Below are 115,343 nucleotides of genomic sequence, written 5' to 3'. Positions count from 1 at the left end.
CATTAGACCCAGCTGCTCAATGTTGGGTAGGTCTTTTTGTTCAAACCAAGTACTCACCGAACCATATTCATCCGTAAACTTAGTCAATGACATACCAAGGTATTCAGGTTCGTCATTGATAGTCAGTAAACGATACCCATGGAAATAGATATCATATTCTCCTGCTTTAATTTCATTAATGAGTATCACCATTTTATTTTCAGGTAGAATAGGTGAATAGTTAACGGCAATATCAGGAATCCTATACCCATAACGAATAAAAATATCCTTTTTCATTCTGGATAAAAATTTATTATCTTCTAAATGTTTTTTATATTTTTGATTAACAGAAATGATAATCGGTAATGTTTCCGGGATATATTCATCTTCAACATCACTATTTTCTCTTTGAGTTTCACCTTCCGTCACATCTGAATTAATAATTTCAGCTTCACTATTCGCTGTTTTTTGCTTATTTTTTTGTTTTTTTAAATACCTGAAAGTAAATAACCCAATAAGAACCCCGGATAATAGTAAAAATATCATAGTTGGAAAACCAGGCAAAAAACCCATAGAGAGTACAATAAATGCCGTAATTAATATCGTAAAGTCATTTGCAAATAACTCTGAAACAATATTTTCACCTAAGTTCTTATCATTACCACCTACTCGAGTCACAATAAAACCAGCACTGATAGAAATGAGTAGTGCAGGGATTTGAGCGACTAAACCATCACCGATAGTTAATAAGGAAAAAGTATTTAGTGCAGTTGAAACATCCATGCCCTGCTGAGCTGTACCAACAGATATCCCTCCAATTAAGTTAACAAAAATGATGATAATGCCCGCGATCGCATCCCCTTTAATGAATTTCATCGCACCATCGAAAGAACCAAACAATTGGCTCTCTTTTTCAAGGTCGCCACGCTTCTCTTTAACTGTCGCCTCATCAATCACACCAGCCCGTAAATCCGCATCAATACTCATTTGTTTACCTGGCATTGCATCGAGAGAGAAACGGGCTGCCACTTCAGCAATACGTTCAGAACCTTTCGTAATAACAATGAACTGTACAATGGTGACAATGGCAAATACCACCATTCCAACCACTAAATTGTCTTGAATAACAAATTCACCAAAAGTAGCAATAATATCCCCAGCATCTGCTTCTAGTAAAATTAAGCGGCTGGTACTAATTGATAAAGCTAATCGAAATAATGTACTTATTAATAAAATAGAAGGAAATGATTGAAAGTTTAATACCCGAGTTATATAAAAAGAGCTCATAAAAATGAGTACAGATATCATAATGTTTAAGCCAATTAATAAATCGACTAATATAGTTGGCAATGGAATGATCAACATCGCAATAACCATTACCATGATAACTAATACCATCAATTCTGGACGATTACGGATTTGTAATAAAAATCCGGTGATACTTTTCATGGGATAATTTTCCTATCGCACTATGGCTTTCGGTGTAATATTCTCTCTTGCACCATAATTTGGTCCATGAGTTCTTTTAATTTTTCAATAAGTTGGTCTCTTGCTTCCGTTGACTGAAAGACAGTGATAGGAATAACTGCAAAAGCCAGTAATAATAGTTGTAAAAACCTGCCACACATATCCGAAGTCATGGCTTTCAGTTTTTCAGAAATAAAATCGATAACCACTGTTTCAAAATCAACCTGACTACGAATGCCACGGGTAAATAATTGACTGAGCTCTTTTTCAATTTTTGATTTGTTTGATTTTTCATTGAGCCGAAAAAAACCAGATTGAAAGAATTGCTGGCAGAATACATAATCTAAAGATTGCAGTTCTCGTAACCGACCAACACGATTAAAAAAACTTCCAAACTCACTAATATTTAAGTCACCTAATGGTAACGCTTGCAAATCACAAGCTAGTGCTCGCCCAAGATAACGCATCATATTTTCGCGCTCTTGAATTTCCATTTCCTCAACCCATTGTTCATATAAATAAACAACAGGCCCGTCATAAGTGATAAACTCACGGTACACCGAACGTAAATTCCCAGCGCTAAAATGTAATTTTTCAGCAAATGCTTTTGCGATTAATGCAACGTTAATTCCTGCTTGTGTATGACGCTTAGTATCTTCTGCTTGCAATAATTGTTCTAAAGCTTCAATATTTTCAATTTGTTCTTTTTTTAATTTTTTACGATTAATTAATGCAGCAAGTACCATTAGTAAATCACTAGGATCAGTAAAAAACTGCAATAAAAATGCCCGTAATTGCTTTGGTGTCATCAGTTGCTTATTAAGCAGGCCTTCTATATGCAATACTTTGTCATCTGCATCTTTATCCAAAATGCGTTCGGCAAATTGCATCCATTCTTCTTCGCTGCCCTTCTTAGAACTTCCTCGGCGTACATGGCTTGCCGCTAACATCGACATCGATGCATATTCACTAGAGCTATCAATGACACCAGCACCACGTGCTACTTCATCGGAGTCATCACTACTGCTACTCACAGGTGCACGACTTTTGTTTTGAGTATTAACTGAAAAACGGTTATTAAAACTCAGTGGTGTTATTGCCATGACTCACTCATGTATTGTTGAAGAAATTGGACCGTACCGTGCAACTGGCTATCATGGGTGGTGATCCGCGTCTTTTCAGAAAATTGTCGCCCATCCCATCCTTCATTTTCATCCAATAAACGCGGCTGGATTAAAAATAAACGAACCATCTTCTGTTGATTAGTCGATGAATGACTAAATAACCCTCCCACATAAGGAAGATCGCCTAAAAAAGGAATTTTGCTTTCATTTTCAACATATTGCTCACGTGTATAGCCACCGATAAGCAAACTACTGTCTTTTGCAATACGCGCAACTGTGTTAATACTGGTTCTGTTAACGGCAGGTAACCCTTCTACACTGGAGGTTTTCCCTGTGCTATCGCGGTTTTCAGCACCATCTTCAATATTGACTTCCATTTCTACGTTATTACCCACGGAAATACGCGGCATTACACTCACCATGGTCCCATATGTGACCTGCTCAAGAGTCGCAATACGCTCCCCTTGTAATTTGGCGTAAAAACTGGTGTTGTTATCAAATAAAGCAGGAATGTTTTCTTGGGTTAATAACACGGGGCGAGAAACAATGTGCCCGTTACCCGTTTTACTTAATGCATCAATCTGCAATAAAAATTGTTGGCTGTTTGATAGCGTGCTTCGGTTAAATGAGATCGATCCAGTACCTGTACTAAAAGTACCAATTTCCCAGTTCACGCCAAGATTATCGAGCTCTGAGCGAGTAATATCTATAATCCACAAAGATAACTCTACCTGCCGGCGGCGCATATCTAATGTATTAACTAATTGGCGAACATAACGAATTTGCTCTTGGCTACCTTTAACGATCAAGCTATTGCTATCAGGGTGTGCTACCAAAGAAAAAGCGCTGTTAGACGGTTTTTTTGTTACCATCATCGGCTTATTCCCTGAAGATGGTGAGTCACCAATTGGTGTATCCATTAATTCGTCTATCGAATCTCCTGTTGGATTAATCGGTGTTGGTGGTGGTTGAATATGTAATATTTCATCTGGTGAAGCTCCCTGTTTAAACAAAGAATTAATGACTGTTAATAAACCAGGGATCGTAATATTTTGGCCACGTAATGAATAACTTCTATCCGTTACCGATGCGTGTTTTAATGGAATAATAGCCACTTCACCGCTAGATAACTCCTCTTTCCTAATCTGTTCTGCAAGATATAAAGATGCGGCTTTAATTAGTTCAATATACAGTGGCGGACCCGAAACAAATAATAACCGTTCACCTTCTTGTGAACGTACAGGAAACCGCGAGTCATAAATTCCATTTCGTTGAATATAATTAAGCAACTGGTTACTACTGACATTATTTGTTGGAATAATTGCGCTACGCATTTCACTATTATCATAAATATAAATACTCGCACCATCGTCATACCACACTAATGCAATTCGCCGAGTTAGTGCTTTGAACATTTCATCTGCATTAGCTAAATTAAAATTACCAGTCACTTTTTTTTGAGCTGCTAATTTGCTGAGAATAATTGGCTTATTTAAACGTTCAGCAACGGCATCGAATACCTTACCTACTGCAATATTATTTGCGACAAAGGTATCGTGGTTTTTTGACTGTGTAACTGGTTCTGCCACAATAATTTCAGCTTGGGCCGAATAGAAACTCATACTCAGTAAAAACAGTGTTAAGCCTAACACTCGATTTTTTTTACTGCTCATATAATGTTGCTCCAATATGCCTAATTTCTGATGGTGTTAGGCCTAACTCTTTTTTAATATCATTAGTAAAATGAGATGCTGAACAATAACCCGCTTCAAGCCCTACATCTAATATTGAATCATCACTTTCAATTAGCTGTAGAATTGCATTAGCCATACGAACACTCATAATTTTCCGCTTTGCCGTTTTATTAAAGTTTTCTCGATAAAGCTGTCTAAAATAAGAAGCTGATATACCATAATGTGCACATAACTGATTAATATTGGCGTTTTTATTCTCTTGAGCTGAAGAGAGAATAAATCGCATCATTCCATAGGCTTCGTACCGCCTGAGTATTTCACACCAGCTATCAAATACAGGATGATTTCTAATAATTAAATCAATCACTACATTTTTTATTGATACCATTAATGAAAAGTCTTCAATTAATTCGATATATTCATTATTGTTATTTTCATCAGCTTCCAGCTTTTTCTTTTTCGCAAGAAATGCTTGCCCCATTGCGGTATCAATAACTGCTAAAATTTCGACTAATTCTGATAAATCCATTGAGTATAACTTCCAATTTGACTTATCTAGTGCATTCCATTCATTTTCTTGGCAAATAAATATAGCCTGACGTTCTATCAAAATATTTAAATTTGAATATATAGATTTATAAATAAAAGGCGTTGTGACTCTTTTCGGTATAGCCAAGACCAATTTGTCTTGTAATGAAAAATCACAGCCTCTACTTTCTAATAATGTTGCAATATCTTTATTTGACATTATATATAGGCCTTATCCACGTAATGTTGTGTACACAGAGTGAGCGATAAGGAAAAAAGCCTCAAGGGAATACTCAGGAATCACTCATACTTTCTATTACAAGCTAAAGGTGTGAATGAATAAGATCAATTCAACTGACAATAAAAACATTTCTTGATTTACTTGCCACCAATAACGAGAACCAGCCAATCCATAATAAAATGAATTTAATTCCATGAGATTATCTTTATGAGTGATACAAATAGCCGCACATGTATAGTAAAAATTGCTAGCGGCCCAATGACCGGCCAAGAATTAATGGTTAATGCAGATAACAATCTGATTATCATTGATAACGGCTTAGATTATAAAACTGACATCAATGATGATGGTTTCACAACCTACTCCATTCCAAGCGATGGCACTGCCTGCGAATTTTCAATTATTACTGCAAGTCAACACTCTGAAAGTGGTCTAGCCATTCAACTAAATGATAATGGATTAAGTACCGAGATCCCTATTGTTTTTCAGCAGCTGCTTTTAGCAGATATTTTTCCTATTGTGATCAAAATGCAGGATACTGAGTGGCAACGCCCTCAAATACCTGAAACCTTACAGACTTCAGAGGCTGAAAATCCATTACCTATCGTTAAAACTAAAGTAAAAAAACCAGCTAAGCAAAAATCAAGCCTTTTTAATAAACAAACTATGTTGGTCTTTTTCTTGACTCTATTTTCAATATTTGTTGTTTACACTATATTTCAATATATTCCAGCACAAAGCACCGAGAAAAAAGTAAAAGCATTAGAACAAATACTTCAAGGTAGTCAGTATCCTATTATCGTAACCCAAGGTACTAGTAATGAAAGCCTTATCCTAGTAAAAACACAGCGTGACTCTGATTGGAGTATGCAGCACCTGGTTAAAGCTAAATACAATGAAAAATTCTCAATTAAAATAGTAAATAAGCTTGAGCAAGAAATTGAAAATAAACTTATTGAAACAGTACCAGACACATTAAAAGTAGAGCTTACCAATCCATGCAACCCAATAATCGTGACTATAGATAACAACAATTTAATTAATAAAGAAAAAAATATTGATAAGTTACTTTCTAGCTATTTTAGTTGCTATATAAAAAGTGAAATAAAAAAAATCAGCTTTGGTGAATTATTACAAAAAGCAGAGTTGGGATTAACAGAAAGCAATGTTCAATGGCGTAAAATAACTAAAGAAAATAAAGTTATTTTTATCATAAAAGACAGTTTAAATGACAATCAAACTGCTTCTTTAATTAACTTCATAAATTCATTTTATAAGCAATGGGGAGATAATCATATTCAATTCTCAATCTCCCTTGCCAATAATGAGCTTGTAGGTAAATCATTTGTCACCAATGCTAACGGCTATATTTTATTAGGCAATAACCATTGGTTTTTTAATTCAATCAGTTTTTAATTAACAACCCGTTAATTAATATTGTTTTTCAAATAAAGAGGAAACAAAAAATGGCAGTAATTCCAGGTTTAGATGCTACAACTAATCGATGGGGAACATCCGAACTAGAAACTTCAGGTACTGGCAAAGATAATATGGGTATGATCTATCGTACATCGGCCAGTATTAGCGATAAAGCAAAACAATTCGGCGATGAGTTAAATTCAATTCTTGCCGATGCCAGTTTAGAAGTCGATAACCCACTGGTATTGGCGAAAATCACCGCCATGAGTGGTAATTATAATATGGCGCGTCAATTACAAAGTAACTTTATGAAATCCATTAAAGATACTGACCAAGCTCTTATTCGTAACGTTTAATATTCAATAGAGCATCATTCACGATGATGCTCTACCTTCACTTAGGAAATACATTATGTCGCCTATTACTTCAAATTTATCGATGATAAATTCCACAGAGATAGCCTCAGAGATACCGTCATCAATCCCCATTGCCGATAAAGTTAAAGAGTTTTTTGCTGAATACAGCGCATCGACGAACCAAGAAAGAACTGCATTAATGAATAGTGTCAATACCATTGACCCAAGTAACCCAGTTCAATTACTGCAATTTCAAAATCGTGTCGGTAAATACAGCCTTGCTATGAATATGATTAGCACACTAACACATAAAAGTGTTTCTGCGATTGATACCGTTTTAAAAGCTCAATAAGCCATGAATATTTTAAAAAAATTTATCTTAATTAGTTTTATTGGCTTATTAATGGGGTGTGATAACCAATTATTACTCAGTCATTTAAGCCAAAGACAAAGTAACGAAGTATTAGCCATACTCCAAGAGCATGGTGTTGAGGCTACGCGTAAACAAGATAATAAAAACGGAGATTCCATTCGTGTTCAACCAAGTGACTTTGTTATTGCGGTAGATTTACTGCGCCAATATAACCTGCCCTCAAAAGAACCAGTGGAAATTATCCAAGCATTTCCTGGTGACTCTTTAGTGGCCTCACCACAGGCAGAACGTACCCGCTTGCTTTCTTTAATTGAACAGCGCCTTGAGCAATCGCTACTTACCATCCCTGATATTATTAACGCACGTGTGCATGTTAGTTATCCATTAAATGGCAATAATCCGACTAAGCAAATGCAAAATGTTTCCAGCTTGGTGACCTATTCTGGGAGTGAAGATTCTCAAATGATGATGCATAAGATCAAACTGTTTCTAACGAACAGTTTTGCTGAAGCAAATTACGATAATGTCTCAGTCGTGGTCGTCAATCGCCCGCCGTTGCAATATCAAGTTAAGTCTGAGCCTGAACATACATTTAACCCAGTCATAATCGGCTCAATTATTGCTGCAATGATCATTCTTTTGACTATTTTACTGTTACTGTGGCGCCAGCTAAGTAACAAAAAATCAGTAACTAATCTGATAGGGAAACCTGTTGATGACAGTGCTGAATAATCTACTCATTACACAAGGAAATATTTTCCTCGCTCCGGGATGTTATTTTCATAGTGAATTTAATGGGGTTGGATATAAAGACTTTCCTCCTATACTGCAACGTAAACATAACCAGCAATTGATTCAGCAATACGCATTGCCTTTACCTAACGAGAAAACGCCCTTGTTACCCAAAGTATTATCTGAACATTGGGCTTTATTACCAGAGGTAGCGTTAGGTTTAGGGATTTTGTTACATGCTGAACCGCTTCCTTGGTGGGTTGAACTTTCCAAATATCGTGTCTTACATACACGCTTGAGCCGCCCACTTTGGCAATCAGAAAATCAACCTACAACTTCACCACAGGTATTAACTGCCCTTGGGGCACAACAATTATTGATGTGTTTAGCCCCCTTTGGCACCGCTTACGCCCTTCGAGCTAAATATATGTTTAGTCTTGAAACTCAGCAACTTATACCGTCATCAGTAAAAACGATGCTACCTTGGAATACTATTGAAGAGACATGCCGTTATGTCAGAGAAAATACCCCAGAATGTTAAACAGACAATGTCTGAAAAAGTCTTGATCAAATATCAAGCATTAAGTGCCGATAGATACCACAAAACTATGACTCAACAAGCTCAAAAAAAGGCAAGTGAGTATTACCAACAAGCGAAACAACAGCAAGAAACTATCTATCAAAGTGCTTATCAGCAAGGTTATTACGACGGCATTAAACAACTATTAACTGACTTTATTCACGTATTAGAAACCAGTGAAATTCAGTACCAAGAAAATACCAGTCAAAGCAAAGAACAGCTGATGAAAATATTGAATGACATTTTTGGTAATAATGAGCTACAAGAGATGGTTGCTGTTTATTTTGAAAAGCAATATGCAAAAGTGACAAATACCACATTATATCTACCAGCAAAAATGCAAACTCGTATTGCCCAAAGCGGCTCTGATATGAAATTGTCAACCGCTGCTGATAATACAATCGCCTTAGAGGTTGATAATAAAATTACCTATTTTTCCCCTATTACCGCCTCTAAAAATATTTTTCCTCATGTATTTTCTGTTCCAACACAATGCCAAATTTTAAAAATGCATAAAAAGACCTATCAAAACTTAATAACCACAATAAATTCAATACAGGAAGAACACAAAGATGCTGGTCAATTTACAAGCTAAGGCTATCAGTCCTCAACATAGCGGATCTCAAATTCACACTGAAAACATTCAAAATAAAATGACTTCATTATGGCAGAAGAAAAATATGGATAGTAAAAAAATAGATTTTTCCCCTAAAGAAAAAAATAAAATTAACAAGTTTATTGATGAACTTAAGTCAAAAGAAGATAGAAAAGTATTTTTTTCTCACGTATTTAAGACAATGATTACATTGGGTAGAGATGAAAAACAAAACTTTATTACCGGTGTTAGTCAAATATTACAATCATCAAGTGACCCTGAGCTAGTTTCATTAAATAAAAAATTTAATCGCTCGCTCAGCCATTATATGGCTATCAGTTTGATGAGTGCTCCTCTTAGCAACCAACTTCGTCATAATATGACTAACATTAATTTAGAGGGTAACGATAATGAGGAAGACGAACTACTAATCTAACATTAAATTTCTCTACCCCCTTATCATTTACTTATTTCCCATCGACTAATATTTATAGGTTTGGTATGTTTTTTTAATATGCTAAGCCTATTTATTTGACAAAAACAAATAAATATAAAAAATACAAATAAAAATTGATATATACAACCTATAAATATAGTTTAAATTCTCCCCATCAAAACACATGAACCCAATATCAAAAAACGATTTTATTTTCTAAATATTCTGACTAGCCTCGTTTTTTTATATTGGAATACATTTCATCAACAGTTAGTATAGGTATAGATTATGACCGATTTATCAACAATAGATAATTTTATGGATAACATTGACTATAGTGAAAAAGAATCAATGATACTCTTGTCTGGGCATGTAGTATATGACCCACTCAAGCGAACACTTTCGCGTGAAAAAAAAGTCGTTAACCTTTCAGAAAATGAATCATGCCTTCTTAAATTATTACTAATAAAAACAAATAGTAAAAGAGAAATTATGTACGAGATTTGGGAAAAAAGAGGCACTATCGTGACTGAAAGTAGCTATTACAAGCTAGTCAGGCAATTGCGACAATCCTTTAAAAAAATTGATCTAGATGAAAATTTAATTATGACTTTACCTCGCATTGGTATTTTATACACAGGGGAAAAATCAGAAATGCCGATGCTTTCTAAATACGATGCCAAGAAAAGTATTTACACCTATATGCGATATTTTTTTCAGAAGATTTTTATTCGTTAATCACTATAATTAGATTTCGCCAAAGAGAACATTTAATGTTAAATATTAACCCCAACTTTTCAAAAAAACACATTTTTTCAATATTCATATTTTTTATAACTTTCATGCTATCCGCTTGTAGTAATAATTTAATGAGTTATTTTACTCAAACTCCCACTTATCATATCAATGGTAATATTTATTCACATTCTTACGATATTCCTGAAAATGCCACAATCACACTGTCGTTGACGTCAATACTACAGAATGAAAACAATGCAAAGTCTAATCTTGATTACAGTTTCAAATCACAAAGTGCAGGACGTAGTATCGCATTTACCGTCGCTCTTCCTGAAGAATTTCAATCCAAACGATATACCTTAGGAATGAGTGCAAGAATTGAAAAAGATGGTGAATTAATCATGATGAGTAATAAATTGAGCCCAATACCTGAGAACTTATCTGAAATAGTACTACTTCCGGTGGCTGCCATTCAGCAATAGCAACACTCATTTCATCAAGACCAATTAAAAATATTCTATCCCCTCTTAATGGGGAATTATATTTACCGGCACTCATTGAGTTCTTCTAATAAACGCGGAAAATCTGCCACCGAGCTTTCAATGGCTCGTTTTGCCAAACTTTCTAGTGCGCTAAATAGCTGTTCAGCCTCTTGTTCTGGCAAGTCCGCTGCTAAATAATCATTCCACTTATTTAGTTTGTAATTTAACTCATTCACAATCGTTTTGCCGCGTGATGTCAACGAAACATGATAAACCCGTTTATCAACTAAACTATTCGTTTTAGCAACCCACCCCTTAGCTAAAAATTTGCTCACTCCTCGAGTCGTTACTGATTTATCCACAACCATGGCTTTTGTAATCTGCTCTAGGGTTGACTCATCATACTGATCAATATGCAAAATCATCAAACACTCAATGGCATTGATACCATAAGGCTCCCCCATCCACTTCATATAATGATGAGCAGCTCGGCTTATCACCCCAAACACTCTGGCTTGCTCTGTACGCATAATGCCTCTTTAGTTGATTTTATCAACTAATTAGTTAATAATTACTGTGACTTTAGTTGATATTATCAACTAATAAACCATTTAACACGCCAAATTTACTCATACTCAATGCTACAAAACATCACTTTTTTGCACCGTTTAGGGTTTAATCCTATACGCTTTCGTTTTGCGGTGATTACGGCTTGTGCCTCAATTGCTGCTCTATTTATTGCTCAATATTTGCAGCTTGTTCACCCACAGTGGGCAGCCATGACCGTCTGGGCCTCTGCACAACCTTGGCGCGAAAACTTACTGGAAAAAAGTTGGTGGCGTTTCGCGGGAACAGTCATTGGCGTGCTAGTTGGCGTAATATTAATTCAACTACACATTATCAGCCCGCTATTATTTATCGTAGGGCTGGCATTATGGTTAGGAGCATGTAGCGGTATTGGTCAACTGCAAAAAGGCTTTGTGGCCTATGGTACCTTTTTAGCGGGTTATTCAGCAGTCATGGTCAGCATGCTAAGTGTCCACATGACAGATAACCTGTTTATGGTCGCTTGGGATCGGCTATGGACTATCCTTGTTGGCGTTCTTTCCGCAGTAGTTTTCAATTTTTTATTTACACCAAAACGTGAACAAGAACCCGTTATTACACTTAAAAACCAGGTTGATACACTATTTTATCAAATTTTGCATCGCACACTTGAGAAAAAAAAACCAATTAAGTCACAGGAAATTGACCAACTCTGGCAAGTGATGACAAGTTATGAGGAAATTCTAGAAACGAATCGCATCGGCTGGCATTACCACCGTAAACAAGTTGCTAAAGCACGTCAAAAGCTCATGTTTCAAAGCCAGATATTATTGCATTTAGATAAATATCAATCTATCGCTCCCTTTTATTTTCCTGCGCAAGAGCCCGCTGACAAAGAGTGGAAATATATTTTATCATTATGCCCCAATGGTGTACTTAAAATGCTTTTAGTCCCGTTTTACTATGCTACTTTAGGTAAATCAATCAAGAAGATAAATAAAACTGACAAATTAAAACTCCACCAAGATAAAATTTCCGCATGGCAATCTTTCACTCGTTCTTTTGTTACAATAGGCGCCGTCGGTGTTTTATGGTTCTGGACACAATGGCAAATGTTGGCTTACCTCATTCTCGGCCTTTCCGTGATGTTGGCTCTATTCGCTTCCCTTGATCACCCCGCAAGATTCATGAAAAATATTTTCACAGGGCAATTTTTTGGTGCTATTGCTGCGTTAATCTGTATGTGGTGTTTATGGCCCTTTACTTCTTCATCTTGGCAAATGACCTTTCTCATCATTCCTGTGATTATTAGCGGCATTGTGATTTTTTCTCATAATCGCTTAATTTTAATCGCTTTTGATTACATCATGGTTTCGTTGATTTTACTGCAACCGTCTTATCCTTTTGCGCTTTCATTCCCTCAAAGCATAGGTAATGCCATTGCGATAGTTTCAGGCCCATTAGTTGCAATGGCCGCTTTCGCATGGATTTATCCCACCAGCCCTAAAAAACGTTACCAGCAATTAATTTATCTTTCAGAACAGCAATTTAAACAGGGAATTACAGCTCTAATCCAAAGCCATAAACCATCTACAACTCAGTTTATCCACCGCTTATTTAGTGGATTATTACTAGCAAAAAAAGCAAATTTCTCGCCCTCACCTATATTCGATTTTTTTATCACTCGGCAAAGCATTTGGCTGTACCTACTTATTTTACAAAAGCAATTTGCACATCATGCATCAAAGAAAAGAGCCCTTATTGCACTTGAAAAACGTATTCAACAAAACCGGTTTGATTTGAAGAAAATTTCCACACTATTTCGGCATTTACAACGTAACGAAAGTGATAACGAAGAGCTTGAGCAACTCGAGAAATATGTGAAACTCTATATGAAAAAGGAATATTGCCAAAAATAAGGCAAGAAATAATCTGAGTTTAACCAATTATCTAAAGATAAATATCCCTATACATGGAAAGCCAAAGAAATGTTGTTTGCTAATAACTACGATTTGAAATTTGCTGACGGGCTACAGCTTATTATTAATGGATTAGAAAATTAAGATTCTAAGGGCAGCATTACGATGCCCTTAATACTTTATTTCAGGCCTAGTCGTTTAGCTAGTCGATGTAAGTTAGCAATATCTAAAGATAATTCTCTAGCACATGCAGACCAATTATGATGGTTTTGTTCCAGTACTTGTGTAATGACTTTACGCTGAAAGTCATCTGTTGCTTCACGTAAGTTTTTAGTTAATGGTATTACTTTCTTTGAGGTTTCCGTAAACTCATACTCATTGTTATCAAAGATAAAATATTGAGGCTGTAAGATAATATCGCCAGTGTCAATTGAGGCACGAGCAAGAACAACAGCACGATGAATCGCATGTTCCAATTCACGTACATTGCCAGGCCATGAATAGTTGAGTAAATACCGTTGTAATGAAGAACTCAGTACCACACTAGATAAGCCAAAACGCTGACGATATTGCTCACAAAAATATCCGGCTAATAAAATAATATCTTCACCACGTTCCTTTAATGGGGGAACAAGTAGAGGAAACACGCTTAAACGATGGAATAAATCTGCCCTAAACCGCCCCTCTAATACTTCTTCACGTAGATCACGATTAGTTGCCGCTAATACACGGACATTAACGCGTAAACTGCGGTCATCACCAACACGTTGAATATCACCATATTGCAATACTCGCAGTAATTTTGCCTGTAATGCTAATGATAACTCTCCAATTTCATCTAAAAATAAAGTGCCATTATCCGCCATTTCAAATTTACCACTACGGTGACTAATTGCTCCCGTAAAAGCCCCTTTAACATGGCCGAATAATTCACTTTCTGCCACGCTCTCAGGTAATGCCGCACAGTTTAAATAAATAAGAGGATACTCTGCTCGAAGGGATTTTTCATGAATGGATTTAACAACTAATTCTTTTCCTGTTCCCGTTTCTCCGCTAACCAGAACATTTAATTCTGACGCAGCAACAATATCGATTTCCTTTTTTAATTGTTGCATACGAAGAGATAAACCGATGATTTCGGTTTCTCCTGAAGGTTTAAATCGTATAGGTTTACCCGACAATATATTTTGGTTTTCAAGCTGTTCAATAAGTAATGCATTATTTAATGCCCCAGCAGCTAATGCAGCAATTAACCTAAGTGACTCATTGCTAAATGCATCGAATTGATCAAGTTCCATGCCATCTAATGTTAATGCACCAATAAGATTTTGCCCCGCATACAAAGGTAAGCCGACACAAGCATGGACTTTTAGATGCTGATGATGAGGAATTAACCCATCGTATGGATCAGGGAGCTGGCTATCCGCAGGAAAACGTACTACATCGCCAGCTCTTGCAATTGCTTCAAGCCGAGGGTGTCCCGCCAAAAAGAATCGGCGGCCTAAAACATCAGCCATTAATCCATCAATTGCTAAGGGAATAAATTGACCTGGTTCATAGCGCAATAACGCACAAGCATCGCACCCTAATGATTGCCTTAATGTGGTAATCAAACGCTGAAACCGATCTGCATGTTCCATACCATCTTGTAACTCTATTGCGATCTTTGCTAATGCTTCAACAGAAAAACCCATGATCTACTCCCCATAGTCAATTTGACAACAAGTATAGTCATAATGACGATTATTGATACAGTCATTATGACTATAAATTAAAAATATTTATTTAAATTTATCTAAAAATCAATTGGTTAAATATTGGCATGAATATTGATTATATCTTCCTATACTTTAAAAAATACAGGATAAAATTAATATGGCGATTCATGTAAAAAATAATATTCATTGGGTGGGTCAACGTGATTGGGAAGTACGTGACTTTCATGGAACCGAATATAAAACATTAAAGGGAAGTAGTTATAATAGTTATTTAATCCGCGAAGAAAAAAATGTCCTTATTGATACTGTCGATCATAAGTTTAGTCGTGAATTTGTTGAAAACTTACGTTCACAAATTGATTTAAATGATATTGACTATATCGTGATTAACCACGCAGAAGAAGATCATGCCGGTGCATTAACTGAATTAATGCGCTTTATTCCTAATACCCCGATCTATTGCACCGCTAATGCTATTGATTCAATAAATGGTCACCACCACCATCCTGAGTGGAATTTTAAGATCGTTAAAACAGGCGATACGCTCAATATAGGTAACAATAAGCAATTGATTTTCATTGAAACTCCAATGCTACATTGGCCTGACAGTATGATGACTTATTTTACTGAAGATGCAGTGCTTTTTAGTAATGATGCTTTCGGGCAGCACTATTGTGATGAGCGATTATTTAATGATGAGGTCGACCAAAATGAATTATTTGAGCAATGCCAGCGCTACTATGCCAATATTCTTACACCATTTAGCCGTTTAGTAACGCCAAAAATAAATGAAATTTTAGGCTTTAACCTACCTGTCGATATGATAGCCACGTCACACGGGGTAGTATGGCGTAATAACCCAAATCAAATCATTGAATTATATTTGAAGTGGGCAGCCGATTACCAAGAAGATCGCATCACTATTTTCTACGATACCATGTCAAATAATACCCGTTTAATGGCGGATGCAATCGCTCAAGGCATCAATGAAGCCGACCCTAACGTCGCCGTTAAAATATTTAACGTTGCACGCAGTGATAAAAACGACATTATTACTCATGTTTTCCGCTCCAAGGCGGCGTTGGTCGGTACCTCAACCATGAATAATGTCATGATGCCCAAAATAGCAGGTATGCTTGAAGAAATTACTGGCTTACGTTTTTTAAATAAAAAAGCCGCTGCTTTTGGGAGTTTTGGCTGGAATGGTGGCGCTGTTGATCGTGTTCAAACACGTTTGATGGATGCCGGTTTTGATACCGCATTATCTTTAAAAGCAAAATGGAAACCAGACACAAAAACATTAGATGACTGCCGTGAGTATGGACGTAATATTGCTCGCCAATGGGCATTACCTGCATAAATTAACTAACAAAGTAGCATCAGAATTTTATGATTTTTTAGAGGATACCTCATATGCAATTTAGAGATAAAACACTTGGACAGCTCGCATTATCTATTCCTAGAGCCTCTTCTTTATTCCGCCAATATAATATGGATTACTGTTGTGGTGGAAAACAGACTCTCAGCCGTAGTGCAGAAAAATTAAATTTAGATATAGACCTATTAGAAAGCCAATTAGCTAAATTAGCCACAGAAACGTTAGAAAAAGACTGGCGTAAAGCACCGCTCGGTGAAATTATCGATTTTATCATTGTTCGCTATCATGATAGGCATAGAGAACAATTACCTGAGCTTATTTTACAAGCACAAAAAGTTGAACGCGTTCATGCAAATAAGCCAAGCGTGCCAAAAGGTTTATCAAAATACTTAGAAGCATTACTGGAAGAATTAACTAGCCATATGATGAAAGAGGAACGCGTTTTATTCCCTTTGATAAAAAACGGAATGGGTCGAAATGCAGCAGCGCCAATTAGCGTGATGGAACAAGAACATGATGATGCTGGTGATATCTTAGAGGCTATTAAAGGCATTACCGATAATGTCACACCGCCACCAGAAGCCTGTACTACCTGGCGTGTATTGTATAATGGTATCAATGAATTGATTGATGACTTAATGAATCATATTAACCTAGAAAATAATTTATTATTCCCAAGAGCACTCGCTGGCGAATAAACACATAACGGCCTATTTATATAATAGATAGGCCGTTATTTTAAATATTTTTATATAATATACTAAAAATACCTATTGATATTGTTGCTTAATTTCTTGGGCAATTGCTAATCCACGTTTTGCTTCTTTTTCAGCAATTTCGACAGATAACCCAATATAAGACCTTGGGTCGAGCATGGCTTTAATTTCTTCATTACTGAACGCTGCTGATATCACACTGTTTTTGGTTAAATTAGTGTAGAAATCCTCCCCATCCGCTGCCGTTTTAATAGCTTCTTCATACAGAAGGGAATGAGCTTTATCTTTACCTAATTTTTCCGCCATCTTCATCATGACATATTCAGTATTATCAAGACCTTTATTTCTCAATACATTATGAAGCATTCTCTCTTCATGTGGCACAATCGTCCTCGAAAGCTCCTCTGTTCTTAATAAAATTTCTGTGGTTAATTCCAAAGCTTCTTCGATTAACCCATCAAATAACATATAAGAACTACTATCTCCTTCATAAGGCCTTACCGCGGAATACATACCAACACTTGGTAAGGAATATAATTTCTGCGAGTTAGCAATAATTCCCTTTGCCAGTTTTGGGTTTATTTTATGTGGCATAGTACTACTGCCTACTGTTCCTTTGGTAAACCCTTCAGAAACTTCTGCAATTTCTTCTAACGTTGTGCTATAGACCTCTTCGCCGATTTTATGGCAAATATTCGCCATTAGCGCTAAATTTGCCATATATTCAAGTTTATGGGTGCTCAAATTTCTGGATGGTACTTCCATGGCTTCCATCCCCACCAGTTCAGCGACACGTTTTTGTACCGCCATTCCAACCTCAGGCATCGAGTTAAAAGCGCCAACTGCACCGCCCATCATAATAGTGAACACGCGCTTTTCACACTCTTTCATTCGCTGATAACAGTCAATAAAGTCACTGATCCACACTGAAACCTTATAGCCATAGGTTATCGGAATTGCATGACGCCCATGGGTTCTTCCCGGCATCACCATATGTTTGGTTTTTTCAGCCAGATTCGACAAGTTTTCGATGATTTCACCCAATAACAACATAAATTTATGGTGTACGGTTTTCATCATATACAGCTGTGAACTTTGCTGAATATTTTGTGTGGTAATTCCATAATGGATATATTTACCGCTTTCCTCAGAGCAAGCATTCACTAAAACCTTTAAGAAAGGTACGAAACCATGGCCTATTTTTTGGTAAATACGGCTCATTTCTTCAAAATCGATATTTTCGATTACGGCCTTTTCTTTAATTTCATTTGCCGCTGATTGAGGAATAAATCCCAGTTCAGCTTGAGCTTGGGCCAACATGGATTCAAACATTAACCAAGTAGAATATTTTGCTTCATCAGACAATAAGTCTTTAATTCCACGGTCATCAATAGTTTTACTTTTAGAATCGTATAATGCTCTCATTTCGTATCCTTTCTTTATTTCTTCATTGCTTCATCAACAGCATTGCGAACGAACTCAACCTTTGGTCCATATACGACATGGACGTGGTTTGCCGATGGAAAGAAGAATGCGGTACATCCTGATTCCAACATTAAATCTTTATCAATTTGGTTAACTTCTCCAACATCAATACGCATACGAGTAATACAGTTATCTACGTTACGAATATTTTGTTTTCCACCTAATGCTTGGATTAAAATTTCTGCGATTTCGCCGTAGCGTTTTTCTTTAATTAAAGTATTTTTCAGATTACTAGATTCTTCACGACCAGGAGTTTTAATATCAAATTTAATAATTGCCCAGTAGAAAATAAAGTAAGTGACGACGGCTAAACAGCTACCGATAATAACAAGGAAGATCCAGTTAGTGTGTTCGTACAGCAGACCAAAGATAGTAAAATCAAAGACGGTTCCACGAATATAACCGATACCAACCTCAGCCAATGAAAGTAACACCGCACCAATACCGACAATAATGGCATAAATTAAATACAGTAATGGCGCAATGAATACGAAGGTAAATTCGAGTGGCTCTGTGACGTTACCAAGCATTGCCGTTAATACCATGGTGACAAGCATGGATTTCACTTCTGCGCGGTTTTCTTTCTTCGATGTTTTATATATAGCAAGAGCAATCGCAGGGAAGAGGAACAATGTAACCAACATTTGTTGCTGCGCCATAAAGCGAGTCAAACTTGGCATCATCGCCCAATATTCGCTATCCGGGCCTTGGTTAAAAAGTACTTCAGTTAATGCAGGGACAACGCCAACAAAGGTTTGGCCATCAATAATATAAGTACCACCCGCTTCAGTGAATCTAAACAAAACGTTCCATACATGGTGTAAACCAAATGGAATAAATAAGCGTTCACCTCCTGCCGTAAAAAATGGCCCCACTGGACTTAAAAATACCGCAGAGAGTTTCATCAAACCTTGAACTAATACTTCCCAAATAAACGGTAATAACGCCCCCACTCCAATCATTAAACCTATCATAATAATAGAAACGGATTTTTTACCGGAAAAGAAAGCGAATGCGGTCGGTAACTCAAGGTTATAAAACTTATCGGTGGCCCAAGCGGCAATCAAACCAGTAATAATCCCTCCGGCAGCACTGATATTTAAAGTTTGTATGCCAAGAACTTTAATTTGTCCCACTTGACCCATCATTGCAGGGTCTGCAAGTTTGCCGGTAAGGACTAGCCAAATATTCATGGTGATGATCAGCGATAAGTAACCGACTACCGAGGCAAAGACAGCAATCCCCTTATCTCGATGGCTCATCCCATAGGCCACACCCATTGCAAAGAGCAAGGGAATATTATCAAAAATAACACCTGCGATTGAACGAATACTGACAAGTAATGCATTAACAGTTTCATTTCCAAGAAAAGGAAAACGTGCAATCATATAAGTCTGCACTAATGCACCACTGATACCCAATATCATACCAATAGGGGCTAATACACCTATCGGAAGGAGTAATGTTCTCCCAAAGCGTTGAATAGATTCACCAAACTTTTTTCTGGCCATACTGTTTCCTTATGACTTCTATTATTAGAATTAAAGGCATACTAGCTTGGGGGGGTTATAAAAGAAATGATGTCACGGTTTTAAAAATTATCTTAGGTCATAATTAATGACCTAGGTCATTTTAATACAAAACTCATTGCCAAAAATAAAAATGAAAGACAGGTGAAATTTTTTTAGGAAGTAAAAAAGGAAGTTTAAAGTAGGTTTTCTAATTCATTGATAAGTAAATCAACTAAAATAAAAAAGCCAATTCTGGATTTGGTATCATCCCTTTTAGTATCAAAATTATCGGCAAAACAAAACAGAGTATTATCAGTATAAGTGGTTAATTCATTGGTATTAAAAGCGGTCATGCTAATAATATTCGCCCCTTTTAATTGCACAATTTTTGCTGTTTCAATAATTTTTTTTGTTCCACCAGATAGCGAGATAAAAATGACAGTGTCATCTTTGCTAACTAATCGAGTGAAAGAGTCAGATAAATTGTAGTCATTAATGAAAAAACAGTGTAGTCCTAACGCAAATAGCAAATGCTCAAGGTAATAACCAACCGCTTTGCTTGTTCCTCTTGCAACAATAAAAATATTTCTCGATTTATGTAGTATTTTAGCACAATCACTAATTTGCTCTTCATTAATTAACGTAAAGCTTTTATTAATATTTTTTTCGAGTTGTTTTTTATAAGATGACGGGATAATTTTTTCAGTCTTATTTTTTGTTAAAATATAATTATTAATCTGAAATTTAAGCTCTTTAAACCCACTAAACCCTAATTTTTGCGATAAATTAATGATAACTGTTTTAGAAACAAAGGTTTTAGCAACCAGCTCATTAATATTTAAGTAAGGGATATCCGTAATGTTATCAGTCAGGTATTTTAAAACTTTTTTTTCGCTAATGGTTAAATTATCGTAATTTTTTAAGAAATCCAACATATCCCCCCCTTAATCAGCCTAATTAACCCAGAAGTCATTCTTTTTATGATAATAAAGTCAATATAGGCAACCAATCGATTGATTATACGTTAAATGAGCAACCGATGTTGAATTTAAGAAGTGATTTTTGTGAAATGCGACAGTAATCGAGGAAAAATTGGTATCACAATAGGTTGTTTCCTTTGTGATACCTTTTATACAAATAATTCAGCTACTTCATCAGCACCATTACAAACACGGTACATTGAGTGTTCTCACTAGGGAGCTCGTCGTCAATCTGATGCTTTCTAGTACTGAATAGTAGAAGAAAGAATAACATGATAAACAAGCAAATAGCGCTTCCCTTGAGCGCTATTTGCCTTACAAAAAATCACTTAAATTTGAGTTGCTTCACAGCTTCATCAATATCAATTTCATCTTCCGAAAATGTTAAAGCAGTACCATGTAATGTGCTAATTTCTAATTTTTTCAAGGAGCGCATTTGGTCCGGTTTATCTGATTTAGGTTTAATGCTGTTCATCAATGCACCAATAGATAACACAGTATTTTCTTTATCAATACGTGTATCGGCAGGCACGTCCACCGAATAAACGCGATAAGATTTTATAGATGTAATCTTAATGCGCTCACCCGCAATATAAATATATTTGCTTTCAGGTATGACTTTGACTGCAAATGCAGACAACCCTTTATTATTTGTCGTCGGTTCGAAAGTGACTACAGCATTTTTTTTAATCAACTCAGGGTTGGCAACTTTAACCACATGAAAATAACGGTTATCGCCATTCTCATCTTTGATAAATCCAAAACCTTTATCTTCGAACCATGTTGTGATCGTTCCATTCATCGCCATTACCGCCTAATTAATCTTTTATTGATTCAGTTTTTACAACGCGCAGTATAGAGCACAATGCGTGTGCAGACTACGGCTTTACTTTTAGTCTGAGTGATAAATTTACGTGATGCAAGTAGCAAGCATTCGCCTGCATACTAAAAATTGGTTATTATCAACCGCTATTCTTTGTTGGAAAGGCTAATGACTGAAATCATCGACACCTTTATTGCGCCGCCCTGCCACGGTAAGATAGAAATTATCTACCAGGATGAACATCTTGCTCTTATTAATAAGCCGAGTGGCCTACTAAGCCTTTCTGGAAAAAACCCACAAAACTTAGATTCAGTGCATTACCGATTAGTACAAATCTTCCCTGAATGTACTCTTGTTCACCGACTCGATTTTGGCACTTCAGGATTAATGGTGATTGCACGTAATAAAGCAGTGAATGCCGCTCTGAGCCAACAATTTAGCCAGCGAACGGTAATTAAAGTATATCAAGCTCTACTTTGTGGTCACTTAACTGATGATGAGGGTATCATTGATGCTGCAATAGCAAGAGACCCAGCACTGTTTCCTCGCATGTCTCTTTGCGAAATTAATGGCAAACCTGCCCGCTCCCACTATCACGTGATTGAACGTCTGTATCACCCACTAGATAATGGCACATTGCTTCCAGTAACCCGAGTCCAATTAATTCCAGAAACGGGTCGAACGCATCAGCTTCGTATCCATTGCCAACAATTAGGTCACCCTATATTAGGCTGTGACCTATATGGGGGCCAAATACCAGAGCATGCATCTCGGCTCATGTTGCACGCCAGCGAACTGCATTTTGTTCATCCCATTAGCCAAGAAAGCGTTAATACTCGCTGTGCGAGCCCGTTTTAACGCCCAAGTAACCACTGTCTCATTTTATGACTGGTAAAATAAATTGCTCTGCCCTGTAAGTGCACATCGCTAGCCGTACTTCAATTTAAGTTATGACGAATATTACCACATCAGGTCGTCAGGGATCTTAAAGTCCGCGTACGGGTCATCTTCATCTTGTTCTTCTTGGCTGAGCGCATTATTGAGTACGATACTATCCGCATCCCTTTGGGTTATTTTATCCGCTACACTTGCAGGGATAATCACATACTCATTGTTATCACTATTCTCAATCGCTAAACGGGCAATCGCCAGACGACCGCTGATCAATTGTGTTTGTGTTATTTTATCTACAACAACTTGCTTGATCACATTGTTATCGGTGAAATTAAAACTAATATCTCCCTTTGAAATATCAACTTTATTCATCTCAATAAGTTGTTTAACTTGCGCTTTAAACTCTTTGGATTGCACCATTTGCTTATGCTGTTCGCTTAATAGCTTATCACGTTCAAGCTGTGCTTTTTTATTCTCTTCTACGGCTTCCCTTGCTTCACGCGCTTGAACGCGTGATTTTTTAGCCGTTCTTTGCACTTTAGCCATCTTCTTACTGGTGACTAATCCTGCTTTTAGCATTTGCTCTTGTAAGGTGAGTTTTGCCATCTTCGCCTCTAAATCTATCAGATAATTATGTGATTATACCTTTAGCCGCTGAGACCTGATAGGCTTTGAGCTTCATTGATAGAGAAATTATGTGATGTTATTTAAGAAAATATGCTAACGAGGATAATTCAAAATTCGGCGTGTTTAACTTATTTTGTCTAATCTAAAATGTGTTTATAAAAAACCATCAATATATTGTGATTTTTTATAGGCACGATTTACTCAGTAACCATAGAGAGCTGATGAGAAAAAATAGAGGCTTTCATCCACATAAAAACCTCTCTATTTCAATAACTACGGAGTGGACATAATAATGGTAGCTGCTGAACTAAACTGGCCTTCTATCAATTCATTTGGCGATAAATTAGGTTTTTTAACTAGCGTAAACATTAGTGTGTCTCTACCATGCCCATTTTCTATTTTTGAATCGAAATGCCCATTCATAGGGGAAACTCTTTGCCCTTGATGATAAATCTCAACACCTAATCCCGGCATAATAGGACCTTGACTACCAATATCTCCAGTTCTAACAAGTAAAGCGTCAGATGAAAAAGTCGAAGTTTCTCCGCTAATAATCATCTTTATTGGCGCTGTCAGATTATTATCTTCACAACTATAAGTGATTTCTGCGTTACGTTGAAAACGGCTTGCACTTCCCACTGTTGAAATACCCGATGCATTTACTGTTTCAAAATCAACAATGATGATTTGGTTATCATTGATATCACACGTACCCGTTCCAACAACTACATCATTACCTGCGTAGAAATTCCATTTAAAATAAGCATGGTCAATATGCTGATTACTATTTACAAATGTCGCATATTTATGGAGATCTAACGTCATCAGCAAATCGCCTTTTCTTACCAAAACTGATGGCGTTGGTTTAACATTTACCTGTAAATATAATTTAATTTGTAAAGGTTCACTTGCTGTGGTTAAACGAAATACTTGAATTTCTTTACCGCTAAATGGTGCTAAATAGTAAGCACCACGCACGACCACTCCCGCTTTTAATTCTGGGTTATTCTTAAATGTGGGACCAAGGTCAGCACCAGTCACATTTAAATAATCAACATAAGCACTAGGGGCTTCATTACGGCAGGTCATAAAATCACTCACATCCGCAAATTCATTTATACGATTAGGTACAGCAAAAATATCATTATCTAGAGGAACATCATAAATACTTTGTGTTCCCCCACCAACCTCTTGTCCTCCATTAGTTTTACACTGGAAAGCAAAAATAGTCGGGGAAAATAATAAGGTTGCGAGAAGTAATATTAACATCTTCATTGTTACTGATACCTTAATCATAAATTAAACTAAAAATAGCGGTTGCAGTAAAATGGCCAAACGCAATACTTTTATTTTTTATTGCATCAGGTTCCCCTTGCACATTCGCATTAAAACTTAAAATATTCGTGCCATTCTCTAAATTGTATGCAGGCGTCATACTATTAATAGGAATTTTTTTACCACTAAATTCTAAGATTTCAATTCCGATACCCGAAGCCATGCTGCCAGAATCTAATGCAAGAAGGCCTGGTAAATGGGTATTTTCGCTTCCTGTAAACTTAACGGTCACCGTTCTAAAGATACTATTATCACAGTCATCTAAATGAATATTAAAATTTTCAAGTGGTGTTTTTTGGTTAATATAGAGGTATTTATTAACAATAGTACCAAAGTCCACAATGATATTTTCATCACCAGGTCTTACTGTACAAGCTTCTGCGACAAGTTGTCCTCGTATCTTAACTTCACCGATTTGACCATTTTTTGCCTGACTCGGTAACGGAAAAAATAACAAACTTAATAGCATCGAGAGTATTATTTTTTTAAATTTATAAAAATTGAAATTTAAGTTATTCATATAAATACCTTCAATGCTATATCAGAAAATCTATTAAGATTATTCATACGTTATTTGAAAAGAAATAACACTTCGATAAGCTCCAGCCTGTAATTTTTCTGCGATTCTTACGGGAGTTACATAATAAGTTAAAATATTTTGCCCCGGAGAAATAAGCTCAGGTTCACTGTACTCACCAAAAGCAATTTCTTTTCCTTTAGGATTAGTTATCTGTAATCCAAGCCCATTCACACCTTCAACTCTCGCTATGTTCGGCCTAAAAGGGACAACTGGCGTGATAAACCTAATTTTCATACCTGGCTGAGAAAGACTCCATGTGACATTACCGGATTTATTGTTTCTCAAAACCGTTGGGGTTTCGATACAATCCAATAACTCGATGTTTACCGGCGTCTTGTGGCCTTGGGCGCCAATTGTTTTTAATGATGCAGTTTCAATATTTCCTAAATCAACGGATTGAAATGCAGAATCCATCGATAAATGGCATGCACTCTCCGTTAATGAGCCATAAACGAAAATTTTGCCATTTGCACCTTCAACATCCCAATTGCCTGTTGTGTTATAAAAGGCATTATTTGAGGCCGCATATATCACAGCTGAATAAAATATGAGAGATAATCCAAAGAGTAAGGAAAAGCTTTTTTGATTAATCATCATTTTCCTCTCTATTTACTTTCAGGAACAACCTGACATGTATTTGCTTGACATTTAAATTGAAGTTTTGGCCGGCCACCATAGTCATTTATATAGGTCAATACCGGATTTGCCCCCACAGTAGAACTTGGAACTCCTAATTTTTCTTCACTAAATGGTGCAACCATAACTGCCTTAAAATTCTGATTTACCGGTGAATTTTTTCGCTCAGCCGCACCAATAATCGTGATATAAAAGGGAGTTGGGTTTTTAATGATATATTGGTCACCTTGCTTAATAAGCTGTGTTTTTTCTTGCCAAGGGTTATTCAGCATTTCTGTTTCGCTTAGCATGATACTTTTAGGACGATAAAATAATTTAATTTTGCTCTGTAACGCTAATTGCAAAACATTCGGTTTATCACTTTTTGGCGGGATCTCCCTTAAATTAAAGTAATAAACACTTTCTCTATCCTGAGGTAACTGACTAATTTCAGGAAGCGCCTCAATACGGACTTGGCTTGATTTTTCGGGTTCAACTCGCTGTACCGGCGGTAATACAGCAAACGGTGAAGTGATTTTTACCCCTTGAATATTTTCAATCCACCCTTGAGCCAAATAAGGTAGCTGGTTATTTTTATTAGTAATAGTAATTGAAACGCTTTTTTGATCGCCATTAAAAATAACTCGGGTTCTATCTAAAGCAATTGCCGAGAATGCGCTTCCGCTAACTAAACTGCTTAATAAAATAGTACTGATATATAAATTAGTTAATTTTTTCATAGCAATCAATCATTTACAGATTATTATCTGCTTTATTACGTTTATTTGATAATGGTTTACAAGGAATAAATAATCCTTGGTTAATTGTTTCTAAATTTTCAGGAAAATTAATTTCACATTGTGCTTCACCACCCCAATGAATAATCATGACTTCATTTGGGTTGATACCACTAACATAGGCATATCCATTATCAGTGACTATTCCCGTTTCTTTTCCTTTCAAATTCGTGATCTGAGCGCCAAATGGTGGTGCAGAACCGTCAGACATACGCATTGAAAGCATCATCTTTTCACCAGACAACACATTAAATTTGCGATAGCCAATCGCGCCTTCTGTTAATGTCGCTTGAACAATAGAATCCGTTACCTCGGCATTATTCGGTAATGCATTTAAATCGACTTTAACTTTACTGCGGTAGTAGCTATTTAAATCAGGGACAATCACTTTACCAAATGCATTTGATGCAATAGGTATCCCTCGGTCTGATACAGGAATTTTAGCCACACCATCAGTGTCAATGAGCAAACGAGTTCCGCCAATATTTGAGACTCGATGAGCATCCGCACCATTTAAAGTCATGGTAAATCCGCCTTGTGCCCCTACCCCAAATGATGTGTAATTATTATGAATATAGCTGGCATTCGCAGTTAACTTAGTATTATCACCATAATGGGTAATATAGGTGCTTGCGGTTCCACCTTTGTTGGTCGAACCTGCACTGACTTGATAATTGGTTCTATCTGACAATTTGTCATAATAGGTTGCTCGATTAACAGTATCATCCCGTGTTGCTTGTAATGAATAACCAATATTTGCACCATTTCCCCAAGGCATTGAAGCTGAGATATACAGGCCATCATCATTTGTTTCGTTATATTTATTACGATAGGCCGATAACGAAATATTAATATTCTTCAGGCTTCCCCAATCTAAGGTTTTTGTCACCATTAAATTGTAGCGATTACTTTCTGGCTTATCCCAATAGGTTTGGTGCGAGTAGTTTAAATAAGCTGTAATTCTCGATTCTCTAAAGTTTTTATTTAAAGAAATCACATACATTTCTTTATTACTACCTTGACGCTCACCTGAATCTTTAGCCGTTAAAAAATCGGTTACAGTCATAAAACTGCGTTCTGAGAATCGGTAACCTGCGAACTGAACTTGGCTATCATAGTCATCAAAACGTTTCGAATAGTTTATTCGATAAGAATTACCTGTGAGTTTTTTATCATTAGGAATATTTGCAATAGAATGCGTAATATCGAAAGATAAGGCACCAAATGCCAATAAGTCACGACCGACACCCACGTTGAATGCATTATAGTCTTGGCTATTTAATGAACCAGCAAGCAATGACCAACCATTAGTGACACCCCACGACATTTCACCACTCGCAAATGTATCTCCATTGACATGATGATCCATATCCGTTGGGCGACCCATCGCTAGTTTATATCGAATACTACCTGGTCGAGTTAAATAAGGGATATTGGCTGTTTCAACCTGATATTCTTGAACCGAACCATCCTGCTCTTCGATTCGAACATCCAGTTTTCCCGTCGTCGCATCACTTAAATTTTGAATACGGAAAGGACCCGCGGCGACTTGTTCTTGATAAATAATTCGCCCTTGTTGGCTAACAATCACCGTCGCATTTGTCGTAGCAACACCTGTTATTTCAGGTGCATACCCACGTAAATTAGGTGGTAACATTAAGATATCAGAGCGTAAGCCAACACCTGTAAATCGAAAACTATCGAATAAATCGGTGTTAAAATAGTCCTCACCCAAGGTCAATTTCGCTTTAATACTGGTTAACGCTTTATAGGCGTATAGTCGGCTCCATTGAAAGTCATGCTCATTTTTACTATTCGAGCCAGTTTCTCGTTGAGCACGCCCCTGCCAATCTCCCCTAAAGCGCCATGCACCAAGGTTCACACCTGCGACACCATTTGCTGTCACATTATAGTTGCTATTGTTATCATGAGGCTTATTCGCTCTTGCGTTTATATTGTAGTCTAAAATAGCCCCTGAAATTCCTTCATCCCACAAAGAAGGCGGATCCCAGTTAGCTGTTCTATATTCAAGGTAGGCTTGAGGTATACTCAGATACAACGTAGAGTCAGATAAATCCCCTCGAGCTTGAAAGCCAGGCAAACTGCGTAAATCAAGACACTCATTATTATGCCACCACGTAATTTGCTTCAACGAACTAGCTGTTAATCCTAGCTGCTGGACTTGTTCTGGTGTGATACAAACGAGGCTATCTTCAGGGTCGTTTTCTGGCGCATAGAATGAAAACCGTTGCTCAGGTAAAGTTTCTTTATTTACTTGTACTTTGAGGGGATAAATACCAGGCATAATATAGCCTGCACGTGAGAATTGCTTAATATCAATGTTTTTTTTGTCTTCTAAATCAAATAATGCCGTATTAAATTGTATGGTATCGGCAGCATATAACTGAGCGGATAATGATCCAAATGTAATCATTATCGTTGTCGTTATTATATTTATTTTGTGTTGTTTAAAAAACATAAAAAACATCCCTAAAACACCAATATAATTTCTTAGAATTAATAATAATCGACCTTGAACCTTAATAAGGTTTGGTAATTACCCGCTTTAACAGGATGATAATTGGTGACTAATTGCATTTGATATTTCAGGATCATTGTCCCTGGCGTAATTCCTAATGCGGGTAATGGCTTTCCTGGTGTAATGGAATATCCCGATATATCATGCAATGCCAATTGCACTCCTTTTGCTTCACCCGAGAGTGTGAAAAAATCACCTTCTGATGGACCATCAAAAGTGACTTCGAGTGAATTCCATTCGTTATTATCTTTCGAATATTTTTCCCAACGACAATCAATGAGCTTAATATTGAATTCTTTTATGGGGCCTTTCCCAACTTCACGAATATAGCTTGTTGGAAGCACCCCCATATTAATGGTCTGATCCCTAGACCCAATATCTATTGCGCAGGCAGTATCGACTATTTCGCCATTCATCGTGACTTTTCCCCATCCATGAGATGATGCAGCCATTTGTGGCGAAAGAAATAATGTTAGAAGAAATAGAGAAGATACTTTTCTTCGCAAATAGATAAATCCTTTCACTTTAACCTCTGACTTAATTTGGTGATTAGTAGAGGAACACAAAGGTATTCCTCTTAAACTAATCAATTAGTTATAAGTTAAGGTAAAGTTAGTTACGCCTTCGAATTTACCTAATGGAATTTTATCAACCGCAACGTTTGCACCTTGTACATAAGCGCTATAACGCAATGTATTATCACCCGCTTGTAATTGGTGTTCTTGAGCTGTTGCAACTCCCATATTTAACGCTGCACCATTAGTATCCGTTAATTGAATACCCACGTTGCCAGCAATAGTTGGGTCTGTTGCATCTAAGCCTGTTACACCGAGTAATTTAGAGTTGAAAGCAGCGCTAGCACCAGAGAATGTGATACTCACTTTATCGTTGTACACTTTATCATCTGCATCTTTCGGGAATACACAGTCTTCCAATTCAATATTGAATTGCTTCGCGCTAGAAGTACCACCATTCGCTAAAACAGAGTTAGCGATTTGGCCTAACCATACTGTTTGGTCAATAGAATCTGAACTAATTGAGCAAGGTGCATCAATGATTTCACCTTTAAATGTGACTTTACCATGCCCTTGATCAGCAAGTGCTGGAGATGCAATAGCGGCAGAAACTAGCGCGGCTAAAAATACTTTTTTCATTTGAACCTCATTTATATATAACAACGTGATGATTACCCAACATGATGTAGGGCATAGTTAGAATTTATTATTTTTAAAATAACTATTTGCTGTATAAAGAATTTAAAATAATTTCTGTTTGTCGATTAAAAATATAATGGTAGTTATCCTTTTCATCGGATAAGCATTCACTATTATGAATAAATGAATTAGCACTAGGATTTTTTTCATTTATTTTCAATGATACACTTTCAAAAAATGCACTCGGGCTAATTTCTAGATAAAATAAAATTGAAAATAGCATTCCACAATTAATGCTACATATTCCTCTTTCATAACGAGATATTTGTTGTTGTGATATCTTTAATTTTTTAGCTAGATCACTACCACTAAGCCCTTTCTCTTTTCTAAGATGCGATAATTCCATGCCAATTTGTTCAGTTAGTATTTTCTGAAAGCTATCTATACTGGTCTTTAATTTATTACTTTTCATATCTCACCAATTAAAGCCTTGTGTAATGTGGCAAAACAATCAGAACCGCTTATAAAGTGAACAATTTATTTTTTGAAATGCAAAAAAAAACGCAACAAAATAAATCAAAATGTTGCGTTAAATAAGTTTTAGGTAAATTGTTTTATATATAAGAATCGTCAGAATTAAAATCTTTAATTTATAAATAAAAATGGTAAAACTAGATAATTTAACTAGCTAGTTTTATTGCAAATAAAATCATGAATGATAACTTTTTGTTGTTAATGACAAATTTTTACATTAATTAATAATTACCTCTAAAATGCATTGCAGTAACAGAGTTTTATGCTGTTTGATTTTAGTTAGTCTGATAATTATACTTATTAGGTAATTTGAACATTTTGATTTATTATGTTGCATTATAGATTGATTTTTATAGATATTTTATTTATCCAATTGATTATCATTGATAATTGATTAATTTTTTTGTTATATATTATATTGCTGTATTTTACAGTGGAAATTAAAAGTTTTTAACTTACAAAAACCAAAAACATGAATTTATCATCTAAATAATTTCACTTACATCCTACCATTTCACAGAGTGGCTTTATTTAGCAATCAAAAACGGACTATTATTGTAAAAAAAATGATTAAAATATGATAACAATTAGTTAACAACGAAAGTGATTTGCTGCCACTCTTAATTGGAGTAATTAAATCATGATAATTCAAAAAAAAAGAATAAATAAAATTATTAACTAATTTTATTTTTAAAGGCTGTGAAATAAATTAGTTGAGTATGTTGTTTGTGGCTTTCAAAATAATTATTGCACTTAATATGCACAAGAATACCTCAGTTTTATCAAATCAATTGCCTAAATAACTGAGGTATTCTTGGTGTTTAGTTCATATTATTATGTTTAGTGCTAGCCTTATGTTGATACAAGTCATTAAATTGCTTATTGATTCAACCAAATACCACTAAACCTTTTTTCATTACTCGCAGTATAAATTACAGTATGAGCGATATTTCGATGCCCTAAATAATCTTGAATTAATCGTGTATCCCGGCCCAAATCAGCTAATGCATAGCCGCATGCATGCCTTAGCATATGAGGATGAAGCTTTACAGGAAGCCCAGCTATTTTTCCATACTGCTCAAATAAACGATAAATTTGATAACGAGAAATTTGGCTTCCCTTTTGTGAAATAAATAAACAATCTGATCCCGCTGTTTTCCAAGAATCTCTTTCAGCTAGCCATTTTTCAATCGCATTAAACTCTTCGGGAATTATAGGCTGTACGGTAGACAGCCCTCCTTTTAGTCTCCTAATAAATATCACTTTCTGCACTAAATCAATATCAGCCATTGTGATATGAGTGAGCTCGCTAACTCTTAACCCATGCAAAAAGCTCATTAATAACAAGCAATAATCGCGATTAGGATAGCGACCTTGCTTTGTAGCATCCAATAAAGAATTCACCTCTGTACGTGTAATAAATTTACGTTTAGTCATTATGATCTCATCTATACCTCGTTATATTTTGCTATATACCAACGATAAATTAACTAAAAATAATAATTTTTCAGAAAATTAAATATAATATGTCAGAAAGGTCAGTGATGATACCGAAATGCAAGCACTTAATCATGATATCACTAAGGCATAAAAAAACAGAATTGTGAGTGGTTGAGTGATAAGTTGATTTATAAGGTAATTATGTTGTTTTCATTGCATGAATGATGAGCGATAAAGGCGTCCTCACATGGGGTGTTAGTCTATATCCCTTTTCACCCTCTAATACGAAATAGTGTATACTTGCCGACAAGAAATTTATTCACGGTTAATTAAATAATGAAAGAAATTGAAAAAACACAAATTAAGCTTCTTAGCGACCGCTTAGACCTTATTCGTCACCAGATGGCAAGTATGCAACTGACGAGCGATGCAGAAAAATACGCAGAACTCGAAAAAGAAAAAGTGACGTTGGAAACTGAAGTTACTCGCCTGAAAGCAGTGCGTAACCAAAAGCTCAGCAAAGAAGCACAGAAGTTAGTCGATATGCCATTCAAACGCCCAATCACTAAGAAAGAACAAGCCGATCTTGGCAAGCTGAAGAAGTCCGTGCGAGGTTTGATAATTGTCCATCCAATGACGGCATTAGGCCGCGAAATGGAACTGGATGTTATGACTGGTTTCTCTAAGGCTGATTTTTAGTTAGGGAATCAACCTAACTAAAACCTGTAATGACTCACTAATACTAAAAGGTTCTTAGTACACTTTTCGTGGTTATGAACCGTTAGTGAGTATGAGTTCCCTCTTGTTTACTACGACCACCTCAGGTACTAAGCTAATTTTAGCAATTTAACTAAAAATAGTGATTCTACTATTTTTCTACTTTCCTATTTTCAGTAAATCTTTCAGCGCCGCGATATTCGCTCTCGCTCCTTCCGCTTCTTTTAACCGACGACGTTTTTGAGCAAAAATATCAAATTGAAGTGGCTTAATAAATTTGGCCACCTGAATAGAGGTGATATGCTCACCTCATAACAATAAAGATGCCTTAATGAAAAAACGCAATTTCAGTGCAGAATTTAAACACGAATCCGCCCAGCTGGTTGTGGATCAGAACTATACGATTGCTGATGCAGCTAAAGCGATGAATATTGGTCTTCCCACCATGACTCGATGGGTAAAACAGTTACGAGACGAGACGCCAAAGGCACCCCCATCACGCCCGAGCAAATTGAAATACGTGAATTAAAGAAAAAACTTCAACGTATTGAAATGGAAAACGAAATATTAAAAAAGGCTACCGCGCTCTTGATGTCAGACTCCCTGAACAATTTACGTTAATTGGGAAGCTCAGGAGCCCCACCACCTTAGTCATGGCTCAGCAGGCGCAAGGAGTATCGCTATAATGGCAACATACAGAGGCTTGCCGGTAGGCTCATGAAAAAACTCGGACTTGTAAGCTGTCAGCAACCGAGGCACCGCTATAAACGCAGTAGACAAGAACATATTGTTATACCGAATCATCTTGAACGTCAGTTTGCGGTCGCTGAGCCCAATCAGGTGTGGTATGGCGACGTGACTTATATCTGGACAGGAAAACGTTGGGCATATCTCGCTGTTGTACTCGACTTGTTCGCTCGAAAACCCATTGGATGGGCTATTTCGTTTTTGCCTAATAGTCGGTTGACAATCAAAGCACTGGAAATGGCTTGGGAAAGACGAGGATATCCAACGAATGTCATGTTCCACAGCGATCAGGGTAGCCACTATACCAGTAGACAGTTCCGGCAGTTACTATGGCGTTATCGGATAACACAGAGTATGAGCCGACGCAGAAACTGTTGGGATAACAGCCCGATGGAGCGGTTTTTCAGAAGCCTAAAAACGAGTGGGTACCGGTAACAGGCTACATAAGCTTTAGTGATGCAGTTCATAGCATAACGGATTATATTGTCGGATATTACAGCACACTCAGACCTCACGAATATAACGGCGGGTTACCCCCAAACGAATCTGAAAAAAGATATTGGGAAAACTCTAAAGCGGTAGCCAGTTTTGCGTCTCAATTACCAATGAAAATTACTTCCGGTACACAACAGAGTTCAGGGACTGTGTATCGTACCGTTAACATCACAAGCACGGTGGATAAACTCACGATTAATACTGTGCAAGTCAATCGGGGACAATGCTGAAATAGTGTTGGTAACCCCGTTCGTCCTTACGCATTGCCATTTGGTAAAACACAAACATACCGTTATATGATTTATAACGGTATGAGTAGGACGAATTTCAATTGTGACATTATCGAGATTGTCATTAAAACCAATCAAGGCGATTGGACCGTTAAACCTTGATTTCTTAATCGGTTATAACGTCATTTTATTTTCTTCATAACGCGTTACGAGCTATTAGTCAATCACTTCAAAAACACTTACCACCGCTATCGATGCTTTTTATTGCGTCGTTAGCGACCTCATCATCAGAACGATCCATTTTATTTTTATCCGTTTTTGAACACACCCATTGCGGGTCATCCTCACTGTCTTTGAATGTTTTTACGTCGAAATAATAGTTCTAACTCAACGTTATCATTCAGTTCGTAAAAAAAGATCACGAGATGTTACTTAATTAAGGTGTGCGCTGTACGAGTTGAATTTACTGAGTGTCGTGAATAAGGGTAAGTCGTACGCAGATAAATAACCAGCTCTTCTATGTATTTTGCAACGCGTCTTGTTGAATTTTCAAGACAGGGAGTGTGTCCTAAGTCCATTAAATGAGGACGCACTCCCACGGGTTTAAAAGTGAAGTCTAATCATGGCTAAACACACAGATTGAAAAATTGAGAAGATAGCCAAGCGCTAACTATTAAGCCCCATGAAAGTCAGTTAGCAATATACACGTTAGCGTAAATGGCTCGACTAAAATACATTCATTACTTAATCCCAATTAATATTAATTGTGGCTTGTGCATTACCACGGCCGAGTAAACTAGCCCCATTGGAACACAGTGACCAGGTCATCGGCACTTTAGTTATACCGTTTTGTACGCCTTTAATCGTCTTCGTGCCACTCGTTCCATTAAAACCAACCTCATTGACGGTATCTGGAGCACAAGAACCACTGGCATTAATGTATCGACCTCTGATATACCCCATCACTTGACTATCACTGTTTGTCACACTTAAACGCCCCCAATAATTGCCTTCAGGAAATTGGCCAGAAAAAGCAAGGGTCATATCAGCGACCGCATCAACCGTATCTGAGGCACAATTAATTTCTAAATCTTTAGACTGTGTAGCCAAGAGTTGATCTGCTGACTTCCCAGTAATATTAACGGTTCCAAAATCAATTGAGGTTGGTGAGACGATTTGACACGCCAAAGGTCGCCTCACCGTAATTGAACTCCCTTGTAAAGTAGATGCGGTGTATTGAACGGTACCACTATCATTTATTAATCCTTGCCCTATAAATAGCTTTGGTATTGTGTACGTTCCCGCTGCGGCGGTCGATGAAGCGTAAACGCCCCAGCTGACTGAGCCCGTCGAGGTCCCCGAACCGCCTTCGATTCGAACCCACCGGTATGGCTCACCAATGTCTTGTAAAATACTGCACCAAAGAGTAGGATTGGACTTTGTCCCAACATTATTTCTCAGTCCTTTACCGTTGGTACTCACACTCGAGTTGTATTTTTTGATATCAGTCTCATTGCCAGTAACACTGTTCGCAAAGCCGCCGGAAGCCGTGACATTTAAATTCATCGGCACTAAAATAACCCCTTCAGCTATTTTTATACCATAGTACCCATCGAGTGACACAACAGGATAAATAGAATAGGTATCAGTACTCCACTTATTTACGGTACCAGAGCACAAACCTGTTGAATCGACTGATCCAGTAAACCCCACCATATTTGGACCAGCGCTTTCATATTTAGCAAAATTTTTTGCTGGTATAGATGTCGTCCAAGTATCGCCCACGTCTAATGGCTGAAAAGCCCCCGCCTTGACGGTGTAGGTTGCTGCCGAACTCACAGAAATATGCAAGCAAGATGTTAAAAACAATACGTGACAGAAAAAAGAAAAGAAAAAATTACGTGCACTTTTCATCGGATATACTCTTATAAAAACAATAATATTTAGGGCGATGACTGATAAAAGCCGCTCACACTCAATGGGCAGATTTATCTTATTCACAACGGTAAGTTGCTTTACGTATCGGGTTGTCTGGCGTTATCTTTAATGAACCCAATTCGAACCTTACGCGGCATTGACGATCGGGTTCATTCCCCCACTTGACAAGGAGTTCACCTTTTTCAGGTAACCCCGCTAAATAAACCTGTCCACCGTCACTCACAATGCCATTAATCGCCGTCTCTTCTGACGGATTATCAGTAATAAGGGTGGCAATCGCCCCAAAAGGCAGCGGTTGGTGATCCGATTGTTGAAGATTCATCAAGACTTGATAGCCTGCGTGGGTAGCAATGTCGACTTTGATGACCGCGCCTTTGGTCGGATAAACGTTAGCATTAGAATAGGTGACATCCACATCGTCTGGGAGCGTTGTCGGATCAATGCCGACACTATTTTGCATGTAGTTTGATAAATACGGAACCACGGCATAACCTTGCCAATCGACCTTATCATAACCGTTCATTAAGCGAGTTCCTGAAGCCTCGGGGGCATAGATCAGCGCGACGGAATCACCGAGCGAGCTCGAAAAGGTGATACCGCCGGAATGCGCTAATAGACCGCCACTCGCATTCATATTGACTGCTCGCGTCTCATTACTATAGCTATACCCACCGCTCAGCGAGCCTTTGCTCCCTTGATACCCGATGTTGGCATTACTCACCGCGGTTTGATTTTGATTTCCCCAACTCTGAGCGAAGCTATATGACATTGCACTGTCCAATGTATTCCCACTGATCCCCATTTGATTAGTGGTCCGGCCTTGGTTATCATGGGTTGTGGTGGCCGTCGCATAAAGCGACGCTAACCCGTCATCATGCCCAAAAATCCGAAAAGGAATACTGATATTCAGGCTAACCTGGCGATTTTCGGGCCAACGCCCCCGCGTATCTTTTATTCTATCGATGTTATAATTAAGGCCAAAACTGATCCCCTTTGCTGTGCCACTATAGCCAAAAGACAACCCAGTTAACGTTTTGCTATTTCCCCAATAATCATCCCGATTAGCACGAAAACGCAATGTTCCATATTCGCCTAGTTGCTGGCTCAGTTGGGTTTGAAAGCTGCTACGCCGGCGTTGTAATATCCAAGGATTAAGCCCTGAATCGAGACTATAACCTTGACTATTAAATTCACTAAAATTATAAAAGTGTTCCGTAGAATAACGTAACGCCGTCAAGTCGACCGAAGTACCAGTGGCCATCAAACTTTTAGAATACCGTAAACGGTAGGATTGCCCTGTCCTTTGGCGAGTCTCATCGGCGTTGACAGATAACCTTGCAATAGAATGGGTCATGTCTGCAGAGATTGCGCCAAAGGTACCAAGAGACACGCCCGCTCCCCCGTTAACGGCTTGATAATCGGGAGCGAGTAATGCACCACCAAATCCAGTGATCCCATTTTTCAACCCGTACATCAACGTGCCTAATATAAAATTAGAGTGACGAGATCCTTGTGTTAATGCCCCGTTATAACGTCCCGCCGTTAACTCATATTTCCATCCGCCAGGGCGTAACATGGAGGGTAATGCGGTATACGGCACAGTAAAACGTCGCTCTGTGCCGTTAGACTCTGTCACTAAAACATCATAGTCACCAGATAACCCTGCTTGCTGAATGTCATTGATATAGAAAGGGCCCGGGGCGACATAGGTTTCATAAATAACATTACCATTTTGTCGTATCGTGACTCGCGCATTCGTATTGGCAATACCGCTAATGCTAGGGGCATATCCCCGTAATTGACTGGGTAACATTTGTTCGTCTGACTGTAATGTGATGCCCTTAAATTGAACACTATCAAACACTTCCCCCCCAGTACTCGCTTCGCCCATCAATAAAGTAGAACGTAATCGACGAATATCTCTAAATAAATAGGTATCCGAAAAGCGCGTCTGTTGTTCAACACGGTTAGCGTTATTATCTGTCCCGTTATTTTTTGTTCGAGTATACGTCGCAGTACTGCGTAAACGCCAAGACGCTAGGTTTATCCCCCCTCGAACAGACGCAAATATGTTATCTGACTGCGTGGTGCTGCCGTTTGATGGCGAATTTCGATTTCGACCTGCACTGATGTTATAGTTTAATAATAATGCGGGGATACCATTATCCCATAAGGTTGGATTATCGCCTCTTATATACTCGGGATCCATGGCGACTTGAGGGACACTAATATCAAGGTGTAAACGCGCCAAATCTAAGGTTGACGTGGCATAAGGGATATACGCCGATACGTTATTTAATGGGGTATCTTGGGATAATGACTTAAGCTCGGGCAGATTGGCAACATTAACGCCCCATGCCTTGAGTAATTTAGGGGTTAACAAAGGTGAAATTCTGTCTTGGCTATTACGTTCAAAGGTGAGATCAAATTGCCCCATATCTTGGTTATTAACGAACACCGAGACCGTATAATTCCCTTCAGCAATGCTGCCCTCTTTCTCAAAAACGGACAAATCGACAGCGTCATGCTCACCACTGATACTCAAAAAGCTGGGGTCAAAATAGTCGTCAGCGAAAACCCAAGACGAGACGCCCAGCGTAGCCCCCGAACTTAACGTACAAAAATAGAAAAAAAGTGGTAATCTCGGCATCCTCGTTACCATCATAAGGTCTCTTCGCTTTATCCCTTGCATACATCAATTCTCATCATCAAAACAGAAATACGGGAAATGAACCGCCAATATCCCGATAGAAACCATCAGGGGTCACCGTGCCTTTAAGGACAGCGGCTGCTTATATTCCTGGCTCTTCACGCCTTCATCGGTAATCATTCGCCAAGTCACCACGCCCATTTTCCCTGTCGTGATTGACGTCTCATAATCTCGAGAAGAGAAAGGCGCCAGCATATTAGCGGTTGTGAGCAAAACCGGTATGCCATCAATATCCACATCACTGACCGTAATGTAATACGGTGTCGGGTTGTCGATACGAAGTACGCTGTGCTCAAAAGAAAATTGCAGTCCCTTTGCTTGGGCGTCTATATCCATATTCAATAGATGGTCGGGGCGATAAAATAATTTAAGATTATTTTGCAGCGCTAAAATAACTTGAGCACTCCCGCTGTCCATTTTTCCTGCTCTACTTGGCGATTGGCTTGGAATGGCTTTTAATGCCAACATAAAAACAGACTCCTTATCTGAGGATAAGTGACTATCAATCAGCCGAATTCGTAGCGTCATTTGCTCTTTGGGATTAACTCTCACCAGTGGCGGAAGAACAATAAAAGGAGAAGAAACCGCTGATTTTTCTGTCATCTGGTGCGCCTTGTCTAAGGATCCATCCCCCCCATTCGACCAAGGTAGTACTCGAGACTGCAAGAGATACACGTTTGACGTGTTATTCGTAACAGTAAAAGAGATCCCTTTTTTTGCATTGCCCGTGTAAATCACCCGCGTACTTTGTAATGCAATACCAGCTTGATTATCCAATTCGTTAGCCTGGGCCGTCATACCACTCAATAGGCATCCCCATAAAAGACCACACCAGATAATTGTCACACCGCGACATAGGCTCATTGCGTCACTGTATTTGTCCATGTAAACCTCTGACTAAGACCACCAAAATCGTTGATGACTGACCATGAAACCTGTTTAATGATAACTTGGGGGGCGTTATAATATTGCGTTGAGAAGGGGGCCAGCATGGCACCTTGTTCTCGAATACTTATCGGTTGGTCATTAACGAAAAGTTCCGCTAACGTCAGGTAATACGGTGTCGGATTTGTAATCTGTAATTGATTTTTACCTTGCTTAACGGTTAATTTTTCTGGCGCAAGGGAAACTGGCATGTCTAACCCTGTCGGCCGATAAAATAATTTGATCACCGTACGTATACCAAACGATACCTGAGTGGTTGTTATCTCGGGGCTTTCTGCCGATTCAGCGGAGGGTTTTACCGACGGGATCGCCAAAAAACTCAAATAAAAAAGAGATTCGCGATCTTTTGCTAAGGTTGACGTATCATTGCGGTTAATTAGCACCGCATTATTACTGTTTTTTTCAAGACGAAATAACGGGGGCGTGACCATAAAAGGGAGACGGTCTGTTGATCTCGCGAGCCCATCGGGGGTCGATAGAACACGACTATCGATAAGGTAAACTTGATCACTTTGGTTATTAATAAGCACTTTCTTGCTTTTAGCGTTTTGTTCAAACACGACGCGGGTTTGGCTCAGGCTTATTCCGCCCTCCGCTAACCCCACTTTAATACTGGCAAAAAAAAGGGAAATAAAGCCAGCGACGATAGCCACCTTAAGTGTGGAATATTGATTGAGCATATTTATGTCCTTAGTCATAGAGAAATGTGAACGTCACTGTGGCAGAAAATTTACCGCCTTGACGTGCCCCATAGACACAATTACCACAGCGTAATACGGCAAAAATGGGGATCGAGGTATCAATAGTGGCAAGTTGCTTTTCTGTCGACCAATTCTCATTGGCTGAAATGGTACCGTTGTATCCTAAATTGTTGTTTTGTTTAAATGACGTATTGCCGTCTGTTTTTAGGTAGACACCGTACCCATCGGAATCCCCAGAGCCTAATTGATTCGATCGAAATAATGTTGAGCCAAACGCCGTCGTTTTATCCCCCGTCACTTTAATTTTGGGGATAAGCCCCCACCCGCTGCAATTACTCAACATAATATTAAAAGAGGCCGATGTTTTAGGGGTTCCCGCTTCTGTTGCGGCTTCAATCTCGGAAGGTAATAGTGGATTTCCATTGTTAAATTGAATAGTTGGCGGAACACTGATACCACACCCGCCTCCAGCAAATAGGGTTGTAAAATTTAATACACTGCTTGCTGTACCCGCGAATAACGCTGGGGAGGATACGCTGATAGCCCCGCCAAGACAGAAGGCTAAATACATCGAATGTGCTGTTTTCATTTTTTATCGTTATCCTGCCGCTAAATACCCTACTCAAATATCACATTTAACATTAATGAGGCTTGAAAACGCCCAGCGATAATCGTTGACTGAAAAGGCCCAACCATGCCCACCCAGAGGGTTGATTCGCTCTGGTATTGGTTATCCGGCGTTAACGAATTCAGTGAAACGACTGTCGTGGTATTACCGATAGCAACATCCGGGCGGTAAAAATCGGCCAAAGAGATGGGTTTTCCATCGGTAGTTTGACGGACCATAAAACCAATCCCGTTGATTTTCTCATCTAAGAAAATCACCTTATAACTATCGGTAGGATAAGGCGTCACACCTTGCAATGTTAATTTAGGTTGAAGAATTTGAGTTTCATTAACACAGGCTAACCTGACCATTAAAGGCTGGATCTCATAGGTTTGTACGGCCCCTTTTAACTGATTCGCTTGAAGGGGTTTAAATCGCAATAATGTTTGGGGAAGTGTAATCTCACACCCAACACCTTTATTGGCGATCACCGCCTCCATCAAAACACTTGGGTTTGTTGTTGAGGCAAATGCATTGGCGATGAAAATTCCCAGAACAATCGCGCCATATTTCAGAAAAAACAGTCGCATTACTCACCTCATTCATACTGGAAATCAAACGTCACGCTAGCATTCAACTTACCTCCAACGCGATCCGCTGCGGTGCAATTAGCACAAGTCAATGCCGCACTGAGTGGCAATGTTCCATTGATGGTTGCTAAATTGGTATTGACGTTCCAACTTTTAACGGCTGAGATTTGTTTGTTTGTGGCTAAGTTTGAGTTTGCTTGGAATGTCGTATTCCCTGCGGTTGATAATAAAATACCGTATCCCACCGCAGTTGATCCTGAATCTAAAAATAAATCTTGACCGTAAGTGGAGTTGACATTCCCACTCACGATAATTTTGGGGGTGACTTTTATACCTTTACAGTTAGCAAGTATTAAATTGAATGTTTGCTTGGTAACATCGGCTTTTGCTTCAATTTGGCTGGGTAAAATAGCTTGGCCGTTATTAAACGTTATCGTCGGTGTCACTGTAACTTCACAAGCACCTTCGTAAGCTATTTGTGCACTGAAATTTACGGTTGCGGCTGACGCGCTCCCCAAGAAGCTCATCAGATAAGCCCCTGTCCCAAGGCCTGTTCTCACTAATCTATTGAATATTTGCATAAAATTTTTCCACCCCGCCATGATCATTAATTGCTTGCCATGTAATCTTGTTCGCCGTATTCACATTCGGATAAACCACTGACCCAAACGGGGGGATCATGGTATTTTGAGCCTCAAGACTCAGATGGATATTATTTTCCCCCACATGCAAAGACGACAATGTGATAAAGTAAGGGCTTGGATTACTGACTGTTAACGACTGACCTTGTCGTGAAAATTTTAATGACGACATGGCCTGCTGTTGACTGATTTCAAAATTTTTCGGTCGATAAAATAATTTAATAATACTGCCCGTCGAGACAACAACGGCACTCTGTGAGTCTGACTGAGACGGTTCATTCCCAGGGTGCCGAGCAGGCAAAGCCATCACTCGGAGATAAAAGAGTGACTCTTTGTCATGCGGCAATATTTGATCGCCCGTCTTAATAATACGAAGTTGGTTTGTCGCCCCAATTTCTAAACGAAATAATGATGGCGAGACGGAAAAAGGCGTTTGTGTATTGTTCCCCTTAATATCGTCTAAAACCTGTGCTTTAACCAAATAAGGGACGGTTGATTGCTGGCTACTGGTAACCCCAATGGTTTGCCCTTTATCCGTATTAGAAAAAATAAGTCGCGTACTATCCAATGAAATTCCAGCAAAGACACTTGCGCAAAAGAAATAGACACCGACAAAACTGATGTTGATGAAACGAAAAAAAACCATTCGCGTGACCCATTAACGGATTAATAGAACAGATAGAACGGATGTGTTCTATCTGCCTGTTTATTTTTTTGAAAATTAGTTAACGATATAAGCCACTAAAATAGGGGCGGTGTACGCGCCACCTATAGGGGATTCAGTGGTGGATGCCATACCCACTTTAAACGTGTATTGTCCCGTGGTATCTTCTTTACCTAAATTAACAGCGACACCTTGTCCATTTTTAACAATGGTTGAGCCATCACTTTGAGTCACCATAAAACCGACTGTATTGGCATCATTATTAACAAAAATATTTTGGTCATTATTTTTGACGGATGTCATTCCTTGAACAATTAACGTGCCGGTTTCACCCGCCGTACATCCTGTTAAAGAAACGGGCATATCCGTAGAGCCGACTTTTTGGTTAATTTTACCTTTAAAGTCTTCCCCTTTAAAAACTCCCATATTAAGAGTTGACTTACCACCATTGACAATCAGATTACAGGTGCTGTTTGTTATTGCGCCTTGTAATGTCACCTCGGCACTTGTGGCGGCATTCGCAACAACAGCAGAACTCAAACCCAGGGTTAATAACGTTGCTGCGACGATTTTCATATTCATACAATGATTTCCTTTATAGAAAATAAGTTTAAAATTAACGTGTTGCATCCTTGTGCCTTTACCATTTTATTTCGGTTAGGGCTAATGAGTGCTAGCAAATGGGCCTATGCCAACCTTTCGATTTATAGCCCCAAAATCAACCATTCCTGCACTCAGTGAGTGCGGCTCGACTGGATAATTTTGGGGTCACAATTCATCCATACAGAAAACAGTCACATAAGGTGATGCCCTCATTCTCGGTGATGACGCGCCCTTAATCCCCAGGCCGCGTCTCCCTATATCAACATGCCTATACATTTAGTAAGCGGTTAACGAAAGACGCTAGAAACGTCCTTTACCAATTCAGCCTCATTCTGTTGAGACAGCGGAATAATCACATCCTGAATAAAGCACTCCCACGACACCGATAAAATAGACAAAATTTGGTTGAGCTGGTGAAGATTGATGGACGTAACACCACGCTCATAACGTGAAACATGTTGCTGACTAATTTTTAATTGCACCCCAAGTGCTTTCCCTGAAAAACCTCGGTTCACTCGCTTATTACGAATAAATTTACCCGTAGCCACGTTCAGCCGCTTAGGTGAAATACACGGAGAATCAATACATGCACCGGGATCACTGTGCACTAATGCATAGTGTGACGGCGTAGTAATGAAGGTCATAATAATGCTCCTTACACTGTTAGCAAAAAATCACTTAGTATATTGAAAAAAATATGTATCCCCAGAAATAGCGCTAAAATAAAATGCTATAATGTCTTCATTTTCAATAAATATTAATGAGCGGTATTTCACCATTAAATTATAAAAATAAAAAAAACACTCGCGAGTAAAAATAAAATATAATAAACAATCTCAACCAAGATATTATTTATCAACGAATTTAAAATCAGTGTTAACTGATATTAAAATAACGAGAAATATTAATAAAAAGATAAAAATTAAATGAATAAATAAACCACCTCAAGTGAAATTGACTTATTAGAATATAGAGCCACATCCTAAATGGGTAAAGCTGGTTGTACCTTTGGATAGACTGATAATGATAGTTAGTAGCTATTAATCATATAGTGATTGATCGCCACAACAGATCATAATGGGGCGGCAAATATTAACAATCTTTATAACACATTGTTATATAGTGGTATTTAGGTTTATCCTTTATAGGTGTATTTCATCATTGCCAATCTCAAATTTAATTTAGGGTGGTTATTGTAACGTAATTGACCACTGCGTCAGAAATAATTACTTACATCCTGTAATTAAATGGATGTACTTTATAATATCTTGTAGTCTTATTATTTTAAGATTTTTTCGTTTTAAGAAAAAAAAGAGCGAAAAATGATCAATGATTATTTATTTTTTATTAAGAATAAATAATCATTGCTTCTAAAATAATCGATTTTAACTAGCATAGTTATAAAAATTGATTAATGGGATATGTCACTCTAAATTAATTGCTGAAACACTTGTTATATCGTCATTTATAAATTAGGTATTTTTTATCTGTCATTACTGATTAATCAGATTATTGGCCATGTGTTCAATGTGTTGATGGGAGTATTTTTAAGATAGGCAGAGATTTCTTGCAAATCGATGGATCCGTGCACTGAAGATTTATTTCAAATATAAATATGATTGATGATAAACAGTGCGATCTACATTTTGAATACTTTGGATTTCATGAAATTGGATAAGAGGGGAGTATACGTAGCACAGTGAAGGCCCGTAAAATTATTTTTAAAAATGATACGACGAATACCAGGAGTAAAAAACCTCAGGCTTCTTCTCTCGCCAAACAAACTCAAGACGTCGCTTGTGTGGGCGACTCTGTCTATTGCCCTTCATGTAAAAAAATAGGCACTATCGTTGAAGGGGGATAGCTTAATATTAGCACTCAGAATAAAAAATAAAGTCTAGGTAATAACCACCTTTACGAATATTCGTAAAGGTAGCTAAATGATATTATTTAGTTTGAATTGTTCTCTAACTCATCCATGTAATCTGCATACCACTGCATCATTTCCCTGCGCCCATCTATATACTGAGCGAGGTTAAACACCAATAGAAAGCATTTTTTCTTTGCCTGCAAAGCGATACTTCATTCTCCAATATTTAGAACCATTGCGATTAACTATCAGATATAACCCACCTGAATCAGAAAATTTGTAGGGCTTATCTAGCGGCTTTGCCGTTTTAATTTTTATATCACTCAGAGCCATAACAAAACCTCCGTAAGCCCTGGTTGATGTGGGGTAATTCCAGTTGAACTGAGTTGACTATGATTTGCTTTTATATGTTGAATTTAAAGGGTTTAATTGACTTCAATGGAGGTATGTTGAACTTAAGTGGCGGAAGATCACAGGAGTCGAACCTGCCCGGGACTGCTGGCAGCCCCAACTGGATTTGAAATCCAGCCGCCTCACCGGAGACGACGATCTTCCTCTATAGATTGGAAAGTGATTATAGACTGAATTCATTATTTTCCAAAGCATTGAAACTACAACTATTGCCTTTATTGATAAAAGCCAACAAAAAACCCATTTATTGATAAGTGTTAATAAGAAAAAACGTTAGATTGATATTGAGGTTTGTACATCTGCCCCCATATACTTTCTTATATTCGCTATGGCGTACTGGTTATATGATCCATAACATTAACCCTATTTGGGTATAAGTTCGCCATTTAACTTTTATTGTCAATACAGTAAGCCTTGGCCTACGAGCACAAGCCTGCAATCACAGGATGTTTTATGACAAATTCATTATTAGCCGATTCCGCACTACCCCGCTTTTCTACTATAGAGCCTGCGGATGTTTTCCCCGCAGTCCAACATGTACTCAATGAATATCGCCAAACTGTAGAAAACCTGCTGAGTGCAACGGATCAATACACTTGGGACAACCTGTGCCAACCTTTAGAAGAAGCCAGCGATAAGCTTTCTCGTGTTTGGTCGCCAGTTAGTCATTTGCACTCTGTGAAAAACAGCCCAGAACTGCGCGAAGAGTATGAAAAATGCTTGCCGTTATTGTCTGAATTCAGTACTTGGATGGGGCAACATGAGCCTTTATATCAAGCATATAAGTCATTAAAAGAAGGGGCTGAATTTAATTCCCTTAGCCAAGCTCAACGTAAATCCATCGAAAATACCTTACGTGATTTTGAATTATCCGGCATTGGCTTACCCGCTGAAAAACAGCAACGTTACGGTGAAATCGTCGCACGTTTGTCGGAAATAGCGTCTAAATTTAGCAATAACGTTCTTGATGCTACCATGGGTTGGAGTAAGCTCATTAAAGACGAAAATGAATTAGCGGGTATGCCAGAAAGTGCAATTGCTGCAGCAAAAGCCATGGCTGAATCAAAAGGTGAAGAAGGCTACTTACTCACTCTTGATATGCCAAGCTATTTACCTGTTATGACCTATGCTGACAACGCAGAATTACGTCGTGAGATGAGCCATGCATATAGCACCCGTGCGTCTGACCAAGGCCCAAATGCAGGTAAATGGGATAACAGCGAATTAATTGATGAACTGATGGCTTTACGCCACGAACTAGCGCAATTATTAGGTTTTAAAAACTACGCAGAAAAATCCCTAGCGACCAAAATGGCCGAATCGCCAGAGCAAGTGCTGAATTTCCTCAATGATTTAGCCGACCGAGCTCATCAGCAAGGAGAAAATGAACTGGCTGAACTGACCGCTTTTGCTAAAGAGCATTATGGTGTCGATACGCTTGAATCATGGGATTTAGCCTATTACAGCGAAAAACAAAAACAGCATAAATTCTCATTAAATGATGAGCAGTTACGCCCTTATTTCCCTGAACAGCGCGTCCTGAATGGGTTATTCGAGGTTGTTCATCGTATCTATGGTTTAACCGCTAAAGAGCGCAATGACGTCGAAACATGGCATAAAGATGTACGTTTCTTCGAACTCTATGACGATACCAACACTCTGCGCGGTAGTTTCTACCTTGACCTCTACGCCCGCGAACATAAACGTGGTGGGGCTTGGATGGACGATTGTGTGGGTCGTATGGTGCATAAAGATGGCTCACTACAAAACCCTGTCGCTTACTTAACTTGTAACTTCAATAAGCCACTCGGTGATAAACCCGCCCTGTTTACCCATAATGAGGTCACTACCTTATTCCACGAATTTGGTCATGGCTTACATCATATGTTAACGCAAATTGATGTTGCAGATGTTGCAGGGATTAACGGTGTGCCATGGGATGCCGTCGAACTACCAAGCCAATTTATGGAAAACTGGTGCTGGGAGCCCGAAGCCCTCGAATTTATTTCTGGCCATTATGAAACAGGCGAACCATTACCAACAGAAATGCTCAATAGCATGTTAGCGGCGAAGAATTACCAGTCAGCTATGTTTGTTCTGCGTCAGTTGGAATTTGGTCTATTTGACTTCACCTTACACGCTGAATATGACCCAGCAAAAGGGGCGCAAGTCATGCCAACGTTATATGCAATTAAAGATAAAGTCGCAGTGGTTCCTTCACCAAAATGGTCGCGTTTCCCACATGCCTTTAGCCATATCTTTGCGGGGGGATACGCCGCAGGTTATTACAGCTACTTGTGGGCAGATGTACTCGCGGCAGATGCATACTCACGCTTCAGTGAAGAAGGTATCTTTAATCGTCAAACGGGTCAGTCCTTCCTCGACAATATCCTAAGTCGTGGGGGTTCTGAAGAGCCAATGGCACTGTTTGAACGCTTCCGTGGCCGCAAACCAGAACTCGATGCGATGTTAAAGAGCTATGGTATCCATGGCTAATGACATTGCGATCCAGTTGATCTGTGAAGAGGGTGCCGATCCCGGCACGCTCTCTCAACTTTCTGAAAAATGGCAGCTTTCTCATACCCCTGATGCCGTTATGGCTGTCGTACTTACGCCTGAAAATTTACAACTGCGTAAGCTAGATGAACCTAAATTAGGGGGAATTTTTGTCGACTTCGTCTCTGGGGCTATGGCCCATCGCCGTAAATTTGGAGGGGGTCGTGGTGAAGCGGTCGCCAAAGCTGTGGGAATCAAAAAAGATTATATTCCCGATGTGGTTGATGCCACTGCTGGCCTAGGGCGTGATGCCTTTGTTCTCGCCGCTCTCGGTTGCCATGTCCGCATGTTGGAACGTCACCCTGTGGTTGCTGCCCTATTAGACGATGGCTTACAACGGGGCTATCAAGATGCAGAAATTGGCCCATGGTTACAAGAGCGAATGTCATTGATCCATGCATCCAGTATTACCGCTCTGAGTGAAATAACCCACGCGCCTGATGTTATCTATCTCGACCCGATGTACCCTCATCGGCAAAAAAGTGCTTTAGTGAAGAAGGAAATGCGAGTATTTCAGTCATTGGTGGGAGCAGATGATGATGCAGATTCATTATTAGCCCCTGCGATTGCTTTGGCTAAACGTAGAGTCGTTGTTAAGCGCCCTGACTATGCAGAGCCCCTTGCGGGACAAAAAGCGCCATCAGCGATTACCACTAAAAACCATCGGTTTGATATCTATCCATGCATTAAAAATAACGAATAAACGTAACGGCGAAGGGCGTATGTACAGGTGAATTTATCAGTATGATACAGCCGCCCTTTCGCGTACGTTTTGAGGTCAGAGAATTACAACACACCCTGCCCAAGCATTGCATCAGCGACTTTTACAAAGCCCGCGATATTAGCACCTTGAACATAGTTTGTTTGTTTCTCTTCGCCACCGAATTCCACACAGTGCTGGTGAATATCCAACATGATATGGTGTAGACGAGCGTCAACTTTTTCTGCTTTCCAGCCTAGACGAGCCGCATTTTGAGCCATTTCAAGACCTGACGTTGCCACACCACCTGCATTAGCTGCTTTACCTGGAGCAAACAGCACTCCCGCTTCAAGGAACAGTTCAGTTGCAGGGATCGTCGTTGGCATATTAGCCCCTTCAGCGACCGCTTTAACACCATTTTTGATTAACACTTTTGCTGCATCAACATCCAGCTCATTTTGTGTTGCACATGGCAAAGCAATATCGACAGACACATTCCATGGTTGCTGGCCCGCTAAGTAAGTTAAGCCAAACTCTTTTGCATATTCTTCAATACGACCATAGTTGTTTTTGATTTCTTCCAAACGTGCAAGTTTTTCTGTTGTAAAACCGTCTTCATCAACCACAGTACCGCTTGAATCAGAAGCTGTAACCACTTTAGCGCCAAGCTCCATACATTTTTCAATGGTGTACTGTGCAACGTTACCTGAACCGGAAACTGCTACACGCATCCCTTCAAAGCCTAGGCCATGGCGTTTTAGCATTGCATTTGTGAAATAAACCAAACCGTAACCGGTTGCTTCAGGGCGAATTAAACTACCACCAAAAGACAATCCTTTACCGGTGAATACACAAGAAGTGTCATTAGACAGTTTTTTCATCATACCTGTCATAAAGCCCACTTCACGTCCACCCACACCAATATCCCCCGCAGGGACGTCAGTATTAGAACCAATATGGCGATAAAGTTCTGTCATCAATGCTTGGCAAAAACGCATCACTTCGCCATGGCTTTTACCTTTAGGATCAAAGTCAGAGCCACCTTTACCACCACCCATTGGCAATGTGGTCAGGGCATTTTTCAGTGTTTGTTCAAAACCTAAGAATTTCAGAATGGATAAATTCACAGATGGATGAAAACGCATACCACCCTTGAATGGGCCGATTGCAGAGCTAAATTGTACACGCCATGCACGGTTGACTTGAACTTTACCTTGGTCGTCTACCCAACACACTCGAAATTGAATCACACGTTCAGGTTCAACAAAACGCTCAAGTAATGCTTGGTCACGATACTTCGCATTTTGCTCTAAGAACGGCCAAAGGGAAGTGAATACTTCACGTACCGCTTGTAAAAATTCAGGTTGAGAAGGGTCTCTTTTTTGGACAGACTCCAAGAACGAAGATAGTGATTGTGTCATCTATGTCTTCCTTTTTAACATGTAGTTGTTGTGATGTGCCTCACTCTTTCTTATCATTATTTTTAGGAAATGTGAGGTTGATTTGCGTTTGCCTATTGAATATATCATTAGTTTGTATTCTAAATTCAAGGTTTTTTTTCACTCTATAGCAAAATAAATTGCTTGACCTGCCAATAACTACCTCAAAATACATATTTTGAAACAAAAAAAACGCCTGCATAAGCAAGCGTTTTTAGTGAATAATATTTCAAACAACGTGATATGGATTATTCTTCATCATCATTTAGTGGCACAATCAACATATCCACATGGACTGTATTGATTAGTTGGCGAGCAGACGACATCAGCTTGCTCCAGAAATCTTGGTGGTGCCCACAGACCACTAAATCCATATTGTATTTTTTGATGGCATCGACCAGTACTTGGCCTAGATCACCACTACCGCTGAGTGTTTCTTGAATTTCATAACCTGCACCTGCAGACAAATCTTTCAGAGCATTACGCGTTTCATCAGTAATACGTTGCTGCATGTCACCAAGATTGACATCAATAAGACCGGTATAGAGGTCTGAATAGTTAACATCAACATGGATCATAGATACTTTGGCCCCGTAAGGTTTTGCCATAGAGACAGCCTTATCCAGTAATACTTTACTTTCAGGTGATAAATCTACCGCAACGAGAATATGTTTGTAAGCCATAAGTAAACTCCTTCCGAATGCTGATTATCTGGTGGTTATGCCTTCACCACATCTTTATGAATACTATACCTGCTAATTGTGATTATTAAGTGTTGCTTTGATCACATCTAAGCAGATTAACCTTAAAATCATCACTTCATATAACATTTTATAAAACAATAACATCATTCATTCAATATTAATATATTGCCCTAAAAAATTCGAGTTATGGAGACTCTTTAGCTTAGTAAAACAACAAAGTTGCCCAGCAAACTGTGATATTAAAGTTCAGTAACTCAGGTTTATTTTCTTCAATATAAACAAAAGGTCATCACAAATTTGCGCTAATTGCACTTTTTTTAAACAATAATTTATCCTACAATAAAATAACTGAGTATAAGTATAATTTTTCTGCTGTATTTCCTTTGCGACAATTGCTGTGAGCTTGAGCTAGGTTCTAAGGAGAGGATTATGTTCAGTATGATTGCATTGTTTTGGGCATTATGCATTTTGTGCATCTTAAATATGATGCGGTACTTTTCTTCCGTTCGTGTTCTATTGTCTATTTTAAGGGATTCAGACCCTCTGCTTTATCAATCCGTTGATGGTAATGGTTTTTTTACTACACACGGCCAGCTAAACAAACAACTCCGGTTAGTTCGATACATAAATAACAAACAATACCTTGAACATTATGACCCTGAAGTTATTTTGCGTTGTGAGCGAATCCGTAAGCAATTCATGATGATAAGCAGGCTCAGCATACTTGTTATCGTGAGTTTAGCGTATTTATTGATAACAGGTTAACTGTGATCGTAACTTTCTAATGAAAAAATAGTGATGGCCTTTCGATCATCACTATTTTGTATATGTAGATTACTGTGTTCATGTAACTGTTAAAGGCTCCATACTCATGTATGAAGCCAAAATTAGCGCGACTAGATAAACAACAGCGATAGCCAGTATAAACCGCCGGATAACACAATGGACACCGGTAAAGTTAATAACCATGCTAGCGCAATGCTTTTAATGGTTTTTGTTTGTACACCACCACCATCGACAACCATCGTACCCGCCACTGCAGAAGATAAAACCTGCGTTGTTGAAACTGGCATACCAGTATAACTTGCCACACCGATAGAGACTGCCGCAGTTACCTGAGCAGATACACCTTGCGCATAAGTCATACCTTTCTTACCAATTTTCTCACCAATGGTCACAGCAACACGCTGCCAACCAAACATGGTGCCTAATGATAATGCTAAAGCAACCGCAATAATGATCCACAATGGTGCATATTCAACGGTATACAGCAAATCATTACTGAGTTTTTTCAGTAAGCTGGCATCTTTGGAACTGGTTTCTGGTAATTTTGCAACCGCATTCGCAGTATCAGAGATACACATCAGCAAACGGCGTGCGTGGTTACGTTGGTCTGGCGTCAGCTCTTCATAACTTTGAATGCCATCAAGCATCGTTTGCGCTTGATTTAAAATAGCGCCAGTACGTGTGCTATCACAATGGAATTCACCACCGGGTTCATCACTACTTTCTGCAACGGTCGGGGCATTTTCTATTGCATGGTTTAACGCTGGTTTATGTGTTTCATAGTATTGTTGCAGGTGGACAACCGCATCATGTGTTTTTGCGATGTCATAACCGTTAGAATTCATATTCATAACGAAACCTGCTGGAGCAACACCAATTAGCACCAGCATGATAAGACCGATGCCTTTCTGACCATCGTTCGCACCATGGGAGAAACTCACCCCAACTGCTGACAAAATCAATGCAGTACGGGTCCAGAATGGCGGCTTACGCTTACCATCTTTTTTCTCACGTTCCGCAGGTGTTAAGTGAATACGACGACGTTTCTTTGTGCCACTCCAATAACGGCGCAAAAAGAAAATCATCAAACCGGCAATCACAAAACCGATAGCGGGAGACAAAATTAATGACATGAAAATACTGATCATTTTCGGTATATTCAAGGCATCAACGACAGACGAATCAGTCACAATCGCGTTGGTTAAACCCACCCCGATTATCGCCCCGATAAGTGTGTGTGAACTGGAAGCAGGAATACCTAAGTACCAAGTTCCAAGGTTCCAAATAATTGCAGCCAAGAGCAATGAGAAAACCATTGCAAGGCCGTGAGCTGAGCTCACATTAAGCAAGAGGTCTGTTGGTAAGAGATGGACAATGGCATATGCAACGCTCAACCCTCCCAGCAAGACACCAAAAAAGTTAAAAACCCCTGCCATGACAACTGCGAACTGAGCCCGCATTGCTCTGGTATAAATAACCGTTGCTACCGCGTTAGCGGTGTCATGGAAGCCATTTATAGCCTCATAGATCAGCACAAACAACAGTGCCAGAACTAATAATAGACCTGTATGAAATTCTAAACCTGTAAAAAGATGTAGCATAGACGTTAAGCCATTATATGTTGGACATGAACGCGGCGCATTATCAGTGACAAACGCTGGCGGTGGAAGCAAAATCTAACCTTTTTTTGATTTAACTACCCATCAAAAAAGTACCTCATAGTAATTACCCCATATATTTCAATGAATTGCAGCAATCAAACTTATTCTGAATTTTTGAAACTTTTTAACGATATTTCCAGAAAATAATCGTTGTTTGCTTTTTTTAGACGAATTTCTCTAATTATAATACGTCCTGTATAGTTTTCATCAGTTCTTCCTCAAAGCTTTACATTACAATCTCGATGAGATGACGTAAAATATCCCAGTTATCAATGTAATTATGCTTAAAATCAAACATATATAGAGACACTTATTGTGAAAAATTTCGACGTTATTATTTTAGGTGCTGGCGCAGCAGGTTTATTTTGTGCCTCACACTCTGGCAAACGCGGTTTGAAAACGCTAGTGGTTGATAACGGGAAAAAATTAGGCAGGAAAATATTGATGTCCGGTGGCGGACGCTGCAATTTCACTAATATGTATACAGAGCACAGTAATTACATTTCTACGAACCCGCACTTTTGTAAGTCAGCACTTGCTCGCTATACACAGTGGGATTTTATTGCCTTAGTCGCTAAATATAATATCCCTTATCATGAAAAAACCTTAGGGCAGCTTTTTTGTGATAATAGCGCACAAGATATCGTCGATATGCTGCAAAGTGAGTGTAACCTACCTAATATCACTATTAAGTTACGTAGTGAGGTCACTGCCGTTGACAAAATAGATGATGGTTTTTTAGTCACGATTAACGGCTCTCAAGTAAGTACCCACTCACTTGTCGTTGCAACCGGCGGCTTATCGATGCCTGGTTTAGGTGCAACCCCCTTTGGCTATCGCCTTGCGGAACAGTTTGGGCATACTATTATTCCAACACGAGCAGCACTGGTGCCCTTCACTTTACATAAACCCCTTTTAGAAACATTGCAGGTACTTTCAGGCATCTCTGTCCCTGCAACGGTAACAGCAGCAAATGGCACCGTATTTAAAGAAAATATTTTATTCACCCATCGGGGGCTTTCTGGTCCAGCCATTTTGCAAATATCCAGCTACTGGAACCCTGGTGAGTACGTAAGTATTAACTTACTTCCCGATATTGCCGTAAATGATTTTATCGCTTCAGAGAAACACCAGCACCCAAATCAATCGTTGAAAAATACCTTAGCAAAAATACTACCTAAACGGCTAATTGAGATATTACAAGCTCAAGGGCAAATCCCTGAATGTGCGCTAAAACAGCTTAACCATCCTCAAATTGAAGCGTTGCACACCACATTACACCAATGGCAGGTACAACCTAATGGAACGGAAGGGTACCGCACAGCTGAAGTAACATTAGGTGGCGTTGATACTCACGAAATATCGTCTAAAACCATGCAATCGCTTAAAGTGTCTGGCCTGTACTTTATTGGTGAGGTGATGGATGTAACTGGCTGGCTCGGAGGTTATAATTTTCAATGGGCATGGAGTTCCGCGGCTGCATGTGCGGAAAACTTGCCTCTCCCTTTCACTGAATAATAGGAAAAAGACTGGAAACATACTCAGTCTTAACTCGACGCTTAACGGAATTGTTCTGTTAGGAGTATCCTCCTGTATTGATGCCCAGAAAATCTTAATCCATTGAAAAATAATGGTTAATATTTAATTTCATATAAATCATATAATTGCAGTTTTAATTATAAGATATATTATTTTGGTTAAAAATAATGCTTTACAAACGATAGTGATAACTATTATCATTATCATCACTTCCTCGATAGGGTTACTTAGTCACCCTTTTGCAGGGGGTACGACATTGCTCACATTGCTTCCAGTGTTTACTTTAGCCAGCCTTGCGCTGGCTATTTTTTTATCCACACCACAATTCTCTGCAATCACTGCGTATCTTATTCAAATTTTTTGGATCCTATGGTTAATGGGAGCTACTTTTCTCTGCGTATAAATTGGTTAAACTGTCATCAACACATTTAGAGCGAGTTCAACCAAGGTTGAAATCCGTACAGGAGAGAACACGATGATTTATTTACGCAAAGCAAACGAACGTGGTCATGCAAACCATGGATGGCTCGACAGTTGGCATACTTTTTCATTCTCTAGCTACTATGATGAGCAATTTATGGGCTTTTCTGCACTGAGAGTGATTAACGAAGACTTTATTGCTGCGGGCCAAGGGTTTGGAACCCACCCCCATAAAGATATGGAAATATTGACCTATGTGCTCAATGGGACTGTCGAACATAAAGACAGCATGGGCAATATGGAGCAAATCCCTGCGGGTGAATTCCAAATTATGAGTGCAGGTACGGGTATTCGTCATTCTGAATACAACCCAAGCAATGAAGAAGAGCTACACCTGTACCAAATTTGGATCATTCCTGAGAGAACGGGTATTGAGCCACGTTATGAGCAAAAACGGTTCGATTCCAAAGATGGCAAGCAATTGGTGCTATCACCGGATGCACGTGATGGCTCATTAAAAGTTTATCAAGATATGGAACTGTGGCGCTGGGCATTACCTGCAAATGAAACACACACTCATGCGGTCGCTGATAAGCGAGTTGTATGGATTCAAGTCGTCAAAGGGAATGTGGAAATCAATGGCCAAAAAGCAACCACCAGCGATGGTTTAGCTATTTGGCAAGAAACAGCACTCACCATCAAAGCAAGTGAAGATAGTGAAATCCTGTTGTTTGACTTACCATCCGCAGAATAATCATTTTCACAACAAAAAAGGCTCTACATTGGTAGAGCCTTTATTATTTATTGATTCACAAAACTAATTACAGTTTTGGCCCGGCTTTCACCAGTGCAGCACCTGCTGGCGTGTCCGTGTACTTATCAAAGTTATTCACGAAACGTTCTGCTAAGTCTTGCGCTTTTTCATCCCACTGCGCTTTGTCTGCATAAGTATTACGTGGGTCAAGGATATTGGTATCCACACCCGGTAATGCTGTTGGGACTTCTAAATCGAACACAGGCAGTTTAATCATGTCCGCTTTTTCGATATCACCACTTAAAATAGCATCGATGATGGCACGAGTATCTTTGATGGAGATACGTTTGCCTGTACCGTTCCAGCCTGTATTCACTAAGTAAGCTTTCGCGCCAGCCGCTTCCATACGTTTAACTAATACTTCAGCGTATTGTGTTGGGTGCAATGATAAGAATGCAGCGCCAAAACATGCAGAGAATGTCGGAGTCGGTTCCGTCACACCACGCTCTGTCCCTGCTAATTTCGCGGTAAAGCCTGATAGGAAGTGGTACTGCGTTTGTTCAGGCGTTAAACGAGAAACAGGTGGCAACACACCAAATGCATCTGCGGTTAAGAAGATAACTTTTGTTGCATGGCCCGCTTTAGAAACAGGTTTTACAATGTTGTCAATGTGGTAGATTGGATAAGAAACACGGGTATTTTCCGTTTTTGAACCATCATTGAAATCAACAGTACCATCTGCCAACACCATCACGTTTTCCAATAACGCATCACGTTTGATAGCGCCATAGATGTCTGGCTCAGCTTCTTTAGATAAGTTGATCGTTTTTGCGTAGCAACCGCCTTCAAAGTTGAATACGCGTCATCATCCCAACCGTGTTCATCGTCACCAATTAACTTACGTTTTGGATCGGTAGAAAGTGTGGTTTTACCTGTTCCAGATAAACCAAAGAAAATGGCGACATCGCCTTTTTCGCCGACGTTAGCAGAACAGTGCATAGATGCAATGCCTTTTAATGGCAGCAGGTAGTTCATCATAGAGAACATACCTTTCTTCATTTCGCCACCATACCAAGAGCCACCGATCAGTTGCATGCGCTCTGTTAAGTTGAACGCAACAAAGTTTTCTGAATTCAAACCTTGTGCTTCCCAATTCGGGTTAGTACATTTCGCGCCGTTCATGACGATGAAATCAGGTTCGAAGCCCACTAGCTCTTCATCTGATGGGCGAATGAACATGTTTTTAACGAAATGCGCCTGCCATGCAACTTCAGTGATGAAACGTACTTTTAGACGAGTGTCGGCGTTCGCACCACAGAATGCATCAATGATAAACAAACGTTTACCAGACAGTTGTTCAGTCACTAAATGTTTGAGATCCGCCCAAACTTCTTGTGACATCGGTTTGTTGTCGTTTTTACCTTTACCTTGGTCTGCCCACCAAACTGTATCGCGAGTCACGTCATCACGTACAATATATTTATCTTTTGGTGAACGACCAGTAAAGATACCTGTATCAACCGCAACCGCACCTAAAGTGGTTACTGTTCCACGCTCATAACCTTCAAGTCCTGGCTTAGTTTCTTCCGTGAATAATAGCTCGTAACTTGGGTTATAAACCACTTCAGCTACATCATGAATACCGTACTTTTCAAGTTCCTTCAGGGTAATGCTTTTAGCGCTCATTATATTGCTCCTGGTAAACATAATTAATCTGCGGATGATCATAATTCTTTACGACTAATTAACAGCGATTGCTATCAAAGAATTGAAAATGTATAATTTTTTTTAATTCATAATGAGACTTAGAGCACGTAATAATGCTTTAAAATTATAAAAAAAGGGTGCAGAATTGCACCCTTGTCACATAATTAGGTTGCTAAATCGTATCAGTGAAGTTGCTGATTTAGCTCATTATTTAACCCTTGAAGATCGGATTCAATAAATACGTAATGTGAGCCACAAAATTCACACTCCATATCAATTTTTCCATCTTTGTGTAAAATATCGATAACATCTTCCTTCGGTAACGTCGCTAATGTACTTTCGCAACGCTCCCTTGAACAAGTACAACGAAACTCGACAGATTGTGGGTCATATAACGTGACATCTTCTTCATGATAAAGACGATGTAAAACCTCTTTCACATCCAATGTGCTCAGCTCTTGGCCTTTAATTGTGGCTGTCAGTTGCACTAAGTGGTCAAAGAAATCATGGCTTGTTTCATTTGCCGCTGGTAAAACTTGCAACAACATGCCACCTGCACTTGGTTTCCCATCTACTTCACCCACACGAATGAATAAACGGGTTGGCAATTGCTCTGACTGGCGGAAATAGGCATCAATGCTTTCTTCAATAGAATCCCCTTCGATCGCCACAATTCCTTGATAACGTTCACCTTGATTCGGTGTGATGGTAATCACCATAAAACCATTACCAATCATCTGCTTCAGAGTGCTACCAGCCACAACAGGGCCATCTACACGTGCAACACCACGCATCTGTTGTAAATTATTACCGTTGATAACCGCCAGATTAACCGGCCCATCCCCTTGAATTTGGACAGTAATATCACCATCAAACTTCAACGTTGCCGTCAATAAACTGGTAGCAACAAGTAACTCACCTAACAAACCTTTCACCGCTGTTGGGTAGTCATGGTTTTCTAAAATATGTTCAAAGGTTTCATCAACACTGATCATTTCCCCACGAACGGAATGTTGCTCAAATAAAAAACGGTGGAGTAAGTCTTGGTTTGCCATAATATCTCTCTATTGCTCGGGCTGTTGCTCAGGCCGTCATCAAGACGACTCATGAGAATTTGTTTGTTTAAACTTTAATAGAGTACGCCGTTCTTTCTTATCTGGACGTCGCTCTGGATGCGGCATCGTAAGTGCATTCATCTTACGCGCTTGTGCCATTTTCTCTCGTTGTTCAATACTTTCTACGGTTTCACAGTACAGTAACTGTGCTTCCGGCGCGCCTTTACGCTGGCTACTAATTTGCATGATTTCAACCGTCCGTTCATCATTACCTTGCCGAAGCTTAACGATTCCGTGTAGCTCAACAATCTTCCCGGGCTTAGTTCTTTGCCCATTATAATGAACTTTACCACCTTCAATCATTTCACGGGCGACTGCACGCGTTTTATAAAATCGCGCAGCCCACAGCCATTTATCAAGGCGAACAGATTCTATAGTGGATTGATTCATGGTGCCTCCTCAACATAAGTCTGAATCAAACTAAGAAGAGGCTCCCTCTATTTTCGGGATGATACTATCGACGATAGGAAGGGGGATTAGCCTCAAAGCATTTATCATAATATTCTGTGATATTACGCAAACGCTTCTTATTATTCAAAACACGTAGCACAATCAACGAACCATTTAACAAAGCACACACTAACAAAAACAGGATAAAAATCGCACTACGTATATACTGAGATACCACTTTTGCATTGGGCTCTTCATGCAACACAATTTGCAATGTGCCATTAGCATCTACTGATAAACTCGTAATGACCCCTTCAATATTGAACGGTGTATTGATTAGAAGATTTGATAACCTTTGCAATTCTTGCCAACGCTGTAATGGCGATGACTCATTAAAAGAAGCTCCCGGTATCGAATCGACTAAAGGCTTATTTTCATCACTAATTAATAAAACACCTCCAGGAGGCGGACTATTAATTTTACGCACTTCTCTGTCTATTTCTGTCCTGATAAAATCATATATGGTGTCTTCCACGATGTTTTCCAAGGCCTCTGCGCTACCCGCACGCAATAAAACATGAGCCCCTTTTAATTTTCCTGTGGATGCTTTCTTTACTAATGTAGGCCAATCCTCTGTACTTCCTAAGTTAGTCAGTGCATTTTTTAATTTTAAGCAGTTATCCGAATTATGGCACAGTTGTTCTGTTCCCATAATAATAGCCGAAAAATCAAAGATGATATTCATCCCAGATTTCATAATATCGCGCTGTAACCTTGGATTAACCCCGACTGAGTTTTTGTCTGGATGTAATTGGCTTTTGACAGTATCAAGCAATGATATTGAACGTTCGACAACCTCTGATTGAGGTTCAGTCAGTAAACTAACATCATTCCAATAAATACCAGAGCAATCAAACGGTACAAATTGAGCTTGGTTTTCTTTATTCAAATTCGGTGGGCGGTAACACATCCCTTTACCTTGGGCAACTAATGTATCCCCAACTTTAAGCTGACGAGCAACGAGATCATTAGGGTTTTCAACCGTGATTTTCTCTGTACCACCTAACCAAGCAAAACCCAGTTTTATCGGCAGCCCCATCGGTTGATATGCAAATATCAGAGACATCGTTAATAATGCCCCAACTAACATCAATACATTCTTCTTGAACCGTTTATATGGGTAATAACGTTCTTCTTCATGCAACGAAAGGTATTTACCGTGTCTAACTACCTCACCCGTTGCATAAAAATCAATATTAACGGCTTGGTTTTCTTCGTATTTTAAATAATTTCCCCAATGACTGGGGTAATGCAAATCAATCCCCGCAATAGAGGTATTTGTTGAGTATTTTTTATCAAGCTCTCCATAAAGTTCCCAACGCTTTGGCTGACCATGAATACATTGAATATCTTGGTATTTTCGAGGAAACATCCTAGAGCGAAAAAGAACAAGTAACCCAATGACAAACGTAATCATTGAAATCACTAACCCCGATTCCTGTAATAACGGGATTGAAACGAGGGTTAAATAACCAAATAAAAAACTCAGGCAAATGATCGCAGCGCCAAGCCAGCCCGTAGAATGGTGTAATCTATGCTCTTCTATCGTCTCTTTACGCACTTTTAATCGTTCAATGCTATGTTGGCCACGTTCTTGAATTGCAGCATCAGGCAATATTGAATCGAGTGGCACGCCAGTTTGCCATTCACTACTAAAATCTTTCAATGAGTGACTATTCATTGAAATAATCAATGGTAAATGATCTGTTTCGACTATCTCCATGACATTTTGGCGCTGCAAAAACGGTTCAAGCTGTGAAGGGAGCTGAACTTCAATGGTATCAATAAAATAACGCCAGCTATTTCCCTGCTCTTGGCGCAAATTAAAACGCGTTAATGAATGGCAAATTGTTGCTATTGTTGAATTTTTTTTGATTTGCCATGGATGTTGAGAAGAATTTATTGATACAGCAGAGCAATAATTTAAATACTGAGAGATGGTTTGGTAATCTGAATCAATCATTTTTCTAAATGATGGTGACGCTACAGAGGGTATTTGATAGACGCCAGAACGCCGCCCCCGCCTAAAATATAGGAAGGAAGCCATTATAGTCAGGCTAATAACAATTATAGCCGTTATAATGACATGGTTCAGCATTGTTTCCCCAATGAAAAATGAATAAGAAAAGCATATCAACCATCAGGCTTTCTAAAAATAAGCCAATTCCTATTCTATTTAGTATTTTTATTTTAAATTACAACATCTTGTAAAAAAATTTTTTATTTATTCATCCGTGCTATTTTTGAACGACGATTATACTAACAGCATTTTATCGACTCGATAATATCTATCATTTTATTTTGATATAGGTCATAGTTGTACGGTGATTTCAAAATACGGGCAGTACTAAGTACAACGCGTCTCGTAAATCAATGAAATATGCTTTTAGCAATAGATTTCACTCATCCTGTTCGGAAATCGTTATGACAGAGTTAAAAAAACCAAAAATCTTGAATATTCAAGATGTTGCTCAATCAAAATTATTCAGCATTCAATCAGTTGATCTCGAATTTAGTAATGGCGAAAAACGAGTCTATGAAAGAATGCGGCCCGCAAAACGTGAAGCGGTTCTTATTGTTCCTATCATGGGTGATAACCTCATCCTCATTCGCGAATACGCTGTCGGGATTGAAAGCTATGAATTAGGCTTTCCCAAAGGTGCTATCGACCCCGGCGAAATCGCCATTGAAGCAGCCCAACGTGAACTCAAAGAAGAAATAGGTTATGGCGCTAATCACATTGTTCAGCTCGCCAAACTTACGATGTCACCATCATACTTCTCAAGTAAAATGAACATTCTTATCGCTCAAGACTTATACAGCGAAAAACTCGAAGGAGATGAGCCAGAACCACTACAACAAGAGCTATGGCCAATATCTCGAATGATGGAATTACTGGAACATCCTGATTTCAACGAAGCTCGGAATATTAGCGCACTTTTCTATCTAGAACGTTACTTAAAAAGTAGTAAGTAAAAACACTTATTATTGTATCAGCTGTATGTGATTTCCATAACCAATTATTAATATTGGCACATAATCGCCTGATATATTAAATGTCTCTATAGAAAACACCCCATGTTTTAAATCAACAATGGGGTGCTAATTGAGAGAGTTTAGCCAACAATAATTTTAAAATAGCTCTTGGCTAGCCCCACCTTCCGTAGAAATTGTCGTGCCTACCTCTTGTACTGCATGTTCTTTCGGTTCTGTTCCTTCAATAAAATACTCACGACGGGAAGAACCTAACTTACCTGTCCGGCTATCAATGGATACAGAAATAACCCCTTTAGGTGGCTTCATTGTTTTCACAGGCACTCCATCCAAAATAGACTTCATAAAGTCATCCCACATAGGCTGTGCACTTTTAGCACCCGCTTCACCACGACCTAGTGTGCGCCTATTGTCATCGAAACCTATCCATGCTGAAGCCACAACATCTGGACCATAGCCAGAGAACCAAGCATCCTTCGAGCTATTCGTTGTTCCTGTTTTTCCACCAATATCACGCCGGCCACCTAAGTCTCTCGCTGCACGCCAACCTGTACCAGACCAACCAGGCTCGCCATAGATATTAGTCATCATCGCATCCCTAATTAAGAATGCGAGAGGAGTATTAATCACATGAGGTGCATATTGATCACCGGCGTTCCCGTCTAGGTTAGATGCCGTTGTTAATTCCATTGTTGGCTCTTGTATGACGGTATTATCATCCGATTGCGTCACTTCTTCGGTAGATTCATCATCTATACCTTTACTCGCAATAGTGCGTTCAGTATCCCCATAAATCACAGGAATATTCGTACAATCAGGGCATGCTATTTTAGGATTAGCTTCGAAAATAACCTCATCATTATGATTTTCGATCTTCGAAATGTAGTATGGGTCAATCAAATACCCACCATTGACCATGACGGCATATCCACGAACCATTTGCATTGGTGTAAATGATGGCGCACCTAGCGCTAACGCCTCTGTACGGTTAATATTTTCCGCTGGGAAACCAAAGCGAGTCAAATAATCAGCGGCGTAGTCCACACCCATGGCTCTCATTGCGCGAACCATCACAACGTTTTTTGATTGGCCTAAACCTTGACGCAAACGAATAGGCCCATCATATCGAGGTGGTGAATTCTTAGGACGCCAATCAGAACCTGCGCCCGCATCCCAACGGCTAATCGGCACATCATTAAGTAATGATGATAATGTCAGGCCTTTATCCATCGCAGCGGTATACAAGAAAGGTTTAATATTCGAACCAACTTGGCGTAATGATTGAGTAACCCGGTTAAACTCACTCATATTGAAGTCAAACCCACCAACAAGCGCAATAATTGCACCGTCATTCGGATTCAAAGCAACAAAGGCAGCATTTACATCAGGCACTTGCCCTAACCACCAGTTATCTTTAACTTTTCGAACCCAAATTTGCTCACCCACTTGCATCACTGCATTTACGGCTCTTGGCGTGGCGCCTTGCTGAGTATCTGAAATAAATTTACGTGCCCAACGCACCCCGGTCATCGTAATTGGGATTTGCGAGCCATCAGCTAACATCACTTGTGCTTCTGAAGCCGTTGCAGATGTTACGACGGCAGGCATTAATGGCCCATAAACAGGCATTTTCTTCAATTTTTCAACAATCTGCTCTGCTGTCCAAGCCGTTTCATTCTGTTTCCATAAAACTTCGGCAGGACCGCGATAGCCATGACGAGTATCGTAGTCGATCAAATTATTACGAACTGCAGTTGTTGCTGCTTCCTGATCTTTGCGGATCACCGTAGTGTAAACTTTATACCCATCGGTATAGGCATCTTCACCATATTTATCAAACAAGGTTTGACGCGCCATTTCGGCTAAATACGGCGCAGAAAAATCGATTTTCGGCGCATGATATGAAGCAACTATTTTTTCATTTTTTGCTTGTTCATACTGGTCTTGAGTAATGTATTTCTCCTCAAACATACGAGAAAGAACCACATTACGACGACTTACAGCACGGTCATAAGAATACAGCGGGTTAAATGTAGAAGGCGCTTTTGGCAAACCCGCAATCATCGCGATTTCACTAAGCGTCAACTCATCTACTGTCTTACCAAAATAAACGTACGCAGCCGCCCCGACGCCATAAGCACGGTTACCTAAATAAATTTTATTCAGGTACAGCTCCATAATTTCATCTTTAGTAAAAAGCTGCTCAATGCGAATAGCTAAAAAAGCCTCTTTAACTTTACGCATCAAGGTTTTTTCAGGACTTAAGTAAAAGTTTCTCGCGAGCTGCTGAGTAATCGTACTGGCCCCCTGAGAAGCATGACCAGATGATGCCATGACAGTAACAGCACGGAAAATACCAATAGGGTCAATCCCGTGGTGATCATAAAAACGGCTATCTTCAGTTGCAATAAACGCTTTTATCATTAAAGGAGGAATTTCTGCCAGCGGTAAAGGAATACGACGTTTTTCCCCATATTGGGCAATCAATTCGTTATCCGCACTGTATACCTGCATTGGAATTTGCAGACGAATGTCTTTCATTGTTGCGACATCAGGTAACTCACCTTCGACATATTTATACATGCCATAAATCGAGGCGGTTCCCAAAAAAATGCAACAGAAAACAAGAATAAAAAAGTATTTTACGAACTTCACCGGAAAATTCCCATGCTCGGCTAACAAGAGGGTTTAGATATCACTAACACACAGTATAAAGCTTATACAGCACAATAGAAAACGTAATTTATTTGTTAATGATAAGGAAATTAACTATGTATACATCAAAATGGAACATTGGGATCGACCTATATCGAGATAGAATCCAGCTAGTCGCTGCAAAGCGGCGCAGACAATACTGGCATTTATGTGAATGTTGGCAGCAGCAATTACCATTCGAATTAACGGATAATTCTAGCCATCAGCAGTATGAAATTTTACTGGATATTTTATTACAATGGCGTCAGAAATTACCTAAAAAGTGTTCAGTATCCTTCGCATTACCTGCCGTTCGTACAATAAAACAACAAATTTCATTACCCAGTGAAATCAAATTGCCACAACCGGAATTAGGGTGGTACTTACAATCTCAAGCTGAAAAGCGTTTTTCTATGCACGCCCAAGAGCTGGTTATCGACTATCGCGTCATCAAACAACAAGTTTATTTTAATGGGGCTCGCCAGTCAGATATTACCTTTTGGCAAAATCTATTTACAGAAAGCGGGTTTAACCTACTTGCTATTGATGTCGCCCCCATAGCTTTACGTTATGTGGCAAGAAATGCGGGTTTACCCGATGAATGTTGGGTTATTCATTACCGACAAGGTGAATGGCTTTGGTCAGGGCCAACTAGCCAACCAGCGAATTACAACCATTTACAAGATACCGACATACCGACACTTTCCCACTTGCTGCCCTTTCTTGATCGAGATGATACTCCCCCTACTTCGCCTATCTACCTGATTACAGATCATCAACATATTCATCACACCGCTAAGGTTGCTCATCATTGGGAATTACGTCAAGCTTTTCAAAAGCATAATATTAAATTACCGCAATTATTGGGGGATTTTGTGATTGCCGCCGGCCTTGCTTTGCGTCATGGAGATATTTAACTGATGGAACTATACCAAGTTAATTTTCTTCCTTGGCGCCAACAGCAAATAAAAAAGAAGATACGAGAGTTTTTACTCTTTTGTTTTGTGGTTTGCTGTTCAGTAATTATAGCTTGTATTTTTTTACTTTTATTTCAACAAATTGAAATAAATGACCTAAAAAACAGAAAGCATAATAGCCAACTGCAATACGAACAGATACAGCAATTAACATTACAAATCACGGCTCAACAAGCACAGAATAACCGTTTGATGAACAAAAAAAGACAGATAGATAGCATCATGGAAAATAATCAATTTTTACTTAGGCTATTACAAAATCTATCGACTATAACACCGCCCAAAAGTTGGCTCACAAATCTACAGTTAATGGATAACAAAATAGAGATCAAAGCTAACAGTTATGATTTTCAAGATATCAATTCACTCGGCTTACAGCTTAAAAAACACCCTGGTTTGAGCGATATTCAATTGAAAAAAATCAGCCGAATGAATCAATTAAATCGTTTACACCTAACTGCTAAATACCAAGGGGAGTTCGATGAGTGAATCTACACATTCTTTTTGGTATCGCCCTTTTTGGCAACAAACGCTACCGGTTTGCTTCTTCATGGCTCTTTGTATCACTGCTGGGTATTTTTTATACTGGAAAGAAAACCAAAATCAGATCATGGGATTAGCCACTGAGAACCTGAGTTTAACTGAAGCAATTGCAAAAGAAACAAAAACTCTCCGCCACTCACCTTCGTTGCAACAGCTAGAAAAGCAGGCTCAATTGTTAAAACAATCAGTTGATACTAACGAAGCCCCTCTTGAATTACTTACACAGTTAAATACTTTACTTTCTCGTTCTTCAGTCACACTTAATCAATTGCAACCCACAGATATCAATACCTATTTTATGGAGTTCCAAGGCAATTTTGCTGCTATTTATTACGTTATAGAGCAACTTCTTACTCTTCCTCAAACTCAGAGATGGCATTTTCATGACATAAAAATAAATTTAAAACAAGGAGTTATTGTTACCACCATCTCATTTTCTTTTTTCAACAACACTCTTGCTATCAAGGATGATAACCATAATGAATAGCTCACTAACTAACATTCACATGATAATTATTGGAGGACTCCTCTTTTTATCTTCATTTTTAGTCTCTGCCGAAGAAATTAGAGATCCCTTTGCACCACTTACCCCACCTTTAGTAATAGAAAATCAGCCCACTTCGGAGATTACAATAGCGCCGATAGCGCCAAGTAAAACACCACAAGCCGAAAAAATATTTAAATTAGTCTCAATCAATGTTCAAGAGGTTCGTCTCCTATTAGAACACCCTGATACGTCGTTATTATCAAAAAATGCATCTGTCCATCACGATATCACGACAAACAGCCTCATTATTAAAGATGATCCAGACCGATTAGCACTGATTGATGAATGGATAAAACATAAAGATATGCCAAATAAACAAGTGCAAATCACCGCACATATCATTAGTAGCAGCCGAACTGCATTACAAGAATTGGGTTTAGAATGGGGAATGATGGCAGGGGGAAACCTGAGCGCTAATCATTTACATCGTTACAACCGTTACTCTTCAATATCCGGGCAATTTTCCTTCAATGTTCTTAGCCTTGGAGAGGGTTTACTTGAAATGAAACTTAAAGCATTAGAAAAAGAAAATTTGCTTTCTATTATTGCGAGTCCTCGTTTAGTTGCTTCACACCAACAACCCGCAAGTATTCAGCAAGGTACAGAGATCCCCTACGTCACCAGTAATGAAAAGAAAACGCACGTACAATTTAAAGATGCTGTACTCGGGATGGATGTCACTCCCGCTATTGTGCGTGATGAAAAAGTTGAGTTAAATCTAAAAATTAGTCATAACTCGCCTGATACTGCACTCACTAGCAGTCAACATCATCACTTGGCCATCAATAAGCAAGAAATCGCAACGACCGTCACTATCAAAAATAATGAAACACTTATCCTTGGGGGAATTTTTCAGCAAAAACAAGAAAAAACAGAGACGGGGTTACCTTTTTTATCTCACATTCCTTTTCTAGGTACATTATTCACAAATACGGCAGAGCATATAGATAAACGTGTCCTTATCGTTTTTATAACACCAAAACTTATCAATATTTAATATAGAAAAAATAACGCATATACTTCAAATAGTTGAATAAGCAATAAGTCAAAGATGACAAAAAAAAATATTTTTTATGCCATAAACCTACCGGATAAATTTGACGCTGACGTCGTTTTAGCATACAAGGTTATCCATTGAGTGTTCTAACTATCCGTAGATTAAAGAACAAGCTGTCAGTCGCTTATAAAACAGCCACAATTAATGTTGCTCTACACTTAACAGAAATAACTTGCTGATACCAATAGCTAAAAACTGTTAAAAACCATGATAAACAAGGTATTAGACAACATAGACGGCTCAAATATAGAAACCTGCAATTTTAAATATGGCACTTTGCTTGCTTAGTGCCATATTTATATAGTTGCAATTCAGGTTGATGTATTGAGATAATTTTCTTATCTGATCTCACATCATCACTTATGAGGTTTCAGTTTAGGTCCCGCCGCTAATCTGATTGGCGGGGCGGGTAATCATTAACGAATAATCGTAGTAATACCAAAAAACATGGCAGAGAAACGCAATATCTTTCTGGTTGGACCAATGGGTGCTGGCAAAAGTACTATTGGCCGTCAGTTGGCTCAACAGCTTAATATGGAGTTTTTCGACTCTGATCACGAGATAGAAAAACGCACTGGCGCAGATGTAGGCTGGGTATTCGACCTTGAAGGTGAAGAAGGCTTTCGCGATCGCGAAGAAAAAATCATCAATGAGCTTACAGAGAAACAAGGCATTGTTTTAGCAACAGGCGGTGGCTCTGTTAAGTCCAAAGAGACCCGTAATCGCTTATCCGCTCGCGGTGTCGTTGTTTATCTTGAGACCACAATTGAGAAACAATTATCTCGTACACAGCGTGACAAAAAACGTCCACTACTACAAGTTGACGAACCTGCACGTGAAGTTCTTGAGAAACTGGCTGACGAACGTAATCCGATGTATGAAGAAATTGCTGATATTACCATTCATACTGATGAACAAAGCGCTAAAGTTGTTGCCAGCCAAATCATTGAACTATTAGAAAAAAACTAATTATTCATGGTGTTATTTTCAAAAATGAACTTAAGGTAAAGCAAGATGGAAAAAGTCACCGTCACTCTAGACGAACGTAGTTATCCAATCAATATTGCACCCGGCTTATATCAACAAACGGATGCATTTTGGCCATTAACTGCAGGTCAACGAGCAATGGTCGTGACAAATGAAACTCTTGCCCCTATTTATCTTGATAAGATAAAGCATGTTCTTGAATCTTCAGGTGTAAAAGTTGATACCATCATTCTACCGGATGGCGAACAATACAAATCATTATTCATTATGAATGATGTATTTACCGCATTACTTGAAAAACACCATAACCGTGACACCACCCTCATCGCTCTTGGTGGGGGAGTCATTGGCGACTTAACCGGTTTCGCAGCAGCAAGTTATCAGCGTGGAGTGCGTTTTATTCAAGTTCCTACGACCTTATTATCTCAAGTGGACTCTTCTGTCGGTGGTAAAACTGCCGTCAATCATCCATTAGGGAAAAATATGATCGGTGCATTTTATCAACCCGCTTCTGTCGTGATTGATCTCAACTGTTTAAAAACACTTCCCCCAAGAGAACTCGCCTCTGGTTTAGCTGAGGTCATTAAATATGGCATTATCCTCGATAGTGAGTTTTTTAGCTGGCTAGAAGATAATATCGATGCTCTCGTCGCTCTTGATGACCAAGCGATGGCTTACTGTATTCGCCGTTGTTGTGAATTAAAAGCACAAGTCGTTGCGGCAGACGAAAAAGAAACTAGTGGGTTACGTGCACTATTGAACTTAGGCCATACTTTTGGCCATGCTATCGAGGCGCATATGGGCTATGGCGTCTGGTTACATGGTGAAGCTGTCGCGGCTGGCATGGTTATGGCAGCAAAAACAGCTGAGCTACTTGGCCAATTTACTCCTGAACAAACACAGCGGGTGGTCACTCTTTTAGAACGTGCATCACTTCCCGTCACAGGCCCGTCACAAATGAAGCCCGATGATTATCTCCCACATATGATGCGAGATAAAAAAGTGATGGGTGGAAAACTACATTTAATTTTGCCTACCACTATCGGCCATTCGGAAATGCGTTCAGATGTTGATACGCAGACTGTCATTGCGGCAATATCATCCTGTATGTCATAAAACGAAGAAAAACCCGAATTTTTACTGACGTTTTAAAATGTTACTGGTAGATGTTCGCTAAAGTCGTTAAATTATACGGTATGCCTACGCCTATATACGAAACTCTGAAAAAGCGTATTATCAATACCACTTTGGCTAGCGTGGTATTACGAAAGGATATATGCTTTAAAATAAGCAGCGATGCCCTGCTTGGTCGTTAAGAGGTTGTACTGATAAGAGACATTTTATCTCTACTATAGGCAAATTTTATTCGGGAGAGGAAAATGGACGAATTTAAACCAGATAACCAGCCTCAAGGTCAAAATGATCTTAGGCCAGATACATCAGATAGACCGACAGGGCGCTCACGCCAATCATCATCTACTGCAAAACCTAAAATTGCACTCTCACGCCAACATATTATGATTGGTGTAGGTGTTCTGGTTCTATTGCTGCTCATTATTGCTATCAGCTCAGCGTTAAAGGCCCCTACAGAGCATGAAAAGCAACAAACAACGGGTGCAAATAATTCACAGAATATCGACTTATCGGGCTCCTCATCGTTGACAAATTCACAAGGTCAAACGTTATCAGGGCAACCGCAAGAAATTACCGGTTCACAAATCACACCGACACCAACCCAAGGAGAGCCTCAAACTCAACCAAATGGTCTGGGTGAGCGTATCGAAATACCTGGTGATGTCGTTGATGCCTTAAATCAAGGCCAAGTTTCTGTACCAAATACTAACCAACCACAAAATACGACACAGTTAACACCACCAACCGTTAAACCTGTCGAACAGCAACCCGTGGTAAAACCAGTCACACCAGAAAAAACACCTGCAAAACCCGTTGAGCAAAAACATCCTGTGCAGACTAAACAGCCAGCGAAACCTGCATCAACAGCAAGTAGCCAAGGTAGTAATATCATGTCTGCACCAGCTGGTAGCTATACATTACAACTCAGCAGCGCAAGCCGCTCTGATACATTGGAAGCTTTTGCAAAAGAAAACAAACTGGCCAATTACAAAGTCTATAAAACTATACGTAATGGGCAAACCTGGTATGTTCTTATTCACGGAAATTATAGTTCAGTGACCGACGCAAAAAATGCAATAGGAACCTTACCTGCTGCAGTGCAAGCGAAAAAACCGTGGGTTAGAAATATGAAACAAGTCAAACAGGATCAAAAATAACAACGTTTTTCCCCGGGCGCATTATGTTGTCCTGACAGAGTATAGATTTAGTACTCTAAACGATTGTAATAATAAAGACGGCATGAAAAAAAAACGCGCTTTTTTAAAATGGGCTGGGGGCAAATACCCCCTTGTGGAAGAAATCAAAAAACACCTTCCACAAGGTGATTGCTTAATTGAGCCTTTTGTTGGTGCTGGGTCAGTGTTTTTAAACACCAGTTATGATTCCTACATACTGGCAGATATCAACAGTGACCTCATCAACCTCTATAATACAGTTAAAGACCGTGCTGATTCTTTTATCGAAGAAGCCCAGCAAATCTTCACACCTGAATATAATACTTCCGAACAATATTACTTAATGCGTGAAGCCTTTAACCAATCGACCGATACTGAGAAACGCAGTGTCCTTTTTTTATACTTAAACCGCCACTGCTATAATGGGTTATGCCGTTATAATTCTCGTGGTGAATTTAATGTTCCTTTCGGCCGCTATAAAAAGCCCTATTTTCCTAAAGAAGAATTACTGTGGTTTGCTGAAAAATCACAAAATGCGATATTTATGACTCAGCATTATGGTGAAACTTTGCTCAACGCAAAAGAGGGATCTGTTGTCTACTGTGACCCACCCTATGCACCTTTATCAGATACCGCTAATTTCACCGCGTATCATACGAATTCATTTAATTCGCTTGAACAACAAAACTTAGCGATTTTGGCACAAAAGTTATCAACAGAAAGCAAAATCCCTGTCTTGATCTCAAATCATGATACCCCGATGACGAGAGAGTGGTATCATCAAGCCCAATTACATATTGTAAAAGTACGTCGCACTATCAGTAGAAATATATTGAACCGGACAAAAGTCAATGAGTTACTGGCATTATATCCGGGTATACCAAATAGCCTTTCTCCTAGAAAAATAGATAAGAAAAAAACACAGCGCCTTGTACCTAGCGATGAATGGCTCTCAGATAACGATTAATAATCGGAGACAATAATGAAAAACTTTCTCATTGCCCCATCTATTTTATCTGCTGACTTTGCCCGTTTAGGCGAAGATACTGCCAATGTTCTTGCAGCTGGTGCCGATATCGTGCATTTTGATGTTATGGACAACCATTATGTACCAAACTTAACGTTTGGGGCGCCTATATGTAAAGCACTGCGAGACTACGGAATAACCGCACCTATTGATGTCCATTTAATGGTGAAACCCGTTGACCGCATTATCCCTGACTTTGCTAAAGCGGGTGCAACCCATATTAGCTTCCACCCTGAAGCCAGTGAACACGTTGACCGCTCACTGCAGTTAATTCGCGAGCATGGCTGTACCGCAGGGCTAGTATTTAACCCAGCAACCCCACTTAGCTACCTTGATTATGTGATGGATAAAGTCGATATGATCCTGCTCATGTCTGTCAACCCCGGCTTTGGAGGCCAATCCTTTATCCCACAAACACTCAATAAATTGCGCCAAGTCCGTAAATTAATTGATGAGAGTGGTTATGATATTCGTTTGGAAGTCGATGGCGGTGTCAAGGTGAATAATATCGCAGAGATTGCAGCAGCAGGTGCCGACACCTTCGTTGCAGGTTCTGCTATTTTCGACCAACCCGACTATAAAACTGTTATCGACGCGATGCGTAACGAATTACAAAAGGTATCTCAATGACTCAAGTCGTATTAGAGAATATCAAAGCGATAGCTTTCGATTTAGACGGCACTCTCGTAGACAGCGCCAGCGGCTTAGCTGACGCTATCGACAACATGCTCAACGAATTAAATTTCCCTCCCGCAGGTAAAGAACGCGTTTCTATTTGGGTCGGCAATGGGGTTGATATATTAGTTGAGCGAGCGCTTTCTTGGGCAGGAGCCGAAATCACGCCCGAGCTACAAAAAAGAGCGCGAGCCAGTTTTGATAAATTCTATGCAACATCTGTCACAACAGGCAGCCAACTGTTCCCTGAAGTAAAAGACACTTTAGAGCAATTAGCGAAACATGGCCTGCCTATGGGAATTGTAACGAATAAAGCAACCCCATTTATTGCGCCATTATTGAAGAAGTTAGGCATTGAACACTACTTTTCTCTGGTATTGGGTAGCGATGATGTCAAAGCTTTAAAACCGCATCCAGCTCCTCTCTACTTAACGATGGGAACATTCGGTTTACGTAAAGAAGAATTGCTTTTTGTCGGCGATTCTCGTAATGATATTATTGCAGCGAAAAGCGCTGAATGCCCGTGTGTCGGTCTGACCTACGGTTATAACTATGGTGAATCTATTGCACTGAGTGAACCGAACTGTGTATTAACACATTTTTCTGATTTATTACCTGCAATTGGGTTATCTGAAATAAAATAAGCAAGGACATAACTAAATGAGTACTCCCACTGAAAATTTAAAGCAACCCCAAAAACCAATCGTATTCAGCGGCGCACAGCCTTCCGGTGAATTAACCATCGGTAACTATATGGGTGCATTACGTCAGTGGGTACAAATGCAAGATGACTACGATTGCATTTACTGTATCGTTGACCAGCACGCTATCACCGTTCGCCAAGACCCTATCGAGCTGCGTAAAAGAACCCTTGATACACTCGCGCTTTATTTAGCTTGTGGCATTGACCCGAAAAAAAGCACTATTTTTGTTCAGTCCCATGTACCACAACACGCTCAACTGAGCTGGGCGCTTAACTGCTACACCTATTTCGGTGAATTGAGCCGTATGACTCAGTTTAAAGATAAATCTGCCCGTCATGCAGAAAATATCAATGCAGGCCTATTTGATTACCCGGTACTAATGGCAGCCGATATTTTGATTTATCAAACAAATCAAGTACCCGTTGGCATTGACCAGAAACAACATCTTGAATTGAGCCGTGATATTGCTCAACGCTTCAATGCTATTTACGGTGATATTTTCACTGTACCCGATCCATTCATTCCGACTGGTGGTGGTGCCCGTGTTATGGCGCTACAAGATCCAACCAAGAAAATGTCTAAGTCTGATGATAACCGTAACAACGTTATCGCATTATTAGAAGACCCGAAATCTGTCGTGAAAAAAATCAAACGCGCAATGACTGACTCCGAAGAGCCACCGCGTATTCGTTATGATTTAGAAAACAAACCGGGTGTTTCTAACTTATTAGATATCATGTCGGGCGTGACTGGTAAGAAAATCGCAGAACTCGAAGCAGAATTTGAAGGCCAAATGTACGGTCATCTAAAAGGTGCTGTAGCAGAAGCTGTTTCTGGCATGTTAACTACTCTTCAAACTCGCTACCATGAATTCCGTAATGATGAAGCGCTGCTCAACCAAATTATGGATGAAGGTGCAACTAAAGCGGCTGCTCGCGCGCAAGAAACGTTAGATAAAGTTTATGAAGCAATTGGCTTCGTTAAACGCCCAATTTTATAGTTTATTTTTACATAAGTAGGGGAAATGTACGTATTCCCCTACTTTTTATTATAAGGATAGATTAATACCAAAGAGAAATTGATATAATCAATACACTCATTCATTATCATTTCACTATGCCTTGTCCAATAAAACCATTCAATTTTTTAATCAGCTGATAGTTAGGTGTAATTATTATTTAATAATTAAATTCATTTTCTAGAAAGAAGATCTTATTATTCTCTCCTTTCTAATTGATAATAGCATCAGAAAATGATAGTTAACTAAGCATCTTATCAAGACACACTTATCGATAACATAACGAATAATCAAAAAAATCGGTGAGTTTTTAGTGAAAAAAGAGTCGTGGCCAACCTGATTTGACCACAAAAATAATCTAAATTAGATGAGTTAAAATACTATAGGCAATAAGCTAACAACTTTAACTATCAAAGCTAATTAGCTAATTTAAATAAAATATTTTTATTTTCAATATGTTGAATTACTCACTCTGACACACAAAAACAACTCGTTTGACATCAGAGATACTCCAAAGGTTATCTTTTAACAGTGTGAACTTATAGAAAAGAAGATCGTGATTCCCCGCTAAGTATGCCGATATATCAGGCGGCACATTGTCCGTAGCATTTAATTCTACTTTCCCCTTTTTAAAAATGATGGCGTCATCTTTTGTTTTCCCTTGGATAGTCAAAGTTAATACCCTGTCCATGGTATAGCTTTTATTATTATTGTGTACTGTTCCATATTCATTAACGATATATTTATTGTCGTTAACCAAGTGATAAATAACAGAAACCCTACCATAGATCAGCTCTTCTTCTGCTTCATTATTGGTAAAATTAATGACACCATGACAGTTATTCGGTATTGAATATTTTGAGTGAAAAAAATAGAAGCTAGCTACCGCGATAGCCAATATTATGCTACTAACGAACATGTAGATAAATATTGTTTTCGCATTCATAAATATTTTCATCTTTATCTTTTTTGCACCAAGAAAGAATGCTTTCATAAACACCGTTTTTTCCTATAGTCTCACTATCATCATATAAAATGATACCATTTTTATTTTTGCACCTTTCCGCTATATTTTGAGTGTTTTTTTCCATTTCTTTCAAAAAACGCTCTTCATTTGATATTTTTTTTCTTAAAAAAATATCACATCTATCGATGGTTAGCGATTTCACAACAACAGCATTGTACGATTTTGATATATAAAAATAAATTGATATAAACAGTAAAACGATCATTATTAAAATAAAAAAGTATCTCTTTTTTATTTTGATTTTCGTTTTTGCTTTTTTTTCAGAGTTTTTGAACGGCAAGTTTTCGATAGTAGCAGAAGCAACGAATTTAAACCCTTGCTTTGGGATCGTCTCTATTATTTTTTCTAAGCCAAGCTCACTCAAATTCTTTCGTAGCAAAAATATATTTTGACTCAAGTTATGGTTGGAAGATACTCGACCTAATTTCCCCCAGACCTTTTCTAATAAATAGTCTCGACTAATAACTATATTTTGCTTTTTTATGAAAACAGATAATAACTGGCTACAGGGCAATGTTAAGCTTATTATTGTATTATCACGACTTAATGTCTGTGCACTCTCATCATAAATAACTTTATCATTGATAATATATTTCATCACATTAACTTTACTATTAGGTTAACCTTTCATTATATTGCCATATTTGAATACAAAAGATCAACAAACAAATTTCAATTTTTAATGATAACTGAGTGTATCTTTATTTTTCATAAAAAAATTTTTTTATGGATAAAAAGTCACTGACAAGACAATTTTCACCACTATATTTTATTTATTTACATTAAAAATAGATTTCTATAGTACAAAAACAATTAATTTAACAAACTTTTATATCAACAGTTTAGAGTATAAATATTTTTAAATTTATATTTTAGATAAATATTCCGTTAATCTATAAAAACCTGGTTTTTTATTTTGTTTTTTCTTTACTTTGTAGTGAGCGTTTATTTTGTTGAATTTTTACATTAATATTTGAAACTCAAATAACGGACTTATGCTTATTTATTTTTTAATACATATTTAGCCTCTATTCATTTTAGTAATTGAGTACTACTGAATAAGCTGTAAGTAATAAGCTGAAGTAATAAGCTGTAAGTATTATTGTTATTAATCCTATTGTTGTTATTCGTTTTTAATTATAGAAGAGTGTAGAAAATATGAAATTTAACAAAATCACAACTGCTTTAATTTTTACTGCTGGTCTTGCTACTTTTGGTGTTCAGGCAGCAAGTGAGCCAAGTCAAGGTTCAGGTAAAATTACATTTACAGGTTCTATTATTGAAGCTGCATGTTCTATCAATCCAGATTCAACAAACCAAGAAATCGATCTTGGTCAAATTGCAAAATCACAATTGAAAGACAATGGCCAGTCAACTCCTCGTAACTTCGATATCTTATTAGAAAACTGTTCTTTTGAAGAAGAAAGCCCAGTTGGTCCTGGTGAAGATACTCGTGCTTTAGTCGGTAATACAGTAAAAATCACTTTTGGTGGTTCACCAGCTGCAGGCAGTGCAGGTCCAATCAATACATTATTAGGAATTACCGGAACAGCTAAAGGTGCGGGTGTTGCAATCACTGATGGCTCAGGTACCGTAATTGAACTAAACAAAGAAAGTAATGGCCGTGAATTAATCAATGGCGATAATACTCTGAATTTCTCTGCATACTTACAAGGTATCGATGATGCTAGCCTTGCAACAGGTGAATTCACAGCAGTAACTAATTTCACATTATCTTATATGTAATAATTTATTGGCCGGTCAATATCGTCCGGCCACTATTAATTAGGTATAGCCAGGTGATAAAAAGATTAACATTAGTATTATTTGCCATTTTTTCCACTAATGTTATGGCAAATAAACAAGGGCATGGGAGTGTCACACTCAATGGCCAGATAATTGAATCTGCCTGTTCAATACTAACTGATGATATTTATCAGGATATTGATTTTGGAGCTATATCTATTAATTATTTATCAGGTAAAAGTTTATCTCCAATTAAAGATTTTTCTATTCATCTTGTTAATTGTGACTTGAATAAAGAATCAGGAGAAAAATGGATTGATGCAAATATAACATTTTCTGGATTACTGGATATGAATGTTGAAAATACATTTTTAACTACAGGCAGTGCTGAAGGTGTCGGTATAAAAATATATGATAATGAATTTAATGTTGCAAAAGATAAAGAAGCAATGCCAGCTATTGAGTTACAAGATAAAAATACAACTCTATATTATAAGATACAATTAGTAAGAAATAATAAACCACTTAAAGCTGGTAATTATAAAAGTTTTATTCGTTATATGGTTTCTTATCACTAAAAGCTGATAGTCATTTACTAATGAATATCGTTGATTATTCAGTTGAGAGGTGTTATGTGCTAAATTTAAAAAAAATCATTTTCAAAGTATTATTATTAAATTTTTCTCTTATGCTTTTATCCACCATTAACACTGCAAAAGCTGTAGAATTTAATACTGATATCCTTGATGATGATATAAAAAAAAATATAGACATATCTCATTTTTCTCAAGCTGGATATATAATGCCCGGCAGTTACCTTCTTCGACTATACATTAATGAATATGATGTTATGGAATCAGAATTTTCTTTTAAAGAAAGAAATGAGAATGATATCGTTGAAGCATGCATTAAGCCAGAATTTCTTCCTTTTATGGGTTTAAAAGAAAGTGTTATTGGTGATATAAAAACCTGGGATAATGGTAAGTGTATTGATTTTAATTCAATTGATGGCGCATTCGTTAAAGGTGATTTATCCGATGCATCATTAAAAGTATCTATTCCTCAGGCTTGGCTTGAGTACAGTGATGAGAATTGGTTACCTCAATCCTTATGGGATAATGGTATTCCAGGAATCATGCTTGATTATAATATAAACGGTAATTTCATAAAACCAGACGACGGTAATAGTAGCAAAAATATCAGTTCTAACGGAACACTTGGAGTAAATTATGGCGCATGGCGATTCAGAGGAGATTACCAAGCTAGTTATCGTAATTCCTCTAGAAATACTGAAAGCAAGTTCGATTGGAGCCGTATTTATGCATTTAGAGCATTACCGTGGATAACCTCTCAATTAGTCCTAGGTGAAACATATGTAAACTCTGACATATTTGACACTTGGCGTTTTATCGGTGGCTCATTAATTAGTGATGAAAGGATGATACCACCTAAATTGAGAGGATACGCGCCAGAAATTACAGGCGTCGCAAAAACAAATGCAACCGTTATTGTCAGTCAAAAAGGGCGAATTCTTAGTGAAACGACTGTAGCCGCTGGGCCATTTAAAATCTCAGATCTCAATAGTTTTGTTAAAGGCCGTTTAGATGTAAGAGTTGAAGAAGCAGATGGCAGCGTTCAAACTTATACTGCTGACACAGCGACAGTTCCATATTTAACAAGACCTGGGCAAATAAGATATAAATTATTCACCGGTAAACCAAGTGATAATCAACGTCATATTGAAGGACCTTTATTTACATCAGGTGAATTATCTTGGGGTGTTTCTAATGCTTGGTCTGTTTATGGTGGCCTAATACTTTCTAAACCATATCAATCAGTTAGCGTAGGATTAGGAAGAGACTTGTTTTGGCTTGGTGCATTATCAGTCGATCTAACTCAATCTTGGGCTGAGGTCAATAACATAAATGCTAACAATAAAAACCACACAAATAAATTAAATGGTAAATCTTGGCGACTAAGTTATTCCAAACGATTTGATGAATTAGATAGTGATATTACATTTGCAGGATACCGTTTTTCTGAAAAAGATTATATGTCAATGGGGCAATTCATTGATTCATTAAAAGGAAACTATCTATTATCTAAAGGAAAAGAATTATACACTATTACAGCAAGCAAGAATTTTTCAGAACAGCGGTTGAGCACAAATATCAGTTGGAGTCATCAAACCTATTGGGATAAAGATGACATCGATTACTACAGTTTTGCCTTAAATAAGTATATAGATATTGGCGATATACGAGATATATCATTAAACTTAAATCTATCAAGAAGTAAATATAATTATAAATGGGACAATGCTTTATTCATTGGAATGAGCATTCCTCTTCAAAAAGCAACCGTAAGCTATAATGCTAATTACAGTGGAAATACTTACTCTCAAACTGCTGGTTATTATAGCAGGCTAGATAATGGAGATAGTTATAGAATTAATGTTGGCGTTCGCAATGATAATGGTGTTAATCCACAAATAAGTGGGTTTTACGCTCATAGGGGTGATTCGTCTGATTTAAGCTTAAATGCTTCAATTCTCCAAGGTGATTATAAATCGATGGGCTTTTCCTCTAGAGGAGGAATGACAGCAACAAGCCAAGGTATGGCATTACACCCAGGAGGAAATGCGGGAGGAACTCGAGTATTAGTTGATACCGATAAAACCAGCGGTGTACCTATAGGTAATGGAATACATTCGAATAGATATGGCTATGGAGTTATTACGGATATTAGTAGTTATTATAAAGTATCAATTAAATTAGATGTAAATAAATTTGCTGATGATATAGAACCAAAAGGAACACCTGTTAGAGAGAGTGCATTTACTGAAGGTGCTATCGGTTATCATCACTTTGATATTTTAAAAGGGGCGAAAATAATGGCCTCAATAAAATTAAATGATGGCTCTGAACCACCTTTTGGAGCCCTAGTTAAAAATGCCAAAGGAGATGAACTTGGTATTGTTGGAGATAACGGAAATACATGGATAGTTGGTGCTAATAGTGAAGAGATAGCCTTTATAACATTTGGTAAAGATCAGCGTTGCCAAATACGTTTTCCTAAAGAACTCACTACAGGCGACTCTTTACTATTACCTTGTACGATTAATTGAGGTTAACTATTTATTATGAATAAATCTATTATCAATATTGGTACTATTTTGATTTCTTTTTTTACTGTCGCTCATAATGGGTATGCTGCGATAGCGCTTGATAGAACTAGAGCTATTTATCCAGGAAATGAGAAGTCCATTGTCCTTAACATTAAGAATGAAAATAAAAAGTTACCCTATTTAGCACAATCATGGCTTGAAAATGAAGCGGGTGAAAAAATAATTAGCCCATTTCTTACAACTCCACCATTACAGCGGGTCGAGCCAGGAGATAAAAGTGTTATTAAAATAACTAAAACAGCAAATATCAGCCAGTTACCACAAGATAGAGAATCTGTTTTTTATTTCAATGTTAGGGAAGTGCCACCTAAAAGCGACAAACCAAATGTAATGCAATTAGCATTGCAAACAAAGATAAAACTATTTTATAGACCCGAGTCTATCATTCCAGAAAAAAATACTAGATGGGATAACAAAATTATTCTTAATAAAGAAAATGATGGATATATGGTCGAAAACCCAACTCCATATTATATTAACTTGATAGGTATTACAGGTGCAGAGAATCAACCATTAGAGAAAAATTTTGAAGCTGTAATGATTGAACCTAAATCAAATAAAAAAGTAAAGAGTCGGACCTTTCAAAAACCATTTATTAGAACTATCAATGATTTTGGTGGAAAGCCAATTTTAGGCTTTCATTGCCAAGGAAATCGATGTGTTGCTGATGATATTTAAGTAGGAATAATTATGCTACTGATAAAAAATATATACTTAAAGGCTAATTACATTTTATTATTAGTAGCTATCCTATTTTTAACATTTGAAACCTACTCTGATGTTATTGATCGGAATTGGGATGTAGACGGGCTAAACGGGGAACTATATGTACATGGTGAACTACTTGAGTCACCATGTACTTTAGATGAAGAATCGTTAGAACAAGAATTTTCTCTAGGAGAAAGCAATACATCCCAATTTCGTCACGTTGGAGATATGTCATTACCTACATTGATTAACTTAAGATTTAAAGGATGTGGCATAAATAATGGCATTGCTGTTGATGAATTCCACTCTGGTAACTTAATATACACGCCAGATGAAGCAATCATTAAATTACATTTTAATGGTATTCCTGATAGATCAGACTCTAACTTTTTTAAAATTAATGGTGAAGCAAAAGGGATAGCTATTCGTCTTGAAGATAATAGAGGTAACATCATTATACCGAATAAACATCATCATCCTATGATTATATCCAAAGGAAAATCAGGAGTATCATTCACAGCTCAAATTGTAAAAACAAATAATGAGCTAAAAGTCGGTGAATTTAATTCAGTTATAAATATATCTTTGGAATACAAATAAAATGAAAAATGTTTTTTATTTAGTGATTGTATTTTTTATTCCTCAGCTAACTTTTTCGAAAGATACTGATATTCATTTTTATGGAACACTCATATCTGAACCTTGTACATTATCATTGGACTCCGAAGAGCAATTAATTGATTTTGGCCCTATAGTAAAATCAACATTTAATAATAATACAGTCGCAGCTAAAAGAAATGTCAATATTACATTAAATGATTGTGATATATCGATAAGTAAATTTGTTAAATTTACATTTCATGGCGATAAATTTTCTGATAATGAAGAGTTATTTGCAGTTACTGGAGAAGCTAAAGGCATTGCAATTAAACTTATCTCTGAAGATGGTGATAATATTTCACCAGATGTACCAATGAGTGACATTGAACTTTCTTCAGGAACAAATCAATTAAATATTGAAGCTATGTTAGTTGGATATGACCTATCTAAAATTTCAACAGGTAGCTTTTCTTCAGTTGTAACTTTCTCTATGAGTTATGATTAAAATATTGGAGTGATAGTTATATGAAAATTAAATTACATATGATTTTTTTATTGTTATCATTAGGTATGAGTATTGCATTTCAATCTAATGCTGCTCTATCTCTAGATCGCACTCGACTTATTTTTAATGGAAATGAAGAGTCTGTTGAAGTTACAGTTACAAATAATGATAAAAAATCACCTTATCTCATTCACTCTTGGGTTGAAAATGCTAATGGAGAAAAAATAAATGAACCATTAGTAGCTTTACCACCAATACAACGGATTGAGGCTGGAAATAAAACTTTAATCAGATTAAGAGGTTTAGCTAATATACAAAACTTACCTCAAGACAGGGAAAGCCTTTTTTTTCTAAATATCAGAGAAATCCCACCAAAAAGTAATAATAAAAATGCATTACAATTTGCATTACAGACTAGAATTAAAATATTTTATAGACCCGAAAATATTGTTATAAGAAAAAGCACATTAGCAACACCAGGAACCCAAAACATTACCATTTCAAAAGAAAAAAATAAATTTAAAATTTTCAATCCAACTGATTATAACATTAATATGGTTGCTATTAAAAATGGAAATAAAATGCTACATGGGTTTAACCCAGCAGTAATACCACCTAAAGATAACTATGAACTGGATATTCCAAATAATATCGTTCTTCAAACTCCAGTTATTTCAATCGTAAATGATTATGGGACTAGTATTAACATTTCATTTTTATGTAAAAACAATGAATGTAATGTAGAAAAAATAAACCATAAGAGTAATTAAAATGTTAGCAATCAAAAAATTTAATTTAATTATTCTTCCATTATGCTTATTCATTAGTAATACAATAATGGCTAAAGATACTGAAACAATAAAATTTTCTATTGTGGGTAGTGTGGTATCTAAACCACAATGCCAAATTAGTGATAGCAAAACAATTGAAATAAACTTTGGTGATAATATAGGAATTAATAATATTTCATCAGGAAAATATGAAAGAGAAATACCTTACGATATAACATGTGATGGAGAATCGGATGAGCTGCAATTAACACTTAAAATTAGTGGTAATGCCGTGAGTTTTGATCCTGATAACGCAACAGTACGAACTAATGAACAAGAGAATTTAGGAATAAAAATATTTCATGATGGTAAGCCATTTGAATTAGACAAAAGTATTCCGATTAATGCCAATAATATACCTAAGCTTCATGCGGTTCTCATTAAAAATGATGAAGGGGAGCTGATAGAAGGGGAGTTTAATGCTAATGCAACAATTGAAGCTGAATACCAATAAAATTATTAACACAATTTTATATATACTGTTACTAACCATTTTACCATATAGTTCAATGAGTCACGCTGGTTTCGAAGGGGAAATATTTAAGCTTATTAGACACGCAGATGGTTCCGCTACCATTGAAATGGGCGCTGACTTTGAGTTCTACGCATCACTGGCACAACCAGAAGGTTCTGGTTTTAAAGGCTGCTATTCAGGTGATACCGTATCATTAATGGCAGGGAATAAATCTGGTGGTTGGAGTATTATCGATGTTCCTGGAACAGCAGACGGTAACTGTTTCACCCCACTAAGACCAAAGTTTCCAGTAAAAATTGCTGCGGGCAATACAGCTTTACTATTTATAAAAGAAGGAATATGTATAGGGCGTGGGAAGTTAGGGCAAGTCGAATGGCAGTTTATCGACTTTTGTGTTGGTGACGATTCTATTATTGAAATCATTGGCGATGCTGTTTGTAAAATCACACCAATTGAGATTGTTCATGACTACGGACTAGTGAACACGAGTGAAATTAATGGGAAGTCAATAACAACTGATGCGACTATAACCTGCACTCATGAAAAAATTACCACTGGCGATGTCTCTGTCAGCCTGGAGTTTCAAAATTTAGTTGATGACAAATTATACCTTAGAGATGATAAAAGTATTTACTCTACGTTAGATCTTGATGATAAAGGTCCATCCGAAAACATTAAAGTACCGGTTAATCAATCCATCAACGTAAAGGTTAGAAGCACCTTATCTGCAAATGATAATGTCATTGGCGGTGATTTTTCTGGCAGTACACTGTTAGTAATGACTTATAATTAACCCAATATTATAAACTGTTATTAATAATATTATTGTATTTTGAATATATGATATTACGCGATTTAATGAAAAAGCTTGATGTTTAATCCAAAATATCCTTCAATTTTCATTTGTCATATAAGGAATTAATTAACGATGTTTACACTTAAAAAACCCTTAATAATTAAAGATGATCGTTTAGCTCTCACCATGCTAATTGGCCGTGAAATCGCTTATTTGAGAAAAGCAAAAGGCTTATCAGGAGCTGAATTAGGTAAATCTGTCGGCCTTAGTCAACAACAGATTTCTCGCTATGAAAGAGGGATAGCAAGGTTAGACTTAGGTTTAATGATATATTTACTATCAAAATTAGATATATCTTTCAATGACTTTATTACTCGATTAGTTAAAGAGGTCAAAGTAAATTACCCAGCATTATATCGAAAATACCATTTTTTATTTTCATCCGATAGAAATATAGAAAGTACAGACATTTTTTATTTTAAACCCATAAATTAGCATAGATAATTTTTAATTTATAACCATATGAGCCATGAACTTTATTATTTCAACACTTCTATAAAACATAAGTTAATTAATTAAAAAATTCATATGAATGTAATATTATTAATATATTTTTGATTTTCTTTAGTTATGAAAAACCATGCTAATATCGAAAACATGAAACAACAGATAATTTGCATTGGAAATTAAAATAACGATTTAAAAAAAACATTATACTACGCATAAAAAAACGGGAAAATTTTCCCGTTTTTAATTAACCAATGAGTTTAACTTTAATTATTGAAAATCTTTGTCGGTATACAGCTTAGTCGCCTTAACACCTTCAATATTTTTCGCACCACCTAACATCATATTGATAGAAAGTTCTTTATTCAGCTGTTGGATCACTGAGTTCACCCCTTCTGCTCCACCTAAATTCAACCCGTAGAGAATAGGACGACCAACAGCCACAACATCCGCACCGCTCGCTAAAGCTTTAAATACATGGGAGCCACGGCGTACACCACTGTCGAATACAATTGGAACACGCTTATCTACGACTTTAGCAATTGACGGCAGTACATCAAAAGACGCAGGACCACTGTCTAACTGGCGACCACCGTGATTAGAGACCCAAATCGCATCGGCACCGGCTTTGATCACAACATCGGCATCTTCAGGTGATTGAATACCTTTAACTATTACCGGTAATCCTGATAACTTTTTCACGTATTGAATATCGGCTGGTGTAAAGGCTTGTTTCGCTTGTGCATAAATTTCACTGATCCCTGCACCTTTACCTGTTTTCGAACCATCACTATTTTGCTTAGCAAATAGCTCTAAGTTGGCAAAGCCCAGTGGGAACTGGAAGTTATTACGAATATCATCTTCACGATACCCACCAACAGGGGAGTCAACAGTTAAAATAATCGCTTTAGCACCACTTTCTTTGGCTCGCTTTAACGTAAATTCGTTAAAAGCATTATTTTTGCTCATATAAAGCTGGAAAAAGAACGGGTTTTCCCCTGAAACTTCAGCCACTTCTTCAATCGTTTTATTCCCATAAGTACTTAATGAGAAAATAGAACCTGCTTTAGCCATACCTTTTGCTGTCGCTATTTCCCCATCTTTATGCGCTAATCCTTGAGCTGCCATCGGCGCTTGAATAATAGGGGTTTTTAGTTTAATTCCTAAAAAATCAGTTGAAAGGTCAATATCTGAAATTTCAATTCCCTGCATCACTCTTGGCATAATATATTTATTATCAAAGTGTTGCGTATTCTTCTTCAGGTTTAATTCATCTTCAGCACCACCGCGAATATAACCAAAAGCACCTTTATCCATACTTTTGGCAACCTGGCTTTCTAATTCATCCAAGTTCACAATTTTAATTGGGCCTTCTTTATCGCTCGCTTTGTATTCTGCCGCCTGAGCAGTACCGAATGTCAATGCAACAGCCAATAAAGTTGATGTAACAACAGTATTTTTTCTTTTAAAATTCAACATAGTTAGTATATCCCTTACTGTTTAATTGCTTCAGCTTGAATCTTGATGGTCACATCTTTTGTCATACCCTCTTTAACTAGGTAATCTACCCCCCATTGTGTACGGTCAATGGTTGTTTCAAAATCACCACCACACACATCAGCTTTAAAGATTGGGCTGAAATAACAACTAAATTTGGTCGCTTTCAGCTGAACTGGGTGTGATTGGCCTTTCATAGTCAGAACACCATCAATAGATACAGGTTTGTTGTCTGCAAAGTTCCATTTAGTCGATTTAAACTCAATAGTTGGATATTTTGCGACATCTAGCATATCTGCACTTTTAATATGATTATCAAAGGCTGATAACCCAGTATTTAATGTCTCCACTGGAATTTTCACACTGACGCTACCCGTTTGTTTTTCCGGAGAATAGCTCATATTCCCAGTGATATTGTGAAAACCGCCGCTATTGGTAGAAGTATTGAAATGGTCAATATAAAACACCGCTTTGGTATGCGTTGAGTCTAATTTATAGTCTGCTGCCTGTGCTGTACCAAACGCAAACAAAGAAACCAGCAAAGGTAATGCAAGCTTTTTCATCGTATTTCCTTAAAATTCAATTGCAAATAGGCAGCTTTATAGTCATAACGCTACCTGATTTAATTTCGTAAGTTAAATGTGAGGCCTATCGCGAATTAACGTTCAGAATCTAATTGCTCATTATTTTTCAGAACATCTTGCGCTTTGCTGTAGCTTTCAATTAATAATTGATAAGCAGGGAAAATTTGTGTGTAAGCCATTGCCCACTCCGCCGCATCTTCACGGTTCCAAGTCCCTTGTAATTCTGAAGCAACAGCCGCAGTATCCATTGGAACGACACCCGCTTGAACGACACGCGCTAAGGTGATTTCTTGCGCCATTTTGCTGTAAGTACCTGATGCATCAATGACCACAAATACTTGATAACCATCCATCACCGCACTTATCGCAGGGAAAGCCATACAAACACTGGTAATGGTTCCTGCAATAATTAATTGTTTTTTACCTGTTGCTTTTACCGCTGCCACAAACTCAGGGTTATCCCATGCATTAATTTCGCCACGGCGTGCAATATATTGTGCATGTGGCGCATTTTGATGAATTTCTGGGATCAACGGACCATTTGGGCCTTGAGGTACAGAAGCCGTTGTTATTACTGGAATTTTAGCTAGAGAAGCCATTTTAGCCAGAACAGCTGCACGAGCACGCAATTCCGTCATTGGCATGTCACCTACGGTTTGAAATAAGCCACTCTGGTGATCGATTAATAACATCACCGCATCTTCTGGGTTAATAGCAGGACGTTGACCGTTAAAATTAGCTGGGCTACTCATGATGAAACCTCTCAATCGATAAAATATGAAATCTGTTTTTGATTTAAAAATAGAACGATAGCCGCTCCGTTTTCGTGTTATTTAGATTAATTCATCGATTTAAGGCTGAGTAGTCCAGTTTTTGATAAACACTGTTCTATAAATAGAATAATTAGACTTTATTCTATTGTTCTATCACTGCAACAATGAAACCTATTTTTGCTACTACTGCCAAATGATTTGCTCCTTTATTATTCAGCCATCAAAACAATTTTAGGAGCAAAACCATGAAAAAAATTATTGGTATCTATCAATCTCCTCGCAGCCATTGGGTCGGAGACGGCTTTCCTGTCCGTTCAATGTTTAGCTATAACGATCATGGGAAATACCTCAACCCATTCCTTTTACTCGACAGAGCGGGGCCTTTTGATTTCCCAAGCTCAAATTCGGCAAACAGGGGTGTTGGCGAGCATCCACACCGTGGGTTTGAAACCGTTACAATAGTGTATGATGGCGAAGTGGCTCACCATGATTCTACGGGTGAAGGCGGTGTGATAGGCCCAGGTGATGTTCAATGGATGACTGCGGCATCGGGTATTTTACATCAAGAGTATCAGTCTGACGCCTTCATGAAACAAGGTGGCACTCTTGATATGGTACAACTGTGGGTTAATTTGCCAGCAAAAGACAAATCAGCGGCCCCCGGCTACCAGCTGTTAGAAAGCCATAGTATGCCAAAAGTCGCATTACCCAATGATGCAGGAACACTGCGAGTGATCGCGGGTGACTATTTAGGCAATAAAGGTGCAGCAAAAACCTTTAGTCCATTAGATGTATGGGATTTGCAGCTTAACAAAGGTAAAACGGTCGGTATCCCAACCAAAGCGGGACGCTATGTCGGTTTAGTCATGTTACGTGGTTCAATATTTGTTGATGGTCGTTCCGCTTTAAACGAAGGGGAGCTGATGATCCTCGACGATACAGATAGCAATATTCTGTTAGAAGCCACAGAAGATGCCTTAGTACTGTTGCTCAGTGGTGATCCTATTAACGAGCCGGTTGTTGGTTACGGCCCATTTGTGATGAATACTGTGCAAGAAATCAATGAAGCAGTGAATGATTTCAACAGTGGGAAATTTGGCCGCATTCCTGAAACACAGTAAATGAGAAATATTTCCCTGATAGCCTAATGCGCTATCGGGGAAATTTATTTCACTGACGGTGAAATATTATCTGCTAAATGATTTAATAATAATTGGATTGATGGCAACAACCCTTTGCGTGATGGATATACCGCATGAATAATATCTTCAGGAAACTGCCATTTCGGTAATACCTCTATCAAATCCCCTGATTCAATGTCTTTTTCTACCACACCATAAGGCAACCTTGCGATCCCAACACCTTTGCGTGCCGCATGGTATAACGTTAAAATATCTGTTGTCGCTAACTTCGGGGTGAAATGCTGCGTAAAGCTAAGATCGTGACTATTTTTTAGGGTCAACGTGTAATTTTGTGAGTGCTCTGTATTCGCTAACATCGGGTAATCCACCAGCTTTTCGGGCTCTGTGAGTTCACCGTGCTCTGCGAATAACTGCGGGCTAGCCACTAAGATACGCCGTGAATATCCTAGTACTTTCATCATTAAGCCTGAATCATCTAATGGCAATGAACGCACTCGAATAGCTAAATCCAACCCTTCACTAATCACATCCACAGGGCGGTTAACTGCTAAAATTTGAACATCGATATCAGGGTACTTTATCATAAAATCTACAAGTAATTCATTTAGATAGACTTGTAACAGTGCGACTGGACACGATAACTTGATCGTTCCTTTAGGGTGTGACTGAACGGAACAAATCAATTCATGAGCAACTTCAGCTTCATCCACCACATTTTTACACTGCTGATAAAAGACTTGCCCCACTTCCGTGACATGAAACTGGCGAGTAGAACGGTAAATCAATGAAACATTAAGGTTTTTCTCTAAGTCTGCAATACGTCGACTCAATTTAGATTTAGGGATCCCTAGAGCCAAACCCGCTTGTGAAAAACCACCATATTCGACAACTTTCACAAAATAGTAGAGATCATTTAAATCATATTGCATCTCACCCCCCCTCAATATTCCTAATCGCAATATCGCCATCTTACTAAAAACCCCAAAAAAGCGCTTTAAAAATGAATATCGCCAATAAGGCCTGCAAACAAAACAAATAGTCTGGCAAGCAAAACAACTAATTCACGATAACAAAGCGAAATAAATTAAAGTGACCGATTCGCTATGGAGGTTTCGCATGTACCGCGCACTTTGGGAATTACTTCGTCCCTATCGCTTCACACTATTATTTGCACTTATTTTACAAGCCATCGCAGGCCTCTGTTCACTCATTCCATTGATAGCAATTAGCCAAATTGCCAACGCTTCCATTCATCAATATTATGAATGGGTTGTTATTGCATCCATCGGTGGTGTCAGCTGGCTAATTTGCCAAACTTTTGCTCTGTATTTAACACATCAAACTGATAACCATCTCTGCCATCAACTCAGGCTACAACTTCTGGATAAAGTAGAAAAACTCCCTCTAAGCCACTTTGCCCAACATGGTCGAGATGGCTTTTTGCAAATAGCTGATCGTGATGTCCGTTCGCTACATCAATTAACCGCTCATGCCCCCGCAGATATCACAAAATTAATTATCGTCCCAATAACAGCAACTCTCATTTTATTATGGCAAAATGCACTACTCACCATTTTTTGCTTAATGCCATTAATCACCTCGGTTTTTTTATTTAAACAAATGCGTTCTATACGTTATCAGGCGCTATATACCTCACGTAACCGGACAATGAGTGCCCTGTATGAACAATATGCTGAACTTGCAGATAACCCGCTACAGGCAAGGCAATATCCCAATCAATCCATTCAAAAAAAAACATCACAAGCGTTATACCAATTTGAAATCGCCTTTAAGCGATGGATAAGTAAAATAGGCGCCTTGAGCTCACTGACCCAAGTCGGTATCAGCAGCACATTGCTGTCATTATGGGTTATTTTTGGGGTTTCATTACTCTCTGAGCCCGTACCTCTCGCTCAAATCATTTTATTCATTCTATTAATTAGCAGTATTGCCGCCCCCGTTGCTGCAATGGGGCATGGTGCCGACGCCTTGAACCTTGCTGTTAGCGCATCAGAACGTATTCGCCAACTTCTAGCTGAACCGGGTATGCATTACGGAGAAAAGGAAATTACCCCATCCCAAGGTGAGCTCAAACTTGTCCAAGTTGATGTTAAAATAGGTAATAACCCAATATTATCGAATATTAATATCACCGTAGCCCCCAACGAATTTATTGCTATTGTCGGAACGTCTGGAGCGGGAAAAAGCACCTTAATACAACTTATGGCGCGCTTTTTAGACCCAACAGAGGGAAATGTCCTCTTTAACTCGGTTCCATTACCACTGCTATCATTAACTAGTTTGAACCGTACGGTTTCCATCGTCATGCAAAGCACCCCGCCTCTGCCTTGTTCTGTGCGTGAAAATCTACAGCTATTTGCCCCTAACTCCACTGAAGATGATATGTACCGTTACCTTGGTGAGCTCAATTTATTATCACTGGTAAAACAACAACCTAAAGGGCTGGATGCCGTAATAGAGCAAGATATAGTGTTGTCCGGTGGAGAGGCTCAACGCCTCGCGATTGCACGAGCATTGCTATCACCAGCGCCTTTATTGCTGCTTGATGAACCGACATCCGCACTTGACCCTCGAAATGCACAGCGGGTGCTTAATTTATTGCATAGCGAGCCGCGAACTTGTGTATTCGTTACCCATGACTTAAACGGCTTGAATCTAGCAGACCGCATATTATTGTTAGACAACGGAAAATTAATCGCACAAGGCTCTCATCAACAACTTTCAATACATTCAGAACCCTATCAGCAACTTTTACGTGCATTGGAGGAGAACTGTGCTTAAACGCTTATTATACACCGTACGTAATGCTATATTTTGGATGACGCTAAGCGCTGTTTTAGAGGGAATTAGCGGGTTATTTTTATTTGTTGTTATTTTAGATTGGCACCTTGATACCACTATCCCATTAATACTATTCACTCTTTCTAGCTTAATAACACTCACCATAACATTTATAGCCACCCAGAAAGGCTATTTTGCAGGGGGATTGGTGATGCGCTATCTTGCTACGGCACTTATTCTCCATCTGCCGCTTTCATTGCAACCCATTTCAAACAGCAACCAATTAATTTCAGGACCTGTATCACAGGTTATGTCTGTACCCGCACATTTACTCCATCCTATTATTAGCGGGTTAGTCACGCCCTGTACTATCGTGATTGGAGTGTTAGTCTATCAAGGTGCATTTGGCGCTATTTTACTGTTTATACTCCTTTTGTTATTAGTCTCTTTACACTTATCTGCTAGAAAAATTGCCTTTTTTGAACGAGCAGCTCATGAATCAGAACAACAAGCAATGAGTGCACTCAACCAATATGCGCTCCACCAGCCATTGATTCGTCGCTCAAATACCCATTATGAGCAGCTGCATCCCAAACTTGCCTTAGCATCCCAGTATCAAACTCAGAGACAGCTACAACGAAGAAGCTTGCCATTTCACTTATTATTTTCATTAATGGTGCAAACCGCCTTTATTACGCTCTTTGGGTTCGGTATTTATTTAGTTGATCATGCAAAGATGCCATTAAATATGTGGCTAGCAGGGTTAGTTTTATTAGCGCGCTTAATTGAACCTATGTGGTTACTTTCTCATTTAGATCAATCAATTAGACAAATGAAAAAATCAATTCAACGAATCGAAATAGCCTTGCAGGCTCCGGTATTAACATTTCCTTATCGTTCATCAACACCCACTATCGATAGCGTTAGCTGTGAACAGTTATCATTTTACAGTGACAATAAAAAATGCATTTTACAAAACATAGGTCTTAGCTTTAAGGAACATACACTTACCGCCATTGTAGGGCCATCAGGAGCAGGAAAAAGTACATTATTAAGCTTACTCGCTCGCTTACAAGACCCAACATATGGCAGTGTGAACTACGGTAATAAAAATATTAAAAACCTATCACAAGAGGTGTTGTGTGCTCACCGGGGAGTCTTACTACAAGATAGCCGTTTATTTTGCGGTAGCGTACGCCAAAATTTGGTACTTGATGATGATAATATTGATGACCAGGCAATCAGTGCATTACTGACACAACTTAATTTCACTGCCAATCATACGTTCTTAGAAAAAGAGGTTGGTTCTGGCGGTATGTTACTTTCTGGAGGACAAAGACAACGGCTGTGTATTGCAAGATTGATTCTACAGCATCCTAATATCATTTTAATGGATGAACCAACAGCAAGCCTTGATAACATCAATACAGCCTCCGTGATTGACCTTATTACTCAAGCCAAACAACAGACACGTATCGTCGTCACCCACCAGCCTAACCTTGCCCGCCAAGCGGATGAAATTGTGTATATGGAGAAAGGAAAAATTATCGCTCAGGGAACACATCTCGAATTAATGGCGAATATCCCGTGGTACCAACAGTTTATACAACAAACACCTAAGATATAGGCATTCTCAGTATCGCACGTTATATTGCTAGCAAACGCTTATGGCTAAAGACTCTCTTTGTTATAAGCGCACAATAGCTTTTCGCTAGCGATTAACGTTTACCAAACAACCGGTGCTTAAACTCTTCGATGCGGTAGTTATCTAAACGGTTCTGCATGGTTAAGCTCCAACTTGCGGATAACCCTGCTGCACTTAACAAGCGCTGGTATAGCTCCTCATCATAAGGGGCATGAAATGCTATCATAATGGCTTCTTGTACTGAAATATCACTATTGCGGCTCAATAGCGTTAATGGCGCATTTTCACTAACATTGCCTGTTTTAATGACGCGGTACAACCAACCACAGCGCCCATTGTCTTGCATCATTTGTGCAAAATTTTCAATTCCCGTTAACCCATTGAGCTTATAACAAGGGGAACGAGGTTGAGTGACCTGAATACGCGCATCACCCCATGCAAAAATATCCCCAATAAATACGTTTTCTTCAGTCATACCCAACGTTGATATATTTTCCCCAAATGCAGAGGCAACAAATAAATCGGCTAAATCAGGATATGCATTGACCCAGAAATCATAATGTTCCCTAGGATAATGGCAAAGTGCTCTATCTGGCCCACCATGGAAGCGCTTTTCAGCTTGTTCATCGCCATCAAGCCCCAATTGCCCTAACATCAATAACCCGTCGGCAGCTTGCTTGTGAATAGCGCTGTGCCCACAAGACTGGGTTGCTTGGACTTTACCGATAAAGACTTGGGGAGATACTTTCATGCGAGATCACACCTTAATACTCACGTAGGATGAAATAACGGTTGCTGTGTTCAAGTTACCATAACCCATGGTTAATAACCTCACTAATTTTTAGCAGGGCTCCTATCAATGCCAGCTCTAAAACAATATATATCAATAGCCCCCAAGTGAGTGTAATCCACCAAGAATTAAACCACTTTAAAAATATCCATGGAAATCCAAGAATACGCGATACGGTGATCCCTGGTAACCTCAATTTTGGTATCCCTTTTGTCTTTGGTACTATTTGCCAGATGATCACTAACAAGAACATACCGCTAAACATGATAGTTCCCACCTGATTATCACCACCTTTAATTGTCATATTCACTACGTCAGCAATGACAGACATAATGAATACATATATCCCTATTAGCACCATTATCGAAAATAGGAAATCCACCAATAAAAATATAGCGCCAGAAGTGTCTTTATTTTTATTTAAAAAGAAAAATAATAACGCATCACTAAGATATAAATAGAAAATAAAAATCATCGCAACCGCGATAATAACGCGATTATCGATATCCGGAGACGGCGCCGCAATACAAAATATACTTCCCCAAAACATAAGAAGAAATAAATGAGAAAGAGAAAAACATGCTCTAGGTTGACTGAAAAAAGCAGCCACTGCAGGATTAACTCGATCTGCAAGCTCTGGATAATTTTGCATCAACTGCTGATATTGCTTCATCAATAAATCCAGTAACCCAGGTACTAACCGCATCCACCCAGTCACTTCTGCCTGCTTTCCAATTAAAAACTGCATTGTAAACGCTGAAATCGAGTACTTATGTGATGCTTCAATTTCGCAATCTCGCCATGCACGTTCAACAGCAGTTTTACGTAATTGATTTTGAATACCTTCTTGAATAAACATTGGAACCACACTATCTGAATTATAGTCATTTAACTGCCAATTCAATAATTCAGAGACGCAATCTACGGTCGATTCCATTAAGCCCTGTTGTTGTGATAATGCTTTGGCAAAATCCTTATGAAACTGAGGAAAAATGTGTAAATTGCCTTTTTCCATCACATGAGCCCAAAGAGAAGACAGTGCGGCCTTCCCTTTGCTTTCATTCTCCACAATCAGGCTCGCGACAGTATCAATTTCATTTTGAGTATAAACAGCTTCAGCCACAGCGATAGCTGGTAAAGGTTCATCCACTACAAATGTGTTTGATAGCCAATCAGAAAAATAAATGTCTTGATAACCAGTGTGTTCATTTAATAATACGGCTTCACCATAACTTTCGTCTTCAGAGGCAACTTCAGGTTGAGCACTCTCTTGATAAGAGGATAGGTTTTTTGCATTTTCAAATGCTTCTCTTAGCTGCTGATACTCTTTTGGATGAGTATCGGGCCGATATTTTTTGAGTTGCTTTGCATAAGCCCTACGGATTTCTTTTTCATCATGAGTGAACGGAATTCCCAATATTTGCCACATATCCATTAATGCAAATCCCTTTCATATCGTTTCAAAAATTGAACAACTTGCTGGCGAAATGTTGCGATCAAACGTAAATCTTGGCTATTTAACGCGGCCTCAAACTCAGTTGTTATCTTATCGACCCACAACCTGTCATCACCGAGCAAGAATTCATATAATTGAGAGCAACGGGCTAACAATTCTCTATTTTCAGGCATATCCCTTGGGTGTTGCTTTAGCCCTGCAATTTTTGCCAGACTGGCTGAAATTTGATCCTCACTCATTTGGCCCGGTACCTTTTCAATCAATAACCGATAAACCTTAGGGCTACCTTTGTAGTGGCACTCAACTTCGAGTAAACCATCAACCGTGTAAGTAAACCTAACTTCAATCGTCACTTCCCCGGCTGGCCGTGGAGGAATATCTATTTTTAATTCCCCAAGGAAAACATTATCTTTGACTAGGCGAGCTTCACCTTGATATACCTTGAGTAAAATATGCTCTTGGTTATCTACAATTGTACTTAACTCCTGCATTTTGCTGATAGGCAAGAAATTATTGCGTTCGATAATAGGAAGATAGTAACCAAATTCGAAACGCTCACCATGCTGTTTCGTGATATCAACCCCCAATGAAAATGGCATGACATCGGTTAAAACGATATCATCCAAAGCGCAATCTGCCATTACCATACCGGCTTGAACACCAGCCCCTAAAGCAACTGCCTCATCAGGATTTAAATCATGCCGTGGAAATCGCCCGAAAAGACGAGCGACGGTTTGTCTAACGAGAGGCATACGTGTCGCCCCTCCCACTAGCAATATATCGTCAAGGTCATTAAGCGAAAAACGGGAGTCATGCAACGCCTGTAAAATAGGTTGTTGAAGGCGAGCTAATAAAGGCTGACAACAAGTAGCTAGCTCCTGTTCTGTCATTTTCCATTCAAAATCTGACTCATTCCAATGCATAGAAACATGGCATTCTGGTGCTTGGCTCAAGGCTAATTTGAGATGTTCCGCCAATTTCAATAATTCAGGTCGTATCAGAAATTGATCTTTGTGTAATTCGGGGTACTTTTTCAACATCCACTGATAAATCACTTCACGAAAATCATCACCGCCTAAGCGTACATCACCACTACTGGCACAAACTTCGATAACGCCTTCAAACATATCGATGATCGATACGTCAAACGTACCCCCTCCTAGGTCAAATGTGAGATATTTATGTTCTTTATTTTCGAGTAACCCAAAAGCAAGTGAAGCGGCTGTTGGTTCATTTAATAACCTTACAACATTCAACCCAGCAAGCTGCCCCGCTGTTTTAACTGCGCGGCGTTGAACGTCATTAAAATAAGCAGGAACTGTAATTACGGCGTCTTTGACGACATAACCTAGCCACGCTTCAACATCATCTTTAAGTTGACGTAACAACAAAGCGGAGACTTCTTCAGCACGAAATACAAGCTTACCTAGTGTTATAGTGGCATCGGTTCCCATATAACGTTTGAAACTCGCTTTAGTTATATTAGGATGACTTTGTAAACGTTCATGAGCAGCTTGCCCTACGATAATCTGGCCTGCATCATCTAAACCAACCACAGAAGGCGTTAGAACGTTTCCTTGTAGATTAGGAATTAGGACTGATTTGCCATCTAACCACAAACTTACCGCACTGTTACTTGTCCCAAGGTCAATCCCCATGACTAAGTGTGTTGCTAAACGATCCATTTTAATTTATTCCTTATTTATCAATAAACTAAATCCATATCATTATTGAAAGAAATTAATAACCAACATTTTAAATGATAATGAGTTTTATTTAATAATAAAAAGTAAAGTTTTGGAATCGATATCAAATTGTAGGCATAAAAAAAGCGCAGCATTAACGCTGCGCTTATGGCAAATAAATTATCTTATAAAATTATTTAGCTTTTGCTGCAAAACGTGCCGCTGCTTCATCCCAGTTCACAACTGACCAGAATGCTTTAATATAATCAGGGCGGCGGTTTTGGAATTTCAGGTAATAAGCGTGTTCCCATACGTCTAAACCGATAATTGGGTAACCAGATACGCCTGAAATAGCCTCACCCATTAATGGGCTGTCTTGGTTAGCAGTTGAAACGACAGCTAATTTACCGTCATCTTTCAGAACCAGCCATGCCCAGCCAGAACCGAAACGTGTTGCAGCTGCTTTTTCAAACAGTTCTTTAAATGCATCAACGCTACCGAAATCACGCTCAATCGCAGCTTTCAGTTCGCCTTTTAATTCAGTACCTAATTTCAAACCTTTCCAGAACAGACTATGGTTTGAGTGGCCACCAGCGTTGTTACGAACAAACGTACGTTGATCAGCTGGGATTTGGTCCAATTTTTGAATCAAAACATCGATATCTAAACCCGCTAATTCAGGCAGTTTTTCTAACGCTGTATTGGTGTTAGTCACATAGGTTTGATGGTGCTTAGTATGGTGGATTTCCATTGTTTGCTTGTCAAAGTGTGGTTCCAACGCATCATAAGCATAAGGTAAAGCAGGTAATGTATAACTCATATTATTGTCTCCAGTGACGTAAATACCGCTATGTTTCTCATTTTTACCACAAGGCTCATAGGGTAAACACTTGCGTAACTTCGCACCTTGTGAATAACTATCTATTATAGTTATTTTACTGTTAATGAAAATCATTATCAAACCCATAGTAAATATATGGATATTTATATTCGCTATGAGAACTCCTTTATTCAGTAACTAATACCAATAACCCCATCGTTTATTTTTCTTTAAATCTACCTTTTATTATATTTTTAGCTTTATATTTCAATTTGATATTTAGCATCAAATGATAATCCTGCAAATCTCATTACAATTAATACGTGATCTTCCGCGCAAAAGAAAAACAAATTTAAAAATCGTGCTTTAGTTAACCATTTTTTGACATAGTATTAACATCTGCAAGGAGATAATAATATGACTCAAATAACTAAACATCCCGTTCCTGCTGAAATTGCAAAAAATGCCCTGATAAACGAACAACAGTATAACGATGAGTACCAACGCTCGATTCAAGACCCTGAAGGATTTTGGGGCGAAAAAGGAAAAATCGTTGATTGGATTAAACCTTATACACGTGTCAAGAACACCTCTTTTGATCCCGGCCATATTGATATCCGCTGGTTTGAAGATGGTACATTAAATTTAAGTGCAAACTGTTTGGACCGCCATCTGGCTGAAAAAGGCGACCAAACTGCGATTATTTGGGAAGGCGATGACCCCTCATCGTCAAAAAATGTCACTTACCGCGAACTACACCATGATGTTTGTCAGTTTGCTAATGTTTTGAAACAACAAGGTATTCGTAAAGGCGATGTTGTCGCCATTTACATGCCGATGGTTGTCGAAGCTGCTGTCGCGATGCTGGCTTGTGCTCGTATTGGTGCGATACATACAGTCATTTTTGCTGGTTTCTCCCCTGAGGCGGTCTCTGGTCGCGTTATTGACTGTAAAGCAAAGCTAATCATCACCGCAGATGAAGGCTTACGAGCAGGTCGTGCAATTCCATTAAAGAAAAATGTGGATGACGCACTCGCTAACCCGCAAGTCACTACGGTTTCTAATGTGATTGTTTACCAACGTACAGGCAATGCGCCGAGCTGGGTAGAAGGGCGTGATCTCTGGTGGCATGACGTCATCAAAGGGGTCAATGCAGATTGCCCTCCAGAAGAAATTAACGCAGAAGACCCACTGTTCATCCTATATACCTCTGGTTCTACAGGTAAGCCAAAAGGCGTTCTGCATAGCACTGGCGGTTATTTAGTCTATGCTACACTGACATTCAAATACACCTTCGACTACCATCCAGGTGAAGTCTATTGGTGTACTGCAGATGTGGGCTGGGTTACAGGCCATAGCTATTTGTTATATGGACCATTATCCAATGGTGCTAAAACATTAATGTTCGAAGGGGTACCTAATTACCCAGCAGTTAACCGAATGAGCCAAGTGGTTGATAAACACCAAGTCAATATCCTTTATACCGCCCCAACTGCTATCCGTGCATTAATGGCCGAAGGCGATAAAGCCATTGAAGGTACAGATCGCAGCTCATTACGAATTCTCGGTTCAGTGGGAGAACCCATTAATCCTGAAGCTTGGGAATGGTTCTACAAAAAAATTGGTAATAGCCGCTGCCCAGTGGTTGATACATGGTGGCAAACCGAAACAGGTGGTTTCATGATCACACCACTTCCGGGAGCAACCATGTTAAAGCCAGGGTCTGCAACATTGCCATTCTTTGGTGTTCGCCCTGCATTAGTCGATAACCTTGGTGAGCCTATCGAAGGCGCCACAGAAGGTAACTTAGTGATTGTTGATTCATGGCCGGGCCAAGCCCGAACCTTATTTGGCGATCACGAACGCTTCGAGCAAACCTATTTCTCAACCTTTAAAGGCATGTACTTTAGTGGTGATGGTGCTCGTCGTGATGAAGATGGTTATTACTGGATCACAGGCCGTGTTGACGATGTACTGAATATTTCGGGCCATCGTTTAGGTACCGCAGAAATAGAATCAGCGCTCGTTGCACATCCGAAAGTGGCCGAAGCTGCAGTGGTCGGTATTCCTCATAATATTAAAGGCCAAGCAATCTATGCTTATGTCACATTAATATCTGGGGTTGAGCCATCACCAGAGCTATACACCGAAGTTCGCAACTGGGTTCGTAAGGAAATCGGCCCTATTGCCACCCCGGATGTACTTCACTGGACGGATTCACTACCTAAAACTCGTTCCGGTAAAATCATGCGTCGCATCCTACGAAAAATTGCATCAGGAGACACCAGTAATTTCGGAGATACCTCCACGCTGGCCGATCCTGGTGTTGTCGAAAAACTACTCGAAGAAAAACAGTCTATGAGTATGTCATAACGCCAAAAGGCCAACTCATAGAGGCGGCCTTACATACATCCCAACAAGATGGTTTACTCTAAATAATTCGAGGGGTAGCTAGGCGACAAGCGAACGAAGCACGAGGGGCATACACAAGTATGTAACTCGTGTGAGTGAGTGTAGTCAACAAAGCTGCAACTTGAAGTATGACGAGTATAACAGAGGAGAACTCTGATGAATGCTACTGCTTACGAAAAGGTAGAGGATAACCCTCGCTTTAAAGAACTGGTTAGAAAACGTAGTCGCTTTTCATGGTTGTTATCAATAATAACGCTCGTGCTGTATGTTGGTTTTATTTTTCTTATCGCTTTTGACCCAAGCTGGCTTGGAACACCAATATCCGAAGGTTCATACATTACAAGAGGAATTCCTGTTGGTGTAGGGCTGATCGTCATTTCATTTGTACTAACGGGGCTTTACGTTATCCGGGCTAACGGTGAATACGACCGTTTAACAGCAGAAATTTTAAAAGAGGTAGAAAAATGAAAATATTGCTCTCACTCATTCTCTTTTTTACCTCCTCAATGGCGTTTCCCGATGCATTGACAGGGGATGTTGAACGCCAGCCTGTGAATATTCAGGCGATTGTGATGTTCTTACTGTTTGTCGGCTTTACCTTATATATAACTTACTGGGCGTCAAAAAGAACGCGTTCTCGCTCTGATTACTATACTGCAGGCGGGAAAATTACAGGTTTCCAAAACGGGATGGCTATCGCGGGCGACTTTATGTCAGCGGCTTCCTTTTTAGGGATCTCCGCCCTGGTTTATACTTCTGGCTACGATGGCCTGATTTACTCGATTGGCTTCTTAATTGGCTGGCCGATCATTCTATTCTTAATTGCCGAGCGCTTACGTAATTTAGGTCGCTATACTTTCGCTGACGTCGCTTCTTATCGATTAAAACAAAGACCAATTCGCATTCTATCTGCGGTTGGTTCTCTGGTTGTTGTTGCACTGTATCTTATTGCTCAAATGGTGGGTGCGGGTAAATTAATTGAATTATTATTTGGTCTCAATTACCACGTCGCGGTTGTTATTGTGGGTATATTGATGGTGCTGTATGTCCTATTTGGTGGAATGTTAGCCACAACTTGGGTTCAAATTATTAAAGCCATCTTGTTATTAGCTGGTGCAACATTCATGGCTGTTATGGTTATGAAGCATGTTGGCTTTAACTTTAATACCTTATTTAAAGAAGCCGTAGAAGTTCATAAAAATGGTATTGCTATCATGAGTCCTGGAGGGCTGGTCTCCGACCCTATATCCGCCTTATCCCTTGGTTTAGCATTAATGTTTGGTACAGCAGGCCTCCCTCACATTATTATGCGATTCTTCACCGTTAGTGACGCGAAAGAAGCACGTAAAAGTGTGTTCTATGCCACTGGATTTATCGGTTACTTTTACATATTAACCTTTATTATTGGTTTTGGTGCCATCGTTCTTGTCAGTTCCAATCCTGCATTTAAAGATGCTGCTGGTGCATTAATTGGTGGTACCAATATGGCCGCTGTACACCTTGCTGATGCAGTTGGTGGTAATTTCTTCTTAGGCTTTATTTCTGCAGTTGCATTCGCCACCATCCTTGCAGTTGTTGCTGGTTTAACCTTAGCAGGCGCCTCCGCGGTTTCTCATGACCTATATGCGATGGCAATGAAAAATGGTAAAGCTGATGAAAAAGATGAATTACGCGTATCTAAAATTACCGTTGTTATCTTAGGTTTTGTTGCTATCGGGTTAGGCATTCTGTTTGAAAAACAAAACATTGCTTTCATGGTTGGCTTGGCATTCTCAATTGCAGCAAGCTGTAATTTTCCAATCATTTTACTCTCAATGTACTGGCGCAAACTGACTACTCGTGGAGCATTAGCTGGTGGCTGGTTTGGTTTAATTACTGCAGTTGTCTTGATGATTTTAGGGCCAACCATCTGGGTCAGCATTCTTCATCATGAGAAACCAATTTACCCTTATGAATACCCAGCAATTTTTTCTATGGCTGTTGCGTTTATTGCTGCCTGGTTATTCTCTGTAACAGATAATTCAGAACAAGGAAAAATGGAAAGAGAGCGCTTTAAAGAACAATTTATTCGTTCACAGATTGGGCTTGGTATTGAACAAGGAAAATCACATTAACGTCGACCTCTCATAATTATATAGAATAAAAAACGGCTATTTATGCCGTTTTTTTTATTCTATATAACGTAAATATTAAATAACAATGAATAACAATTACATATCGAATATTTAAGAGAGGTGGAAAAACCTATTGGTATCAAATGCGGGCCAAATATCACATCATATACATTGCTGAAATTAATAAAGAAATTAAACCCTAGTCAAGAAAAAGGAAAAACAGTTCTCATCATTAGAATGGGAGCAGGTGTTATTAAACAAAAACTCCCGGCTCTCATAAAATCAATTCAGCCCAGTGGCAAGCCCGTCATTTGGATGATTGTCCCTATGCATGGTAATACTAAAAATGCCAAAGAAGGATATAAAACACGCTATTTTACGGGTATTACTAATGAAATGATTCAGTTCATTCATATATTAAAGGAGGCAGGAGTACATCTAGGAGGTGCCCATTTAGAAATGACAGGACTAGATGTTACTGAGTGCACAGGGAGGTATCCTTGAAATCAGCGAAGAAGATATTAGTTATAAATATCAGTCATTATATGACCCTAGACTCAACAAAATGCAATCTCTCGAAATTGCATATCTTCTAGGTAAAAATTGGAATTAGTTATTTTTATTAATCTAGCCCTCAATGTAGGGCCAGCCTTTGCAATAGATAAAAAATCCCCCAACTAAAAGTAGCCGAGGGATATGCAAACATTTATTAGATTGTTAGTGTGTGCTAATTTGCATAGTGCAGTCTTTCTCTATTAGCCCAATCTTCAACAAGTGAATAAGTACTTGATGGGTTTGCCTTTCTCTCTTCTTGAAGGCTCTTAAACTCTGCTTTATTTTTTGGCGTATAACGCATCAATAATTGGTCTAATACAATATGCTTTTCAGCAAATTCAGAATCCATTTTTAGACGCTTATACAATGTGTATGTGATGATGGCACTAACCGCCAACATGGAGATCACCGCGACAAAGCTGTAATCTATTCCAAAATAAATTCTTGCTGCATTTAATAGTAAAAATGGTACAAAAAACATCACAAGTATAGAAAGAATAATTGCACCATCTTGCCCATTGTTAAATTCAAATTCATTCTGCTTATTTACAGAAAGAATTTGATCAAAAATCTTATGATTAGCGCTTTTTGCCTTTTTCATGTGATCCACCTTTGGCACATAAACAATATTTACATGAAATACAGTTAGTTAATGATTACAGCTTATGCTATTAACGACACCTTGGACTGTGTTCTTTCCATTGAAAATTCTATTTATAAACAAATTTTATATCTAATGTAATATCTTAAGTTGATTTACTCATTATAAGCACAATAAAATAAAACATCAATTTAACAATTTTTATATATAAAAATAACCATTCGAATAAATTTTAGACGTAAATTTAAAATGGTGATGAACTGCTGTTATATCAGAAAAAATGGCTTATAACATTTTATCTATTGATATTATTAATATTTAAATGATAAACACATACTTTTTGTACATACTAATTAACACCATAAAAACCATAAAATAGAAAAAATCCAAATAAGTAAAGTAGAGTAAATCGATGAACTAACCTTACTAATTCATTATTTATTTTAATAGATTAGAATTTATCTATCGGTAGGGTATATAAATGAATTCATTTCATACCTATTTAAGAAATGATGGTTCAAGCTTACCTTCACTGCTCCACTTTATTTTTTAAGTGGACTGTCACTTATTTCCCAGGCAATTCCATTCATCGAGGTGATAGGTAAACCACCAACCCGCTATATCCATTGGATTTTACTAAAACTCTGCTACCCACCAAACAACTTGTGAGCTGTTACTTACTACTCTGAGTCTCTCATTAGCATTCAACCTCTAATTTCATTAAAATTTCGCTACATACCAAACAAACCGTGAGCTGTTACTCACTACTTTGTATCGTGAGCTTCCATTGACGGTGGTTATATTCATGATTAATGGCCCTGCGAATAGGGATGAAATTGAAGCAAGTTAAGAGAGTCGAAAAGAAATCTCATCGGTTCATGAAGTAAGAAAGGGAATTGAGCCTAAAAGAATTAGGAGATTGAGAAGTTGGCCACCCACCAAATAACTTGTGAGCTGTTACTTACTACTTTGTATCCCTCAATCACATGCCTCCCCTGAATGCTAATGGTGCAACGCCTTGATTTAATTCTCCCCTCTTAACTCCCCATCCCCTTTTGTAGCCCAAATAGAAGTGAGCTGTTACTCACTACTTTGCATCGTGAGCTACCATTAGCGATAGTTATATTCATGACTAATGGCTCTGCGAAGAGGAATAAAATCAAATAAATTAAGCGAGTCGTTAAAAGAAGAAAGAAGAAAGAAGAAAGAAGTTAGGAAGTTAGGAAGTTAGGAAGTTAGGACATTAAGGGGCTTCAACGCTAACATCAACAATAAATTAGTTTCCCCCAAACGCAAAAAAGCCACCCAATGGGTGGCTTTCTCACTAATTGAATGTCTGGCAGTTCCCTACTCTCACATGGGGAGACCCCACACTACCATCGGCGCTACGGCGTTTCACTGCTGAGTTCGGCATGGGGTCAGGTGGGACCACCGCGCTATTGCCGCCAGACAAATTCTGTGTGTTCCCGTTTAATCTCACTCTCGTGCACTAAACCAGAACATCAATCTCGAACAAGCTGCTGTGTCCTTCACCTTTCGGCTTCTCACGCTTATTGAATCAACATAATCTCTCTAAAACACCTTCGGTGTTGTCAGGTTAAGCCTCACGGTTCATTAGTATTGGTTAGCTCAACGTATCGCTACGCTTACACACCCAACCTATCAACGTCTTAGTCTTAAACGTTCCTTTAGGACCCTTAAAGAGTCAGGGAAGACTCATCTCAAGGCAAGTTTCCCGCTTAGATGCTTTCAGCGGTTATCTCTTCCGCACTTAGCTACCGGGCAATGCCATTGGCATGACAACCCGAACACCAGTGGTGCGTCCACTCCGGTCCTCTCGTACTAGGAGCAGCCCCTTTCAATCTTCCAACGCCCACGGCAGATAGGGACCGAACTGTCTCACGACGTTCTAAACCCAGCTCGCGTACCACTTTAAACGGCGAACAGCCGTACCCTTGGGACCTACTTCAGCCCCAGGATGTGATGAGCCGACATCGAGGTGCCAAACACCGCCGTCGATATGAACTCTTGGGCGGTATCAGCCTGTTATCCCCGGAGTACCTTTTATCCGTTGAGCGATGGCCCTTCCATTCAGAACCACCGGATCACTAAGACCTACTTTCGTACCTGCTCGAGCCGTCACTCTCGCAGTCAAGCTGGCTTATGCCTTTGCACTAACCGCATGATGTCCGACCATGCTTAGCCAACCTTCGTGCTCCTCCGTTACTCTTTGGGAGGAGACCGCCCCAGTCAAACTACCCACCAGACACTGTCCGCACCCCGGATAACGGGGCTACGTTAGAACATCAAACATTAAAGGGTGGTATTTCAAGGTTGGCTCCATGCAGACTGGCGTCCACACTTCAAAGCCTCCCACCTATCCTACACATCAAGGCTCAATGTTCAGTGTCAAGCTATAGTAAAGGTTCACGGGGTCTTTCCGTCTTGCCGCGGGTACACTGCATCTTCACAGCGAGTTCAATTTCACTGAGTCTCGGGTGGAGACAGCCTGGCCATCATTACGCCATTCGTGCAGGTCGGAACTTACCCGACAAGGAATTTCGCTACCTTAGGACCGTTATAGTTACGGCCGCCGTTTACTGGGGCTTCGATCAAGAGCTTCTCCTTACGGATAACCCCATCAATTAACCTTCCAGCACCGGGCAGGCGTCACACCGTATACGTCCACTTTCGTGTTTGCACAGTGCTGTGTTTTTAATAAACAGTTGCAGCCAGCTGGTATCTGCGACTGGCTTCAGCTCCATCCGCGAGGGACTTCACCTAGCGCCAGCGTGCCTTCTCCCGAAGTTACGGCACCATTTTGCCTAGTTCCTTCACCCGAGTTCTCTCAAGCGCCTGAGTATTCTCTACCTGACCACCTGTGTCGGTTTGGGGTACGATTAATGATAATCTAGAGCTTAGAGGCTTTTCCTGGAAGCGGGGCATGAGCTACTTCATCACCGTAGTGACTCGTCGTCGGACCTCAGCATATAGTGAACCGGATTTGCCTAATTCACCTGCCTACATCCTTAAACCGGGACAACCGTCGCCCGGATAGCCTAGCCTTCTCCGTCCCCCCATCGCAATTATCACCAGTACGGGAATATTAACCCGTTTCCCATCGACTACGCATTTCTGCCTCGCCTTAGGGGTCGACTCACCCTGCCCCGATTAACGTTGGACAGGAACCCTTGGTCTTCCGGCGTGCGGGTTTTTCACCCGCATTATCGTTACTTATGTCAGCATTCGCACTTCTGATACCTCCAGCATACCTCGCAGTACACCTTCACAGGCTTACAGAACGCTCCCCTACCCAACAATATTTACATATCGCTGCCGCAGCTTCGGTGCATAGTTTAGCCCCGTTACATCTTCCGCGCAGGCCGACTCGACCAGTGAGCTATTACGCTTTCTTTAAATGATGGCTGCTTCTAAGCCAACATCCTGGCTGTCTGAGCCTTCCCACTTCGTTTCCCACTTAACTATGACTTTGGGACCTTAGCTGGCGGTCTGGGTTGTTTCCCTCTTCACGACGAACGTTAGCACCCGCCGTGTGTCTCCCGTGATAACATTCTTCGGTATTCGTAGTTTGCATCGAGTTGGTAAGTCGGGATGACCCCCTAGTCGAAACAGTGCTCTACCCCCGAAGATGAGTTCACGAGGCGCTACCTAAATAGCTTTCGGGGAGAACCAGCTATCTCCCGGTTTGATTGGCCTTTCACCCCCAGCCACAAGTCATCCGCTAATTTTTCAACATTAGTCGGTTCGGTCCTCCAGTTAGTGTTACCCAACCTTCAACCTGCCCATGGCTAGATCACCGGGTTTCGGGTCTATACCCTGCAACTTATTCGCCCAGTTAAGACTCGGTTTCCCTACGGCTCCCCTATACGGTTAACCTTGCTACAGAATATAAGTCGCTGACCCATTATACAAAAGGTACGCAGTCACCCCACCCCAAAGCACATTCACTGCTTGTTTTGTGTGTTGGGCGTCGCAAAAAACGCTCCGCCAACGCGTGTTGAATGTCACTTTAAAGTTGTCCTCAACACCAGAAAATGCTTTGGTGGTGGGGCTCCCACTGCTTGTACGTACACGGTTTCAGGTTCTATTTCACTCCCCTCGCCGGGGTTCTTTTCGCCTTTCCCTCACGGTACTGGTTCACTATCGGTCAATCAGGAGTATTTAGCCTTGGAGGATGGTCCCCCCATATTCAGACAGGATAACACGTGTCCCGCCCTACTCGTCGAGTTCACAACACTAACACCTTCGGATACGGGCTATCACCCTTTACTGCCGGCCTTTCCAGACCGTTCTCCTGATGCTAATGTTGATTAAGACTCTGGGCTGCTCCCCGTTCGCTCGCCGCTACTAGGGGAATCTCGGTTGATTTCTTTTCCTCGGGGTACTGAGATGTTTCAGTTCCCCCGGTTCGCTTCGTTTGACTATGTATTCATCAAACGATAGTGCAACGAATTGCACTGGGTTTCCCCATTCGGAAATCGTCGGTTATCACGGTTCATATCACCTTACCGACGCTTATCGCAGATTAGCACGTCCTTCATCGCCTCTGATTGCCTAGGCATCCACCGTGTACGCTTAGTCGCTTAACCTCACAACCCGAAGGTGTCTTCTTACAACGAGTGACTGTGCTTCATGATTTCGGCGTTAGTCCGTGCGCGCAATGCTCACGTACGTTAAGTACGCTGCGCTTGCTGTGCGCGGGCTGCCTTGAACTCATGTCGCTCGTCGACTCGATAGTTTAAAGTACACTATTCAAGTTGAGATTTTTGAGAGACTCTCACATTGTTTAAGCGATAAACAATGTGCGTTGTTTTCAATTTTCAGCTTGTTCCAGATTGTTAAAGAGCATAATTATTCGCAATAGACTATTTCACTAATCTATTCTGAATAATCAGAAAAATTTATGGTGGAGCTAAGCGGGATCGAACCGCTGACCTCCTGCGTGCAAGGCAGGCGCTCTCCCAGCTGAGCTATAGCCCCATAAAGGTATTTTTCGGTATCGTTTCTTTTTATGAAAGAAATTAGTTATAAATCGAATTTAGGCAAGGCATAACATGGCGACGTTTACGCTAGGTAAACGAGCTAGGTTATAACGAAGCATCAATTCGATTTTGGTAGGCCTGAGTGGACTTGAACCACCGACCTCACCCTTATCAGGGGTGCGCTCTAACCACCTGAGCTACAAGCCTATCGATACCGCTACTCTATTTCATCAGACAATCTGTGTGAGCACTTCACAAAAACACTTCAATGGTAAGGAGGTGATCCAACCGCAGGTTCCCCTACGGTTACCTTGTTACGACTTCACCCCAGTCATGAATCACAAAGTGGTAAGCGCCCTCCCGAAGGTTAAGCTACCTACTTCTTTTGCAACCCACTCCCATGGTGTGACGGGCGGTGTGTACAAGGCCCGGGAACGTATTCACCGTAGCATTCTGATCTACGATTACTAGCGATTCCGACTTCATGGAGTCGAGTTGCAGACTCCAATCCGGACTACGACGTACTTTATGAGTTCCGCTTGCTCTCGCGAGGTCGCTTCTCTTTGTATACGCCATTGTAGCACGTGTGTAGCCCTACTCGTAAGGGCCATGATGACTTGACGTCATCCCCACCTTCCTCCGGTTTATCACCGGCAGTCTCCTTTGAGTTCCCGACCGAATCGCTGGCAACAAAGGATAAGGGTTGCGCTCGTTGCGGGACTTAACCCAACATTTCACAACACGAGCTGACGACAGCCATGCAGCACCTGTCTCAGAGTTCCCGAAGGCACCAAAGCATCTCTGCTAAGTTCTCTGGATGTCAAGAGTAGGTAAGGTTCTTCGCGTTGCATCGAATTAAACCACATGCTCCACCGCTTGTGCGGGCCCCCGTCAATTCATTTGAGTTTTAACCTTGCGGCCGTACTCCCAGGCGGTCGATTTAACGCGTTAGCTCCGAAAGCCACTCCTCAAGGGAACAACCTTCAAATCGACATCGTTTACAGCGTGGACTACCAGGGTATCTAATCCTGTTTGCTCCCCACGCTTTCGCACCTGAGCGTCAGTCTTTGTCCAGGGGGCCGCCTTCGCCACCGGTATTCCTCCACATCTCTACGCATTTCACCGCTACACATGGAATTCTACCCCCCTCTACAAGACTCTAGCTGACCAGTCTTAGATGCCATTCCCAGGTTAAGCCCGGGGATTTCACATCTAACTTAATCAACCGCCTGCGTGCGCTTTACGCCCAGTAATTCCGATTAACGCTTGCACCTCCGTATTACCGCGGCTGCTGGCACGGAGTTAGCCGGTGCTTCTTCTGTCGGTAACGTCAATCGTTGATGATATTAGCATCAACGCCTTCCTCCCGACTGAAAGTACTTTACAACCCTAAGGCCTTCTTCATACACGCGGCATGGCTGCATCAGGCTTGCCCATTGTGCAATATTCCCCACTGCTGCCTCCGTAGGAGTCTGGGCCGTGTCTCAGTCCCAGTGTGGCTGATCATCCTCTCAGACCAGCTAGGGATCGTCGCCTAGGTGAGCCATTACCTCACCTACTAGCTAATCCCATATGGGTTCATCCGATAGCGCAAGGACCGAAGTTCCCCTGCTTTGCTCCTGAGAGATTATGCGGTATTAGCTACCGTTTCCAGTAGTTATCCCCCTCTATCGGGCAGATCCCCATACATTACTCACCCGTCCGCCGCTCGTCAGCGAGAAGCAAGCTTCCCCTGTTACCGCTCGACTTGCATGTGTTAGGCCTGCCGCCAGCGTTCAATCTGAGCCATGATCAAACTCTTCAATTAAAAAGCTTGATGCTCAAAGAATGTTTACTGTCGTTTGATTTCCGAAGAAATCAAATTACCTATTAGTTCATATATATGAATTAACGTGTTAGTCACTCTTCAAGACTTAAAATCAAATATTTTTTTGATAGTGTCCTGTGAGTGCCCACACAGATTGTCTGATAAATTGTTAAAGAGCGTTGCGACTAAATCTTTTGATTTTCGACTTCGAGGTCGTTGTCGCGAGGTGTCGTATATTACGTTTTTTATTTAGAAAGTCAAGAGTTTATTTTCAACTTTTTTCTTTCTCACCTCTGTTATCACTGGGTTACGAAGTTTTCTTCGAACCGGTTTGTCGTGACAACGGATGCGCATTATAGGGAGTCGAAAAATTCTCGCAAGTGTTTTTTTACGTTTTTATTTTGTTCGTGTTTTTTTTAGCCAAAAAGGTATTTATAAGTTAAATTTGGTCTGTGCATTGACTATTTCAGCAGCAATTGTACATCTACTCACGTAATATATGTATCTAAGAATTATGCTTTGAGATGAATTATGGAATTAAATAAGCAACAAACAGCCTCACAAAAAAATCGCTCTTATATTATTGCAGAAAATCTTGGCCAGTTGATTTTAACCAGCACCTATTTACCGGATTCCATTTTACCTAGCGAATTAGAATTATCAGAACAATTCCAAGCAAGTCGAACAGCTATAAGAGAAGCTATAAAAATATTAGCAGCAAAAGGTATGGTATTAGCACGCCCCAAAATAGGCACCCGTGTTATGTCTCCTTCAAATTGGAATTTTTTAGACCAAGATCTCTTAACGTGGTGGTCTAATAGTGAAGAGCAATCTGTTGTAATGAAGCACTTTAAAATGGTTCGACTCGCAATAGAACCTCAGGCTTGTTATCTTGCAGCGATACATGCAACAAAAGAGCAAAAACAATCATTACAACTATTATCTAGTGAAATGCAGCTACTCGCCAAAGAATTTGACAGAGAGCATTGGGTAAAAGTTGATTATCATTTCCATTTAACTATTTACAAAGCTTGTGCCAATCCTTTTCTTATTTCTTTTGCTAATTTATTCCGTTCTATTTATCAGCGTTACTTTGATGTCATTACTAATAATGAGGTTATAGAGGTCGAAATTCATCAACAACTTGCCAATGCAATTATTCATGGTAAAAGTACAATAGCACTCGACCTTTGCTATAACTTACTAACAATTACCCAAAAACAAGACTAACAACACAATATCCCATTGAAGCTTTAATTTATTTGTATAGGTAACTGATGTTCAAAACAGCGAAAAATATGTCTGGCCTTCCATGGATTGCGGCAATGGCCTTTTTCATGCAAGCGCTCGATGCCACCATTTTGAATACGGCTTTACCCGATATTGCAAGAAGCCTTGATCACTCGCCGCTTGCAATGCAATCAGCTGTAGTCAGCTATACGCTTACTGTTGCGCTATTAATTCCTGTAAGCGGCTGGTTTGCTGATAGATTTGGTACAAGGCGTATATTTATTTTAGCAGTTTCCTTATTTTCTCTTGGTTCATTACTTTGTGCCCTTTCGCCATCCTTAAATTTCTTAGTAACCTCTAGAGTTATTCAGGGTATTGGTGGGGCAATGATGATGCCAGTCGCCCGTTTAGCCTTAATAAGGGCTTACCCTCGAAGTGAGTTACTACCCATATTAAATTTTGTCACTATTCCAGGTTTAGTTGGCCCAATATTGGGGCCTCTGTTAGGTGGTATCTTAGTCACCTATGCAACTTGGCATTGGATATTTATTATTAATATTCCTATAGGTGTTTTAGGTATTTTTTATGCCTTGAAACATATGCCAGACTTTAAAATGCCAAAACGTAAATTTGATACGCTTGGGTTCTTATTGTTTGGCTTTGGCTTAGTCATGCTATCTGTCAGCTTAGACTTATTTGGTGATAAATCGCTTCCTACCTCTGTTCCTGCAATTATTGTCTTAGTGGGTTTTCTCTTCTTATTTATTTATGTTCTTCACGCAAGGCGAGTTAAGCATGCAATAATTCCACTAAATCTATTTAAAACGCGCACTTTTTCTATTGGGATCAGTGGTAATATCGCAACACGCTTGGGAACAGGCAGCATTCCTTTTTTAATGCCATTAATGTTGCAAGTGGGTTTTGGTTACGAAGCCGTTGTGGCAGGAATGATGATGGCGCCACTAGCAATAGGTTCAATCACTGCTAAATCTGGGGTTACTCGGATCCTGACTAAATACGGCTACCGTAATACATTATTTGTTATCACCATAATTATTGGATTAATGATCGCCCAGTTTTCCTTGCAATCACCAAGTATGTCGATTTACCTGTTAATTGCACCTTTATTCATTTTAGGAATGGTGATGTCAATACAGTTTACCGCGATGAATACTATTTGCTTGGCTGATTTAACAGACAATAATGCAAGTGCGGGAAATAGTATGTTAGCGGTGACTCAGCAACTCTCGATAAGCTTCGGTATTGCAGTCAGTGCCGCAATCTTAAATTTCTATGGTGGACAGCCTAATAGCAATACGGTCGATAATTTTCACTATACTTTTATTACCGTTGGTGTCATTACGCTTATCTCAGCTTTTGTCTTCTTATTATTAAGTAAGACAGACGGTGATAATTTAATAAAAAATAAAACCAAAAAAGCGAAGAATTAATATTTTTTAACCGATTGGCGCTCAATTAGCTCAGGGGTAAGAACCAAAATGCTCGCCTTTGCCTCTGGGTTATCCATACGATAAATAAGTTGGTCAACAGCCTGTTGGCCTAACTTATCTTTTGGCTGATGAATTGTTGTAAGTGGTGGGATCATATAAGGCGAGAGATCGATATCATCATAACCAATGATTGAAATATCATCAGGCACTTTCAAGCCCTTTTGGTATATCGCTTGATAAGCACCCACCGCCATCGCATCATTACCTGCAAAAATAGCCTCGGGAGGGGTAGGTAAACTGAGCAGTTTATTCATGGACTCAAACCCACCAGCAAATTCAAAATCACTGAAAATGATATAATCATCATAAATATTAATGCCGCCATCAGTCATGGCTTGAATAAAACCTTGATGACGTGCTCTTGCTGGTGATTTATCTTGTGGCCCTGCAATACATGCAATACGAGTGAAACCTGCTTTAATAAGGTAACGAGTGGCTATTTCCCCACCAAGAAAAGAGTTATCTTGAATAATGTCTCCATCTAACTCGAATGGAGACCAGTCCATCATAACCGTTGGCACAGCGGGGTAACGAGCCAAAACATGTTTTGATGGCCCCTGTACTTCTGTGCACATAATCAGTAACCCATCAACACGCTTTTGTAGCAATGTTTCTAAGCTATGATTCATTCGCTGAAGGTCGCCCTCAGTGTTGCACAAAATCAAACTATAACCGCGTTCGTAGCAACTACGTTCTACACCCCGCACTACCTCAGCGTAGAATGGGTTATTACTTGTTGTCAGTAACATCCCAATCGTATTCGTGCGATTCATTTTTAAACTACGTGCCAGCGCAGAGGGGGCATAGTTTAACTCTTCAATCGCATTTTTAACGCGTACAGTAATGCTCTCGCTGACATAGCGATTTTGATTAATAACGTGAGAGACGGTGGATGTCGACACCCCCGCAAGGCGTGCCACATCTTTCATTGTTGCCACAAGTTAATCCTGTTGAGTCAAAAACTGGTC

100 protein-coding genes, 3 tRNA genes, 3 rRNA genes and 6 pseudogenes (2 of these 112 cut by a window edge) are annotated in these 115,343 nt (G+C 39.1%); 54 read left to right on the top strand and 58 right to left on the bottom strand.

The window, feature by feature from the left end; genetic code table 11:
• The 4 genes in view from P3L37_RS00775 to P3L37_RS00760 are tightly spaced (at most 20 nt apart) and all read right to left on the bottom strand, a layout consistent with a single transcriptional unit that may run on beyond the window.
• On the bottom strand, positions 1-1,428 hold the 5' portion of the coding sequence (locus P3L37_RS00775; RefSeq protein WP_004266189.1) for an EscV/YscV/HrcV family type III secretion system export apparatus protein. Its footprint begins 639 nt before the window's first position; 1,428 of the gene's 2,067 nt are visible here — the first part of the coding sequence; it begins with the start codon at positions 1,426-1,428; its stop codon lies beyond the left edge, outside the window.
• Between the two features lie 20 nt (positions 1,429-1,448).
• Positions 1,449-2,549 (bottom strand): type III secretion system gatekeeper subunit SctW, encoded by a 1,101-nt coding sequence (gene sctW, locus P3L37_RS00770; RefSeq protein WP_004266190.1) that lies wholly within the window; start codon positions 2,547-2,549, stop codon positions 1,449-1,451.
• The gene (gene sctC / locus P3L37_RS00765; protein WP_004266191.1) at positions 2,540-4,243 is read right to left on the bottom strand and encodes a type III secretion system outer membrane ring subunit SctC; all 1,704 of its coding nucleotides are present in this window, start codon (positions 4,241-4,243) and stop codon (positions 2,540-2,542) included. The genes sctW and sctC overlap by 10 nt, the downstream gene beginning before the upstream one ends.
• On the bottom strand, positions 4,233-5,012 hold the full coding sequence (locus P3L37_RS00760; RefSeq protein WP_110731498.1) for a helix-turn-helix domain-containing protein: 780 nt from the start codon (positions 5,010-5,012) through the stop codon (positions 4,233-4,235). Before P3L37_RS00760 ends, sctC begins: the two co-directional genes overlap by 11 nt.
• A 228-nt stretch (positions 5,013-5,240) precedes the next feature.
• Here P3L37_RS00760 and P3L37_RS00755 point away from each other — a divergent pair, with 228 nt between their 5' ends.
• The 9 genes from P3L37_RS00755 to P3L37_RS00715 all read left to right on the top strand — a co-directional run bounded on the left by P3L37_RS00755 (position 5,241) and on the right by P3L37_RS00715 (position 10,744).
• The gene (locus P3L37_RS00755; RefSeq protein ID WP_110731499.1) at positions 5,241-6,449 is read left to right on the top strand and encodes a PrgH/EprH family type III secretion apparatus protein; all 1,209 of its coding nucleotides are present in this window, start codon (positions 5,241-5,243) and stop codon (positions 6,447-6,449) included.
• Positions 6,450-6,499: 50 nt separating this feature from the next.
• On the top strand, positions 6,500-6,808 hold the full coding sequence (locus P3L37_RS00750) for an EscF/YscF/HrpA family type III secretion system needle major subunit (RefSeq protein ID WP_110731500.1): 309 nt from the start codon (positions 6,500-6,502) through the stop codon (positions 6,806-6,808).
• A 55-nt stretch (positions 6,809-6,863) separates the two neighbouring features.
• The gene (gene sctI / locus P3L37_RS00745) at positions 6,864-7,160 is read left to right on the top strand and encodes a type III secretion system inner rod subunit SctI (protein WP_110731501.1); all 297 of its coding nucleotides are present in this window, start codon (positions 6,864-6,866) and stop codon (positions 7,158-7,160) included.
• Between the two features lie 3 nt (positions 7,161-7,163).
• Positions 7,164-7,913, top strand: coding sequence for a type III secretion system inner membrane ring lipoprotein SctJ (gene sctJ, locus P3L37_RS00740; protein WP_110731502.1), 750 nt, complete (start codon positions 7,164-7,166; stop codon positions 7,911-7,913).
• On the top strand, positions 7,897-8,454 hold the full coding sequence (locus P3L37_RS00735) for a hypothetical protein (protein WP_110731503.1): 558 nt from the start codon (positions 7,897-7,899) through the stop codon (positions 8,452-8,454). Before sctJ ends, P3L37_RS00735 begins: the two co-directional genes overlap by 17 nt.
• Positions 8,426-9,088, top strand: coding sequence for a hypothetical protein (locus P3L37_RS00730; RefSeq protein ID WP_162617352.1), 663 nt, complete (start codon positions 8,426-8,428; stop codon positions 9,086-9,088). Before P3L37_RS00735 ends, P3L37_RS00730 begins: the two co-directional genes overlap by 29 nt.
• The gene (locus tag P3L37_RS00725) at positions 9,066-9,524 is read left to right on the top strand and encodes a hypothetical protein (protein ID WP_110731505.1); all 459 of its coding nucleotides are present in this window, start codon (positions 9,066-9,068) and stop codon (positions 9,522-9,524) included. The genes P3L37_RS00730 and P3L37_RS00725 overlap by 23 nt, the downstream gene beginning before the upstream one ends.
• A gap of 318 nt (positions 9,525-9,842) precedes the next feature.
• Positions 9,843-10,262 (top strand): transcriptional regulator, encoded by a 420-nt coding sequence (locus P3L37_RS00720; RefSeq protein ID WP_110732258.1) that lies wholly within the window; start codon positions 9,843-9,845, stop codon positions 10,260-10,262.
• A 131-nt stretch (positions 10,263-10,393) separates the two neighbouring features.
• Positions 10,394-10,744: a YbaY family lipoprotein gene (locus P3L37_RS00715; RefSeq protein ID WP_162617353.1), complete on the top strand. Its 351-nt coding sequence runs from the start codon at positions 10,394-10,396 to the stop codon at positions 10,742-10,744.
• A 62-nt stretch (positions 10,745-10,806) separates the two neighbouring features.
• On the opposite strand, the gene P3L37_RS00710 is transcribed toward P3L37_RS00715, so the two are convergent.
• Positions 10,807-11,274: a MarR family winged helix-turn-helix transcriptional regulator gene (locus P3L37_RS00710; protein ID WP_110731507.1), complete on the bottom strand. Its 468-nt coding sequence runs from the start codon at positions 11,272-11,274 to the stop codon at positions 10,807-10,809.
• Between the two features lie 108 nt (positions 11,275-11,382).
• On the opposite strand from P3L37_RS00710, the gene P3L37_RS00705 reads away from it, so the two are divergent.
• Both P3L37_RS00705 and P3L37_RS00700 read left to right on the top strand, forming a co-directional pair.
• Positions 11,383-13,209, top strand: a complete 1,827-nt coding sequence (locus tag P3L37_RS00705; RefSeq protein WP_222960157.1) for an FUSC family protein — start codon at positions 11,383-11,385, stop codon at positions 13,207-13,209.
• Positions 13,210-13,245: 36 nt separating this feature from the next.
• Positions 13,246-13,353 (top strand): annotated as a pseudogene (locus P3L37_RS00700) (TetR family transcriptional regulator); the annotation flags it as partial.
• Between the two features lie 35 nt (positions 13,354-13,388).
• On the opposite strand, the gene norR reads toward P3L37_RS00700, so the two are convergent.
• Positions 13,389-14,903, bottom strand: coding sequence for a nitric oxide reductase transcriptional regulator NorR (gene norR / locus P3L37_RS00695; protein WP_110731509.1), 1,515 nt, complete (start codon positions 14,901-14,903; stop codon positions 13,389-13,391).
• A gap of 181 nt (positions 14,904-15,084) precedes the next feature.
• Between norR and norV the strand changes: the two are divergent.
• Together norV and ytfE are read left to right on the top strand one after the other, a co-directional pair.
• Positions 15,085-16,278: pseudogene (gene norV / locus P3L37_RS00690) on the top strand (anaerobic nitric oxide reductase flavorubredoxin); the annotation flags it as partial.
• Positions 16,279-16,340: 62 nt separating this feature from the next.
• A complete protein-coding gene (gene ytfE, locus P3L37_RS00685) occupies positions 16,341-17,003 on the top strand; it encodes an iron-sulfur cluster repair protein YtfE (RefSeq protein WP_004266206.1) in 663 nt (220 codons plus the stop codon).
• A 72-nt stretch (positions 17,004-17,075) separates the two neighbouring features.
• Here the strand turns inward: ytfE and P3L37_RS00680 are convergent, their stop codons facing one another.
• From P3L37_RS00680 to P3L37_RS00665, 4 genes are all read right to left on the bottom strand, one after another.
• Complete coding sequence (locus P3L37_RS00680) at positions 17,076-18,446, bottom strand: adenylosuccinate lyase family protein (RefSeq protein WP_004266207.1); 1,371 nt, start codon at positions 18,444-18,446, stop codon at positions 17,076-17,078.
• Positions 18,447-18,460: 14 nt separating this feature from the next.
• Entirely contained in the window at positions 18,461-20,017 is a 1,557-nt protein-coding gene (locus P3L37_RS00675) for a PTS transporter subunit EIIC (RefSeq protein WP_004266208.1), read from the bottom strand.
• 194 nt (positions 20,018-20,211) lie between these two features.
• Positions 20,212-20,952 carry a MurR/RpiR family transcriptional regulator gene (locus P3L37_RS00670; protein WP_109912305.1) on the bottom strand — a complete coding sequence of 247 codons (741 nt, stop codon included), beginning with the start codon at positions 20,950-20,952 and terminating at the stop codon, positions 20,212-20,214.
• Between the two features lie 370 nt (positions 20,953-21,322).
• The gene (locus tag P3L37_RS00665) at positions 21,323-21,799 is read right to left on the bottom strand and encodes a cold-shock protein (RefSeq protein ID WP_042851702.1); all 477 of its coding nucleotides are present in this window, start codon (positions 21,797-21,799) and stop codon (positions 21,323-21,325) included.
• Between the two features lie 189 nt (positions 21,800-21,988).
• On the opposite strand from P3L37_RS00665, the gene P3L37_RS00660 reads away from it, so the two are divergent.
• The gene (locus P3L37_RS00660; protein ID WP_004266211.1) at positions 21,989-22,678 is read left to right on the top strand and encodes an RluA family pseudouridine synthase; all 690 of its coding nucleotides are present in this window, start codon (positions 21,989-21,991) and stop codon (positions 22,676-22,678) included.
• Positions 22,679-22,780: 102 nt separating this feature from the next.
• Here P3L37_RS00660 and P3L37_RS00655 read toward each other — a convergent pair whose 3' ends face one another.
• The 10 genes from P3L37_RS00655 to P3L37_RS00610 form a co-directional block, all read right to left on the bottom strand.
• Positions 22,781-23,320 (bottom strand): DUF2058 domain-containing protein, encoded by a 540-nt coding sequence (locus P3L37_RS00655; RefSeq protein ID WP_272667466.1) that lies wholly within the window; start codon positions 23,318-23,320, stop codon positions 22,781-22,783.
• Between the two features lie 294 nt (positions 23,321-23,614).
• Positions 23,615-24,616 (bottom strand): fimbrial protein, encoded by a 1,002-nt coding sequence (locus P3L37_RS00650; protein ID WP_004266213.1) that lies wholly within the window; start codon positions 24,614-24,616, stop codon positions 23,615-23,617.
• Positions 24,617-24,629: 13 nt separating this feature from the next.
• A complete protein-coding gene (locus P3L37_RS00645) occupies positions 24,630-25,196 on the bottom strand; it encodes a fimbrial protein (RefSeq protein WP_109912304.1) in 567 nt (188 codons plus the stop codon).
• A gap of 39 nt (positions 25,197-25,235) precedes the next feature.
• A complete protein-coding gene (locus P3L37_RS00640; protein ID WP_110731511.1) occupies positions 25,236-25,853 on the bottom strand; it encodes a fimbrial protein in 618 nt (205 codons plus the stop codon).
• Between the two features lie 8 nt (positions 25,854-25,861).
• Positions 25,862-26,611: a fimbria/pilus periplasmic chaperone gene (locus P3L37_RS00635; protein WP_004266216.1), complete on the bottom strand. Its 750-nt coding sequence runs from the start codon at positions 26,609-26,611 to the stop codon at positions 25,862-25,864.
• 13 nt (positions 26,612-26,624) lie between these two features.
• Positions 26,625-29,156: an outer membrane usher protein gene (locus P3L37_RS00630; protein ID WP_110731512.1), complete on the bottom strand. Its 2,532-nt coding sequence runs from the start codon at positions 29,154-29,156 to the stop codon at positions 26,625-26,627.
• A gap of 29 nt (positions 29,157-29,185) precedes the next feature.
• Positions 29,186-29,731, bottom strand: coding sequence for a fimbrial protein (locus P3L37_RS00625; RefSeq protein ID WP_238562716.1), 546 nt, complete (start codon positions 29,729-29,731; stop codon positions 29,186-29,188).
• Between the two features lie 66 nt (positions 29,732-29,797).
• Positions 29,798-30,361: a fimbrial protein gene (locus P3L37_RS00620; protein ID WP_004266219.1), complete on the bottom strand. Its 564-nt coding sequence runs from the start codon at positions 30,359-30,361 to the stop codon at positions 29,798-29,800.
• A gap of 82 nt (positions 30,362-30,443) precedes the next feature.
• Entirely contained in the window at positions 30,444-30,833 is a 390-nt protein-coding gene (locus P3L37_RS00615; protein WP_004263121.1) for a helix-turn-helix domain-containing protein, read from the bottom strand.
• Between the two features lie 941 nt (positions 30,834-31,774).
• A complete protein-coding gene (locus tag P3L37_RS00610; protein WP_004266220.1) occupies positions 31,775-32,332 on the bottom strand; it encodes a tyrosine-type DNA invertase in 558 nt (185 codons plus the stop codon).
• A 339-nt stretch (positions 32,333-32,671) separates the two neighbouring features.
• Between P3L37_RS00610 and P3L37_RS00605 the strand changes: the two genes are divergently transcribed.
• Together P3L37_RS00605 and P3L37_RS00600 are read left to right on the top strand one after the other, a co-directional pair.
• The gene (locus P3L37_RS00605) at positions 32,672-33,034 is read left to right on the top strand and encodes a YibL family ribosome-associated protein (protein ID WP_109912301.1); all 363 of its coding nucleotides are present in this window, start codon (positions 32,672-32,674) and stop codon (positions 33,032-33,034) included.
• A gap of 349 nt (positions 33,035-33,383) precedes the next feature.
• Positions 33,384-34,392: pseudogene (locus P3L37_RS00600) on the top strand (IS3 family transposase); the annotation flags it as partial.
• A gap of 876 nt (positions 34,393-35,268) precedes the next feature.
• On the opposite strand, the gene P3L37_RS00595 reads toward P3L37_RS00600, so the two are convergent.
• From P3L37_RS00595 to P3L37_RS00550, 10 genes are all read right to left on the bottom strand, one after another.
• Entirely contained in the window at positions 35,269-36,438 is a 1,170-nt protein-coding gene (locus P3L37_RS00595) for a hypothetical protein (protein WP_109912300.1), read from the bottom strand.
• A gap of 79 nt (positions 36,439-36,517) precedes the next feature.
• On the bottom strand, positions 36,518-39,127 hold the full coding sequence (locus tag P3L37_RS00590) for a fimbria/pilus outer membrane usher protein (RefSeq protein ID WP_262417010.1): 2,610 nt from the start codon (positions 39,125-39,127) through the stop codon (positions 36,518-36,520).
• A gap of 99 nt (positions 39,128-39,226) precedes the next feature.
• Positions 39,227-40,057 carry a molecular chaperone gene (locus tag P3L37_RS00585; RefSeq protein ID WP_162598838.1) on the bottom strand — a complete coding sequence of 277 codons (831 nt, stop codon included), beginning with the start codon at positions 40,055-40,057 and terminating at the stop codon, positions 39,227-39,229.
• On the bottom strand, positions 40,033-40,797 hold the full coding sequence (locus P3L37_RS00580; protein WP_109912298.1) for a molecular chaperone: 765 nt from the start codon (positions 40,795-40,797) through the stop codon (positions 40,033-40,035). Before P3L37_RS00580 ends, P3L37_RS00585 begins: the two co-directional genes overlap by 25 nt.
• A 10-nt stretch (positions 40,798-40,807) precedes the next feature.
• Entirely contained in the window at positions 40,808-41,407 is a 600-nt protein-coding gene (locus P3L37_RS00575) for a fimbrial protein (protein ID WP_109912297.1), read from the bottom strand.
• 29 nt (positions 41,408-41,436) lie between these two features.
• The gene (locus P3L37_RS00570) at positions 41,437-42,015 is read right to left on the bottom strand and encodes a fimbrial protein (protein WP_109912296.1); all 579 of its coding nucleotides are present in this window, start codon (positions 42,013-42,015) and stop codon (positions 41,437-41,439) included.
• A gap of 8 nt (positions 42,016-42,023) precedes the next feature.
• Positions 42,024-42,596, bottom strand: a complete 573-nt coding sequence (locus tag P3L37_RS00565; protein WP_162598837.1) for a fimbrial protein — start codon at positions 42,594-42,596, stop codon at positions 42,024-42,026.
• Positions 42,580-43,302, bottom strand: coding sequence for a molecular chaperone (locus P3L37_RS00560; protein ID WP_109912294.1), 723 nt, complete (start codon positions 43,300-43,302; stop codon positions 42,580-42,582). Before P3L37_RS00560 ends, P3L37_RS00565 begins: the two co-directional genes overlap by 17 nt.
• Before the next feature lie 75 nt (positions 43,303-43,377).
• Positions 43,378-43,902 carry a fimbrial protein gene (locus P3L37_RS00555; protein ID WP_109912293.1) on the bottom strand — a complete coding sequence of 175 codons (525 nt, stop codon included), beginning with the start codon at positions 43,900-43,902 and terminating at the stop codon, positions 43,378-43,380.
• Positions 43,903-44,210: 308 nt separating this feature from the next.
• Positions 44,211-44,567, bottom strand: coding sequence for a helix-turn-helix domain-containing protein (locus P3L37_RS00550; protein WP_109912292.1), 357 nt, complete (start codon positions 44,565-44,567; stop codon positions 44,211-44,213).
• A gap of 1,043 nt (positions 44,568-45,610) precedes the next feature.
• Here P3L37_RS00550 and P3L37_RS00545 point away from each other — a divergent pair.
• A pseudogene (locus tag P3L37_RS00545) lies at positions 45,611-45,781 on the top strand (PAAR domain-containing protein); the annotation flags it as partial.
• A 180-nt stretch (positions 45,782-45,961) separates the two neighbouring features.
• On the opposite strand, the pseudogene P3L37_RS00540 reads toward P3L37_RS00545, so the two are convergent.
• Both P3L37_RS00540 and P3L37_RS00535 read right to left on the bottom strand, forming a co-directional pair.
• A pseudogene (locus P3L37_RS00540) lies at positions 45,962-46,126 on the bottom strand (Arm DNA-binding domain-containing protein); the annotation flags it as partial.
• Positions 46,127-46,253: 127 nt separating this feature from the next.
• Positions 46,254-46,348: transfer RNA gene (locus P3L37_RS00535), tRNA-Sec, on the bottom strand.
• Positions 46,349-46,657: 309 nt separating this feature from the next.
• Here P3L37_RS00535 and prlC point away from each other — a divergent pair.
• Both prlC and rsmJ read left to right on the top strand, forming a co-directional pair.
• Positions 46,658-48,700 carry an oligopeptidase A gene (prlC, locus tag P3L37_RS00530; RefSeq protein WP_109913164.1) on the top strand — a complete coding sequence of 681 codons (2,043 nt, stop codon included), beginning with the start codon at positions 46,658-46,660 and terminating at the stop codon, positions 48,698-48,700.
• Positions 48,693-49,463 (top strand): 16S rRNA (guanine(1516)-N(2))-methyltransferase RsmJ, encoded by a 771-nt coding sequence (gene rsmJ / locus P3L37_RS00525; RefSeq protein ID WP_109913165.1) that lies wholly within the window; start codon positions 48,693-48,695, stop codon positions 49,461-49,463. The genes prlC and rsmJ overlap by 8 nt, the downstream gene beginning before the upstream one ends.
• Positions 49,464-49,546: 83 nt before the next feature.
• Here rsmJ and gdhA read toward each other — a convergent pair whose 3' ends face one another.
• Complete coding sequence (gene gdhA / locus P3L37_RS00520; RefSeq protein WP_109913166.1) at positions 49,547-50,881, bottom strand: NADP-specific glutamate dehydrogenase; 1,335 nt, start codon at positions 50,879-50,881, stop codon at positions 49,547-49,549.
• A 266-nt stretch (positions 50,882-51,147) separates the two neighbouring features.
• Positions 51,148-51,582 (bottom strand): universal stress protein UspA, encoded by a 435-nt coding sequence (gene uspA, locus P3L37_RS00515; RefSeq protein ID WP_004263149.1) that lies wholly within the window; start codon positions 51,580-51,582, stop codon positions 51,148-51,150.
• A 450-nt stretch (positions 51,583-52,032) separates the two neighbouring features.
• Between uspA and uspB the strand changes: the two genes are divergently transcribed.
• The gene (gene uspB, locus P3L37_RS00510; RefSeq protein WP_004906561.1) at positions 52,033-52,368 is read left to right on the top strand and encodes a universal stress protein UspB; all 336 of its coding nucleotides are present in this window, start codon (positions 52,033-52,035) and stop codon (positions 52,366-52,368) included.
• A 131-nt stretch (positions 52,369-52,499) separates the two neighbouring features.
• Here uspB and pitA read toward each other — a convergent pair whose 3' ends face one another.
• Positions 52,500-53,990, bottom strand: a complete 1,491-nt coding sequence (gene pitA / locus P3L37_RS00505; RefSeq protein ID WP_004906562.1) for an inorganic phosphate transporter PitA — start codon at positions 53,988-53,990, stop codon at positions 52,500-52,502.
• 375 nt (positions 53,991-54,365) lie between these two features.
• On the opposite strand from pitA, the gene P3L37_RS00500 reads away from it, so the two are divergent.
• Together P3L37_RS00500 and P3L37_RS00495 are read left to right on the top strand one after the other, a co-directional pair.
• Positions 54,366-55,568, top strand: coding sequence for an NAD(P)/FAD-dependent oxidoreductase (locus P3L37_RS00500; protein WP_109913167.1), 1,203 nt, complete (start codon positions 54,366-54,368; stop codon positions 55,566-55,568).
• Positions 55,569-56,064: 496 nt separating this feature from the next.
• A complete protein-coding gene (locus P3L37_RS00495) occupies positions 56,065-56,763 on the top strand; it encodes a pirin family protein (protein WP_109913168.1) in 699 nt (232 codons plus the stop codon).
• A 67-nt stretch (positions 56,764-56,830) separates the two neighbouring features.
• Here P3L37_RS00495 and pckA read toward each other — a convergent pair.
• The 4 genes and pseudogenes from pckA to P3L37_RS00475 form a co-directional block, all read right to left on the bottom strand.
• Positions 56,831-58,449: pseudogene (pckA, locus tag P3L37_RS00490) on the bottom strand (phosphoenolpyruvate carboxykinase (ATP)).
• Between the two features lie 203 nt (positions 58,450-58,652).
• Entirely contained in the window at positions 58,653-59,525 is an 873-nt protein-coding gene (gene hslO, locus P3L37_RS00485; protein ID WP_004263166.1) for an Hsp33 family molecular chaperone HslO, read from the bottom strand.
• A 39-nt stretch (positions 59,526-59,564) separates the two neighbouring features.
• On the bottom strand, positions 59,565-59,975 hold the full coding sequence (gene hslR, locus P3L37_RS00480; RefSeq protein WP_198635203.1) for a ribosome-associated heat shock protein Hsp15: 411 nt from the start codon (positions 59,973-59,975) through the stop codon (positions 59,565-59,567).
• Positions 59,976-60,039: 64 nt separating this feature from the next.
• On the bottom strand, positions 60,040-62,133 hold the full coding sequence (locus tag P3L37_RS00475; protein ID WP_109913170.1) for an IgaA/UmoB family intracellular growth attenuator: 2,094 nt from the start codon (positions 62,131-62,133) through the stop codon (positions 60,040-60,042).
• 326 nt (positions 62,134-62,459) lie between these two features.
• On the opposite strand from P3L37_RS00475, the gene nudE reads away from it, so the two are divergent.
• On the top strand, positions 62,460-63,011 hold the full coding sequence (gene nudE, locus P3L37_RS00470; protein WP_004906579.1) for an ADP compounds hydrolase NudE: 552 nt from the start codon (positions 62,460-62,462) through the stop codon (positions 63,009-63,011).
• Between the two features lie 156 nt (positions 63,012-63,167).
• On the opposite strand, the gene mrcA is transcribed toward nudE, so the two are convergent.
• The gene (gene mrcA / locus P3L37_RS00465; RefSeq protein WP_004906580.1) at positions 63,168-65,684 is read right to left on the bottom strand and encodes a peptidoglycan glycosyltransferase/peptidoglycan DD-transpeptidase MrcA; all 2,517 of its coding nucleotides are present in this window, start codon (positions 65,682-65,684) and stop codon (positions 63,168-63,170) included.
• Positions 65,685-65,800: 116 nt separating this feature from the next.
• Between mrcA and P3L37_RS00460 the strand changes: the two genes are divergently transcribed.
• The 11 genes from P3L37_RS00460 to trpS all read left to right on the top strand — a co-directional run bounded on the left by P3L37_RS00460 (position 65,801) and on the right by trpS (position 75,549).
• Positions 65,801-66,640 carry a pilus assembly protein PilM gene (locus tag P3L37_RS00460; protein WP_109913171.1) on the top strand — a complete coding sequence of 280 codons (840 nt, stop codon included), beginning with the start codon at positions 65,801-65,803 and terminating at the stop codon, positions 66,638-66,640.
• 3 nt (positions 66,641-66,643) lie between these two features.
• Positions 66,644-67,189, top strand: coding sequence for a PilN domain-containing protein (locus tag P3L37_RS00455; RefSeq protein ID WP_109913172.1), 546 nt, complete (start codon positions 66,644-66,646; stop codon positions 67,187-67,189).
• On the top strand, positions 67,182-67,730 hold the full coding sequence (locus P3L37_RS00450; RefSeq protein ID WP_109913173.1) for a hypothetical protein: 549 nt from the start codon (positions 67,182-67,184) through the stop codon (positions 67,728-67,730). The genes P3L37_RS00455 and P3L37_RS00450 overlap by 8 nt, the downstream gene beginning before the upstream one ends.
• Positions 67,723-68,787: a transporter gene (locus P3L37_RS00445; RefSeq protein ID WP_231136994.1), complete on the top strand. Its 1,065-nt coding sequence runs from the start codon at positions 67,723-67,725 to the stop codon at positions 68,785-68,787. Before P3L37_RS00450 ends, P3L37_RS00445 begins: the two co-directional genes overlap by 8 nt.
• 507 nt (positions 68,788-69,294) lie before the next feature.
• Complete coding sequence (gene aroK / locus P3L37_RS00440; protein WP_004906592.1) at positions 69,295-69,816, top strand: shikimate kinase AroK; 522 nt, start codon at positions 69,295-69,297, stop codon at positions 69,814-69,816.
• A gap of 45 nt (positions 69,817-69,861) precedes the next feature.
• On the top strand, positions 69,862-70,950 hold the full coding sequence (aroB, locus tag P3L37_RS00435) for a 3-dehydroquinate synthase (RefSeq protein WP_004906595.1): 1,089 nt from the start codon (positions 69,862-69,864) through the stop codon (positions 70,948-70,950).
• A 263-nt stretch (positions 70,951-71,213) separates the two neighbouring features.
• Entirely contained in the window at positions 71,214-72,125 is a 912-nt protein-coding gene (locus P3L37_RS00430) for an SPOR domain-containing protein (protein ID WP_004906598.1), read from the top strand.
• A gap of 82 nt (positions 72,126-72,207) precedes the next feature.
• Complete coding sequence (dam, locus tag P3L37_RS00425) at positions 72,208-73,110, top strand: adenine-specific DNA-methyltransferase (protein WP_198635205.1); 903 nt, start codon at positions 72,208-72,210, stop codon at positions 73,108-73,110.
• A 15-nt stretch (positions 73,111-73,125) separates the two neighbouring features.
• A complete protein-coding gene (gene rpe, locus P3L37_RS00420; RefSeq protein ID WP_004263207.1) occupies positions 73,126-73,800 on the top strand; it encodes a ribulose-phosphate 3-epimerase in 675 nt (224 codons plus the stop codon).
• Positions 73,797-74,489, top strand: coding sequence for a phosphoglycolate phosphatase (locus P3L37_RS00415; protein WP_109913175.1), 693 nt, complete (start codon positions 73,797-73,799; stop codon positions 74,487-74,489). Before rpe ends, P3L37_RS00415 begins: the two co-directional genes overlap by 4 nt.
• A gap of 16 nt (positions 74,490-74,505) precedes the next feature.
• Positions 74,506-75,549: a tryptophan--tRNA ligase gene (gene trpS, locus P3L37_RS00410; protein WP_109913176.1), complete on the top strand. Its 1,044-nt coding sequence runs from the start codon at positions 74,506-74,508 to the stop codon at positions 75,547-75,549.
• A 481-nt stretch (positions 75,550-76,030) separates the two neighbouring features.
• Here trpS and P3L37_RS00405 read toward each other — a convergent pair whose 3' ends face one another.
• Both P3L37_RS00405 and P3L37_RS00400 read right to left on the bottom strand, forming a co-directional pair.
• Positions 76,031-76,465, bottom strand: coding sequence for a hypothetical protein (locus P3L37_RS00405; RefSeq protein ID WP_164528241.1), 435 nt, complete (start codon positions 76,463-76,465; stop codon positions 76,031-76,033).
• 10 nt (positions 76,466-76,475) lie between these two features.
• Positions 76,476-77,192, bottom strand: coding sequence for a transcriptional regulator (locus P3L37_RS00400; protein WP_110731515.1), 717 nt, complete (start codon positions 77,190-77,192; stop codon positions 76,476-76,478).
• Positions 77,193-77,752: 560 nt separating this feature from the next.
• Here P3L37_RS00400 and P3L37_RS00395 point away from each other — a divergent pair.
• From P3L37_RS00395 to P3L37_RS00350, 10 genes are all read left to right on the top strand, one after another.
• Positions 77,753-78,340, top strand: a complete 588-nt coding sequence (locus P3L37_RS00395; RefSeq protein ID WP_109913231.1) for a fimbrial protein — start codon at positions 77,753-77,755, stop codon at positions 78,338-78,340.
• A 53-nt stretch (positions 78,341-78,393) separates the two neighbouring features.
• The gene (locus tag P3L37_RS00390; RefSeq protein ID WP_109913232.1) at positions 78,394-78,918 is read left to right on the top strand and encodes a fimbrial protein; all 525 of its coding nucleotides are present in this window, start codon (positions 78,394-78,396) and stop codon (positions 78,916-78,918) included.
• A 56-nt stretch (positions 78,919-78,974) separates the two neighbouring features.
• Positions 78,975-81,467, top strand: a complete 2,493-nt coding sequence (locus tag P3L37_RS00385; protein WP_162598878.1) for a fimbria/pilus outer membrane usher protein — start codon at positions 78,975-78,977, stop codon at positions 81,465-81,467.
• 15 nt (positions 81,468-81,482) lie between these two features.
• Positions 81,483-82,205, top strand: coding sequence for a fimbria/pilus periplasmic chaperone (locus P3L37_RS00380; RefSeq protein ID WP_109913233.1), 723 nt, complete (start codon positions 81,483-81,485; stop codon positions 82,203-82,205).
• Positions 82,206-82,217: 12 nt separating this feature from the next.
• Positions 82,218-82,835, top strand: a complete 618-nt coding sequence (locus tag P3L37_RS00375) for a fimbrial protein (RefSeq protein ID WP_109913234.1) — start codon at positions 82,218-82,220, stop codon at positions 82,833-82,835.
• A 1-nt stretch (position 82,836) separates the two neighbouring features.
• Positions 82,837-83,340 carry a fimbrial protein gene (locus tag P3L37_RS00370; protein ID WP_109913235.1) on the top strand — a complete coding sequence of 168 codons (504 nt, stop codon included), beginning with the start codon at positions 82,837-82,839 and terminating at the stop codon, positions 83,338-83,340.
• Positions 83,341-83,360: 20 nt separating this feature from the next.
• Entirely contained in the window at positions 83,361-84,110 is a 750-nt protein-coding gene (locus P3L37_RS00365) for a fimbria/pilus periplasmic chaperone (protein WP_109913236.1), read from the top strand.
• Between the two features lies 1 nt (position 84,111).
• Positions 84,112-84,624 carry a fimbrial protein gene (locus P3L37_RS00360; RefSeq protein WP_109913237.1) on the top strand — a complete coding sequence of 171 codons (513 nt, stop codon included), beginning with the start codon at positions 84,112-84,114 and terminating at the stop codon, positions 84,622-84,624.
• Positions 84,590-85,438: a hypothetical protein gene (locus tag P3L37_RS00355; protein ID WP_109913238.1), complete on the top strand. Its 849-nt coding sequence runs from the start codon at positions 84,590-84,592 to the stop codon at positions 85,436-85,438. Before P3L37_RS00360 ends, P3L37_RS00355 begins: the two co-directional genes overlap by 35 nt.
• A gap of 135 nt (positions 85,439-85,573) precedes the next feature.
• Complete coding sequence (locus P3L37_RS00350; RefSeq protein WP_109913239.1) at positions 85,574-85,936, top strand: helix-turn-helix domain-containing protein; 363 nt, start codon at positions 85,574-85,576, stop codon at positions 85,934-85,936.
• 282 nt (positions 85,937-86,218) lie between these two features.
• Here the strand turns inward: P3L37_RS00350 and P3L37_RS00345 are convergent, their stop codons facing one another.
• The 3 genes from P3L37_RS00345 to P3L37_RS00335 all read right to left on the bottom strand — a co-directional run bounded on the left by P3L37_RS00345 (position 86,219) and on the right by P3L37_RS00335 (position 88,781).
• A complete protein-coding gene (locus P3L37_RS00345; RefSeq protein WP_004906610.1) occupies positions 86,219-87,427 on the bottom strand; it encodes a lactate oxidase in 1,209 nt (402 codons plus the stop codon).
• 14 nt (positions 87,428-87,441) lie between these two features.
• Positions 87,442-88,008 carry a YceI family protein gene (locus P3L37_RS00340; RefSeq protein WP_109913240.1) on the bottom strand — a complete coding sequence of 189 codons (567 nt, stop codon included), beginning with the start codon at positions 88,006-88,008 and terminating at the stop codon, positions 87,442-87,444.
• Positions 88,009-88,103: 95 nt separating this feature from the next.
• Positions 88,104-88,781: a hydrolase gene (locus tag P3L37_RS00335; protein ID WP_004906617.1), complete on the bottom strand. Its 678-nt coding sequence runs from the start codon at positions 88,779-88,781 to the stop codon at positions 88,104-88,106.
• A 266-nt stretch (positions 88,782-89,047) separates the two neighbouring features.
• On the opposite strand from P3L37_RS00335, the gene P3L37_RS00330 reads away from it, so the two are divergent.
• Positions 89,048-89,923 carry a pirin family protein gene (locus P3L37_RS00330; RefSeq protein WP_109913242.1) on the top strand — a complete coding sequence of 292 codons (876 nt, stop codon included), beginning with the start codon at positions 89,048-89,050 and terminating at the stop codon, positions 89,921-89,923.
• 44 nt (positions 89,924-89,967) lie between these two features.
• On the opposite strand, the gene P3L37_RS00325 is transcribed toward P3L37_RS00330, so the two are convergent.
• Complete coding sequence (locus P3L37_RS00325) at positions 89,968-90,873, bottom strand: LysR substrate-binding domain-containing protein (protein WP_004906621.1); 906 nt, start codon at positions 90,871-90,873, stop codon at positions 89,968-89,970.
• Positions 90,874-91,060: 187 nt separating this feature from the next.
• Between P3L37_RS00325 and P3L37_RS00320 the strand changes: the two genes are divergently transcribed.
• Entirely contained in the window at positions 91,061-92,746 is a 1,686-nt protein-coding gene (locus P3L37_RS00320) for an ABC transporter ATP-binding protein (RefSeq protein WP_110731516.1), read from the top strand.
• A complete protein-coding gene (locus tag P3L37_RS00315) occupies positions 92,739-94,373 on the top strand; it encodes an ABC transporter ATP-binding protein (RefSeq protein WP_110731517.1) in 1,635 nt (544 codons plus the stop codon). The genes P3L37_RS00320 and P3L37_RS00315 overlap by 8 nt, the downstream gene beginning before the upstream one ends.
• A gap of 91 nt (positions 94,374-94,464) precedes the next feature.
• Here P3L37_RS00315 and yiiM read toward each other — a convergent pair whose 3' ends face one another.
• The 4 genes from yiiM to sodA all read right to left on the bottom strand — a co-directional run bounded on the left by yiiM (position 94,465) and on the right by sodA (position 99,142).
• Complete coding sequence (yiiM, locus tag P3L37_RS00310) at positions 94,465-95,142, bottom strand: 6-hydroxyaminopurine reductase (protein ID WP_109913245.1); 678 nt, start codon at positions 95,140-95,142, stop codon at positions 94,465-94,467.
• A 55-nt stretch (positions 95,143-95,197) separates the two neighbouring features.
• Positions 95,198-96,616: a J domain-containing protein gene (locus tag P3L37_RS00305; protein WP_109913246.1), complete on the bottom strand. Its 1,419-nt coding sequence runs from the start codon at positions 96,614-96,616 to the stop codon at positions 95,198-95,200.
• On the bottom strand, positions 96,616-98,322 hold the full coding sequence (locus P3L37_RS00300; RefSeq protein ID WP_227024236.1) for an Hsp70 family protein: 1,707 nt from the start codon (positions 98,320-98,322) through the stop codon (positions 96,616-96,618). The genes P3L37_RS00305 and P3L37_RS00300 overlap by 1 nt, the downstream gene beginning before the upstream one ends.
• A gap of 193 nt (positions 98,323-98,515) precedes the next feature.
• Positions 98,516-99,142: a superoxide dismutase [Mn] gene (gene sodA / locus P3L37_RS00295; RefSeq protein WP_004906628.1), complete on the bottom strand. Its 627-nt coding sequence runs from the start codon at positions 99,140-99,142 to the stop codon at positions 98,516-98,518.
• A 417-nt stretch (positions 99,143-99,559) separates the two neighbouring features.
• Here sodA and acs point away from each other — a divergent pair, with 417 nt between their 5' ends.
• The 5 genes from acs to P3L37_RS21375 all read left to right on the top strand — a co-directional run bounded on the left by acs (position 99,560) and on the right by P3L37_RS21375 (position 104,281).
• Complete coding sequence (gene acs, locus P3L37_RS00290; RefSeq protein ID WP_004906630.1) at positions 99,560-101,515, top strand: acetate--CoA ligase; 1,956 nt, start codon at positions 99,560-99,562, stop codon at positions 101,513-101,515.
• 195 nt (positions 101,516-101,710) lie between these two features.
• Positions 101,711-102,022, top strand: coding sequence for a DUF485 domain-containing protein (locus P3L37_RS00285; RefSeq protein ID WP_004906633.1), 312 nt, complete (start codon positions 101,711-101,713; stop codon positions 102,020-102,022).
• Positions 102,019-103,668, top strand: a complete 1,650-nt coding sequence (gene actP / locus P3L37_RS00280) for a cation/acetate symporter ActP (RefSeq protein ID WP_042851474.1) — start codon at positions 102,019-102,021, stop codon at positions 103,666-103,668. The genes P3L37_RS00285 and actP overlap by 4 nt, the downstream gene beginning before the upstream one ends.
• Before the next feature lie 120 nt (positions 103,669-103,788).
• Positions 103,789-104,172 (top strand): 3-deoxy-7-phosphoheptulonate synthase, encoded by a 384-nt coding sequence (locus tag P3L37_RS00275; RefSeq protein ID WP_162598879.1) that lies wholly within the window; start codon positions 103,789-103,791, stop codon positions 104,170-104,172.
• Positions 104,141-104,281, top strand: a complete 141-nt coding sequence (locus P3L37_RS21375; RefSeq protein ID WP_109913247.1) for a 3-deoxy-7-phosphoheptulonate synthase — start codon at positions 104,141-104,143, stop codon at positions 104,279-104,281. The genes P3L37_RS00275 and P3L37_RS21375 overlap by 32 nt, the downstream gene beginning before the upstream one ends.
• A 114-nt stretch (positions 104,282-104,395) precedes the next feature.
• Here P3L37_RS21375 and P3L37_RS00270 read toward each other — a convergent pair whose 3' ends face one another.
• The 6 genes from P3L37_RS00270 to P3L37_RS00245 all read right to left on the bottom strand — a co-directional run bounded on the left by P3L37_RS00270 (position 104,396) and on the right by P3L37_RS00245 (position 111,634).
• On the bottom strand, positions 104,396-104,824 hold the full coding sequence (locus P3L37_RS00270) for a hypothetical protein (RefSeq protein WP_004906643.1): 429 nt from the start codon (positions 104,822-104,824) through the stop codon (positions 104,396-104,398).
• A 1,334-nt stretch (positions 104,825-106,158) separates the two neighbouring features.
• Positions 106,159-106,274: ribosomal RNA gene (rrf, locus tag P3L37_RS00265) — 5S ribosomal RNA — on the bottom strand.
• 143 nt (positions 106,275-106,417) lie between these two features.
• Positions 106,418-109,434 (bottom strand): 23S ribosomal RNA (locus P3L37_RS00260).
• A gap of 315 nt (positions 109,435-109,749) precedes the next feature.
• Positions 109,750-109,825 (bottom strand) — tRNA-Ala (locus P3L37_RS00255).
• A 132-nt stretch (positions 109,826-109,957) separates the two neighbouring features.
• Positions 109,958-110,034: transfer RNA gene (locus P3L37_RS00250), tRNA-Ile, on the bottom strand.
• Between the two features lie 65 nt (positions 110,035-110,099).
• Positions 110,100-111,634: ribosomal RNA gene (locus P3L37_RS00245) — 16S ribosomal RNA — on the bottom strand.
• The 16S, 23S and 5S rRNA genes sit together here with 2 tRNA genes alongside, the layout of an rRNA operon.
• A 531-nt stretch (positions 111,635-112,165) precedes the next feature.
• On the opposite strand from P3L37_RS00245, the gene P3L37_RS00240 reads away from it, so the two are divergent.
• A complete protein-coding gene (locus P3L37_RS00240; RefSeq protein WP_109912559.1) occupies positions 112,166-112,864 on the top strand; it encodes a FadR/GntR family transcriptional regulator in 699 nt (232 codons plus the stop codon).
• A gap of 47 nt (positions 112,865-112,911) precedes the next feature.
• Positions 112,912-114,315, top strand: a complete 1,404-nt coding sequence (gene mdtD, locus P3L37_RS00235) for a multidrug transporter subunit MdtD (protein ID WP_109912558.1) — start codon at positions 112,912-112,914, stop codon at positions 114,313-114,315.
• On the opposite strand, the gene rbsR is transcribed toward mdtD, so the two are convergent.
• On the bottom strand, positions 114,312-115,313 hold the full coding sequence (gene rbsR / locus P3L37_RS00230; protein WP_410479536.1) for a ribose operon transcriptional repressor RbsR: 1,002 nt from the start codon (positions 115,311-115,313) through the stop codon (positions 114,312-114,314). The two genes, mdtD and rbsR, sit on opposite strands and share 4 nt — an antisense overlap.
• Before the next feature lie 3 nt (positions 115,314-115,316).
• Positions 115,317-115,343 carry the 3' portion of a ribokinase gene (gene rbsK, locus P3L37_RS00225; protein WP_004906700.1) on the bottom strand. 903 nt of this gene lie beyond the right edge of the window, so only the last 27 of its 930 coding nucleotides appear in the window; its start codon lies beyond the right edge, outside the window; the stop codon is at positions 115,317-115,319.

Origin of the sequence: Providencia sp. PROV114 (genome assembly GCF_032704305.1) — a bacterium.
In the GTDB taxonomy this organism is placed as follows: Bacteria; Pseudomonadota; Gammaproteobacteria; order Enterobacterales; family Enterobacteriaceae; genus Providencia; species Providencia rettgeri.
This window is presented reverse-complemented; position numbering and strand designations above follow the sequence as displayed.

Coding starts and splice junctions, on each gene's coding strand:
- sctW (WP_004266190.1), bottom strand. CDS start 2,549: ATGGCAATAACACCACTGAGTTTTAATAACCGTTTTTCAGTTAATACT.
- sctC (WP_004266191.1), bottom strand. CDS start 4,243: ATGAGCAGTAAAAAAAATCGAGTGTTAGGCTTAACACTGTTTTTACTG.
- P3L37_RS00760 (WP_110731498.1), bottom strand. CDS start 5,012: ATGTCAAATAAAGATATTGCAACATTATTAGAAAGTAGAGGCTGTGAT.
- P3L37_RS00755 (WP_110731499.1), top strand. CDS start 5,241: ATGAGTGATACAAATAGCCGCACATGTATAGTAAAAATTGCTAGCGGC.
- P3L37_RS00750 (WP_110731500.1), top strand. CDS start 6,500: ATGGCAGTAATTCCAGGTTTAGATGCTACAACTAATCGATGGGGAACA.
- sctI (WP_110731501.1), top strand. CDS start 6,864: ATGTCGCCTATTACTTCAAATTTATCGATGATAAATTCCACAGAGATA.
- sctJ (WP_110731502.1), top strand. CDS start 7,164: ATGAATATTTTAAAAAAATTTATCTTAATTAGTTTTATTGGCTTATTA.
- P3L37_RS00735 (WP_110731503.1), top strand. CDS start 7,897: ATGACAGTGCTGAATAATCTACTCATTACACAAGGAAATATTTTCCTC.
- P3L37_RS00730 (WP_162617352.1), top strand. CDS start 8,426: ATGTCAGAGAAAATACCCCAGAATGTTAAACAGACAATGTCTGAAAAA.
- P3L37_RS00725 (WP_110731505.1), top strand. CDS start 9,066: ATGCTGGTCAATTTACAAGCTAAGGCTATCAGTCCTCAACATAGCGGA.
- P3L37_RS00720 (WP_110732258.1), top strand. CDS start 9,843: ATGGATAACATTGACTATAGTGAAAAAGAATCAATGATACTCTTGTCT.
- P3L37_RS00715 (WP_162617353.1), top strand. CDS start 10,394: ATGAGTTATTTTACTCAAACTCCCACTTATCATATCAATGGTAATATT.
- P3L37_RS00710 (WP_110731507.1), bottom strand. CDS start 11,274: ATGCGTACAGAGCAAGCCAGAGTGTTTGGGGTGATAAGCCGAGCTGCT.
- P3L37_RS00705 (WP_222960157.1), top strand. CDS start 11,383: ATGCTACAAAACATCACTTTTTTGCACCGTTTAGGGTTTAATCCTATA.
- norR (WP_110731509.1), bottom strand. CDS start 14,903: ATGGGTTTTTCTGTTGAAGCATTAGCAAAGATCGCAATAGAGTTACAA.
- ytfE (WP_004266206.1), top strand. CDS start 16,341: ATGCAATTTAGAGATAAAACACTTGGACAGCTCGCATTATCTATTCCT.
- P3L37_RS00680 (WP_004266207.1), bottom strand. CDS start 18,446: ATGAGAGCATTATACGATTCTAAAAGTAAAACTATTGATGACCGTGGA.
- P3L37_RS00675 (WP_004266208.1), bottom strand. CDS start 20,017: ATGGCCAGAAAAAAGTTTGGTGAATCTATTCAACGCTTTGGGAGAACA.
- P3L37_RS00670 (WP_109912305.1), bottom strand. CDS start 20,952: ATGTTGGATTTCTTAAAAAATTACGATAATTTAACCATTAGCGAAAAA.
- P3L37_RS00665 (WP_042851702.1), bottom strand. CDS start 21,799: ATGAATGGAACGATCACAACATGGTTCGAAGATAAAGGTTTTGGATTT.
- P3L37_RS00660 (WP_004266211.1), top strand. CDS start 21,989: ATGACTGAAATCATCGACACCTTTATTGCGCCGCCCTGCCACGGTAAG.
- P3L37_RS00655 (WP_272667466.1), bottom strand. CDS start 23,320: ATGGCAAAACTCACCTTACAAGAGCAAATGCTAAAAGCAGGATTAGTC.
- P3L37_RS00650 (WP_004266213.1), bottom strand. CDS start 24,616: ATGAAGATGTTAATATTACTTCTCGCAACCTTATTATTTTCCCCGACT.
- P3L37_RS00645 (WP_109912304.1), bottom strand. CDS start 25,196: ATGAATAACTTAAATTTCAATTTTTATAAATTTAAAAAAATAATACTC.
- P3L37_RS00640 (WP_110731511.1), bottom strand. CDS start 25,853: ATGATGATTAATCAAAAAAGCTTTTCCTTACTCTTTGGATTATCTCTC.
- P3L37_RS00635 (WP_004266216.1), bottom strand. CDS start 26,611: ATGAAAAAATTAACTAATTTATATATCAGTACTATTTTATTAAGCAGT.
- P3L37_RS00630 (WP_110731512.1), bottom strand. CDS start 29,156: ATGTTTTTTATGTTTTTTAAACAACACAAAATAAATATAATAACGACA.
- P3L37_RS00620 (WP_004266219.1), bottom strand. CDS start 30,361: ATGAAAAAAGTATTTTTAGCCGCGCTAGTTTCTGCCGCTATTGCATCT.
- P3L37_RS00615 (WP_004263121.1), bottom strand. CDS start 30,833: ATGAAAAGTAATAAATTAAAGACCAGTATAGATAGCTTTCAGAAAATA.
- P3L37_RS00610 (WP_004266220.1), bottom strand. CDS start 32,332: ATGACTAAACGTAAATTTATTACACGTACAGAGGTGAATTCTTTATTG.
- P3L37_RS00605 (WP_109912301.1), top strand. CDS start 32,672: ATGAAAGAAATTGAAAAAACACAAATTAAGCTTCTTAGCGACCGCTTA.
- P3L37_RS00595 (WP_109912300.1), bottom strand. CDS start 36,438: ATGAAAAGTGCACGTAATTTTTTCTTTTCTTTTTTCTGTCACGTATTG.
- P3L37_RS00590 (WP_262417010.1), bottom strand. CDS start 39,127: ATGATGGTAACGAGGATGCCGAGATTACCACTTTTTTTCTATTTTTGT.
- P3L37_RS00585 (WP_162598838.1), bottom strand. CDS start 40,057: ATGGACAAATACAGTGACGCAATGAGCCTATGTCGCGGTGTGACAATT.
- P3L37_RS00580 (WP_109912298.1), bottom strand. CDS start 40,797: ATGCTCAATCAATATTCCACACTTAAGGTGGCTATCGTCGCTGGCTTT.
- P3L37_RS00575 (WP_109912297.1), bottom strand. CDS start 41,407: ATGAAAACAGCACATTCGATGTATTTAGCCTTCTGTCTTGGCGGGGCT.
- P3L37_RS00570 (WP_109912296.1), bottom strand. CDS start 42,015: ATGCGACTGTTTTTTCTGAAATATGGCGCGATTGTTCTGGGAATTTTC.
- P3L37_RS00565 (WP_162598837.1), bottom strand. CDS start 42,596: ATGCAAATATTCAATAGATTAGTGAGAACAGGCCTTGGGACAGGGGCT.
- P3L37_RS00560 (WP_109912294.1), bottom strand. CDS start 43,302: ATGGTTTTTTTTCGTTTCATCAACATCAGTTTTGTCGGTGTCTATTTC.
- P3L37_RS00555 (WP_109912293.1), bottom strand. CDS start 43,902: ATGAATATGAAAATCGTCGCAGCAACGTTATTAACCCTGGGTTTGAGT.
- P3L37_RS00550 (WP_109912292.1), bottom strand. CDS start 44,567: ATGACCTTCATTACTACGCCGTCACACTATGCATTAGTGCACAGTGAT.
- prlC (WP_109913164.1), top strand. CDS start 46,658: ATGACAAATTCATTATTAGCCGATTCCGCACTACCCCGCTTTTCTACT.
- rsmJ (WP_109913165.1), top strand. CDS start 48,693: ATGGCTAATGACATTGCGATCCAGTTGATCTGTGAAGAGGGTGCCGAT.
- gdhA (WP_109913166.1), bottom strand. CDS start 50,881: ATGACACAATCACTATCTTCGTTCTTGGAGTCTGTCCAAAAAAGAGAC.
- uspA (WP_004263149.1), bottom strand. CDS start 51,582: ATGGCTTACAAACATATTCTCGTTGCGGTAGATTTATCACCTGAAAGT.
- uspB (WP_004906561.1), top strand. CDS start 52,033: ATGTTCAGTATGATTGCATTGTTTTGGGCATTATGCATTTTGTGCATC.
- pitA (WP_004906562.1), bottom strand. CDS start 53,990: ATGCTACATCTTTTTACAGGTTTAGAATTTCATACAGGTCTATTATTA.
- P3L37_RS00495 (WP_109913168.1), top strand. CDS start 56,065: ATGATTTATTTACGCAAAGCAAACGAACGTGGTCATGCAAACCATGGA.
- hslO (WP_004263166.1), bottom strand. CDS start 59,525: ATGGCAAACCAAGACTTACTCCACCGTTTTTTATTTGAGCAACATTCC.
- hslR (WP_198635203.1), bottom strand. CDS start 59,975: ATGAATCAATCCACTATAGAATCTGTTCGCCTTGATAAATGGCTGTGG.
- P3L37_RS00475 (WP_109913170.1), bottom strand. CDS start 62,133: ATGCTGAACCATGTCATTATAACGGCTATAATTGTTATTAGCCTGACT.
- nudE (WP_004906579.1), top strand. CDS start 62,460: ATGACAGAGTTAAAAAAACCAAAAATCTTGAATATTCAAGATGTTGCT.
- P3L37_RS00460 (WP_109913171.1), top strand. CDS start 65,801: ATGTATACATCAAAATGGAACATTGGGATCGACCTATATCGAGATAGA.
- P3L37_RS00455 (WP_109913172.1), top strand. CDS start 66,644: ATGGAACTATACCAAGTTAATTTTCTTCCTTGGCGCCAACAGCAAATA.
- P3L37_RS00450 (WP_109913173.1), top strand. CDS start 67,182: ATGAGTGAATCTACACATTCTTTTTGGTATCGCCCTTTTTGGCAACAA.
- P3L37_RS00445 (WP_231136994.1), top strand. CDS start 67,723: ATGAATAGCTCACTAACTAACATTCACATGATAATTATTGGAGGACTC.
- aroK (WP_004906592.1), top strand. CDS start 69,295: ATGGCAGAGAAACGCAATATCTTTCTGGTTGGACCAATGGGTGCTGGC.
- aroB (WP_004906595.1), top strand. CDS start 69,862: ATGGAAAAAGTCACCGTCACTCTAGACGAACGTAGTTATCCAATCAAT.
- P3L37_RS00430 (WP_004906598.1), top strand. CDS start 71,214: ATGGACGAATTTAAACCAGATAACCAGCCTCAAGGTCAAAATGATCTT.
- dam (WP_198635205.1), top strand. CDS start 72,208: ATGAAAAAAAAACGCGCTTTTTTAAAATGGGCTGGGGGCAAATACCCC.
- rpe (WP_004263207.1), top strand. CDS start 73,126: ATGAAAAACTTTCTCATTGCCCCATCTATTTTATCTGCTGACTTTGCC.
- P3L37_RS00415 (WP_109913175.1), top strand. CDS start 73,797: ATGACTCAAGTCGTATTAGAGAATATCAAAGCGATAGCTTTCGATTTA.
- trpS (WP_109913176.1), top strand. CDS start 74,506: ATGAGTACTCCCACTGAAAATTTAAAGCAACCCCAAAAACCAATCGTA.
- P3L37_RS00400 (WP_110731515.1), bottom strand. CDS start 77,192: ATGAAATATATTATCAATGATAAAGTTATTTATGATGAGAGTGCACAG.
- P3L37_RS00395 (WP_109913231.1), top strand. CDS start 77,753: ATGAAATTTAACAAAATCACAACTGCTTTAATTTTTACTGCTGGTCTT.
- P3L37_RS00380 (WP_109913233.1), top strand. CDS start 81,483: ATGAATAAATCTATTATCAATATTGGTACTATTTTGATTTCTTTTTTT.
- P3L37_RS00375 (WP_109913234.1), top strand. CDS start 82,218: ATGCTACTGATAAAAAATATATACTTAAAGGCTAATTACATTTTATTA.
- P3L37_RS00370 (WP_109913235.1), top strand. CDS start 82,837: ATGAAAAATGTTTTTTATTTAGTGATTGTATTTTTTATTCCTCAGCTA.
- P3L37_RS00365 (WP_109913236.1), top strand. CDS start 83,361: ATGAAAATTAAATTACATATGATTTTTTTATTGTTATCATTAGGTATG.
- P3L37_RS00360 (WP_109913237.1), top strand. CDS start 84,112: ATGTTAGCAATCAAAAAATTTAATTTAATTATTCTTCCATTATGCTTA.
- P3L37_RS00355 (WP_109913238.1), top strand. CDS start 84,590: ATGCTAATGCAACAATTGAAGCTGAATACCAATAAAATTATTAACACA.
- P3L37_RS00350 (WP_109913239.1), top strand. CDS start 85,574: ATGTTTACACTTAAAAAACCCTTAATAATTAAAGATGATCGTTTAGCT.
- P3L37_RS00345 (WP_004906610.1), bottom strand. CDS start 87,427: ATGTTGAATTTTAAAAGAAAAAATACTGTTGTTACATCAACTTTATTG.
- P3L37_RS00340 (WP_109913240.1), bottom strand. CDS start 88,008: ATGAAAAAGCTTGCATTACCTTTGCTGGTTTCTTTGTTTGCGTTTGGT.
- P3L37_RS00335 (WP_004906617.1), bottom strand. CDS start 88,781: ATGAGTAGCCCAGCTAATTTTAACGGTCAACGTCCTGCTATTAACCCA.
- P3L37_RS00330 (WP_109913242.1), top strand. CDS start 89,048: ATGAAAAAAATTATTGGTATCTATCAATCTCCTCGCAGCCATTGGGTC.
- P3L37_RS00325 (WP_004906621.1), bottom strand. CDS start 90,873: ATGCAATATGATTTAAATGATCTCTACTATTTTGTGAAAGTTGTCGAA.
- P3L37_RS00320 (WP_110731516.1), top strand. CDS start 91,061: ATGTACCGCGCACTTTGGGAATTACTTCGTCCCTATCGCTTCACACTA.
- yiiM (WP_109913245.1), bottom strand. CDS start 95,142: ATGAAAGTATCTCCCCAAGTCTTTATCGGTAAAGTCCAAGCAACCCAG.
- P3L37_RS00305 (WP_109913246.1), bottom strand. CDS start 96,616: ATGGATATGTGGCAAATATTGGGAATTCCGTTCACTCATGATGAAAAA.
- P3L37_RS00300 (WP_227024236.1), bottom strand. CDS start 98,322: ATGGATCGTTTAGCAACACACTTAGTCATGGGGATTGACCTTGGGACA.
- sodA (WP_004906628.1), bottom strand. CDS start 99,142: ATGAGTTATACATTACCTGCTTTACCTTATGCTTATGATGCGTTGGAA.
- acs (WP_004906630.1), top strand. CDS start 99,560: ATGACTCAAATAACTAAACATCCCGTTCCTGCTGAAATTGCAAAAAAT.
- P3L37_RS00285 (WP_004906633.1), top strand. CDS start 101,711: ATGAATGCTACTGCTTACGAAAAGGTAGAGGATAACCCTCGCTTTAAA.
- actP (WP_042851474.1), top strand. CDS start 102,019: ATGAAAATATTGCTCTCACTCATTCTCTTTTTTACCTCCTCAATGGCG.
- P3L37_RS21375 (WP_109913247.1), top strand. CDS start 104,141: ATGTTACTGAGTGCACAGGGAGGTATCCTTGAAATCAGCGAAGAAGAT.
- P3L37_RS00270 (WP_004906643.1), bottom strand. CDS start 104,824: ATGAAAAAGGCAAAAAGCGCTAATCATAAGATTTTTGATCAAATTCTT.
- P3L37_RS00240 (WP_109912559.1), top strand. CDS start 112,166: ATGGAATTAAATAAGCAACAAACAGCCTCACAAAAAAATCGCTCTTAT.
- mdtD (WP_109912558.1), top strand. CDS start 112,912: ATGTTCAAAACAGCGAAAAATATGTCTGGCCTTCCATGGATTGCGGCA.